Source organism: Hydrogenophaga flava NBRC 102514 (genome assembly GCF_001571145.1).
GTDB classification, from domain to species: Bacteria; Pseudomonadota; Gammaproteobacteria; order Burkholderiales; family Burkholderiaceae_C; genus Hydrogenophaga; species Hydrogenophaga flava.
The window spans coordinates 1-95,377 of the sequence record NZ_BCTF01000023.1 but is presented as its reverse complement, the minus strand read 5'-3'; the positions used below and the strand labels follow the sequence as shown (position 1 = coordinate 95,377).

The following is a 95,377-nucleotide window of genomic DNA, read 5'->3' as shown; positions in this document are numbered from 1 at the left end:
CAGGTTTGGTCGATGGCGGCTTGCGTGTGGATACAGGAGGCAAGTGTGACCCCGCGACCCCAGCGGTCCTTAAAGCGCTCATACTGGTCGATGAGTCAGACGACCGCTTCGTCCCAGTAAGCACAAATAGGACGGCCTTAGATCAGGGACAGCTGTCGCTCCCAACCGGCCTCCCTACCCCACCTCAACAACCTCTGGTCGCCCTCACCTGCCAGGGCCTGGGAAGATCACAACGCAGCATGCATAAAAGGCACGCGCTGATTGAATTGACCTGAAGCTTTGCCAAAAGCCTCACTGCCAAAAAGCTGCGTTAGAGAATGGCCCGCGGCAAAGGCCAGAAAAGCAGCAGCGAGAGCACCCCAGAGAAACAGCCACCGCCCGCAAACCCGCGAAAACACTGGGCCCAGAAAGACAAAGGGCCCCCACTTGCGTGGGAGCCTTGTCTTACTGGCGGAGTGAGAGGGATTCGAACCCTCGATGAGGCTCTACACCCCATACTCCCTTAGCAGGGGAGCACCTTCGGCCACTCGGTCATCACTCCAGAGCCGCGTATTATGCCTCAAGTCTTTTCCGTTTCCGGAGGACTTGGGCCTTCGCGGCATCACTTCGAAATCGTGTCGGCCGTCTGATCCAGATCGAACTCGCGGTGCAGCGCGCGCACAGCCAGTTCCATGTACTTCTCGTCGATCACCACCGAGGTCTTGATCTCGGAAGTCGAGATCATCTGGATGTTGATGCCTTCGTCGCTCAGGCACTTGAACATGCGGCTGGCCACGCCCACGTGGCTGCGCATGCCGATGCCGACGATGGACACCTTGCAGATGCGGTTGTCGCCCACCACGTCGGCCGCGCCCAAGGCCGGCAGCACCTGGCCCTTCAGCAGATCCAGGGTCTTCTGGAAATCGTTGCGGTGCACCGTAAAGCTGAAATCAGTTTTGCCGTCCTTGCTCAGGTTCTGGATGATCACATCGACTTCGACGTTGGCGGCTGCCACGGCACCCAGGATCTGGTAAGCAATGCCCGGCTTGTCGGGCACGCCCAGCACGGAAACCTTCGCTTCGTCGCGGTTGAAGGCAATGCCAGAAACAACGGCTCGTTCCATATCTTCGTCTTCCTCAAAAGTGATCAGGGTGCCAGAACTGGCTTCTTCGTTCAGGTCGATGTCCCAGGGCGTGAAGCTGGACAGCACGCGCAGCGGCACCTTGTACTTGCCAGCGAACTCCACCGAGCGGATCTGCAGCACCTTGGAGCCCATGCTGGCCATTTCAAGCATTTCTTCAAAGCTCACGCGCTCCAGGCGCTTGGCTTCGGGCACCACGCGCGGATCGGTCGTGTACACGCCGTCCACGTCGGTGTAGATCAGGCATTCGGCGGCCTTCATCGCAGCGGCCACAGCCACCGCCGAGGTGTCGCTGCCACCGCGGCCTAGCGTGGTGATGTTGCCGTCGGGGTCCACCCCCTGGAAGCCGGTGACGATCACCACCTTGCCAGCAGCCAGGTCGGCGCGCACGCGGACGTCGTCGATGGATTCGATGCGGGCCTTGGTGTAGGCATCGTTGGTCTTGATGGGCACCTGCCAGCCAGCGTAGCTGACAGCGTCAATGCCTTCCGCCTGCAACGCGATGGCCAGCAGCGCGGACGAGGCCTGCTCACCGGTGGCGGCCAGCATGTCCAGCTCGCGCCCATAGGCCTTGCCCAACTGGGCGGGTTGCAGCTCCTTGGCCAGTGCCAGCAGGCGGTTTGTTTCGCCGCTCATGGCGCTGGGCACTACCACCATCTGGTGACCGGCCTTGTGCCACTTGGCGACACGCCGGGCCACGTTGCGGATGCGCTCGGTTGACCCCATGGAGGTGCCGCCGTACTTGTGAACAATCAAAGCCATCGGGTTGGATCGGGAAGAGGATCGTTGGAATGACCACGCGGCCGTTGGTCGCGCTGGGCTGGTCGCCGGAACCAGCCAGGCCCTGCCGGATGCGCCCGGCAAAGCCTTGGAATTATATCGACGCAGCCCCGGCCGGCCGGCCAAACGCCAGATGCCCACCGTCCCGGCGCAAAGTCCCGTCGGCCACCTTGAGTTCGATGCGATGCCCCCGCGTGCGACACGCAGCCACCTGATCCAGCACCTGCTCCATCTGGGCGGCGGCGGGAACCACGCCCCATTGCCCGTGCAACCAGTGGCGCAAGGCATTGGCTTGACGCTCGCGGCTGAGCGCTTGCAAACCGGTGATGGAAGGGGGCTCACCCACCGCAGCCAGGTCAATGCGCGCGAGATCGCCCAGCAACTGCTGGGCCTGCGCAGCATGGCGCGCACTGCGGGCAAGCATGGGCCGGAACCCCGGAAAGCAGGCCTCCCAGGCAGGCAACAAGGTCTTGCGGATGCGATTGCGTGTGAAGCGCAAGTCGGCGTTGCTCGGGTCGTCGACAAAGGGTTGGCCACTGCTTTCGACCCAGGCACGCAGAGCGCTGGCAGGAAGCTCCAGCAAGGGGCGGGCGAAGCGCATGCCGTGGCGCTCAAAGTGATTGGGCATGGCGGCCAGCCCTGGCAGCCCTGCACCACGGCTGAGCGCAAGCATCACGGTTTCGGCCTGGTCATCGGCGTGATGGGCCAACAGCACCAGGTCCGCACCCGCGGACCTGGCCAGATCCGCCAGAGCGCGGTACCGATGGAGGCGCGCAGCGTCCTCCGGGCTCTGCCCTCGCGCTGGGGTGGCACGGACATGCGCCAGATGCAATGGCACACCCAGACGGTCGCAGGTAACCCTTGCAGTGGTTTCGAAGGTATCCGCCGCGGCCTGCAGGCCATGGTGCACGTGAAGGGCCACCACGTGCCCCGGCCAGAGCGCGTGCGCCGCCAGCAGCAGTGCCGTGGAATCGGCACCGGCGCTGTACGCGACGGCCAGCCTGGCGGAGGCGTCTGGTGCCCTGTGTGAGCACCAGCGCAGCAGCGCCGGCCCGCACGGATTGGGCGACGCCGTCACGCTGCGCCTCAGCGCTTGGCGCTGTCGGCCTTGGTGTCGGTGAAGCGGCCGTAGCTGTCCAGGCGCGCGTGGCGGCGCTCCAGCAGCTCCTTGACCTTGAGATCGGCCACCTGGCGCCAGGCGTCGTTGAGGGCGCGCTTCAGAAACGCGGCCATCTGGCCCGGGTCGCGGTGCGCACCGCCAACCGGCTCGTTGACGATCTTGTCGACCAGCCCCAGCGCCTTGAGGCGATGCGCCGTAATGCCCAGCGCCTCGGCCGCGTCGCTGGCACGGTCGCTGGTCTTCCAGAGAATCGACGCACAACCCTCAGGGCTGATCACCGAGTACACCGAATACTGCAGCATCAGCACCTGATCGGCCACCGAAATGGCCAGCGCGCCCCCAGAACCACCCTCACCGATGATGGTGGAGATGATCGGCACTTCAAGCTGCGCCATCTCGAAGATGTTGCGGCCAATGGCCTCGGACTGGCCGCGTTCCTCGGCGTCAATGCCGGGGTAGGCACCGGGCGTGTCGACAAAAGTAAACACCGGCAGCTTGAACTTCTCGGCCAGCTTCATCAGGCGCAGCGCCTTGCGGTAGCCCTCCGGCTTGGTCATGCCAAAGTTGCGCAGGCCACGCTCCTTGGTGTCCCGCCCCTTCTGGTGGCCGATCACCATGCAGGGCTGACCGTTGAAACGGGCCAGGCCACCGACGATGGACAGGTCGTCCGAGAAATGCCGGTCGCCGTGCAGCTCCTGGAAGTGCGTGAAGATCTCGTTCACATAGTCCAGCGTGTACGGACGGTCCTGATGGCGCGCGATCTTCGTGATCTGCCAGGGCGTCAGGGTGCTGTAGATGTCTTTGGTGAGCTGCAGGCTCTTGCCCGACAGCTGTTCGATCTCGGCAGAAATGTCGACCGCGGATTCGGTCTGCACGTAGCGGAGTTCTTCGATCTTGCTTTCGAGTTCGGCAATCGGCTGCTCGAAGTCGAGGAAATTTCTTTTGGCCAAGGTATGACTCCTTTGGTCTTTGTGCGAACGACGTCCGGAAACAGGAAAGCCCCGAAGGGCTCAATAGCTGACCGGCAGAGGGTCCAACGAGCGCCAAATATACCAAGTGGCGACGCTGCAGTAAGGCGCCCACGAGGCAGCCACTTCGCGGATCTCGCTGCGGCTGACCGGTTCACCGGAAAAGTAGGCGCGGCTGATGCCGTTCTGCAGGCCAATGTCGTCCAGCGGCAGTACGTTCGGACGCATCAGGTGAAAAATCAGGAACATCTCAGCGGTCCAGCGGCCAATGCCGCGGATGGCCACCAGCTCGGCGATGATGGCCTCGTCATCCATCTCGGCCCACTTGTCGACGTGCACCTGATCGTTGGCAAAGTGAAGCGCCAGGTCCACCAGGTACTCGACCTTGCGTGCCGACAGGCCGGCTGCCCGCATGTCGTCCACCTTGAGCTTGAGCACATAGGCAGGCGTCATCTTGCGCGGCAGCTTTTCGAAGCGGTCCCACACGGATTGCGCCGCCTTGACCGAGATCTGCTGCCCCACGATGCTGCGGGCCAGTGTGACGAACGCATCGCCCCGCGACTGCAGGCTGGCGCCCGCGTGCTGGGGGATGAGCTTTTTCATCACCCGGTCGCGCTTCATCAGATGCCGACAGGCCTCCTGCCAATACACCGGCGCATCGGGCCCGACATCGGGCAACTGCGAGGTCACCATCAGGCGCGCTCCCAGGTGGTGCCGGCAGGGCTGTCCTTGAGCACGATGCCCTGGGCCAGCAGCGCCTGGCGGATGCGGTCCGCCTCGGAGAAGTTCTTGGCGGCTTTGGCGGCGGCCCGGGCCGCAATCTGATCGGCGATGGCGGCCTCGTCCAGGCCATCACCAGCGCCACCTGCTTGCAGATAGCTTTGCGGATCCTGCTGCAGCAGACCCAGCACCCCCCCAAGCGCCTGCAACACGCCGGCCAACGCAGCATCACGGGTGCGGTTCACTTCGCTGGCCAGATCAAACAACACGGCAACAGCCTCGGGCGTGCCGAAATCCTCATCCATGGCAGCCTTGAAACGGGCGACAAACGGTTGGTTCCAGTCCACATTTGCAGGCACCTCGGCCTTGACCGCAGCCAGCGCGGTGTAGAGGCGTTTAAGGGCCGCGCGCGCGTCGTCCAGATGGGCATCGCTGTAGTTCAGGGCGCTTCGGTAGTGGGCGCGCAGCACGAAGAAGCGCACCGTTTCGGCGTCGTACTTCTCAAGCACCTCGCGGATGGTGAAAAAATTGCCCAGGCTCTTGGACATCTTTTCGTTGTCCACCCGCACGAAGCCGTTGTGCATCCAGAAGCGCGCCAGCATCTGGCCGGTCGCACCCTCGCTCTGGGCGATCTCGTTTTCATGGTGCGGAAACTGCAGATCGGCGCCACCGCCGTGGATGTCGAAGCTCTCGCCCAGCATCTCACAACTCATGGCAGAGCATTCGATGTGCCAGCCAGGGCGGCCCACGCCATAGGCACTGTCCCACTTGGCTTCAGCAGGCTCCTCAGCCTTGGCCGATTTCCAGAGCACGAAGTCCAGCGGGTCCTGCTTGCCGTCGTCCACCGCCACACGCTCGCCGGCGCGCAGATCGTCCAGCGACTTGCCGGAGAGCTTGCCGTAACCGGGGAACTTGCGCACCGCATAGTTCACATCGCCATTGGAGGCCCGGTAGGCCAACCCTTTGTCTTCCAGTTGGCGCACGATGTCCAGCATCTGCGGCACGTAATCGGTGGCGCGTGGTTCATGGGTCGGCCGCTCGATGCCCAGCGCATCGGCGTCCTGGTGCAGCGCGTCGATCATGCGGTCGGTCAGCTGCTTGATGGTTTCACCGTTCCTGACCGCGCGGGCGATGATCTTGTCCTCGATGTCCGTGACGTTGCGGACATATGTCACACGGTAGCCACTGGCCTTGAGCCAGCGTTGCACCACATCGAACGCCAGCATCGACCGGGCATGACCGAGGTGACAGAGGTCGTAGACGGTCATGCCGCAGACATACATGCGCACATGCCCGGGATCGAGCGGCAGGAACGGCTCGACGCCGCGGGAGAGGGTGTTGAAGATTCGCAAGGACATGGAAGGCCCTGCCGAACAACCCGACCGAAGCACACCTGCAGGCAGGGAGCATCTCGACCCGGGCGTCGACAGGATTCAGGGACAAAGAAGCGCGAGAACAGCGGGCATATCACCGGTGTCGCGCGACCACCGGACTGCAGGGCCTGGCGGGGGACCCTCAGATACAATGCGCCAGTATATCCAGCCCACTGCGCCAACGGCATTTTCGATGCCCGCACACAGGAGCGCTATAGTATTCGCCGACCGGCGCAGGCCGGCTTTCGGTTCGCTGTTGTCGCCATCTGAGGTCACATGATCAACCCCATGCAATTTCCCTCTGCCCAGCCCGCCAAGTCCCGCAGTCTCGGCACCCGGCGACCCTTCGCTCCGCTGCGCCTGATGGCGCTGTGCGTCGCAGTTTCAGCGGCACTTGCCGCGCCGCTGGCTCAAGCCCAGGCCGACGACTACGCAGAGGTCAACCGCCTCTTGCGTGCGGGACAGTTCTCCGAAGCCATGGGCAAGGCCGACCAGTACCTCGCTGGCAAGCCCCGGGACCCTCAGATGCGCTTCCTCAAAGGCGTCATCCAGACCGAGAGTGGCAAGCAGACCGACGCCATCGCCACGTTCCAGAAGCTCACCGAAGAGTTCCCCGAACTGCCCGAGCCCTATAACAACCTCGCTGTCCTGTATGCAGGCCAGAGTCAGTTCGACAAGGCACGAGCGGCACTCGAAATGGCGATTCGGACCAACCCCAGCTACGCCACAGCGCACGAAAACCTAGGCGACGTCTACGCCAAACTCGCCAGCCAGGCCTACAGCAAGGCCTTGCAGCTGGATGCCGGCAATGCCGGAGTCGCGCCCAAGCTGAGCCTGATCCGCAACCTGTTTGCAGCCGATGCCAAGGGCGCCAAGCCTGCAGCAGCTCCCGCAGTATCGACGCCCCCTGTTGCCGCAGCCAAGCCCGCAGCGTCGGCGCCTGCCGCAGCAGCCCAGGCGCCAGCTGCCACCGGCAACGCAGAAAGCGACGTGGAATCAGCCGTGGCAGCGTGGGCCAAGGCCTGGTCCAGCAAGAACATGTCGGGCTACCTGGGTGCGTACGCCGGCAGCTTCACACCTCCTGGCGGCCAGAGCCGCAGCGAGTGGGAAGCCGACCGCAAGGCCCGCATCATGCCGCGCAACCGCATCGACGTGGACATCAGCGAACTCTCCGTGTCGGTCAACGGTGGCCGGGCCTCGGCCAAGTTCCGTCAGGCGTATTCGTCCGATTCGCTGAGTGTGACAAGCCGCAAGACACTGGACCTGGTCAGGAGCGGAAATCGCTGGCTGATCGTGCGCGAATCCACGGGATCCTGATGGCAGGTCGGCGGTTTTTCCAACGGGGTCACGCCAGCGTACCAGCCGCCTCCCTGCGCACTGCCTCCGGCCTGCCCCGATGGTTGATTGGAGCCGTGGCCTTTGCCGCACTGTCAGGTTCCCTCCTGGCGTTTTTGCACCAGGGCCTGTGGGCCCCCTGCTCTCCTACCTACCCGCCAGATCGACCTCAACAGACACGGCAGGATCTGGCCAGTCGATCATTGATGCGGCCGTGGCCCGGATGCACGATGCATCCGATGCCATCAAGTCGGTGACCAAGCCCACCGGTCTGCAAGCGCAGCCGCTGTCGGACGAGGCCATGACCCGAGTCACCCCGTTGTTGGGCCGGGCTGAGGCCAGACTGATCGACATCTATCGTCTCATCAGCCAGGGCCAACACCGCGAGGCACTGTCACAAGCCGAGCGCCTGGTCCGCGATCACCCCAATTTCCACCTCGCGCACCTCGTGCACGGAGACTTGCTGAGCCTGCAGGTCCGGCCTGTCCGCCAGCTGGGTGACGTACCCGACACCACCGCCATTGCAGCGGCGCAGCAGCTCGCAATTCTTCGGGACGAGTCGCGCCGGCGCCTGCGTGCGTTGACCGAAAGACCACCCGAAGGAGCCATTCCTTCCCAGTTCCTGAGCCTCGCCCCACAGAGCAGGCATGCGATCGCGGTCGACGCGTCCCGGTCACGCTTGTACCTGTTCGAGAACCAGACGCCGTCCGGCAGTGCTAGCGGCCTGCTGGCTGCCCCTCCCAGACTCAAGCTGCTGGGTGACTTCTACATCTCGGTTGGATTGTCGGGCATCGAGAAGGAGGTCGAAGGCGACAAGCGCACACCTCTGGGTGTCTACTACATCACAAGCAACTTACATCCCGACAGCCTGCCCGACCTCTATGGCGTCGGAGCGCTGCCCATCAACTACCCGAACCCGCTGGACATGCAACGAGGCAAGACCGGCAGCGGCATCTGGCTGCATGGAACACCGCGTGAGCAGTTTGTCCGGGCGCCACAGGCGTCGGACGGTTGCGTGGTGCTGTCCAACCCGGATCTCGAGCGCCTGCTGTCCACCGTGCAGATCCGCACCACGCCGGTGGTGATCGCCCCCGAACTCCAATGGGTGCAACCGGAGGAGCTCGACGCCGAACGGCGAGCCTTCGAGACCGCCTTGGCCTCCTGGAAAGAGGCCAAGAGCACGGGCCAGAGCGAACGGCTGAACGCGTTCTACTCCGGCAAGCTGCTCGCCGGGAGCGGGTCTGGCGGCGGCCGACCGGAGCCTGGTCCAGACTCCGCCAAAGGCGTGAGAGCAGTCGACATCAAGGATGTTTCCGTGCTCCGCTGGCAGGACCAGCAGGACACGATGGTGGTCACCTTCGGAGAGGTGCCACAAGGTCAGAGCCGGGGGGTGACCCGGCGCCAGTACTGGGCTCTTGAGCGTGACCAGTGGAAGATTTTTCATGAAGGGACTCCCTGATGCCGTCTGAGCTCGATCACATATCCCTGTACCGCCGGACCACGGTGCGCACCATGGCGTTCGCCGCCCTGGCGGCATGCGTCTTCGGCGCCCTGTCCATGTCGGACGCCAGGGCCGCTGGCGCGCCGAACCCCAAGGTTCGCTTGAGCACCTCGGCCGGTGACATCGTGCTGGAGCTCTACCCTGACAAGGCACCCAAGACGGTCGAGAACTTCCTTCAGTACGTCCGCGACAAGCACTACGACGGCACGGTGTTCCACCGCGTGATCGACAACTTCATGGTCCAGGGTGGTGGGTACGACGCCCGTTACCGGGAAAAGCCCACCCGCGCACCGGTGACGCACGAGGGCCAGGCGGCGCTGGAGCGAGGTGGCCCGCGCAACGTGGTGGGCACGGTCGCCATGGCGCGCACCAACGACCCGCACTCCGCAACCGCCCAGTTTTTCATCAATGTCAAGGACAACGCATTCCTGGACCCGACCCCCATCCCGCCAGGGGATCCCGTGCCCCGCTTCGAATACGGAGGCCGCGTCTACGAAAATGTCCCCCGCGCCAATTTGCTGGCGGCTGGTCAACTGTTCGGCTACACCGTGTTCGGCAAGGTGATCGCCGGCATGGATGTGGTCAACAAGATCAAGACCACGCCCACCGGTGCCGGCGGCCCCTTCCCGACGGACGTCCCCAAGACTCCCGTCACCATCCTCAAAGCCACTCTGGAGAACTGAACATGGCCAACCCCCAGGTCGAACTGCACATCGCGGGCCTCGGCGTCATCACACTCGAACTCGACGCCGAAAAAGCCCCCCTGACGACCGCCAACTTCCTGGCCTACGTCAACAAGGGCCATTACAACAACACCGTGTTCCACCGCGTGATCCCCGGCTTCATGGTGCAAGGCGGCGGCTTCGAGCCCGGCATGAACCAAAAAGCCACCGACGCACCGATCCAGAACGAAGCCAACAATGGCCTGCGCAACGAGATCTACACCGTGGCCATGGCGCGCACCAGCGACCCGCACTCGGCCAGCGCGCAGTTCTTCATCAACGTCGCCAACAACGCCTTCCTGAACCACACCGCACCGAGTGCCCAGGGCTGGGGCTATGCGGTGTTCGGCAAGGTGGTGTCGGGGTCCGATGTAGTCAAGAAGATCGAAGCCACCCCCACCGGCCGCCGCGGCTTCCACGACGATGTGCCCAAGCAGGACGTGGTGATCGAAAAGGCCGTCGCGCTCTGAGGTTCAGGGTGCATCCCTGACCGATGACGAACCTGCCCGTCGACCGCTTTGCCGAGCTGCGCGCCCCCGCGCACTGGCAAGCGGTCGATTTCATTTCAGACCTTCATCTGCACCCCGGGGAGCCACAGACCCTGGGTGCCTGGCGGCGCTACCTGGAACGCCCGCCGTCGGAACGGGCCGATGCGCTGTTTATCCTCGGCGACCTGTTTGAAGTGTGGGTCGGGGACGATGCGCTGGAGAACCCGGACTCCTTCGCTGCCCTTTGCGCCCAGCAGTTGCACCAGCACAGCATCGACACGCCGGTGTTCTTCATGTGCGGCAACCGGGACTTTCTCGTTGGACCCTCTGCCCTGACCGCCTGCGGCATGCAAGGGCTGGACGACCCCACCGTTCTGGAGTTTGCAGGCAGGCGCTGGCTGCTCAGCCATGGCGACGCGCTGTGCCTGGACGACACCGACTACCTTGCCTTTCGCACCCTGGTCCGCTCTGCCGAATGGCAGCACAGTTTCCTGGCCCAGACGCTCGCACAGCGAGAGGCCGTGGCGCGCGACCTGCGCGAACGCAGCGAAGCGCGCAAGAAAAGCCTGGCGCACGACCCGGCGCTGTGGGCAGACGTTGACTCGGAAGAAGCACGCCGCTGGCTCCGAGCCGCTGGCGCCGGAACGCTGATCCACGGACACACCCACCGCCCCGCGACGCACGACCTGGGAAATGGTCTGCAACGCGTGGTGCTCAGCGACTGGGATGCCGCCGCCGATCCCGCCCGGCTGGACATCCTGCGGCTGGACCACAGCGGTTTTTCGCACCTGCGCCCGTGATACAGACACTACAGCGCTGGCTTCCGCGCCGCTGGCGCACGGAGCCCCAACTGCCCGACGGGCCGTGGTCGGCCATTCTTGAATCCCACCCCTTTCTGGCCGAACTCTCTGGACCGGATCGCTCCCGCTTGCGCCAACTCAGCGGCCACTTCCTGATGGAAAAGGAGTTTCATGGCGCCCACGGGCTGGTCGTGACCGACCCCATGGCGCTGGCCATTGCCGCCCAGGCCTGTCTGCCCCTGCTGCACATCCGCCCTCCCTCAGGCCGCACTGCATCGAATCCGCTGGATGCGCTGACCTGGTACGACGACTTTGTCGGCATCGTGGTGCAGCCGGGGGCGGCACTGGCACGCCGACGCGTCGCTGACGCCAGCGGGGTCGTTCACCACTACGACGAGGTGCTCGCTGGCGAGGCCATGGACCGGGGGCCGGTCATGCTGAGCTGGCAGGAGGTAAGCCAGGCGCCCGATGCTGCCGGCGCTGGCAGCAACGTGGTGATTCACGAGTTCGTGCACAAGATCGACATGCGGGGCATGCACGCCGGAGGCAACCCGGACGGCGCGCCCGCCCTGGTCGCGGGACTCTGGGGCACTCGCAGCGATGCGCAGGCCCGGGAGCACTGGCGGCGCACGATGACGCAGGCCTACGACCACTTCCGGGAGAGTGTGTCCATGGCAGAGCGCTTCGGCGCCGAACGCCCCTGGCTGGATGACTACGCAGCCACCAATCCTGCCGAATTTTTTGCCGTGACCTGCGAGGCCTATTTCGTCAGCCGACCCCGGTTCGGCCAGGAGTTTCCGGCACTCCTTGGTCTCTACGACGGCTTCTTCCGCCCGGACGCCTGAGCACCTGGGACGTCCGGACGGATCAGCGCCGCAGCAGCACCTTCAGCGCCTGCTGCAGACGCCGTGCGGAACCCGCATCGAACGGTGCGGCCAGAACGCGCCCCACATCCTGTGGCCAGGTATCCGCAGGAGCTGCCTCGTGGCGCCGGGTCAGCAGCTGCAGCTGCAGGAGTCGGCGGGCCTCCACCTGTTCAGCGGGCGTGGGCACTTCGGCCGCCATCTCCAGGCGCAGCAAGGCCTCGGCGGGGACGGTCGCAGACGGCGCCGCCCCCAGCGACTGCACCCAGGCGCCGCGCGCTGCGGTCACCCCGCGACCACCCAGGGCCTGGGCCGCCGGCACTGCCGAGGGATCGCGCTTCTCCCAGGCGGTCAGCAACTGCGTGAGCACCTCACCATGCGCCTGCGCCGCCAGCTTGCGCAGTGCCGCTTCAGCGTGTTCAAGCGCCTGGCGCTGCGCACGGAAAGCCGCATCGCCCAGCCTGGGAGCCGGTGCGCCCCGCGGTTCGCGGGCCGGACGAGCATCCGCCCAGCTATCGCGCAAGCCTCTTCCCGCGTCACGAGCCCCACGGCTATCCCGTCCAGCGGCTCCACGGCGCTCGTCGCGCCCGGCGGGCTCTGCCTTTTTCATGCCCGGCCGGTCGTCACCACGCATGGCCACCAGTTTGCGGGCCGGCGCGGGTGCCGGCTTCGGCGGCGCATCGGGCGAATCGGCGGCCTCAGCTTGTGGCTTCGCCTCATCCAAGGCGGCGGCGTTGGCCGCCTCATCCCGAGCAGGGGTTTCGCCCCGCATCGCCTGTTCAAGCGCCGCCTGCGCCGCACGGATCTGCTGGGCATCACCGCTGGCGCTGGCGGCATCGAGCGCACGAGCCGCATCCAGCACGCATTGGTCGTGTGCGTTCAGCGTGGCCACGGCGCGTTCCCGCTCAGAGCTCTTGCGCTGGAACGCGGTGTCAATCGGCTGACGGAACGCCTCCCAGAGCTTCTGTTCCTGCTTTCGTTCCAATGGCACCGCGTGTGCTTCGGCCTGCCAGCGCTGCTGCAAGGCCTTCACGGCATCGATGCGCAGCTGAGGCGCCTCACCCAATGCCACTGCCTCGTCGATCATGGCGCGGCGGCGCGCCACGCTCTGTTCCTGGGCAGCCTCCAGTTCGACGTGAGCGGCCTGCATGGCGGCCTTCCAGAGGGGCTGGAGCTCGGCGAATGCCTTTTCACTGAGGTGCCCTGCCTCGCGCCAGCGTTCGGAGAACGCATGCAGGTCACGGATCTGGTTTTTCCAGTCGCTCTGGCCAGCGTGGGCCGCGGTCCAGGCCTTGACCTCTTCGATGATGGCCAGCCGCTGGGACCTGTGGGCCTCCGCCTGCTGGCGCACCTGGGTCAGCCAGACCTCGACCTCCTTGTGTGCCAGGGTGCACGCCTCATCGAAGCGCTTCCAGAGGGCATGGTTGGCCTGCCCGCCCTGGTCCGTCGTCTTCCACTGGTCCCGCAGGCTTCGCAGGGTTTCCTGCATCTTGCGCCCCCCCAGCCGCTGTCCTTCTGGCGCTGCCATCAGCGCCTCGGCTTTGCGGACCAACTCCTCACGCAGCTGATCGGCACGCCAGCGCTGCCAATCCTCCAGTTCACCCGCCTGGGCCAGGATCGCATTCGCCTTGCCTTCGAGGTCCGCACCAACAAGCCGGCTCGACGACCGGAGCAGCGCACGCACATCGGCCGCCGCCTTGGGTGTGGCCTTGCCATGTCCCTGCGCCAGCTCACGCTGCAGCGTATCCAAAGCCTTCTGCAGCTCCGCCTGCGCCCGGGCGCGGCGCTCGGCCGCCTGCGTGTCGGTCTTGTCGGCTTCGGTGGGTGACTCGACGCCACGCGCCTGCCGCAACTCGTCGGCCCACACCGGCACGGCCGGCAACGGCGCCTGCGGGTCCGCATCTGCGGCCACAGCCTGGGCCAGTGCGGCTTCAAAGGCGTCCCAGACCAGTTGCAGCTGCTGTCGCGACGCCTCCAGCATGGGCGGAAAACGCACTTCCACGCTGGGCCACTGGGGGTCGTCGGCCAGTCCGCTGGCCTGCGCCTGCCACTGCTGGACATCGGCCCGCAGCCCATCGATGCCCGCCTGTGCCTCTTTCCATGACTTGGTCGAAAGGATTTCGATGCGCTGGGCCATCAACACAGCGGACTCGCGCTCGACCTGCACCCGGTGCTGCAGGTCCTCGATGGCCTTGACCCGCTCGGCCAGCGCCGCCTTGAGCCCTGCAAGCGGTTCGCGCGACAGCGGGGCCCCTGCCCTTGCGGCATCGCGCTGCCAGGCCATCGCGTCCGCCAGGTTCAGCCGCGACTGCGCAAGCAGCGTTTGGGCTTTCTGGGCCCATTCCACACCAATATGTTCCTGGGCCTTCTGGCGCTTGAGTTCGTCGAGCTTTTCCTTCAGAGGCTTGGCGGCCCCGCGGTCCCGCTGGGACAGCTCCTTGAACACCTCGTTCATGGCCTCCCAGCCGGGCTCTGTCTGCAACCAAGCACGCACGCGTGCCGCGCGCTCTCCACTCGTGGGAGCAGAGAACGCCCCTCCCGTCAATGCATCCAGAGGATGGGCCGACGGGGTCGAGGCAGCCCCGCCACCGCTGGCCGGTGTCGCGGCGGGATCGGGTGTGGGAGACTGGGGCGCGCTCTTGCGCAGGGAGAACAGCGACATAGTAGTAAGTACAGCAATGAGAGACGCCCACGCCGACGGGCAATGGACCACATCCGGTATTGTCGCCCGGGATGACCCGCCACCGACCTGATGCACCGGCCCAAAAAAAGAAACCCCGGCAGGAAAACCTGCCGGGGTTGACGGCGGGCAAATTGCACTTGCCGTCGGGGTTGGCAGACAGGGAGTTGAATGTCCCTGACGCCTGGAAGCAAGAGATTGCTTCCGTTGGGAGCCGACTGGCAGCTGGACTGCCTGATCGGCTGAATGCCGGTCATCACAACCGACGCCTGAAGATTACGCCGTAAGCGCCTCAATTTCAAGCGCCGAGACGCGCTGTTACCCCCGGCACTTCAGGCCATCCGACTGGCGGCAACCTACCTGCTTCAAGCAGGTGGAACAGATGGCACTTCCGACCAACGGTATCGGAAAGGCAGACGGACGGCAGCCTGCATGTTCACTGGACTGGCCGCTAGGAATCTGCAAACAAGGGCGCTGCAACCGCGCCCTTAATAACTAAATATTGTTTTAAACGTCGTTTAAAACATTGACCGCACATTAACAGGCACATACCATTCGCCCCGTTTCCCGTTCCGGGTAAACCCTCACGACGTCGGCACCACCTCTCCCACCACCGGTGCCCACGAAGTCGCCATCGATGGCGCCCCCCTCACCGCTGCATCAGACCTCGTGGTCGGCGCAGCCTTGCAAGGAGCGACAACATGACAACGCTTTCCATTCCAGAGGCGCAGCCCAAGGGCAACGCCTCAACCATCCAATCTTCTGTGTTCATCGCACTTGCCGATGCGTACAGAGGCTTCGTCGCCTTCACCCGCAATGGCATGGCCGTGCTGGGAGCCAGCCTCGCCGCGCTGGTCATCACGCTCGCCGTGCAGAGCGATCTGCGCATGGACGTGGAGCAGCAGTTGCTGAGCTGGTTGCAGGAGCGCCAAGATTCAGCCGTGGCGGCAGATGACGCCGCCATGCCCGAAGAGGGCAACGACGACCGTCTTGCGGTTGCTCAGCCCCCCCTTCTGCCCAAACAGCAGGCCGCCGTTACCCAGTGGCTCAGCCGCAAATACCGCGTGGCGCCGGAACCGCTGGGCGCTTTGGTGGCCGAAGCCTTTGCGGTCGGGGCCAAGGTGCGCCTTGATCCGACCCTGATCCTGGCTGTGATGGCAATCGAGTCGCGCTTCAACCCCTATGCTCAGAGCCCAGTGGGCGCCCAGGGCCTGATGCAGGTGCTCACCCGCGTGCACACCGACAAGTACGACGACTACGGTGGCGCCATGGCCGCTTTCGACCCCTTGTCCAATCTTCGGGTTGGCGTTAAGGTGCTCCAGGACTGCATCAAGCAGGCCGGTTCCGTCGAAGGCGGACTGCGGCTGTACGTGGGGGCCGTGACCACCGACGGCAGTGGCTACATCAACAAGGTCATGGCCGAGCACCTTCGCATCCAGAGCGTCGCGCTGGGCAAACCGATGCCGACGTCCTTCCCGATCTTCACCGCCGCGCCTGCGCCCTCTGCGCCCGAACCAATTGAGCCGACCCAGACCGGACTGCTCGATTCCCCACCCGAAGCAGCACCTGCCAGCCAGCCGGTTGAGCCGCCAGCCGACGCTGCGCTCACGAATTCCTGACCGCAGCCGGCAAAACCCTGCGACTGCTTCTGCCCGGCGCTCGGATAAACTACCAGCGTGCGCAACTGGCGATAGGCGCGCGGCAGCAACCTGCCGTCCGCGCTGACGTGGCCCCCCGCTCCCAGCGAGCGGGACAACCACTGGGAAGCGCACCGCCCGCTCCAAAGGGCGTTCAGCCGTTCGCCTGGGCAGTCCCTGCCGTTCCACCGGAATGCGTGGGGTCCCTTTCTCCAGAGTCCACCCGAGACCGTCCCGAGACTGCCGACCATGTACGACCGCAACATCCTCATTGAGCAAACCGACCCAGAGCTCTTCGCCGCCATCCAGGCCGAGAACGCGCGCCAGGAACACCACATCGAGCTGATTGCCAGCGAGAACTACGCCTCCCCGGCCGTCATGGCCGCTCAGGGCACGCAACTGACCAACAAGTACGCTGAGGGCTACCCTGGCAAGCGCTACTACGGTGGCTGTGAGTATGTGGACGTGGCCGAACAGCTGGCCATCGACCGCGTGAAGCAGATCTTCGGAGCCGACGCCGCCAACGTGCAGCCGCACTGTGGCGCCTCTGCCAACGAGGCGGTGTTCCTTGCATTTCTCAAGCCCGGCGACACCATCATGGGCATGAGCCTGGCCGAAGGCGGCCACCTCACCCACGGCATGCCGCTGAACATGTCGGGCAAGTGGTTCAACGTCGTCAGCTACGGCCTGGACAAGAACGAAGCCATCGACTACGACGCCATGGAAGCCAAGGCGCGTGAGCACAAGCCCAAACTGATCGTGGCGGGCGCCTCCGCCTACAGCCTGCGCATCGATTTCGAGCGCTTCGCGAAGATCGCCAAGGAAATCGGCGCCATCTTCATGGTCGACATGGCCCACTACGCGGGCCTGATCGCTGCCGGCGTCTACCCCAACCCGGTGCCGTTCGCCGACGTGGTGACCTCCACCACACACAAGAGCCTGCGCGGCCCGCGCGGCGGCATCATCCTGATGAAGGCCGAGCACGAGAAGGCCATCAACAGCGCCATCTTCCCCGGCCTGCAAGGCGGCCCGCTGATGCACGTCATCGCAGCCAAGGCAGTGGCCTTCAAGGAAGCGCTGCAGCCCGAGTTCAAGGCCTACCAGCAACAAGTGGTGAAGAACGCCCAGATCGTGGCCGAGACCCTGACCCAGCGCGGCCTGCGCATTGTGAGCGGCCGCACCGAAAGCCACGTGATGCTGGTCGACCTGCGCGCCAAGGGCATCACCGGCAAGGAAGCCGAGGCCGTGCTGGGCAGCGCCCACATGACCATCAACAAGAACGCGATCCCCAACGACCCGGAAAAGCCGATGGTCACCAGCGGCGTGCGCATCGGCACCCCGGCCATGACCACACGCGGCTTCAAGGACGAGGAAGCTCGCATTACCGCAAATCTGATCGCCGACGTGCTGGACAACCCGCGCGACCCGGCGAACATTGAAGCGGTGCGCGCCAAGGTCAATGCCCTGACCGCGCGTTTCCCTGTCTACAAGTGAAGTGCCCTTTCTGCGGCCATCTGGAAACCCAGGTCGTCGAGACCCGGGTTTCCGAAGACGCGGATTTCATCCGCCGCCGCAGGCAGTGCGGCCACTGTGAAAAGCGCTTCACCACCTACGAGCGGCCGGAGGTCAGCTTCCCGGCGGTGGTGAAAAAAGATGGCCGGCGCGTGGACTACGTACCGGCCAAACTTCGTGCCTCGTTCACCCTGGCTCTGCGCAAGCGGCCGGTGAGCACCGAACAAGTGGACGCGGCGATTGAGCGCATTGAGGAAAAGCTGCTCAATCTGGGCAGTCGTGAAGTCGCGTCGACCAAGCTGGGCGAAATGGTCATGCGCGAACTCAAGAAGCTCGACAAGGTGGCCTACATCCGCTTTGCCAGCGTATACAGAAGCTTCGAAGACATCGACGAGTTCCGCGCACTTGTGGACGAAGTCCGCCGATAACACGCAGCCAACTGCCAAAAACCGACTCTCCTTCATTGGAGGGACATGGCGCCCCCATTTACCTCATCGGAGGCATGATTCGGTGCCATCGCGCAGGAATAATGAGTTCGAACGCATTACACATTCGAACTCACCATGCGATTGCCATCCCGCCAGCATCATTTGCAACTCCGTGGATACACCTTGATGGAACTGGTGGTGGCAACGGCGCTGCTGGCCATTCTCATTCAGCTCGGTATTCCTCCCCTCAGCCAGCTGCTCTCCGACTGGCAAAGAGACCATGCCACCCGAGCCATTACAGACCACCTCGCACTCGCCAGATCCGAGGCGATCCGCTGGTCCCGGCGCGTTGTGATGTGCAGCAGCGCCGATGGCGTCAATTGCTCTCCGAGTTCCAACAGAGAATGGAAATCGGGATGGCTCGTTTTTCAGGATATTGACGGCAACGGTCAATTCAGCTCCTCTGACAAATTGATCGCTGTTTCGCAGGGCACCAGTGGCATTCGGAGCATCCGGGGAAATGCATTGCTTCAGCGCTTCGTATTCATGCCAACGGGAATGATGGCATCCGGAATGGGCACGCTGGAGATTGTTCCCGCGATGGGCCCCAGCCAGAGAATCATCGTCAATCGAATTGGGAGAGTCCGGCTCAGCACGGGTCAGCCAGACGAATGAAGCCAAATGCGCTGAACGGAACCGGGCGGCACAGGGCCGCAGGCGATCTGGTGGCGGGCTGCGGCAACCCGAAGCAACAGTTGCGTGAGAAATGAATGCTTTTTGCCGCTGAGCACGCCAAACACGACCGCGCGTCAGGGCGCACAGAAGTCTCTCGAAAGCGGGCGATACATTGCAGTACGGAGCTGCAAATTGAACCACCTGCCCTCACCCCTGACGCCTTCTGCCAGACAGCACGGATTCACGCTGGTGGAGTTGATTGTGACCATCGCCCTGCTGGCCATCCTCACCACCCTGGCAATTCCCAGCTTCAGCGAAATGTTGCGCCAGTGGCGGCGGGACAGCGCGACACGAGAACTGACCACCACTCTCCAGCTGGCGCGATCCGAATCCATCAAGTCCTCCCGTCAGATCGTGGTCTGCCCGAGTACCGACCAAGAGTCCTGCGCTGACGGCACCGAGTGGAACACTGGCTGGATCGTGTTCGTCGATGACGGGGCGGGCACGCTGGCCAACGCGGGCAACCAGGTGATCAACACCGACGAACGCGTTCTCAAGGTCGTGTCAGCCCAGTCTGGTGTGGCGTCAATCACCAGCTCGGGAGGGGTGGAATGGATGCAGTTCCTTCCGAATGGGTTGATGGGCTCAGCCACCACCACCCTCACGGTCACACCCTCCGGCGCGAACTCCGATACCAAGGTGGACAAGGTCACCGTTTCCCGGGTGGGACGCGTGTCTGTTGTGACCGAGCTCCCATGACAAGCAAGGTTTCCATGAACATCCCCACGACCGACTACATTGCACCCCTCCGACAACGGGGTGCCAGCATGATCGAGGTGCTGGTGGCCATCCTGCTTGTATCGGTCGGGCTGCTGGGCATTGCAGGTCTCTCTGGTGCCACGTTCACCTACAACAAGGCATCGCAAATGCGGCTGACCGGCATGGCACTGGTCAATGACCTGGCCGACCGGGCTCGCGTCAACGTGTACGGGTATGACCGACAGGGCTACGACATTGAACTGGGTGACAACTTTGAAAGCACGCCGGTCGCCGTGGGCGATGCCAACCTCGACCTGGACCCCGCAGTGTCCGCCAATGCAGACAGCGTTGCCGATGCCCTCGCTGCAGCAGACGTTGACCAGTTCTTGCGCTCGGTGCGCAGCCGCCTGCCACAAGGCGACGCGGTCGTGACCAGCCGGCCTGGCGCAAACGCCCGCGATCTTGATGTGTGGCTGCTGTGGAAAGAAGCCGCCACGGCGGAAGGAGACGAGGACGACGATCGGGGCGACTTCTCCATCTTCGACGCTTCCAAGGAAAACTGCCCGGACAGCCTCAGTACAGAGGAACGCGCGGAATACAGCTGCATGTACTTCAAGGTGGGGCTGTGAACATGAACTCAAGTAAACGTCTTCCGCGGTCTTTCCGGCGCAGCCAGCAGGGTTTGAGTCTGGTCGAGCTGATGGTCGCGCTGACCATCGGGTTGTTCCTGATGGGCGCTGTCGGCATCATCTATGTCAACACGGCCACCACCTCCCGTGGCAGCACGCTTGAATCCCAGATGAATGAGGACGCAGCGCTGGCGCTTGAACTGCTCCAACAGCAGATCCGCCTGGCAGGGTTCTCCAACGTGGACGCTTCAGGCAACCGGCTTTTCCCGGGGCAGGCGATTCGGGGCTGTGATGGCGATGCGGACGCAACAGATGTTGGCTCGGCATTCGACGACAACGACGCCGCCTTTTCTGCACTTGCATGCAACGATGGCGGCACTCGACCGGATGCCTTTGCCGTCCGGTACGAGGCATCGCTGCTCAACAGCCAAGCTGTCAACGACGCTGGCGTCCAGCGCCCAGGCAACTGCGCCCATGAGGGCATCACTGCATGGAATGCGCTGGCCGAGGGCGCGTCCTCCGCAACGCCGATGCTGCTCGCAGACAACCGGTACTACATCAAAAACGACGAAAACAATGAAAACGCCCCCACGTTGTACTGCCAGGGCCGCACCGGAGCGGGATTCGGAAACGAAACTGCCCTGATTCCGAACATCGAAGACATGCAGGTGCAGTACGCCGTCACGGCATTCCCCACCGTGGGAGACCCTCTGCCTCACCAGGTGGCGGGATATGCCAATTCGACGGAAGCAACGGATGAAACAGACGCAAGTCCGGCATTCCCGGCCCTTGAAGACCTGGCAATTCCTGTTGGCACCCCTGCCGGCATCAACAACTGGTCGCGTGTAGCAGCGCTGCGCGTCTGCCTGCTCGCGCGCAGTGCAAGACCGGTTCCGACCGGTGACAACCCCATCGGGTCCGCCAACGCCGATGGCACCACGGCAACCGCGGGTCTTGGAACCTACATCGACTGCAACGGCGTGTCTCGAACTGCTACCGACCGCTTCGTCCGCCGCGCTTATGTGACCACCATTCAGCTTCGCAACATGCGACCTGGCCTGCCTCGCGACTACGAGGTGGGAGGCAACCCATGGCAGTACATGTACGACAACTGAAGCCCGAGAACCTCACCATGCACTGTCATACCTCATTCGCCAGAAGTGCATCCGAACGCGGAGTTGTCCTCCCGATCGCGCTGATCATGCTGGTGATCATCTCGTTCGCTGGCCTGCTCGCAGCCCGCAACTCTGCGACCTTCGAGCAGTTCTCCAACAACATGCGCACCAACCAGGTGGCGCGCACGTCCGCGGAAGATGCCTTGCGCCAATGCGAACGCATCGCCCGCGCCAGTGTGGAAGACAACGCGGCGTTCGCAGCGGACGTGGGTCGAATCGAAGACGGTACGGTGATCTCTGCAGATACCGAGGAAGCCATCAGTGACGGCATCTGGAACACCCGCGCCAACTGGGCCGAGGGTGCCGCCAACCTCATCACCGTCACCCCCGAGTTTGGCGACGACGTCCAGTCCAGGGCCCAGCTCAGAAACCCGCCCACCTGCATCATCCAGGCCATGGTCAATGACCGCTTTCTGATCACGGCACGCGGGTTGTCCAACGATGCACAGGTGGACGATGACAGTGGACTTTTGACGGCGGGCTCGGAAGTCTGGCTTCAATCCATCCTGACGCCGCTCGTCCCGACGCTGAGCGCCAATGGAGGCACCCAGTGATGCCGAACAACACCCTATACAAACAGTACTCCAGTGAGGTGTCCATGAACTTTCCTGTCACCACTAGGCGCACACGCCGCTTGCTCTGGTCGGTCGCCCTTGGGGCGGTGTTGCTGCCCGCCCTGCAGGCCTGGGCCCAGCCAGCGAACCGGCCACTGCTGACCAACCAATCGGGTGCAAAGCCCAACCTGATGGTGGCGCTGGACAACTCAGGGTCCATGGCGTTCACCTACCATGAGACTTACAACGTCACCGACAGCAACGAGTACCAGAGGCGTTACTGCCCGACTCCTTACTCCAGGAGTTCGTCCGCAAACCTCGCCACCTTCAACGCAGGTATTGGTCAGGAAGCGAACACCACCCTGGGGCCACCGGTGGTCTACACCTGCTACCAGCGGGTCAGGGTTTCCGGCAACTGGGTCACCCAGCCCCGCACCAATGTGGCACTGGCTTACGCGCCCGATCAGAGCGTCCTGAACTGGTCCGCCCAGCGTTCGGCCGAGGTCAACCCGATTTACTACAACCCGCGTGTCAGGTACCTGCCACGGGTCGATGGCAGCGGCACTGTCGTGAGCCCGCGCGACCCGCTGCTGCCGAACACCGTTCCGGCCGGCGAACGGGGTCTGACCTACAACGTGGTCTGGGTCTCCAACCAGAACTCCGTGGACTTCCGGTACACCCTCTATCAGCGCAACGTTGCTCCCAATGATTTCCGCATCTACCACTCGATGTATGCGGACAACGCCGCTGCACCGCCAACAGGCAGTACCGCCACCCGCAATTCCCAAGGGCATGTCAACACATTGGCCCCTTCGGGATTCACATCCCGCTACAACCTCCAGTACACACTGAAGATTCCGCAGCACATCGCGTACACCTCAGCACCGACTGCAGGCCCTGCCACCACCTTCAGTTATTCGTACTGCACCAACGTGGTCACCAATGGACTGGGGCAAGAAACCGGGTGCACGGCCAGCACGCGGGTCGATGTCAGGCTCGGCGACACCGCCACCTACACCATCCCGACCCCCAACACCCGCACGGACTGCACTGCCAACGTCTGCAACAACGCACAAGAAGTCGCCAACATCCTGAACTGGTACCGCTGGTACAGCACACGGCAACTGGCCACCAGCACGGCCATAGGTCTCGCACTGGCGGACACCGATGCCACCGGCGCCCTCAACATTCCTTCCAACTTCGACAACCAGCTGAGAATCGGCTATCTGCCGATCAACCAGCGGTATGACGGCCCTCTGACGCTTCCGCCCGGTGCCGGCGCTCCGGTGACGCTGTCGAGAGGGGTGCGGCTGCTCAGTCGGGGGTCGACCGCCAACACCGAGGTTTTCAATTGGCTCAACACCATGGTGTCTCAAGGGGGCACCCCACTTCACTACGCCGTTGAGCGGGCCGCCAGCTACTTCAGCATGGGGGCTGGCGTGACAGAAAACCCATGGCGCACCGACCCCACCGACGCGAGCAGCCCCGAGATGAGCTGCCGCCGTTCTTTCAACCTGCTGTTCTCCGACGGCGGCTGGACGTCTGGTTCCCCGTGGGGCCCGGATGCTGCCGGACCTGACTACGACAACACGCAAGGCCCCGAGTTCTCCCGGACCCTGCCGGACGGTTCGACAGAGACGTTCCGCTACTCCCCCACCGGCATCAACACGCCGGCTGGCCGCGCGAAGTACGTCCCCTTTCCGAGCACGGGAACGGGCAGCTTGGCAGACCTGACTGCACGCTACTACTGGCACACGGACATGCGCACCGGCCTGGACAACAACATCCAGGCTGGCAACGGCCAGCCAACGTTCTGGCAGAACATGGCCACTTACACTGTGGGCTACCTGATCGAACCTTCCGGTGGAGAGGCACCGCCTGCGCCGGCCCCCCTGCCTGCCGGGCTCACTTTCCGCCAGATCAACGAATACATCACCCAGTACAAGCTGAACGGCCTGGGTGGAACCACTCTGCCGCCGAGCTTTCCTACCGGAGATCTTTTGAGCAGCGGCGCTCAGACCCGGGTGGATGACTTCATCCATGCCGGCTATACCGGAGGTGCCCGGTCGTTCAGCGCCAAAACCGCCGACGACGTCAAGTCGATCTTTAACACCATCTTGGCCGAGATCCTTGGTGCATCGGGGAGAGACGCAGGCGTATCCGTCAACACAGGCGGTGGCGACAACAGCACACTGGCCGGGCGTCTCAAGTACACGGTGTCTTACCGAACCATGTACAACACCGGCGACATCCTGGCGCGGGAGCTCGCAGCCAACGGCAGTGAAACAGGTGTGACGGTGTGGTCGGCCAATCAGCTGATGCCAAGCCACACGGCCCGCAGAGTCTTCACCATGCACGGATTGAATCAGCCCGTCGATTTCAACGGCTCGTTCAGTGGTCTGCAGAGCGACATACAGAGCGCCCTTGCCACCGGCCCCGACGCTGGACGCATTCGCAGCGATGCCAGCTTCATCAACTACCTGCGAGGCGACAACACGGCACTGGACAGCTACGGCATGCTCTTCAGGCAGCGCGAGTCAAAAATTGCTGCAATGGTCAACCCTCCTGCGGTATTCATGGGCGGGAGCCGGGACTACGCCTACGACCAGGACGGCAGCGGTGGTGTTGATGGACGCGGAAGCTATGTGGACTACACCAATCGCAAGCGCGGCTACCCTGCATCTCTTTTCGTGGCAACCAACGCTGGAACGATGCACGCCTTTTCAGCAGAGGCCGGCAACGAACTGGCAGCGGTCATGCCGCGCCGCAGCCTCAAGCGCATGCTCCACTTCGCGGACGAGCCCTATACCTTCGAGTACGTGCTGGATGGCCCGATCACCGAGAACGACATCTTCGACCGCCGCAAAGCCAATTCGGATGGACTTTCCGAAGCCAACGAGTGGCGGGCGTGGCGCCACTTGGCTGTCGGCACCGGAGGTCGCGGTGAGAAGCTGGTCTACGCAGTCAACTCACCCATCAAACCCGGTGTGACACCGAACCGCATTCCCGACCGGGAGGACTTCCTGTGGGAAACCGGACCAGACGTCATCAACAGCGCGGACGGCAGTGATGTGACCGTCGGCTACATGTCCAATGCGGCCCGCAGCGGCCAGACCGAGGATCTGTCGGACGCGACCAACGCCCGGCGCGGCCGCTGGATCGTGGCGATCAACAACGGCCACTACAACGGCGAGCCCGATGGCGAAAAGAATGGGCTGGTGGTTCTGGATGCTGTGACCGGCGAAGTCATCCGGACCATTCCCCTGCCCGATGCGCACCCCGCTGGAGATGGTCTCAGTGGTGTCACTTTGTTGCGCAGCTATGGCACCAACACACGGGTGGTCGCTGCCTATGCGGGTGACGCCATGGGCCAGCTTTGGAAATTCAATCTGTCCGGAGATCCATCCACCTGGCATGTGGAACATGATCGCCCCCTCTTCACAGTGCCAGGCAACCGGCCGATCTACGGCCACCCCGCCTGGCAAGCACATGAAGCGGGTGGCTTCATTGTGGTGTTCGGCACAGGCATCATGCTGGAGGAAGACCATCTGGACGATCTGGGCCAGCAGACGATCTATGGCATTTGGGACCGCCAGAACCTTGATGGAACCATGCTCAACAACGAGACTTTCACACCGGTCAGCGAGACCCAACTGGAGGAACGCTCGGTTGTCCCAGCATCTGCAACGTCTCGAAACGGTTTCTTCTATTACGCCATTACCGGCGACACCATCGACTGGGAAAGTCAACGCGGCTGGTTCATGCGCATGAACAACGTCCATCAGCAGGACGACGCACTGCGGGCAGGTGAGCGCTCCATCGCCGATGTGCAGAATTTCGGTCGAAGCGTCATCATCACGTCTACGGTGTTGCGCCCACCGCCAGAAGGTGAAATGTGCACGGCGGCGTCTCTGCCCGGTAACTATGTGTACATCGTGAACGCCCAGAGCGCTTCTCCTGAGCTGAGCCGTTCATTCGATGTCGACGGTGATGGGCGCTTGGATGCTTGGGACTCGAACGCCGACAGCCGAGTGGACGCCGGATACGCCGTGGCTTTCGCACCCATGGGAGGTTTCACGCGCGGCATCTCCGTGAGCCGTTTCCGCTCGCGGCCCGATGGCACGGCACTGCCCGACGACCCGCAGACGGACACGGGCAGCTCCAGTGACCCCCAGGTTACCGAAACCGTTTCCGACCGGCTTGAAAAGGCCGCCGACGAGGCCGCTGGCGAATCGGCGCTGAGCCAGTCGGGCGCGCCCAAGTGCCGGACCATGCGAGGCATCATTCTGGGTACCGAAGAAACCCCGCTGGGAGCTGGCGTCTACTGCCCGACCACTGGCTGGAGCCGCACCCAGTTCCAGCTGAGCGCCCCGCCTCGCAACTGAGTTCCAGAGCATGTACAACAGAAATACCCACGCCGCGAGCCGCAGCCCCCAAAGCGGTTTCACCCTGATCGAGGTGATGATCGTCGTGGCCATCATTGGCATCCTGGCGGCCATCGCCTATCCGTCCTATCAGGAGCAGGTCGCCAAGTCCCGTAGAGCGGATGCCCAGCGGGCGCTGATGGCGGCGGAACAGTTCATGCGTCGTTATTTCAGTGCGCAGGACTCGTTCCTCGACGCAGATGGCGACGCAGTTGAGCTTCCCGGCGCACTTCAGGTGTCGCCGCGACTCGGCTCAGGAACGACCGCGTACAACATTCAGCTCTCGAACGTGACGGCCTCAACGTTTACATTGACAGCGGCCCGCACGGGCAGCATGGCGAATGACCGTTGTGGTGATCTCTCCGTCACCCACACAGGCGTGAAGACGCTGAGCGACAACGCATCTGGCACCACTGTCGCTGAGTGCTTCAAGGCCTCCTGATCGCATGCCGCTGGATCGAGGCCCTCTGTCCGACGCCCTCCAAAAGGCCCGGCAGTCCCTGACGTTGTCCAACCCCAACCCTCGAGTTGGCTGCGTGATCCTTGCAGCCGATGGCCGGGAAATCGGGCAGGGCCACACCCAGCAGGCAGGTGGCCCGCACGCCGAGGTGATGGCGCTGCGCGATGCGGCGCAGAGAGGTGAGTCCACCCGAGGTGCGACGGCCTACGTCACCCTGGAGCCCTGCTCCCACCATGGTCGCACCCCGCCCTGCTGCGATGCGCTGGTGGCCGCCGGCGTCGTCAAGGTGGTGGTGGCCACGGGTGATCCCAACCCCAAGGTGGCTGGACGCGGCCTGGAGCGCCTGCGGGCTGCGGGCATCCAGGTCGAACTCATGCCACCCGACAGCGAAGCTGCTTTCGCCACCCGCGAGTTGAACATCGGCTTCTTCAGCCGCATGATCCGCGGCACGCCCTGGGTGCGCATGAAGGCCGCGATGTCGCTGGATGGCGTGACCGCTCTGGGCAACGGCACCAGCCAGTGGATCACCGGAGAAGCGGCCCGTGCAGACGGTCACGCCTGGCGCGCACGGGCCTGTGCGGTACTGACGGGCATCGGCACCGTGCTGGAGGACGACCCCATGCTGGACGTGCGGCAGGCGCCGACGCCCCGGCAGCCCCATCTGGTGATCGTCGACAGCAAGCTAGAAACCCCTCTTGCTGCCCGCCTGTTCCAGGCCCCGGCACAGGGGCTCACGCGCCAGATCTTCATCTACTGCGCCGCCACCGATGCCTGCCGCCAGACAGCGCTGGAACAGCGGGGTGCCACCGTCATCGCCCTGCCCGGTCCCGGTGGCAAAGTCGATCTGGCGGCGATGCTGCGTGACCTGGCTACCCGGGAGGTGAACGAGCTGCACCTGGAAGCCGGCCACAAGCTCAATGGCTCCTTCATCCGCGAAGGCCTGATCGACGAGTTCCTGCTGTATGTGGCCCCTCAGATGCTCGGCACCGGCGGGTCGGGGCTGGCCAACTGGGGGCCGCTGCAATCGCTGGACCAGCGCCTTCCCTTGCGATTCGCCTCGGTGGAGCCGGTAGGTGACGACCTGCGCGTCCTGGCGCGGGTGCAGGGCAAGGACCGTTTCCTGCACGCCTGAGGCCTGCAAACCACCGGCCTTTTGGCGCCGCGCGCGGCGCCGGGCCAAACCCTGCGAAAATACGCGGATGTTTACCGGCATCATCACCGGTGTGGGCCGCATCGCCGACCTTCACCCCCTGGGCAGCTCTTTGGACCACGGCAGGCGCCTGACGATCGAGGCGCCGCCGGGCTACCTCGACGACGTCGCCCTGGGCGACAGCATCGCCCACAACGGCGCCTGCATGACCGTCACGACCATCGACACTGCCGCCTCCCGCTTCACCATCGACGTGTCGGCCGAATCCCTGTCCAAGACCACCGGGCTGGCCGAAGCCGGCCACCGGGTCAATCTCGAAAAGGCCTTGCGTGCGAACGACCGCCTGGGCGGCCACATCGTGTCGGGCCATGTGGACGGCGTCGGGCAGGTCACCGTTTTCGAGCGCGTGGGCGAGAGCTGGGAGCTGCGCGTGCTCGCACCGCCGGGCCTGGCCAAATACCTCGCCTACAAAGGTTCGGTCGCCATCAATGGCGTCAGCCTGACCGTGAACCGCATCGAAGACCGCCCGGATGGCTGCGAGTTCAGCATCAACCTGATTCCGCACACCGTCCAGAACACCACCCTGGGCGACCTGCGCGCCGGCAGCGCGGTGAACCTGGAAATCGACACCGTGGCCCGCTATGTCGAGCGCATGCTCGGCGCAGCGCCTTCCCAGAACTGACCCCCACCCAAGAAAGACACCCATGTTTGGCGCAGACAAAGGCAGCTCCAGCCTGCTCGACGGCAAGAAGCTCTCCATCGGCATCGTCCAGGCCCGTTTCAACGAAGGCATCACCAACGCGCTGTTCGAGGCGTGCCACGCCGAGTTGCTCGCGCTGGGCGTGCAGGAAAAGCACATCACCCGCGTGACGGTGCCCGGCGCCCTGGAGGTGCCGATCGCCCTGCAGGCCATGGCCGAGCTGGACGAATACGACGCGCTGATCGCGCTGGGCTGCATCATCCGCGGCGAAACCTACCATTTCGAGCTGGTCGCCAACGAATCCGGCGCCGGCGTCAGCCGCGTCTCGCTGGACACCCACACGCCGATCGCCAACGCCATCCTCACCACGGAGAACCTGGAACAGGCCGTGGCCCGCCAGACCGAAAAAGGCCGCGATGCGGCGCGCGTGGCCGTCGAGATGGCCCATGTGCTGGAGCAGATCGGTTGAACCCCATGAACGACCAGAGCCCGACCAAGCCGCGCAAGGCGGCCGACAAATCGGCCCGCACCCGGGCACGGGAGTTTGCGCTGCAGGCGCTCTACCAGCACCTCGTCGGCCGCAACACCGCCAGCGACATCGACAGCTTCACCCGCGACCTCTCGGGTTTCCACAAGTCCGACAGTGCCCACTACGACGCGCTGCTGCATGGCTGTGTCGAACAGGCCGAGGCGCTGGACGCCCTGGTGACGCCTCTGCTGGACCGGCCCATGGCCGAGATATCGCCGATCGAACACGGGGTGCTGTGGATCGGCGCGTACGAGCTCCAGCACTGCCTGGATGTGCCGCTGCGCGTCGTGATCAACGAATGTGTCGAACTGGCCAAGTCCTTCGGTGGCACCGATGGCCACAAGTACGTCAACGGGGTGCTCCACCAGCTCGGCGCCCGGCTGCGCCCGCACGAAGCCGCTGCGGCACCCGCCGGCGCGCGCAAGTCGTCCAAGGCGGAATGACGTTGCGCCCGGACCCATTGCGCCTGTCCAGCCGCGCCCGGCGCGTCGAACCTTTTTACGTGATGGAGCTGGCCAAGGCCGCGGCCGACATGGCGCGGCAGGCCCGACCGGGCGACCGGCCGATGATCTACCTCAACATCGGTGAGCCGGACTTCACCGCGCCGCCGCCGGTGCAGGCAGCAGCCGAACGCGCGATCCGCGATGGCCGCAGCCAGTACACACAGGCCACCGGCCTGCCCGCGCTGCGCGAGGCCATCAGCGGCTGGTATGCCAGCCGATTTGGTCTGGACATCGACCCGGCCCGCATCGTGGTGACGGCCGGTGCGTCCGCCGCACTGCAGCTGGCCTACCTGGCGCTGATCGAGGCCGGCGACGAAGTGCTGATGCCCGACCCCTGCTACCCCTGCAACCGCCAGTTCGTGCAGGCGGCCGAGGGCACGCCGGTGCTGATCCCGTCCGGCCCCGAAGACCGCTTCCAGCTCAGCGCCGACCATGTGGCCTCGGCCTGGGGTGAGGCCACGCGCGGCGTGCTGCTGGCCTCGCCGTCCAACCCCACCGGCACCTCGATCGCCCGCGCCGAGCTGGAGCGCATCGCCCGCTTCGTGCGTGAAAAGGGCGGCGTCACCCTGATCGACGAGATCTACCTGGGCCTGTCCTACGACGAGGCCTACGGCCACAGCGCGCTGGGTCTGCCCGACGGTCTGGGTGACGAGGTGATCAGCGTCAACAGCTTCAGCAAGTACTTCAACATGACCGGCTGGCGCCTGGGCTGGCTGGTGCTGCCGCCCGCGCTGGTGCCGGCGGTGGAGCGGCTGGCCCAGAACCTGTTCATCTGCGCCAGCACGGTGGCACAACACGCGGCGCTGGCCTGCTTCGAGCCCGAGAGCCTGACCGAGTACGAACGCCGCCGCGCCGAGTTCAAGGCCCGGCGCGACTTTTTCATTCCGGCCCTGGACCGCCTGGGCCTGCCGGTCCCGGTGATGCCGGACGGCGCGTTCTACGCCTGGGCCGACGTCTCCGCACTGTGCAACCGCTGGGGCTTGAAAGCACCGGACGGACGCCCCGAAGAAGGCGGCAGCTGGGCACTGGCGTTCGAGCTGATGCGCCGCTGCCAGCTGGCCACCACACCCGGGCGCGACTTCGGTCTGGCCGACCCCGGCCGCTACCTTCGCTTCTCCACCGCCAACGCCCTGCCCCAGCTGCAGGAAGCGGTGCACCGGCTGGAGGCCGCGCTATGAGCCCTGTGGACACGACCTTCAGATGGCCGGTGCGCATCTACTGGGAAGACACCGATGCCGGCGGCATCGTGTTCTACGCCAACTACCTCAAGTTCTTCGAGCGTGCGCGCACCGAGTGGCTGCGCCACCTGGGTGTGGAGCAGCAGAAGCTGCGCGAGCAGGTGGGCGGCATGTTCGTGGTGACGGGCACGCAGCTGCGCTACCACCGACCGGCGCGGCTCGACGATTTGCTGACTGTTACCGCCCGTGTGACCGAACCGGGCCGGGCCTCACTGACAATCGAGCAGACCGCCTCGCTGCAGCCCGCCGACGGCTCGGCACCGATCCTGCTTTGCGAAGGCAGCATCCGCATCGGCTGGGTCGACGCGGTGCAGCTTCGACCCCAGCGCATCCCGGCGGCCGTGCTGCAGGCACTCGCCCCCGGGAACCAATGACCCTCTGAACCGACTCCAACCCCGTCATCGACATGTCCCAAGATCTCTCCATCGTCCAGTTGATGCTCAACGCGAGCTGGGTCGTGCAGGCCGTGGTGGTGCTGCTCGTCCTCGTGTCCGTGATCAGCTGGGCAGCCATCTTCCGCAAGGTGTTCACCCTCAAGCGCGTGAACCGTCACAACGAGGACTTCGAGAAGGAGTTCTGGTCGGGCACCAACCTGAATGACCTGTACTCGGCCGCGGCCCAGAGCGCGCGCCACGGCGGCCCGATGGAGCGCATCTTCGCCAGCGGCATGCGCGAGTACCACAAGCTGCGCGAGCGCCGCATCACCGACAACGGGGCGCTGCTCGACGGCGCGCGCCGCGCCATGCGGGCCAGCTTCCAGCGCGAAATCGACGTGCTGGAAACCAACCTCTCCTTTCTGGGTACGGTTGGCTCGGTCGCACCGTACGTGGGCCTGTTCGGCACGGTCTGGGGCATCATGCACGCCTTCACCGGCCTGGCCGCGCTGGCCCAGGTGACCCTGGCCACGGTGGCCCCCGGCATCGCCGAGGCCCTGGTGGCCACCGCCATCGGCCTGTTCGCCGCGATCCCGGCGGTGGTCGCCTACAACCGCTTCGCCACCGACATCGACCGCGTGGCCAACCGCATGGAGACCTTCATGGAAGAGTTCTCCAACATCCTGCACCGCAACCTGGGCCAGCAGCCCAGCCAGGCCACGCCGTCGGGACACTGAACATGGCCGCCGTCTCATCGCGGGGCCGCACCCGCCGCACCAAGAACGAGATCAACATGGTCCCGTTCATCGACGTGATGCTGGTTCTGCTGATCATCTTCATGGTGACCGCACCCCTCATCTCTCCCAGCCAGATCAGCCTGCCCAGCGTGGGCCAGGCCGACGCGCAGCCCAAGAGCTTCGTGCAGGTGGTGATCAGCAAGGACGAAACCATCCAGGTGCGCCTGGGCACGGCGAGCAAGGGTGGTCAGGGCGTCAAGCTGCCGCAGCTGGCCGGCGAGGTGCGCAAGCTGCAGGGCACCGCTGCCGAGGCCGGCACCCCGGCCGACGCCGTGCCGGTGGTCATCAGCGCCGACAAGGACATCAAGTACGACACCGTGGTCAAGACCATGGACACGCTCAAGCGCGCGGGCGTCGACCGCGTGGGCCTGGCGGTCCAGGCCAGCCGCTGAACGCCCGGACATGCAGATCATCACCGACGCCATCGACTTCAAGCCGCCGCGCTCCGGCCGCTGGGGAACGCCGCTGGCGCTGGCCCTGGGCGCGCACGTGCTGCTGATGGCGGCCCTGACCTGGGGGGTGCACTGGAAGCAGGACGAGCCTCAGGTGGCGTTCGAGGCCGAGATCTGGTCGGCCCTGCCGCGCGAGGCGGCACCCCGTGCGGTGGAGCCTCCCCCGCCGCCGCCACCCGAACCGGAGCCCCGGCCGGAGCCCAAACCCGAACCGAAGCCGGAACCCAAGCCCGAGCCACCACCACCCCAGCCGACGGTGAAGCAGCCGGACATCGCGACCGAGAAGGCCAAGCAGAAGAAGCTGGAAGAAGAGAAGCGGCGCGAGCTTGAAGAGGCGAAGAAGGAAAAAGCGGCCAAGGACAAGGCCGAGCGCGAGAAGAGAGAGAAGGAACTGGCCGAAAAGAAAAAGGCCGACGACCTGAAGAAGAAGGAACTGGCCAAAAAGGAACAGGAGCGAAAAGCTGCTGAAGAGCGCCGGCAGGACCAACTCGCCAAGGCCGCGCGCGAAGAGCAAATGCGCCGGATCATGGGCCAGGTGGGTGCCAGCGGCGGCCCCGAAGCCCGCGGCTCGGCCCAGCAGTCCAGCGGCCCGTCGTCGGGCTACGCAGGCAGGGTCCGGGCCAAGGTCAGTCCCAACATCCGCTACACGGAAGATTTCCCCCGCTCGCTGCGCACGGAGATCGAAGTGCGCGCGCTGTCCGACGGCACCATCACGTCACGGCGCGTGGTCGACAGCAGCGGCAACCCGGCCTGGGACGAGGCGGCGCTGAAGGCCATTGACCGCACCGGCTCGCTGCCGCGCAATGTCGATGGCCGGGTCCCCTCGCCCATCATCATCGTGGTCCGCCCGACGGACTGACCCGGGTCTCAGAACTGGGTCGCCGGTGCCTCTTCGGGCAACGGCAGACTTTGCAGCACCCGGTCCAGCTCGGTGGGATCCACCGGCTTGTGCAACACCGCCGCAAACAGCGTCTTGAGCAGGCCCGCCTCGACCTCGTCGACGTGACCACTCATCAGCACCACGGGCGGCGGAGTGCGGGTGGCCCGGATCCTCTGGGCCAGCCCCACGCCGTCCAGGCGCGGCATGGACTGGTCGGTCAGCACCACGTCGAAGTGCTTGCCCGTCTGCGAGAACTGGCTCCAGGCCTCTTCGCCGTCGCGTGAGCGCGTCACCTGCCAGCCCTTGCGCTCCAGCAGCGCGGCCCAGGCGTGGCGCACCGACTGGTCGTCGTCCACGAACAGCAGCTGGCGCCCCTTGCCCGGCCCGCCCGGGGTGGTGACGGAGGCCACAGCCTCGTCGCGCTGGCTGGCGGGCAGGCACAACACGAAGCACGCACCATCCGGGCCGTTGACCAGGCCCAGCGATCCATGGTGCCGGGCCATGATGCCCTGCGCCACCGAGAGGCCCAGTCCGGTGCCCCGTCCCTTGGCCTTGGTGGTGAAGAAAGGGTCGAACACCCGGTCCACGTGCTCTTGCGGTATGCCCGGCCCGTGGTCGCGCACCCGCAGCACCAGGTAGCGCCCGTCGGGGAGGTCGGTGGCCCCGGCGGGCAGCTCGTGGCCGCGCCCGGGGGGAAGCTCCGCCGAGCCCAGCGTGAGATCGATGCGCCCCTGCCCTTTCATGGCGTCGGCCGCGTTGATCAGCAGGTTCACCAGCACCTGCTGCAGCTGCGTGGGGTCGGCATCGACCTCGTCGTCGTCGACCTCGTAGTGCACCACCAGCTCGCAGTCGCGGGTCAGGCCGGCGGAGACCATCACGCGCGTCTCCTCGATCAGCGCCGCCCAGTGCAGACGGCGCAGCCGGGGCGCGGACTGCCGGCCGAAGGCCAGCAGCTGGCGCATCAGCCCGTCCGCGTAGCGCGTCGACTTGAGCGCCTGCTGCAGGGCCTCGTGGCTCGGGTGGGTGCTGTCCAGGTCTTCGCTGGCCAGGCGGATCCAGCCGGTGATCGCGGCCAGCGAGTTGTTGAAGTCGTGCGCGATGCCGCCGGTCAGGCGACCCAGCGCCTCGGTCTTCTGCGACTGCATGAGCTGCACCTGCAAGGCTTCCTGCTGCACATGCGCCTCGCGCTGCGCCTGGGCATCGGAGCGGACCCGGCTCAGCAGTCCGTTGACGCCCTCGGCCAGCTGGGTGAGTTCGTCATCACCGGCCACCCGGACCTCGTGACCCGCGGTGGGTCCGTCCACCGTGATGCGATTCACATCGTGGTGCAGCTTCTGCAGGCGGCGCAGCACCAGGCGGTCCAGCAGAAACGCCAGCACGACGCTGGCGAACAGCCCGGCGAGCGCCGCCAGACCGATGCCCTGCCAGGTCAGCACCCGAGCCTGCTCCGCGAGCGAACGGTCAAGCCCCAGCACCAGTTCCGCGACCGGCTGGCCCTTGTGGTCCTTCAGCACCGCGTGCAGGTCGGCACGCTGGTCATCGACCGGTTCGAGGTGCAGGTCCTGTCCGCGGTGGCTGGGCGCGTCGAACGACAGCGACAGCGGCGTCATCAGCACTTCCGAGAAACGCGCCAGTTCGGCCTGGTCGAAGCGGCGAACCATGACGATGGCGCCGACCGCCGGCGCCCCGCTGACGCCGGGCCGTTGCACCGAGGCCACGGCCACCATGTCCAGCTGACCGTCGGCGACGCGAAGGGTCTGGAAAGAGGAAAGAGGCTCGGATGACGCCAGCACCTCCCGGGCCAGGGGCCTGAGAGGTTCGATGCGCGCGGCCGGCACCGCCGCCTTGCGCCCCTGGTCGTCCACGGTCACGCTGGTGACCAGCGCGCCCTTGGCATCAAACACCGCCACTTCGGAAATGCGCAGGTACCCCAGGTTGCCGACGTCGAAGTTGTCGTCCATGAACTCGGGTTTGCGCCCCTGCAGGAAGTCGACCGCGTCCACCCACTGGGCGTAGTCGCGGTTGGTGGCGCTGAGGGACTGCACCTGCTGGTCGAGCACCCGCCGCGCCCGCTCGCCTTCGCGCTGGGCACGGTCGGTTTCGAGCTGGGCGAACGATTCTCCGACGATGTATCGGGCGCCCAGCATGGCCGAGCCGGCGGCGAGCCCGACGATGGCAAAGACCAGCGCCCAGGCCTTATATTGCAGTTTCATGGTTGTCGAAATCATCGGCGCAGCATGCGCCGACTTGACCGCCCAGGCACACCCGGGCGTGACAGGATTGACAACCCAGGGGGGTTTTTTCTGTAAGAGCGCGGTGAGCCGTCAGTCGAACACGATTTCGGCGCGCCGCTCGTGGGCCTGCGCCATCCAGCTGGCCAGGGCCGCATCGGTCGGGAAGAACAGCGCCCGGTCGTCCAGCTGCAGCTCGCAGCGCGCACCGGAGCGCTCCACCATCAGCCGCACCCCCAGCCCCCGGACCAGTTCGCCCTGCTCGGTTTCTTCGCGCCGGGGCGGGAAGTCCCGCACCAGCTGGGCAATGGCCGGCGCGTGGCCGTTGACCGCCACCCGCAGGTACTTGCCGAAGCGGCAGCGGGCGGCCGCCAGGTCCCAGATCTGCTGGATCTTCAGCCGCAGCCCGCCCGAGAAACGGTCGGGCTGCACCAGCGCCTGCACCACCAGCAGCTCGTCGTCCTTGAGCAGGTTGCGGTACTGGTTGATCAGGTTCTCGTCGGCGCTGACTTCGAGCACGCCAGTCTTGTCGTCGAGCTTGAAGAAGGCCAGCTTGCCGCGCTGGCCATTGATGACCCGGAAGTCCGACACGATGCCGGCCAGGATGACGGGATCGCGGCTTTCCTTCACGTCGGTCAGCGGCGTGCGCGCAAAGCGCCGCACCTCGCGCTCGACCTCGTCGAACAGGTGGCCCGAGAAGTAGAAGCCGATGGCGGTCTTCTCGTGCGTCAGGCGCTCCTTGACGCCCCAGGGCGTGGTGGTCTCGTAGGCCGGCTCCTGCGTGCTGGAGCCGTGGTCGTCGCCACCCAGCATGTCGAACAGCCCGCCCTGGTGGGCGTTGGCCTGCGTGGCCGCCGCGTACTCGAAGGCCACGTCCAGCGAGGCCAGCAGCTCGGCCCGGTTGAGGTTGAGCGCGTCGAAGGCCCCCGCCTTGATCAGCGCTTCCACCGTGCGCTTGTTGATGCGCTGGCGGTCCACCCGCAGGCAGAAGTTGAACAGGCTGGTGAAGGGGCCTTTTTCGTCGCCGTTCGGACCCTCGCCGCGCCCTTCGCGCGCCGCGACGATGGCTTCGATGGCCTGCTGGCCCGTGCCCTTGACGGCCCCCAGGCCGTAGCGGATGAGCTTGTCGGTCACCGGCTCGAAACGGTAGCCGCCGCGGTTCACATCGGGCGGCTCGAAGGCCATGCCCATCTTGCGCGCGTCCTCCCACAACACCTTGAGCTTGTCGGTGTCGTCCATTTCCACCGTCATGTTGGCGCAGAAGAACTCGGCGGTGTAGTGCACCTTCAGCCAGGCCGTGTGGTAGGCCAGCAGCGAGTAGGCGGCGGCGTGCGACTTGTTGAAGCCGTAGCCGGCGAACTTCTCCATCAGGTCGAAGACCTCGTCGGCCTTGTCCTGCGGAATGCCGTGGGTGGCCAGGGCGCCGGCGCGGAACTTCTCGCGGTGCTCGGCCATTTCCTCGGCCTTTTTCTTGCCCATGGCCCGGCGCAGCAGGTCGGCGCCGCCGAGCGAGTAGCCGCCCAGGATCTGGGCGGTCTGCATCACCTGCTCCTGGTAGACCATGATCCCGTAGGTCTCGCTGAGCATCTCGGCCACCGCCGGGTGCGGGTAGTCCACCGCTTCGCGCCCGTGCTTGCGCGCCACGAAGCTGGGGATCAGGTCCATCGGGCCCGGGCGGTACAGCGCGTTCAGGGCGATCAGGTCTTCCAGCCGCGAAGGCTTGGCGTCGCGCAGCATGCCCTGCATGCCGCGGCTTTCAAACTGGAACACCGCCTCGGTCTGGCCCTTGGAGAACAGCGCATAGACCGCCCTGTCGTCCAGCGGCACATCCTCGAAGCGGAAGTTCTCCTGGCCCTTGTGGCGCTTCATGATGAACTCGCGCGCGATCTCCAGGATGGTCAGCGTGGCCAGCCCCAGAAAGTCGAACTTCACCAGGCCGATGGCCTCCACATCGTCCTTGTCGTACTGGCTCACCGCCGACTCGCTGCCCGGCTGCTGGTAGAGCGGGCAGAAATCGGTGAGCTTGCCCGGCGCGATCAGCACGCCCCCGGCGTGCATGCCGATGTTGCGCGTCATGCCTTCGAGCTTCTGCGCCAGCTCGATCAGGGTCTTGACGTCCTCTTCCTTCTCGATGCGCTCCGCCAGGATGGGCTCCATCTCGATGGCGTAGTTGTTCTTGTCGCCCTCTTTCTTGGGCACCGGCGGGTACTGCAGCGTCACGCTCATGCCCGGCTTGTTGGGGATGAGCTTGGAGATGCCGTCGCAGAAACCGTAGGAGAAGTCGAGCACCCGGCCCACGTCGCGGATGGCCGCGCGCGCGGCCATGGTGCCGAAGGTCGCGATCTGGCTCACCGCGTCCTTGCCGTAGCGGTCCTTCACATAGTCGATCACCCGGTCGCGGTTGGACTGGCAGAAGTCGATGTCGAAGTCGGGCATGGACACCCGCTCCGGGTTCAGGAAGCGCTCGAACAGCAGGTTGTACTGCAGCGGGTCGAGGTCTGTGATGAGCAGCGCGTATGCCACCAGCGAACCGGCGCCCGAGCCCCGGCCCGGGCCCACCGGGCAGCCGTTTTCCTTGGCCCACTTGATGAAGTCCGACACGATCAGGAAGTAGCCCGGGAACCCCATCTTCAGGATGGTGTTGAGCTCGAACTCCAGCCGCTCGACGTAGCGCGGGCGCTGCTCCTCGCGCTTGGCCTCGTTGGGGAAGAGGTGCTTCAGGCGCCCTTCCAGTCCCTCGTAGGACACGTGGCGGAAGTACTCCTCCACCGACATGATCCGGCCGTCCACGGGCGGGATCGGGAAGTTCGGCAGCTGCGGCTTGCCCAGCACCAGGGTCAGGTTGCAGCGCTTGGCGATTTCCAGCGTGTTGGCGACGGCTGACGGGATGTCGGCGAACAGCTCGGCCATCTGCGCCGACGACTTGAAGTACTGCTCGCGGGTGAAGCGGCGCACGCGGCGGTTGTTGGCCAGGATCTCGCCCTCGGCAATGCAGACCCGCGCCTCGTGCGCCTCGTAGTCGTCTTCGGCCAGGAACTGCACCGGGTGCGTGGCCACCACCGGCAGGTGCAGGCGCGCGGCCAGCTGCACCGCAGCCACCACGTGGCGCTCGTCGTCGGCGCGGCCGGCGCGCTGCAACTCGACGTAGAAGCGGTGCGGGAACAGGCTGGCCAGCTGCAGTGCCAGGTCGGCGGCGCGCGAGGCATCGCCCTGCACCAGCGCCTGCCCCACGGGGCCGGCCTGGGCGCCGGAGAGCATCAGCAGGCCGGCGTTGAGTTCCTCCAGCCATTCGCGCTGCACCACCGCACCGGCCCGGCCGTCGCTGCGCGTCCAGGCGCGGGCGAGCAGCTCGCTGAGGTTGAGGTAGCCCTGCTTGTCCTGCACCAGCAGGATCACGCGCGGCGCCGGCGGCTGGTGGGCGCCGGGCATGGCACCCGGCGTCTCGTCGGTGAAACCGGCCAGCGACACCTCGGCCCCCAGCAGCGGCTTGACGCCAGCCCCACGGGCGGCCTTGTAGAACTTGACCGCGCCGAACAGATTGTTGAGGTCGGTGATCGCCAGCGCGGGCTGGCCGTCGGCCTGCGCCGCGGCCACGGTGTCGTCGATGCGGTTGGTGCCGTCGACGACGGAAAACTCGGTGTGCAGGCGCAGGTGGATGAACATCGGTGCAAACGGCCCGCGGGTGGCGGGCGGAAAAAAATCAGGGCGTCTTGTCGGCGTTGTGCGCCTTCCAGGCGCGGATGGCGTCGGCGATGGTGGCGTTGTCCTCGCCGGCCAGCGCGTGGCGGCGCCAGAGGAACTCGCCCAGGAACATCAGGCCGATCAGAGGGCCACCCAGCAGGTAGGCAAAGGTCGACCAGACAGGCGTGGGCGCCCACAGGAACAGCGCCACCGACACCAGGGCCATGACCAGGAAGAACAGGCTCCAGGCGACCGTGACCCCGCGGGTGTAGACCAGTTGCCGGGCCGACAGCACGCCGCCGTGGACCAGCCGCGCCATCTGGGTCACCAGCGACTCGCCCGGCCCCCGCAGGGTGCGGCCGAACACCACCGCCATCAATATATAGACGCCGGTCTGGTCCAGGAAGAACAGCAGCGGCACGCGCGCGGTGAGCCAGGGCCAGGCGCCGACCAGCAGCGCCGCCATCAGGGCCAGTCCCGTCAGGCCCAGCCAGCGCGCAGACAGGCTCCACAGGCCGAGCGCCAGGGCCGTGCACACAGGCGCCAGCGCCAGCGCCGCCCCCCAGCCAGACGGCTCGCTCTGCCCGGCCGCCACATGCGAGGCGACGGCCCAGGCCACCGCCACCAGGGCCGCTGCCACGCCTTTGACCCAGGGCCACACGGAAGAGGCCGCCGGCGGAGGCAGTTCGGTCGTCGAAGGGGGCATGGGGTGGGGGGTGCGCGCCAGCAGGCGCCATAGAAACGGACCTGTGATTTTACCGGGGGGTGGTGTGTCCGCGGCCCCGGGTCGGCTCCCTACAATGCCGGCCACCACCCCATCCACCGACCGATCACCGTGCCCATTCCTCCGCTTCGCGTCCGAGCCTTCACCGCCGTGTCGGCCCTGGGCGACGGCCGGGCGGCGATGCGGGACGCCATCGCGCAGGGCCGCAGCGGCCTGCGCCCGCTCGGACCCCACGACTTTGGCGCCGAACCGATGGCCGAGCCCCTGAGCACCTGGGTCGGCCGCGTCGACGGGCTGGGCCAGCCCTTGCCGGCGCGCTGGGCGCACTGGGACTGCCGCAACAACCGGCTGGCCTGGCGGGGTTTGCTGGCGGACAGCTTTGCGGATGAAGTCGGCGCCGCGGTGCAGCGCCACGGCGCCGGCCGGGTGGCCCTGGTGCTCGGCTCTTCCACCGCCAGCATCGGTGCCACCGAGGACGCCTACCAGGCGCTCGACGCCACCGGCGTGTTCCCGCCCCAACCAGACAACCCCGCGTTGCACACCTTGCATTCGCTCACCGGTTTCACGCAGGAGGCGCTGGGCCTGCAGGGACCGGCGCTCACGGTGTCCACCGCCTGCTCGTCCAGCGCCAAGGCCTTTGCCGCCGCCGAGCGCCTGATCCGCCTGGGTCTGGCCGACGCAGCGGTGGTCGGCGGGGTCGACAGCCTGTGCGGCAGCGTGCTGTTCGGCTTTCACGCGCTGCAGCTGGTCTCGCCCGAACCCTGCCGGCCCTTCGACGAGGCACGCCGGGGCATCAGCATCGGCGAGGCCGCGGCTTTCGCATTGCTCGAACGGGGCGAACTCGGCAGCGGCGGCCTGCAGCTGCTGGGCCACGGCGAGTCCAGCGACGCCCACCATCTGTCCGCCCCCGACCCCGACGGTGCGGGCGCGGAGGCCGCGCTGGACCAGGCGCTGGCCCGCGCCGGGCTGGACACCGGCGACATCGGCTACCTGCACCTGCACGGCACTGCCACGCCCAAGAACGACGAGGTTGAGGCGCGGCTGATCGGGCGGCGCTTCTCCCCCGACACGCCGGTCAGCTCCACCAAGGGCATGACCGGCCACACCCTGGGCGCGGCCGGCGCCCTGGGCGCGGTCTTCAGCCTGCTGGCGCTGGAACACGGTCTGCTGCCCGGCACCGTGAACACCCGCGCACCCGAGGCTGGCCTCCAGGGCCGGCTGCTGCTGGCGCCGCGGGAACAGCGGGTGCGCGCGGTGGCCAGCCACGCCTTTGCCTTTGGCGGCAGCAACTGCGTGCTGGTGTTCGGTCGCTACGATGGAGCGGATTCATGAGCCGGTTCAGCGCCCACATCGACGGCCTCGCGCTCTGGTCGCCCACCCTGCCCGGCTGGGCGGCGGCGCGTTCCGCGCTGCGGGGCGAAGCATCCCCGGTGGAGCCGCCGCTGCCGATTCCACCGCCCAGCCAGCTGCCACCGGCCGAGCGGCGCCGCGCCCCCCAGACGGTGGCGCTGTCCCTGGCCGCAGCGCACGAAGCGGTGGCGGCCTGCGGCCACGATCCCGATCAGCTGCTCTCGGTGTTCGCCTCGGCCCACGGCGACCTGCCGGTGATCGACGAGCTGTGCCGCACCCTGGTGCACACGCCCACGCTGGTGTCGCCCACCCGGTTCCTGCACTCGATCCACAACGCACCCGCCGGGTTCTGGAGCATGCTCACCCGCAACAGCCAAGGCAACACCTCGGTCAGCGGCGCCGCGCACAGCTTCGCCCATGGCCTGCTGGAAGCGCTGGTGCAGTGCGAGGCGGAGCAGCGGCCGGTGCTGTACGTGGCCTACGACACCGCAGCGGTCGGCGCCCTGACCCACACCACCTGCAGCCAGGGCGCCCTGGCCGTGGCGCTGGTGCTGGCGCCGCAAGCCGGGCCGGCCCGCACTGCGCGGCTGGACTGGCAACTGCTCCCCGGCGCCGCCCAGCTGCCAGCCGCCCGCAGCCCCGCCGCGCAGGCGCTGGGCCAGAACGCCATGGCGCCCGCCCTGCCCCTGTTCGAGTGCCTCGCTGCGGAGCAGCCGGCGCAGCTGGTCTGGCCGCTGTCGGCCCACCAGTCGCTGGACCTGCGCATCGCCCCCTGAGCCCTGCGGTTTCCCGTTTCCTGAGGCCGCACGGCGCAACAATGCGGCGATACTGCCGCCATGAATCCGCAACACCCTCCCCGCGACGTCGTCATCCTCGGTGGTGGACTGGCCGGCCTGACGCTGGCACTGCAACTGCGACAGAGAGAGCCCGACCTGGACATCCTGGTGCTGGAGCGCCGCGCAGGCCCCGCGCCCGAAGCCGCCCACAAGGTGGGGGAATCGACGGTCGAGGTCGGTGCGCACTACTTCGACAAGGTGCTGGGGCTGGGCGAGCACCTGCGCGAACGCCACCTGCGCAAGTTCGGTTTCCGCTTCTTCTTCTCCGAAGGCCGGCGCGACCTGGACCAGGTGACCGAGATCGGCGCCAGCCGCCACCTCTCGGTGCCCAGCTACCAGATCGACCGTGGCATCTTCGAGAACTTCCTGGTCGAAGAGGCCCGCCGCCGCGGCATCGAGGTGATCGAGGGCTCCATGGTGCGGCAGATCCACCTGGCCGAGTCATCCGCCGACCCGGCCGCCCTGCACCGGGTGGGCTACTCGCTGGGCACATCGCAACACGAGGTGGACAGCCGCTGGGTGGTCGACGCCTGCGGCCGCGCCGGCCTGATCAAGCGCAAGCTCGGCCTGGCAGAACCGAACAACCACGCCGCCCACGCGATCTGGTTCCGCATCAAGGACCGCATCGAGATCGACCGCTGGACCGACAACGCCGAGTGGCGCGGGCGCTGCGACCCGCCGGCGCGCTGGCTCTCGACCAACCACCTGGTCGGTGCGGGCTACTGGGTCTGGCTGATTCCGCTGTCCTCGGGCTCGCACTCGGTCGGCATCGTGGCCGACCCCGCCATCCACCCGCTGGACACCATGGACACCTTCGACAAGGCCATGGACTGGTTCCAGACCTACCAGCCGCTGCTGTTCGACGAGCTGGACAACAAGCGCCACCTGCTGCAGGACTTCGCCTTCTTCAAGCGCTTCTCCTACGGCTGCAAGCAGGTCTATTCGGCCGATCGCTGGGCGCTGACCGGCGAGGCCGGGCTGTTCCTCGACCCCTTCTATTCGCCGGGCAGCGACTTCATCGCCATCAGCAACACCTACATCACCGAGCTGGTCAGCATGGACCGGCGCGGCGAGCGCCTGGGCGCGCGGGTGCAGGTGTTCGACCAGCTGCTGCACTCGTTCTACGAGAGCACGCTGGCGCTCTACCAGGACCAGTACCCGATCTTCGGCGACCCCGAGGTGCTGCCGGTCAAGGTGATCTGGGACTACACCTACTACTGGGGCGTGCTGGCGCAGTTCGTGTTCCAAGACCGGCTGGCCGACCTGTCGTCGCTGGCCGCGCTGCGCACCGAGCTGGCCCGGTGCCAGGCGCTCAACCGTGCGGTGCAGGACTTCCTGCGCGCCTGGTCGGTGGTCAGCGAGAAGCGCAACCCCGCGGTGATGCTGGACCAGGCCGCCCTGCCCTGGTTCGCCGAACTCAACCGCAGCCTCAACGACACGCTGGACGCCGCCGGCTTCGTGGCCCGCATCCGCACGTCCAACGCCCAGCTGCATACGCTGGCCGGGCAGATCCTCGGTCGGGCACTGGCCGACCACCCTGGGCTCGACACCGGCGCGCTGGGCCGGCTCGTGACGCCCGACCCGACCGCCAGCGACCCGGCCCGCGCCCTGCTGCCAGGCCGCCTGCCCGAGCCGGTCTGCTGAGGGGGACGGACTATGATGCGGGGCTTCCGCCGGCACCCGCCCGGCGGCCTCCGCATTGCATTCCGAATCCCACGCCATGAACACACCGGCCCCGGGCAGCGTCAGCGCCCCTTCCTGCGATGTGCTGGTCATCGGCGGCGGCCCGGCCGGCTCCACGGTGGCCAGCCTGCTCGCCGAAAAAGGCCACCAGGTGGTGCTGCTCGAAAAGGCCCACCACCCGCGCTTTCACATCGGTGAATCGCTGCTGCCCGCCAACATGCCGCTGTTCGAGCAGATGGGCATCGCCGACGAGATCAAGGCCATCGGCATGCACAAGCCGGGTGCGGAGTTCGTCTCCATGGAGCATGGCCGCGCCCAGACCTTCTATTTCGCCGACGCCTGGGACAAGTCCATGCCCGCCGCCTACCAGGTGCGGCGCGCCGACTTCGACCACATCCTGTTCCGCCACGCGCGCAACAAGGGCGCCCTGGCGCTGGAGGGTGTCAAGGTCACCGGGGTCGAATTCCTGGACGGCGGCGGCGCCTATGTCAATGCCATGGACGCGGATGACCAGGCGGTGCGCTGGCACGCGCGCTTCGTGGTCGACGCCTCGGGGCGCGACACCTTCCTGGCCAACCGCTTCCGCATCAAGCACCGCAACCCGCGCCACAACAGCTCGGCCCTCTACGCCCACCTCCACGGCGCCAGCCGCGGTGAAGGCGAGGAAGAAGGCAACATCCGCATCTTCTGGTTCGCGCACGGCTGGTTCTGGTTCATCCCGCTGACCAACGGCACCACCAGCATCGGCATGGTCACCTGGCCGTACCACATGAAGTCCAAGGGCTCGCGCAGCCTGCAGGAGTTCCTGATGGACAACATCGCCACCTGCCCGCCGCTGGCCGAGCGCCTGGCCACGGCCACGCAGGTGAGCCCGGTGGAAGCCACCGGCAACTTCTCTTACGTTTCCGAACGCAACCACGGCCAGAGCTACCTCATGCTCGGCGACGCCTATGCCTTCATCGACCCGGTGTTCTCCTCGGGTGTCTGGCTCGCCATGCACAGCGCGGTGGTGGGCGCCGACACCATCGACACCTGCCTGCGCCAGCCGCAGCAAGCCAGCGCCGCGCTCAAGCGTTTCGACCGGGTGATGCGCCATGGGCCCAAGGAGTTCTCCTGGTTCATCTACCGCGTCACCAATCCGATCATGCGCGACTTCCTGATGGGTCCGAAAAACGTGTTCCGCGTCAAGGAAGCCATCCTGTCGGTGCTGGCAGGCGACGTGTTCGGCAAGACCCCGATCTGGCGCTCGATCCTCGTGTTCAAGGCGATGTACTACATCGCCAACATCACCCAGCCCCGGCGCGCCTTCATGGCCTGGCAGCGGCGCCGCTTCAACATCCGCAAGGTGGACGACCCCGCCATGTACAACGCATGAAGACCCTGCACCGTCTCGCTTCCGCCCCCGGCATGGCCAGCCTGCTGCTGGGCCTCGGCGCCACCGCCCCGGCCCTGGGCGCGGAAGACAAGCCGCTGTGGGAAGCCGGCGCCGGTGTGGCGGCGGTGAGCTTTCCCGCCTACCGCGGCTCGGACCAGCGCCAGGCCTTCGTGCTGCCCACGCCCTACTTCGTCTACCGCGGCGAGTTCCTCAAGGCCGACCGCGACGGCGTGCGTGCCGAGCTGTTCGACTCCGACCGCGCCGAGCTGACGGTCTCGGCCGCGCTCTCGCCGCCGGCATCGAGCGAGGACATCCGGGCGCGCGCCGGCATGCCCGACCTGCGCGCGAACTTCGAGGTTGGTCCCCAGCTGAACCTGACCCTGTGGCAGACCGAGGGCAAGGCGCGCCAGCTCAAGCTGCTGCTGCCGCTGCGCGCGGCCTACACGCTGGAACGCAACCCGAAGAGCCTGGGCTGGGTGCTGCACCCCAAGCTCAACCTGGACCTCAGCGACCTGTCCGGTCTGCCGGGCTGGAACGTCGGCCTGCAGGCCGGTCCGCTGTTCGGCGACCGCAAGCAGCACCAGTATTTCTACGGCGTCGATGCCGCCTACGCCACCGCCGACCGCGCGGCCTACCGGGCCGGCGCCGGGTTCGCCGGCATGCAGTACCTGGTGGGCGTCTCCAGGCGCTTCGGCAACCAGTGGGTGGGCGCCTTCCTGCGCTACGACAGCCTGCGCGGCGCGGCCTTCGAGGCCAGCCCGCTGGTGCGCACGCGGCACTACGTGGCCGGCGGCGTGGCGGTGTCCTGGGTGCTGGGCGAATCGAGCGAGCGCGTACCGGTCGATGAATGACACGCTGCGGCCACGTGGTCCGCTGTGGACTTTGTACGAGCACCTGGCCATGCACGCCGGCCTGGGTGCCCTGGCGCTGCTCTGCCTGACCTGGCTTCCCTTTGCCATGCTGCTGCACCCGCTGCTGCCGCGGCCCGTGGGCCAGCGGCTGGGCCGGCGCGTGATCGCGGCGGGTTTCCGCTTCTACCTGGGCCTGCTGGAACGCCTGTGCGCCTGCCGCTTCGACCTGACCGAGATCGAAGGCCTGCGCCATGAGCGCGGGCTGGTCATCGCCGCCAACCACCCCTCGCTGCTCGATGCGGTGATCCTGGTCTCGCAGCTGCCCGACGCGATCTGCGTGATGAAGGCCAGCCTGATGGACAACCCGCTGTTCGGCTCGGCGGCCCGATTGGCCCGCTACGTGCGCAACGACGGCATCCTGCGGATCATCACGGGCAGCTGCGAGGCGCTGCAGCAGGGCACCCACCTGGTGCTGTTCCCCGAAGGCAGCCGCACCGTGCACTTTCCGGTCGACCCGCTGGGACCCACCGTGGGCATGATCGCCCGCCGCGCCGGTGCCCCGGTGCAGACCGTGCTGCTGGACTTTTCCACCGCCTACCTGGGCAAGGCCTGGCCGCTGCTGCGCCCGCCGGTGCTGCCGCTGACCGTGAAGGCCCGACTGGGCCGCCGCTTCGACGCCCCCACCGATCACACCGCCTTCACCACCGAGCTGGAGGCCTATTTCCGCCGCGAGGTCCGCGTGCCCACCGCCCCAACCGCATGACCGCTTCTGCTTCGAGCACCCACCTGGTGCTGATCCCCAGCTACAACCCCGGCCCGGGTGTCATCGACACCGTGCGCCAGGCACGCGCGCAATGGACACCCGTGTGGGTCGTCGTCGACGGCAGCACCGACGGCACCGACCGGCTGCTGCAGGCCGAAGCGGCCCGCGACCCTGGTCTGCGTGTCATCGTGCTGCCGCAGAACCAGGGCAAGGGTTCGGCCGTGCTCGCCGGCATCGAACAGGCCGCGCGCGAGGGCTTCACCCACGCACTGACCATGGACTCCGACGGCCAGCACCCGGCCGACCTCATTCCGACCTTCATGGCCGCCTCGCAGCGCGACGCGCGCACGATGGTGCTGGGCAAACCGGTGTTCGGCCCTGAGGCGCCGGCCCTGCGCGTCAACGGCCGCAAGGTCTCCAACGGCTGGGCCAACCTGGAAACGCTGTGGATGGGCGTGGGCGATTCGCTCTACGGCTTCCGCGTCTACCCCATCGCGCCACTGGCGAAGATCATGCGCGGCAACCGCTTCATGCGCCGCTTCGACTTCGACCCCGAGGCCGTGGTACGGCTGTGCTGGGCCGGCGTGCGGCCGGTCAACATCGACGCCCCGGTGCGCTACCTCAGCGCCGAAGAAGGCGGCGTCTCCCACTTCAAATACCTGCGCGACAACACCCTGCTGACCTGGATGCACACCCGCCTCTTCATCGGCTTCGTGCTGCGCCTGCCCCTGCTGGTCTGGCGGCGTCTTTTTGGATCGGATCACTGAAATGAACAACCCCGGCCAGGGCAAAGGCGCGCTCAAGGACGACCCGCGCCTGCGCCCCTATTTCAAGAGCGAGGGCGAGCGCCGCGCGCTCACCCAGACCATGTTCAACCAGGCGGCCGGCGGCTACGACAGCGCCGAAAGCCTGACCGCGCTGGGCAGCGGCGCCTGGTACCGGCGCGACGTGCTCAAGCGCAACGGCCTGTCCGCCGGCATGACGCTGGTGGACGTGGCGGCCGGCACCGGCCTGGTCACTGTGGCCGGGGTCGAGCTGGTCGGCCCGACGGGCCGGGTGATCGCTGTCGACCCCTCGCCCGGCATGCTGGCCGAGCTGCGCAAGAAGGTGTCGGTGGAGACCATCGAGGCCTTCGGCGAGGCCATCCCGCTGCCCGATGCGCAGGCCGACTTCGTGTCCATGGGCTACGCCCTGCGCCACGTGGACGACCTGAACAAGGTGCTGTCCGAGTACCTGCGCGTGCTCAGGCCGGGCGGCAAGGTCTGCATCATGGAAATCAGCCGCCCGCGCGGCCGCCTGCTGCGCGGCCTGCTGCGCTTCCACATCTCGGTGCTGGTGCCGCTGATGGCGCGACTCACCGGCCGGCACGCCGACGTGCAGAAGCTCTGGGCCTACTACGGCGACACCATCGAGGCGGCGCTGGACCCCGAAACCATCATGGACGCCCTGCGGCGCGCTGGCTTTGCCGACGTGGGCTGCTCGGTGTCGCTGGGCATCTTCCGCGAGTACACCGGGGTGCGGCCGGCGTGAACACCACCGAGATCTTCCTGATCGCGATGCTGATCATCTTCAGCCTGCCCTGGCTGGTCTGGAGAGTCTTCAACACCGACTACTTCGCGCCGCTGGTGGTGGTGCAGATCATCATGGGCATCCTGCTGGGGCCCGGGGTGCTGGGCAAGTGGTCGCCCGAGTACTACCAGTTCGTGTTCACGCCCGCGGTGGTGCAGTCGCTCAACGGCATCGCCTGGTGGGCCGTGATGCTGTTCGTGATGATCGCGGGCGTCGAGCTGGACCTGGCCCAGGCCTGGAAGCACCGGCGCGAGAGCGGCATCACCGCCGGCCTGGCGCTGGGATCGCCGCTGCTGCTGGGCTGCGGCGCCGCGCTGGTGTTGCTGCAGTTCCCGGGCTGGATGGGGCCGCTGGCGCAGCACTGGCAGTTCGTGCTGGGCATCGGCATGGCCTGCGCGGTGACCGCGCTGCCGATCCTGATCCTGCTGATGGAGAAGCTGGAGATCCTGCGCCACCCGCTGGGCCAGCGCATCCTGCGCTACGCCAGCCTGGACGACATCGCGATCTGGGGCGTGCTGGCGCTGATCCTGATGGACTGGAGCCGCATCGGCAAGCAGGTCGTCTTCCTGATCGCCTTTGTGGTGCTGGGCTGGGGCTTCCGGCGCCTGATGGCCTGGCTGCAGGAACGCGACCGCTGGTACGTGTCGCTGATCTGGCTCGCGGCCTGCGGCTTCGGTGCCGACTGGGCCGGCCTGCACTACATGGTGGGCGCCTTCCTGGCCGGCGCGATCATGGACGCGCACTGGTTCGACCAGGACAAGCTCGACCAGCTGCGCCACCACGTGCTGCTGGTGATGATGCCGGTGTTCTTTCTCTCCACCGGCCTGCGCACCAACTGGGCCGTCGGCGGTGCCGAGGTGTTCGCCGCGGCGGCGCTGCTGCTGTTCGTGTCGGTGGCGGGCAAGCTGATCGGCGTGCGCATCGCCGGCCGCGTGCTGGGCTGGGCCCCGGGCGAGGCCAGCGTCATCGGCTGGCTGCTGCAGACCAAGGCGCTGATCATGATCATCTTCGCCAACATCCTGCTGGACAAGCAGGTCATCACCAGCGAGACCTTCACCGCCCTGCTGCTGATGGCGGTGGCCAGCACCATGCTGACGGTGCCGGTGGTCGCGCCGCGGATGTCGGCGCACCGCTGAGGCCTACTTGCCCGCGCCCTTGACCGAGGTCGGGTCCGGGGCGCGCTGCTCGCAGCCACGGGGCACGGTGTCGACCCGGGTGAACACCTCTGTCGCGCCGTTGATCTCGCTGCCCACATAGGCGCGTGCGTGCAAATTGCCGTCCTTCAGTCGCAGCTTGATGCTGTGAAACTTGCGGGTGCGTGTGTCGAAGGCCCAGCCTTCTGTCCACACGCCGGCGTTGAACTTGGTGGCCTGAAACACCTTTCTGTTGCAGTCCAGGGCGACGCTTCGGTTGGGGTTTTCGACCTCCCGGTCCCAAACGATCTCGCCGCAAAGCGCTGTCGGGGGCGCATCCTTGAACAGCGAACAGCGCTTGAGCTCCACAATCCCGTCGCCCTGCGCCGTGATCCAGTAGCCCACAAAATCATCGCCCTTGTCCTGGGCCAGTGTGCTGGCCATCGTCGAAGCGATGGCGATGCCGACAGCCCATGCGTGGATCTTCATGCTTTGGCTCCTCGTGAGGTTCAGCGCAACATCTTCAACAGCGACCCGCTGAGCCAGGATGTGCGCCGGGTGTAGGGTGGAAAGAACAGGCTCAGCGGCATCAGGGGACCGGAAGCGAGACAGGCGCGTTCGTGCGAGAACGCCTTGAAACCGTAGTGGCCGTGCGCGCTGCCGATGCCCGACTGGTTCACACCGCCGAAGGGCAGACCGCCATGCACGTACTGCTGCACGCAGTGGTTGAGGCAGAGGCCGCCCGAGCTGGTCTGGGCCGTGACCCGGGCCTGCGTCGACCGGCTGTGGCTGAACAGGTACAGCGCCAGCGGCTTGGGCTGCGCGTTGATGCGCTGGATCACCTGGTCGATCACGTCGAAGGCTTCGATGGGCAGCACCGGGCCGAAGATTTCCTCGGACCCGATGCGCGCCTCGGCCGGCACGTCGGTCAGCAGCGTGGGGGCCACATAGCGCGCGGCGCTGTCGTGGCGACCGCCGGCCAGAAGGGTCGCGCCCCGCGCCAGCGCATCGTCGATCAGCTCGCCCAGCCGCCGGGCGTGCTGCGGCGTGATGATGCGCGCGAGGTCCGGGCTGGCCTCCACCTCGTCTGCCGTCGGGCCATAGCGCTTGGCGATCAGCTCCTGGCACAGCCGGACGAAGCGGTCCTTGACGCTGCGCTGCACGAACACGTGGTCGGGCGCGACGCAGGTCTGGCCGGCGTTGGTGAACTTGCCCCACAGGATCAGCTCGGCGGCTTGCCGCAGGTCGGCCGACTGGTCCACGATCACCGGCGACTTGCCGCCCAGTTCCAGCGTCACGGACGTGAGGTGCCGGGCCGCGGCCTCCATCACCCGCGTGCCCACCGAGGGCGAACCAGTGAAAAACACATGGTCGAACGGAAGCGCCAGCAACTGCTGCGCCGTGGCCACGCCGCCCTGCACCACCGCCACCTCGGCGGGGTCGAACAGCGCCGCCACCAGCTCGGCCACCACCGCGTTGACGTGCGGCGTGAACTCCGAGGGTTTGAGGATCACCGCGTTGCCCGCCGCGATGGCCGACACCAGGGGCCCGAGCAAGGTGTTCACCGGGTAGTTCCAGGGGCCAATGATCAGGCAGCGCCCGCGCGGCTGACAGAGCACCTGGGCGCGCGTGCCCAGCGTGGCGAGCGTGGGCCACACCCGCCGGGGCCGCATCCACTTGGCCAGATGCGCCACCGCATGGCGCACCTCGTCCACCACCGGCAGCAGCTCGGTCAGGTCCACCTCGGCGGCGGGCTTGCGCAGGTCGGCGGCGAAGGCTTTGTAGAGCGCCTGGCGGCGGTCCATCAGCCCGTCGCTCAGACGCCGCAGCTTGGCCAGGCGCTGGCGGGCGGTTGATCCGCGCAGCGCCAGCGCGGTGGGCGCCTGCTGCGCGAACAGGGTCTGAATTCGCGCCGGATCGGCGTCGACATCAATGTGCATGACCGGGTTCTTCATGGTGTGGGCGGGGTGTGCACGGGGGCCGGCGCGCCCCGGCGCTGGCGCAGCCACTCGATCGCATGCTCGGTCAGGGTGTCCCGGATCGGGCGGTAGGTGATGCCCAGCTCGTCGATGCTCCGCCGGTTGTCGACCGGGAACCGGATGCCCAGGTGCTTGCGGATGTAGTCCGGCGTGAGGCCGAACGCGGGGCCGATGAGGCGCACCACCCAGTCGGGGATGGTGTGGCGCGGCAGCAGCCAGGGCCGGGGGTGCACGCTGCGCAGGATCTTCGAGATCTCGACGAAGGAGATCATTTCCTTCTCGGCCAGGATGTAGCGCCCGTGCGCTTCCTGCCGCTCGGCCGCGCGCAGGTGGGCCAGCGCCACCTCGCGCACGTCCACCGTGGTCAGGCTCAGGTCGGGCATGCCGTAGAACAGCACGCCGCGCAGCATCTCGTCGAGCAGGTAGAGGCTGCCGGACGCCGACTCCGGCGTGAGCGAGGGGCCGAGGATCAGGCCGGGGTTGATCGTCACCAGGCTCCAGCGCTGCTGCAGCCCGTGCAGGCGCCAGGCCTCCTTCTCGGCCTCCACCTTGGACAGGTGGTAGGGGTTGTTCTCCAGCGTGCTGCTGGTGTTGAAGTAGACCTCACTGAGCACGCCGTCCTTCATCTGCCGCACGTCGATGTAGTCGCCGAAGATCGCGCCGACGGTCGAGGTCATAACCACACGCTGCACGCTGGGGGTGCGCTCGACGCTGCCCAGCACGTGGCGCGTGCCCTGCAGCGCCGGCTCCAGCATCTGCCGGCGCCCGTCGGTGATCTTCTCGGGCAGCAGGAAGGGCGAGGCCACATGGTGCACCACCGCACAGCCGGCCATGGCGGCGTCGAAGGAACCGGGCTTGAGCAGGTCCGCCTCGAACAGCGTCAGCCGGCCCGGGAACTGCTGCTGCAGAGCTTGCAGCGGGCGCAGCTTGGCCGTCTGGCCCAGGCTGCGCACCGTCGCGTTCACGCGGTGCCCAGCCTCCAGCAGCAGGCGCGTGAGGTGCGCCGCGACGTAGCCGCTGGCGCCCGTGACCAGATGGGCGGTGTTCACGACAGCACCCTGTGCGGTTGCGCGCCCTGGGGCACCCGGCCCAGCAACACCAGCACCGCCGCCGCCACAGCGAAGGCCACGCTCAGCAGCGGCACGGCGCTGGCGTCGTTCCCCTCGACCATGAACGAGCCCGTGAGCGGCCCCAGCGCGCTGCCCAGCAGCTGCGCCGCCGGCACCAGGCCGGCCAGTCGTCCGCTGGGGTCGGCGCGGAACGCCAGGCCGATGTGGAACGGCAGCATGAACAGCCACACAAAGCCGAACGCCGCACAGGCGATGGAGAAGCTGCGCACGCCACCTGCGGGCAGCTGGTACACGGTGGCGGTGACCGCGGCCAGCACCATCGAACAGAACACCAGCGTGGGCACCAGCGGCAGCCGGCGCACCGCCAGCGCCGCCACGCTACCGCCCACCACCTGCATCACCAGCACCGCGGCCACCAGGGTCTGCGCGGCCTGTGCGTTCAGCCCCACCGCCTGGCCCAGAGGCTCGATGTAGGCCCAGAACGAGCCCAGCGCCGCCAGCTGCAGGAACACCACGGCCAGAGGCTGCAGCGTGCGGGCCGACCACCGGAAACCCGAGACCGCGGGCGGGGCCAGGGGCGACAGGCGCGCGGGCTGCACGAACGCCAGCAGGCAGGGCAGCAGCGCCAGCAGGCCCAGCGCCACGAAGCCACCCGGCCAGCCCCAGCGCGGAATGATGGCGTTGGCCAGCGCCAGCCCCAGCAGGGCCTGGGCAATGGTCTGCAGCACGAAGAAGACACCGCCGATGCGCGCCGGCTGGGCGGTGCGCACGATCACGCCGGTGGTGCCCCAGATCAGCACCCCCTCGGCCAGACCGGCGCCGGCCCGCACGGCCGCCATGCCGCCATCGCCCACCGCCTGCAGGGTGAGCAGGTCCAGCGCCGCCGTGCACAGCGCCGCGAGGATGGTGATCTGCCGCAGCCGCAAGCCGGGCAGCAGGGTGTCGCCGAGCACCACGCCCAGCCCCAGCATGATGATCTCGGCCATGGCCACGATGCCCACGCCCTCCAGGCTGACGTGGCCAGCCTCGACCAGGGCACCGAGCAGGATGGGCTGCACGCCCACCATGAGCACGGCAATGGTGCCGATGGCCAGCGCGCCGGCCAGCTGCACGGGGGAAACGCTCGGATCGGTTTGGGTTGACATGGCAGGCCCCTCCAGGGTGGGTCAGTAACCGTTGCTCTCTTCGGGCAGATGCCCTTGCACGAACCGCACCGCCGCGCGCTGGCGGTCTTTCGCCAGGCGCCGGTTGGCCACCAGGCGGACGATCCAGGGCAGCGGGCGCACGCGCCCGTTGCCGGCCACGGCCAGCACATAGGCCTTGGCGCATTTTTCGAACAGCTCGGCGTTCAGCGCCAGGCGCAGCGCGGTGGTGCCCAGGCAGACCGGCCGGCCCCGCAGCAGCAGCGCGTTGCCGCCGGTCCGCAGCGCCACCGGCACATCCCCCGCGCCCGCGCTGGGCGGTCCCATCGGGCCCAGGTGGCGGGCCTGCTCGTCGAACACCTGGGGCATCGCGCCACCGAAGTCGGCCAGGCAGCGCCCGAAGCGGCCGCCACCTTCGGCGATGGCGCCCACGTCGCCCCGCGCGGCGTAGGTGGCGGCGTGCGCCTCGGCCTCGCGCGGTGCCGCGCGCCAGACCACGCGCTGCGGGGCGCTGTCGCGGGCGAGGCCGAACCACATGGCCTCGGTGCCGGGAATGCGCAGCGACAGGCTGGCGCCCTCGCCCTCCAGCAGGCCCTTGGCCTGCAGCCGGTCGCGCAGCCCGGGCCATTGCGCGCGCAGGTCTTGTTCGGTGCTCATGGCGTCAGACCAGTTTGAAGACGTCTTCGAAGCGGTTCAGCGCATCGTCGACCACGTCGTCGGTGTCGGCCAGGCTGGTGTAGATGCGGCTGCCGGCCAGGGTGATGAGGCCGTGGGCCGTGTAGGCCGCGCCCATCTCTTCCATCATGTGCTTGCGGCGCTTGGCCTCGTCCTTCACCTTGAACAGCTTCCACAGGCTGCTGGTGTCCAGCAGCAGCACGCCCGAGGTCTGCAGGTGCACGATGGAACCCATGTTGTAGGTCACGTAGGGCAGGCCCAGGCGGTTGATGATGCCCTCCAGCCCCTGGCGCAGCCGGTCACCCGCGCGCCCGGCCACACCGGCGGCGTCGGTGCGCTGCGCCTCCAGCAGCGCGTGGTAGCCCGCCACGCAGGACAGCGGGTTGGCCGACAGCGTGCCGCCCACGAAGGCGCGTTTGGCGGTGGTGCCGATGCCGCCCACCAGCATCATCATGATGTCCTTGCGGCCGCCGATGGCACCCGCCATGGGGTAGCCGCCGGTGAGGCACTTGCCCAGCACGGTGAGGTCGGGCGTGACGCCGAAGTAGGCCTGAGCGCCGCCCATGCCGATGCGGAAACCCGTGACCACCTCGTCGAAGATCAGCAGCGCGCCGAACTCGTCGCACAGTGCCCGCACCTGGCGGTTGTAGTCGGGGTGCACCGGGCGGGTGCCGCTCTCGGGGCCCAGGGGCTCCAGCAGCACGGCCGCCGTGCCGCCGCGCAGGCGGTTCCAGCGCAGCTGGCTGCGCAGCGCGTCCAGGTCGTTGGGGTTGCACTCCTGCGTGTTGCCAGTGGCGCCAGTCGGAATGCCCACCGCCTCCATGCGGCCGGTCTTGGGCAGGCGCATGCCGTAGACCAGCTGGTCGCTCCAGCCGTGGTAGGCGCCGCCCACCTTGATGATGCGTTTCTTGCCGGTGTAGGCGCGCGCCAGGCGCACCGCGCCCATCACGGCCTCGGTGCCCGAGCCCAGCAGGCGCACCATGTCCACGCCGGGCATGCTCTGGCACACCAGTTCGGCCAGCTTGACCTCGTACTCGTGCAGCAGCCCGGTGACGGGGCCGCACGAATCGAGCACCTCGTTCACCTTTGCGCGCACCGCCGGGTGGTTGGAGCCCAGCAGCGTGGGGCCACCTGCCTGCAGGAAGTCGATGTAGCGGTTGCCGTCCACGTCGGTCATGTGGGCGCCGTCGGCCTGGGTGATGGCGAGCGGGAACGGGTGGTTGAAGGCCAGGTTGTGCTGCACGCCGCCCGGGATCACGGTCTTGGCGCGTTCGGACAGGCGTTTCGACCCCTGGCAGCGCTCGTCGAAGTAGCGCATCACCTGCGGCATCTTGTCGGCGCGGATGGGCCGCATGGGCTGCTTCACCAGCTCGGCAAAGCGGCGGTAGAGGCTGTCCACATCGGGCCAGGCCGAAATGGCGGAAGTGGCAGGACGGGGCGCGGTGGTGGCCGCGGCGGCGGTGTGAACGGAGGACAGGTTGCTCATGGTGGGTGGGCCGGGTACAGGGAGGGATCAGGCGGCGAGCGCGTCGGCGACGCGCCGCAGGGCCGCCTGCATGAAGGGTTCACGTTCGCTGCGCGCCGCGATGCGTTGCAGCAGCAGGGAGGTGCACAGGGTTTCAAGGTCGTCCACCGCCTGCAGGGCGGCGCTGGTCGTGGCGCCGCAGCACAGCACGCCGTGGTTGAGCATCAGGTAGGCGTTGGTGTCGGGGCGCAGCTGGCGGGCCAGCTTGGACGACAGCCAGCCACTGCCCGAGGGGGCGTAACCCGCCACGGGAATGTGCTCGCCCAGCAGCCGCCGCAGGGGGCCGGGTGGCACCTGCAGCGGCTGTCCCAGCAGGGCGCAGGCGCTGGCCACGGGTTGGTGCGTGTGCACGCTGGCGTTCACGTCGGGCCGGGCGCGCAGCACCTGTGCGTGCAGGCCGCTCTCCACCGTCGGTGACTTGTTTCCTTCGACCTGCCGCAGGTCGGCCAGGCGCAGCACACACACGTCGTCGGCAGTCATCGTCAGATAGTCGGTCGCCGAGGGCGTGACGGCGATGTGCTCGGCGTCGATGCGCAGCGCGATGTTCCCGCCCGTGCCGGAGAAGTGGCCCTGGTGGGAGAGCTGGACGCACATCTCGACGATGGTGCGGCGGAAGGGCAGCGAGTTCATGCGGTGGCTCCCTGGTGCTGGTTGAGTCGGTGGTACAGCGGCGCCAGCCGGGTGCGCACCTCCTTGAAGGTCTCGAACTGGTCGTCGTGCAGGCGGCGCAGTGCGCTGGCGGGTTCGTAGACGGCGCGCGTGCGCCGCAGGTGCGCCAGGTCGGCAAAGGACAGCGCGCCCATGCCCACCCCGGCGATGAAGGTGGCGCCGATGGCGTTGGTCTGGATCGGGTTCTCGATCTGCCGGATGGGCTGGCCGGTCACGTCGGCCATGATCTGGCACCACACATCCGACTGCGCGCCGCCGCCCACCGCGGTGATGGTGCCGGGGTTGCGCCCGAGCAGGCGGGCAAAGGGCTCCAGCATCCAGCGGGTGTTCAGCGCCACGCCTTCCAGGAAGGCTCGGAAGATGTCCTCGCGGGTGTGTTCCAGCGACATGTTCAGCAAGCCGGCGCGCAGGCACGGGTCGTCCACCGGTGTGCGCTCGCCCAGCAGCCAGGGCGTGTAGATCAGCCCGCGCGCGCCGGGTGGCACGCGCGCGGCGATGCGGTTGAGCGCCTCGTAGACCGCGGGGTGTTCTTCGTCGCTGGCCAGTTCGTCCGGGTGGTAGAGGATGCGGTCGCGCAGGAACGAGAGGTTGGCCCCTGCCGTGGACTGCAGCGCCATCGCGAGGTAGCGCCCGTCCACCGCGCTGGGCACGGCGGCGATCTTGTGGCGCACGTCGGTCTTCATGAAGGGCACATGCGCGCCCAGCCAGGACGAGGTGCCCAGGTACAGGTGGGTTTCGAAGTCGCCCACGGCGGCACCCACCGCGACGGCGGAGTTGTCCACCGCGCCGGCCACCACCAAGGTTTTCTCGCTCAGGCCCAGGGCCTGCGCCACGTCGGGCAGCAGGGGGCCGAGCACGTCGGTCGAACGCACGATCTCGGGCAGCTTGGCCGCGTCGATGCCCAGCAGGCGGATCAGGCCGGCGTCGTAACGGATGTGGTGCGCGTCCCGGTTGTCGGTGACCCAGGAGGTGACCGTCGAATCCTGCGTGGCACAGAAGCGGCCGGACAGGCGCAGGTTCAGGTAGTCCGGCACGTTGAGAAACTTGTGGGTGCGCTCGTAGCGCTCGGGCTCCTCGTCGTGGACGTAGGCCATGTGACCGGCCGAGTCGCGTCCCGACAGCGAAGGCGCACCGCCGGTCAGCCGCAGCCAGCGCCAGAGCTTGAGCGGACCGTAGCCTTCGATGCTGGGGCCGCGCCCGCGCACCCGGCGCGCCATGGCGGCCGCGCCCCGGGCGTCGAGCCAGGTGAGCGCGCGCCCGATGGCCTGGCCGCTGCGGTCCACACACACCGTGCCCTCGGTCTGCGCGGAGCAGCACACCGCCACCACACGGCGGCGCAGTCCGGCGTCGCCGGCGAGGATCTCGCCCGCGCTGCCGAGCAAGGCCGTCCACCAGTCCTGCGGCTCCTGCTCGGCCCGGGCGCCCTGCACATGCAGCGGCACCGCCCGGAACGCCCAGGCGTGCACCGTGCCGTCCAGCGACACCAGGGCGCACTTGCAGCCCGAGGTGCCCAGGTCCACCGCGAGCACGAGGCGCTCGTCGGTGGGGGCGGACCGGTGATTCGGCGCCTGTGTCATGTCAGAAGCTGCGGGAGACCGAAAGAACGAGGCGATCGTTGTCGGTGGCGCGCACCTTGTCGCCATCGAACGCCAGGTACAGCTCGCGCACGCGGGTGCGGGTGGTCACCCACTCGGCGCTCCAGCTGTAGCCCCAGCGCTTGTGGGTCACACCCACCGCGTAGTCGGCAAAGTTCGCTTCCTTGAAGTTGGCGATTTTCTGGTAGCCACCGTGCAGGTTGAGCGTGGTGGTGGGGTTCAGTTCGAACTTGTAGCCCAGGTCGAACAGCCAGCTGCCGCGCGAGTTCTGGTCGCCACGCGCATAGCAGGCCAGCCCCGGCATCGGGTCGGCCATGGTCGAGAGCATGGTGCCGCACACGCCGCCGGTGTTGGCGCCGCGGTAGTTCTTGGAGATCACATTCATGAGGCGCGCCTCCAGCGCGCCGTAGCCGACCTCGGCCAGCGCGAACGCGCTGTCGTACTTGGTGCGGCGCCAGTCCGTGGGCGAACCCGTGGCCATGTCGAAGCCGTGCGGCGCTTCGAACTGCGCGCCAGGGAACAGCTCGGTGGCAAGGCCCACGCCGAAGTGCCAGCCCTCTGGATCGCCAAAGCGGTAGCCGCCAGCCAGCGTGACGCCCAGACCTTCGCCGCCGAGAAACTGCTTCTTGCTCACCGTGGCGAACTCGGCCAGGCCCACCAGGCCGCTCTCGTGCGCAATCTGCACACCGAGCTTGGCACCGGGCCGGTTGAAGGAATCAGAGACACCGCGGCTGCGCACATCGGAGGTGAGCTTGACCTCGGTGGTGGTGGCGTAGCTGGCCATTTCCTGGCCGAACGATGGCAGGGCGGCGCCGGCCAGCGTGGCGGCCACGGCCAGGGACAGAGGACGGAACGGGATCATGGAGAACTCCTTGCTTCGGTGGTGGGAGGGGCGGGGAAAACGGCGGGGGGGGAACGGCGGGGTATGGCGATCAGCGCCTGATCAGCGTTTGCACTGGGGCGCGTCGGGCAGCCGGTCCACGCGCTTGAGCTGTTCGGTCTGGCCCAGGACTTCCACGCCCACGAAGGCGCGGATGCGCAGCTCGCTGCCCCTGGCGCGCACGGCGCCCTTGTATTTCCGGTCGTCGCGCGGGTCGTAGACCCAGCCGTCGCGCCAGGCGTCCTTCTCGTAGCGCGCGAGCTGCGCGATGCGCACCCCGCAGGTGTCGGCGGCCGTGCCGGCGTCCTTGTCCCAGACGATGATTCCGCACAGGGCGCCGGCCGGCTCGGCGCAGGGCGCGAACTGGATCACCGCATCGCCCTCCGGTGTCATCCACAAGCCCTTGGCCTCGTCCGGCCCATCGGCCAGGGCGGGCAGGCTCAGCACACAGCAGACAAGGGCCAGCAGGCGGAAGTGCAGCGTCATCAGAAGCCCCTTTCTTGAGCGGTATCAAAGACCAATCAGATAGTTATGACTAGTATATAGTGATGACTATCGTTTTTGCCAAAAAAGATTACTGGGAGAATCCCTGATGCCCATCGCCACCCGAGCCATGACAACGAGCCGCAAGAAGCCACAGCCCTCGCTGGTCGCCAAGAAGCAGCCGGCGCAGCAGCGCGCCACCGAGACCTACGAACGCATCCTGGAAGTGACCGCGCAGACGCTGGCCGATGTGGGCATCGAGCGCTTGTCGACCAACCTGGTGTGTGAGCGCGCCGGGCTCACGCCCCCGGCCCTCTACCGCTATTTCCCCAACAAGTACGCGCTGCTGTCGGAGCTGGGCCAGCGCCTGATGCAGGCGCAGAACGCACGTGTCGACCGCCACATGACGCTGGAGGTGTTCGCCGGGGGACTGGAAGCGCTGGAGCACGCGATGGAGGGGCTGATCCTCGACACCTACGAAGCCACGGTGCAGACCGTGGGCGGCGTGTGGATCATGCGGGCCCTGCGCGCGGTGCCCGCGCTGCAGCAGGTGCGGCTGGCCTCGCACGCCGCCGTCACGAAGGAACAGACCGAGTTGCTCGTGCAGGCGTTTCCCGATGCGAATCCGGCCGAGCTGCAGATGGTCAGCCGCATCGTGGTGGAACTGGTCTACGCCACCGTCGAAATGATCTTCGACGAGCCGCTGGACGTGAAGGCCGTGGCCCGCACCGTGGCCGGCATGATCGCCAGCCACCTCACCCGCATCCGGCCGGACGCCGCGCCACCGCGCAAGGCCACCGGCCAGGCGGCGGCCCGCCGCTGAGACCACTGCCCTGCCCTCAGGGCCGCGGCGGCGGCACGAGCTGCCAGACGCCGTCCTGCTGGCGGATCATGCCGCGCTGTTCCAGCGAGGCCAGGTAGCGGCGGTGCCCCGCATCGCCCTGGCGCCGGAACAGCGGAATCAGGCGCCCGAGCAGGTTGGGCACCAGCATGGCCAGCCGCACCGTCCACGACTCGCTGGGCCGCACATAGCGCTCCAGGCAAGGCTGGTCCAGCATGCGCAGCACCTGCAGCGCCACCTCGTCGGGCTGCTGCGGCGGGTCGATGAACTGCAGCTTGTTGCCACCGTCGATGGCCTCGCGCACCAGCATGGGCGTCTCGGTCGCCGAGGGGTTGATGATTCCGAATTTCACGCCCAGACGCGGTCCGTCCAGGCCCAGGCAGAGCATGGCGCCGCGCAGGCCGAACTTGGTGGCCGAATAGACGCTGGTCTCGGGCAGCGGGAAGATGCCACCGAGCGAGACGATGGAGATCACCCGGCCGTCCGCCGCCTGGCGCAGCTGCGGCAGCAGGCTGTGCGTCAGCAGCACCGGCGCCAGCAGGTTGATGCCGAACTCGCCCTGGATGGACGCCAGGCTGCGCTGCTCGAACGGCTGCGTGTCCGCCACTGCGGCGTTGTTGACCAGAAGGTCGAGCCGCCCGATGCCGTCGCGCACATGGTCCACCAGCCGCTGCACCGCCTCGGCGTCGGTCAGGTCGGCCACATGCGCCGTGGCCAGGGGCCCGAGCGCGCGCACGGCCTGGTCCAGGCCAGCCGCGTTCACGTCCACCAGCAGGCAGCGCACGCCGCGTTCGATCAGCCGCGCGGCGATGGCCCGGCCCAGACCGCCCGCGCCGCCCGTGATCAGCGCCACCCAGCCGGAACAGTTCAAGGGTTCAGCCATGGGACACCACCTCCCGCACCGGTGCCTGCGGGCCCGGTGCCGGGGCCGCGGGCGCGACCCTGACGCGGTCGTAGAAGGCCTCGCTCAGCTCGTTCCAGCCCATGCGGGCGCGCAGCTTGCGCAGGTAGGTCTTGAAGGAATGCGCGTCGATGTACACCGCGTGGCGCGGCGAGTCGACGAAGCGGATACCGCCCGAGAGGTCGGGCTGGTCGTGCTGTATCAGCTGCTCGAAGCGGGCCGCGCTGGCGTCGCGGTCGCGCTGGGCTCGCAGGTAGGACGCAATCATGAAGGCCTGGGTGTCGAACAGCTTGTAGGCGCTGGAGTTGTTCTCCAGGTAGCCGATGCCGAACAGGTTGCGGTGGTCGCGGCTGAACATCGACAGGTAGAGCTGGGGGCGTCCGCCCCGCCACTCGAAGTACTCGGCCGCGTAGCGGCAGCTCCAGCGGTAACCGGTGGCGCACAGCACGAGGTCGACTTCTTCGCGCGAGCCGTCCTTGAACACCACGACGCGGCCGTCCAGGTGCGAGATGTCGGGCTTGACCGCGATGTTGCCGTGCTGCAGGTGGTGCAACAGCTGCGAGTTCATCAGCGGGTGGCTTTCGAACAGCCGGTGGTCCGGCCGGGGCAGACCGAAGCGCGTGAGGTCGCCGGTGATCAGGCGCAGCAGCCCGGTGAAGACCGGCCGCGCCAGCCACAGCGGCAGGTGCGGCCCCGACTCGCCGAACTCGTCGGCCGGCATGCCGAAGATGTGCTTGGGGATGAAGTGGTAGCCGCGCCGCACGCTGATGAAGGCCTGGTCCGCGTGGGTGGCGGCGTCGCAGGCGATGTCGGCCCCCGAGTTGCCCGCCCCCACCACCAGCACCCGCTTGCCGCGGAACTCGTCGCCCGAGCGGTAGGTGACCGAGTGGCGCAGTTCGCCGCTGAACTGGCCTTCAAAGGTCGGCAGGTTCGGATCCCAGTTGCAGCCGGTGGCGCACACCACGGCCTTGTAGCGCCGGCGCGTGCCATCGCTCAGTTCGACCACCCAGTGGCCGGCGGCGTCCTTGCGCACCTGGCTCACACCGGTGCCCAGGCGGATCGCGCCGCGCAGGCCGTAGGCGTCGGCAAAGCTGCGCACATAGGCCAGGATCTGGCGGTGCGAGGGATAGTCCGGGAAGTGTTTGGGCATGGGAAAACCCATGAACCCCGACAGGTCGCGCGAGGAGATGAAGTGCGCCGACTCGTAGATCGGCGAGCCCGGGTTGTCCATGTCCCAGAGGCCGCCCACGTCGCTGTGGCGCTCGAACTGTTCATAGGGCAGCCCCTGGGCCTTGAGCGCCCGGGCCGCGCTCAGGCCGCCGGGGCCGGCGCCGATGATGCAGGTGGCCTCGCCGCAGTCGACGACGCCGGGTTCGGTGGTGGGGGTCATGGTGTCTCCTTCGTGGCTGGATGGGGTGTCGGGTGCCGGGGCTGGTGCGAAACAGCTGGCGTGAATCTAGAGGCGGCCCCGCCTTCGACTGGGGACCCATCCGGCCAGACAGGGAACCATTGCGGCCACACATCGGTCACACTCTGGTCACGCTACGGCCTCCTCCGGAACCCATGACCCCACCACGCCCTGCACCCGGCGGTGACACCCGCCACCTCACCGACGCCACGCTGGTGCCCAACACCGCGCGCTCCCTGCTGGGCCTGCTGCGAGAGCGCGGGCTGCCGCCCGGACGGGTCTGCCGGGGGCTGGGCTTTGGCTACCGCGACCTGTTCGACCTCGGCATGCGGCTGTCGTACCGGCAGCTGCGGCTGCTCATCGTGCGCAGCTACCAGGCCCTGCAGGACCCGGCGCTCGGCCTGTCCGCCGGGGCGCGGCAGACCCCGGTGTCCTGGGGGCTGCCGGGACTGGCCATGCTGACCTGCGAAACCCTGGGCGAGGCCATCGAATACGGCCTGGCACACCAGGGCGACGTGGGCGCCCTGGTGGAGCACAGCACGTCCATCCAGCGGGACGAGATGGTGCTGGAGGTCCGGCCCAAGCAGTTCGATGTCGCCATCGAACCCTTTCTGGTGGAAGAGGCCTTCTCCAGCGCCGTGGCCGTGGTGCGCGGCCTGGTCGGCCCGGGCTACAGCCCGCGGCGCGTCGAACTGGCCTACCCGCGGCCGGCCCACGCCCGCGCCTACACGCAGTTCTTCCGCTGCCCCGTGCACTTCGGCGCCGGGGCAAACCGGCTGGTCAGCGACACGCAGTGGCTGGCCGCCCCCCTGCCCGGCTACGACGAGATCACCTGCCGGCCCCTGCGCGCCCAGCTCGACGGCTTTCTCAAGCGACCGGAGCGCCGCAGCGACCTGGTCCAGTCCATCGCCAGCCGTCTGCGCGCCCACCTGGACCAGCCCCAGCCCCTGCACGCCGTGGCGCAGGAGCTGAACATGAGCGAACGCACGCTGCGCCGCCGCCTGACCGAACAGGGGCTGTCCTACCAGACCCTGCTGGACGACATCCGGCACGAGCGCGCGCGCGACCTGCTGCAGCACGCGGGCCTGCCGGTGGCCGAGGTGGCCCTGGCCTGCGGCTTTGCCGACGCGCGCAGCTTCCGGCGCGCGTTCAAGCGCTGGTCGGGCGCGCTGCCCGGCGAGCGCCGCGGCGCGCCGTGAGCCGCGGCGCCCATCGAACGGTTCACACCTGGCCGGCGAACGCCCGGCGCACCGACACACCCGCCACCCACTGGGCGCCGCGCGCCTGCAGCAGGGCGTCCTGCGCGCGCAGCTGGCTGCGCCGCACGTCCAGCACGGTGTCCAGGCCCACCAGGCCGGCCTCGTACAGCCGCTGGCTGCGCGCCGCCGCATCGGCCGCCGCGCGCTGGGTCTGCTCCAGCTCGGCCACGGTGGTCTCGGCCGCGGCCAGCTGGACCAGCGCGGTCTCGGCATCGGCCAGCGCGCCGATCATGGCTTTCTCGTAGCTGGCCATGGCCTCCTGGGTGCGCGCCTCGTGCACGGCGATGTTGGCGCGGATGCGGCCACCGTCGAAGACCGGCAGCGCCAGCGACACCCCGTAGCCGACCACCAGCGTGGGCGATGCGCTCGCCCCGCCCACGCTCAGGCGCTCCTTTCGGCCCGCCCAGTCCAGCTGGATGCGCGGGTAGAGGTCGCGCCGGGCCACGCCCAACCGAGCCGCAGCGGCCTCCAGCGCCCGGGCCTGCAGCTGCACGTCGGGGCGGCGCTCCAGCAGCTCCGCCGGCAGCAGCCCCGCAGGTGCGGCGATGCCGGAGGCGCCGGCGTCGGCGAAGGCCAGCGCGGGGTCGGGCTGCGCGGCGCCGGTGAGCACCGCCAGCTGGCGCAGGCGCGCGCGCTGGGCACCCTGCAGCTGCACGAGCGCGGCGCGCTCCTGCCCCCGCTCGGCCAGCAGGCGGTCCACGTCCAGCGCGCTCGACTGGCCCACGCCGAAACGCCGCCGGGCCACCTCGATCTGGTGCTCCAGTGTGGCCAGCGCGTCGCGCGCCACGGCCTCGCGGCGGCGCAGCGCCTGGATCTCGAACCAGGCCGTGCTCACGTCGGCCGCGATGGCGACCCGCATCGCCCGCTGCGCCAGCTCGGCGCCCTGCGCATCCAGCGTCGCCGCCCGGCTGGCCAGACCCTGCGCGCCGAACAGGTCGGGTTCCCAGCCCGCGCGCAGGCCAGCCGACGACACGCTGGCCTTGGGGCTGGCGCTGGCATCGCGCCCCCGCTGCGCGCTGGCCGCCAGGCCCAGTTGCGGCATCTGCTGTGCATCGGCCGCATCGACACCGGCGCGCGCCTGCAGCACGCGGGCTGCGGCGATGTGCAGGTCGCGGTTGGAGCGCAGCGCCGCCTCCACCAGTGCGTTGAGTTCGGCGCTGCCGGCGGATGCCCACCAGGCCCCGGTGGCTGGCACGGCCGCCTGGGCGGTGGGGGCGGCCAGGGGGGCGTCCGCGCTCCAGGCGGCGGGCGCCTGCCAGGCCGCGGCGGGTGTGGTCACGGGTGCGGCGCAGCCCGCCAGCGCCACCAATGCGGCAGTGGCCAGGGCCAGACGGGCCGGGGAAAAACAGCTCATGAACGATCTCCTTGTTGACAGACGGCGCTCGTAACTTTACTATACGTGCAGTATAGTTTCAACCACTTCAGTACTTCAGGAGCCTTCCATGCCCAACCCACCCGGACGCAGCAGCTCACGCGAGAAGCTGCTGGACGCCGCCGCCGAACTGATCGCCACCCACAGTGTTCAGGAGCTGACGCTGGAAGGTGTGGCCGCCGCCGCCGGGGTCACCAAGGCCGGCCTGATCTACCACTTCAAGACCAAGGACGACCTGCTCGGTGCCCTCGTCGAGCGCATGAGCCAGGAGCTCGACCAGCGCAGCCGGACCAAGGCCGCGCAGCGCGGCGCCACCATCAGCGCGCGGCTGATGGCCCTGGTGGACGACACCTTCGACATGCCTGCCAGCGAAAAACGCTTGCAGGCCAACCTGCTGGCCGCGGCCACCAGCTACCCGCACCTGCTGGGCCCGGTGCAGCAACTCTTCGACCGCACCTACGGCGAGCTGAGCGACACCGGGCCCGAGGCGGGCCTGGCGCTGGTGGTGGCCGCCGCCCTGGACGGTCTCTTGCTGCTGGAGTTGCTGAACCTGCACCAGTTCAGCCCCCAGCAACACGCCGCCATGCGCCAGGCGATGCAACAGCTCGCCCAGCGCTTCGACTGACTTCCCTGTTTTCCCATTCCCCCTGAACCGGACACCCTCCCATGCCATCGCCCCGTCGCAAGACCATCGCCACCGCCGCCCTGCTGGCCGCGCTGCTCGCCGGCTGCACCGAAGCACCCCCGCCCGCCGCCACCGCGCCCCGCCCTGTCAAGCTGGAACGGCTGACCACCGCCGCAGCCGACGCCACACAGACCTTCGTCGGCACCCTGCGCGCGCGCCAGCGCGCCGAACTGGGCTTTGAACAGCCGGGGCGCATCGCCGCCATCCTGGTGGACGTGGGCGACCGCGTGCGGGCCGGCCAGGTGCTGGCCCGGCTGGACGCAGCGCCCGCGCAGTGGCGGCTGGACAAGGCACAGGCCGACCGCACGGCCGCGGCCGCCGCGCTGGCCGAGCGCACGACCCAGCTGCAGCAGCACGAGGCCCTGGCCAGGGACCAGATCATCTCGGCCACCGCGCTGGAAGCGGTGCAGACGCAGCACCGCGTGGCACTCAGCCAGCTGCAGGCCGCCGACGCCGCGCTGGCCATGGCGCGCCGCGACCTGGCGCTGGCGGACATCAAGGCACCCTTCGACGGCGAGATCGTCGCCCGCACCACCCAGCCCCACAGCGACGTGGGCGCCGGCCAGACGGTGCTGCAGATCGAGGCCGGACAGGCGCTGGAGGTGGTCAGCATGCTGCCCGAGGCGACCGCCGCGCACCTGCAACCCGGGCAGACCGCGACCGCCCGGCTCGGCAACACCGCTGGGGATGCCGGCACCCGGCCGCTGAGGCTGGAACGGCTGTCCACGCACAGCGACAACGGCTCCCTGGTGCAGGCGGTGTTCCGCCTGGACGGCGCCGCGCCCGGCCTGCGCAGCGGCTCGGTGGTGTCGGTGGAGCTGCCGCAGCCGCAGACCGCCGGCGTGACCGTGCCCGCCCCGGCCCTGCTGCCGGCCACCGCGCCCGGCGCGGCCAGCGTCTTCGTGTTCGACGCGGCCCAGGGCACGCTGGTGCGGCGCGCGGTGCAGATTGGCAGCCAGGTGCTGCCCGGCGGCCGCATCCCCGTCACCTCGGGCCTGCAGGCGGGTGAGCAGGTGGTCGTCGCGGGCACCGCCTTCCTCACCGACGGCCAGGCCGCCGTGCCCCACACGCCGACCACCCTGCTGCACGGAGCCCAGCCATGAAGCTCACCGAGTCCGCACTCGGCGCCAGCCGACTGACCTTCTTCGTCGCCGCCCTGGTGCTGCTGGCCGGTATGTTCGCGTTCCTGAAGTTCCCGTCGCAGGAAGAACCCTCCACCACCATCCGCGACGCGATGGTCTTCGTCGCCAACCCCGGCCTGCCGGTGGAGCGCATGGAGCAGCTGATCGCGCGCCCGCTGGAGGAGCGGCTGCGCGAGCTGCCCGAGGTCAAGCACGTGGTCAGCACGGTGCGCACCGGCCTGCTCATCACCCAGGTCACCGTGCACGAGCACCACGCCGATCTGCAGCCGATCTGGCAGAAGGTGCGCGCCAAGCTGGCCGAGGTCTCGCCCCTGTTCCCCGACGGCACGCTGCCGGCACAGGTGAACGACGATTTCGGACGGGTAGCCGTGGCCTCCATCGCCGTCACCGCACCGGGTTTCTCCATGAGCGAGATGCGCGAGCCGCTCAAGCGCCTGCGCGACCAGCTCTACACCCTGCCGGGCGTGCAGAGCGTGAGCTTCCACGGCCTGCAGGACGAACGCGTCTACATCGAGTTCGACCGCGCGCGCCTGGCGGGTCTGGGCCTGGGCGCCCCCGCCGTGCTGCAGCAGCTGCAGCAGCAGAACGTGGTGCTCTCGGGCGGCCAGGTGGTGCTGGGCGGGCTCAACAGCGCCCTGGTGGCCTCCGGTGAAATCGTTTCGCTGGACGCGCTGCGCCAGTTCGTGCTCAGCGTGCCGCAGCGCAGCGGCAGCGCCGATGCCACCGTGCGCCTGGGCGACATCGCGCGCATCCAGGTGCTGCCCGCCGATCCGCCGGATTCGGCCGCCGTCTACCGGGGCGAACCCGCCGTGGTGCTGGGCGTGTCCATGCGCGCGGGGCAGAACATCCAGGCCTTTGGCGAATCCCTGAAGGCCCGTGTGGCCGAACTGCAGCAGCAGCTGCCGGCCGGCTTCGCGCTCGACTACGTCACCTTCCAGGCCGACGTCGTGGACCAGGAGATGGGCAAGATGAACCGCGTAATGGGCGAGACCATCGTCATCGTGATGGCGGTCGTCGTGCTGTTCCTGGGCTGGCGCGCCGGCCTGGTGGTGGGCAGCATCGTGCCGCTGACCATCCTGGGCACGCTGATCGCCATGCAGCTGCTCTCCATCGAGCTGCACAACGTGTCGATGGCTGCCATCATCATCGCGCTGGGCCTGCTGGTGGACAACGGCATCGTGATTGCCGAAGACATCGAGCGCCGGCTGGCCGCCGGCGAGGAGCGGCGCGAGGCCTGCATCCGCGCCGGCCAGACACTGGCCATCCCGCTGCTCACCTCCTCGCTGGTGATCATCTTTGCGTTCTCGCCCTTCTTCTTCGGCAACACGTCGATCAACGAGTACCTGCGCCCGCTGGTGATCGTGCTCGCGCTGTCGCTGCTGGGCTCCTGGCTGTTCTGCCTGACGGTGACGCCACTGCTGTGTTACCACTTCCTCAAGCCCTCGCACCACGCCGCGCAGGCCGACGCGCCCCCCGAAACCAAGTTCTACCGCGCCTACCGCCGGGTGATTGCCACGGTGCTCGACCACAAGGCGGTCTTCCTGGGGGCCATGGCACTGCTGTTCACCGGCGCGATGGCGATGCTGGCCAGCGTGCCCGCGGGCTTCCTGCCGCCGTCGGACCGGCCGCAGTACCAGATCACCCTGGAACTGCAGCCCGGCAGCGACTCGCGCGCCACGCTGTCCACCGTGCAGGCCGTCAGCCGCTGGCTGAGCGACAAGGAAGCCAACCCCGAGGTGACGACCAGCATCGGCTACGTGGCCGACGGCGGGCCACGCATCATCCTCGGGCTCAACCCGCCCCTGCCGGCCTCGCACATCGGCTACTTCACCGTGGGCGTCCAGGACAAGGACGCGCTGGACCCGATGATCGAGCGCACCCGCGACTGGCTGGCCCAGCACCACCCCGGGCTGCGCGCGGACGTCAAACGCTTCTCGCTGGGCTCCAGCGACTCGGGCACCGTGGCCTACCGCATCTCGGGCCCCGACGAGGGCGAGCTGCGCCGCCTGGGCGCTCAGCTTCAGACCGCGCTGCGGGGTGTACCCGGCGTCGTGGGCGTGCGCGACGACTGGGACCAGCGTGTGCCCCGGCTGGACGTGCAGATCGACCAGCGCAAGGCGCGCCGCCTGGGCATCACCAGCGAAGATGTTGCCACCTCGCTGGGCGCGCGCTTCAGCGGCGTGGCGGTGTCGGCCCTGCGCGACGGCGACACGCTGGTGCCGCTGGTGGTGCGCGGCACCGCCGCCGAGCGCCATCAACCCGAGGACGTGGCCAACAGCCTGATCTACCCGGCCACCGGCGCCGCGCCGGTGCCCCTGTCGGCCATCGCCACGGTGTCGATGGGCTCGGAACCCTCCGTCGTCCGCCGCCGCGACCTCGCGCGCACGCTCACCGTGCAGGGCCGCAGCGAAACCCAGACCGCGCAGCAGGTGGTGGACCAGCTCGCGCCGACCGTGGCCGCGCTGGCGCTGCCGCCGGGCTACCGCATCGAACTCGGGGCCGAGATCGAAGAAGCCGCCGAAGCCAATGAGGCGCTCAGCGAGTACCTGCCGCACGCGGCGGTGGCGATGCTGATCCTCTTCGTCTGGCAGTTCGGCTCGTTCCGCAAGCTGGCGCTGATCCTCAGCATCATTCCGTTCGCCCTGATCGGCGTGGCGCCCGCGCTGAAGATCGCAGGCGAGCCGCTGGGCTTCATGGCCAACTTCGGCCTGCTGTCGCTGGCCGGCATCATCGTCAACAACGCGGTGCTGCTGCTCGAACGCATCGAGGCCGAGCTGGCGGCGGGAAAGTCGCGCCGGGAAGCGGTGATCGGCGCCGCCGTGCAGCGCCTGCGCCCCATCGTGATGACCAAGCTCACCTGCGTGGCCGGCCTGGTGCCGCTGCTGCTGTTCGGCGGCCCGCTGTGGTCGGGCATGGCCGTCACCATCATGGGCGGCCTGCTGCTGGGCACGCTGGTGACCCTGGGTCTGGTGCCGGTGATGTACGAGCTGCTGTTCGGCCTGCGCAAGCCCGGCTGGCTCGGCCAGCCAGGACTGGCGGGTGCGCAGGCGGCAGGCTGAGCGGGCACGGGCGCCCGCCGCTCAGCCCCTTAGCCCCTCAGCGCGCGCAGCCCACGCGCTCGACGCTGATCGCCCCCATCACCGACACGCCACGCCCGGCGTTGTCGCCGAACACCGAGGTGCCCGAGGTGGCCGACGAGATGTGGGCGTCGCAGTGCAGCTTGATGCGCAGCCCGCCGCCCACGTTGACCGCCGCGCGCAGGCAGTACCAGCCGTTGGGGTTGAGCAGCTCCATCTCGCTCTCGCCCAGCACGTTCACACCCGGCTCCACCACCACCAGCACCGGGAAATCGGTGACCTCGCGGTCTGCCACCGAGGAGCCGCGCCCCAGCACCCGCACCGCACCGGACACGGTGCGCAGCGGCGGTGTGTCGGTGAACGGGTGCTGGCTGCCCCAGGCCCGCATGCAGGCACGGGCGGCGCTCTGCACCGGATCGGCTTCCTGGGCGTGCGCGGGAGCGGTGCCCAGCAGGGCGTTCACGGAAAACACCCCGGCCATCATGCAGGCGCTCAAGAGACGGTTTTTCATGGCTGGGGCTCCTTGGAAGCGGTCAGATCATTGCGCCGTTGATGGAGATGACTTGTCCCGAGATGTATCCGGCCTGGTCCGAGGCCAGGAAGGCCACCAGGTGCGCCACCTCGGCCGGCTGGCCAACGCGCTGCATCGGCACCATGCGCTTGACGGCGTCGGCGTCGAACGCGCCTTCGATCATGCCGGTGGCGATCAGGCCGGGTGCGACCACGTTGACCGTCACGCCGCGGCTGGCCAGCTCCAGCGCCAGCGACTTGCTGGCCGCGTGCAGCGCGCCCTTGGCGGCCGAGTAGTTGACCTGCCCGCGGTTGCCCGCCACGGCCGCCACCGAGGACACGCTGACGATGCGGCCCCAGCGGGTGCGCATCATCGGCATGGTCAGCGGCTGGGTGACGTTGAAGAAGCCGTTGAGGGACACGTCCAGCACCCGGTCCCACTGCTCGCCGGTCATGCCGGGGAAGACGGCGTCGTCGTGGATGCCGGCGTTGTTGACCAGGATCTGGATCGGCGCGACCTCGACCAGCGCCTCCAGCGCCGCGGCGGTGGCGGCGCGGTCGGTGATGTCGAAGGCCACGGCCTCGGCGCTGCCACCGGCCGCGTTGATCTTTTCCACCAGGGCCTGGGCTTTTTCAAGGCCGCGGTTGGCGTGCACGATGACGTGGTGGCCGTCTGCTGCGAGGCGTTCGCAGATCGCGGCGCCGATGCCGCCGCTGCCACCGGTGACGAGGGCGCGGCGGCGTTTGCTGTCTGTGTTCATAGGGACTGGGCGTCGAGCACCACGGACGCACGGCCTTCGAGCAGGCAGCGTTCGCCGCAGTGGAGGGTGAACTGGTAGAGGATCAGGCGCGCATCGCCCGACAGGCGCTCGGCCGTGATGGTGAGCGGGCCGCCCACGTCGTCGAGGCGGTCGGTGTGCAGGCTCAGGCCGCGCACGCTGGTGAGGTAGCCCTGGGTGGGGGCCGCGTCGCTCGGTGCCAGCAGCGCGCCGTGCACCGCCATGGCCTGCGCCGCGTATTCGACGCCGATGGCCGCGCCCAGGCGGCCCGCGTCGCGCAGCGGATTCGCCGGGTCGGTGTGGCTGACCGCCTCGCAGACGATGCGCTGCTCGCTCCACTCGAGCATGCGGTCCAGCAGGCACATGCTGCCCTGGTGCGGGATGTGGGCCGCGATCCAACCGTGGTCCAGCGGCGCGCTCAGCACGGCCGCCACCCCACCCGCAGCTGCATGGGCGCGAGGTAGTCCAGGACCACCTCGCCGCCCTGCCCGGCCGCCACGCGGCGCAGCAGGGGCAGCGCGCGCATCGCGGGGATCGACGTGCGCAGCGCCTCCAGCGAGGCCCCGGGCATCGGCTCGGCGGCCTCGGTGGTCGACGCCACGGTGAGCGCGCCCAGTGCGCCATCAGCCTGCGGCGAGAGCAGCAGCGCCACCGCGCCGCAGTCGGGCGTGTCTCGCTTGGCGCGCAGCGGCTCGGGGTACTCGCTGTCGTAGGCGATCAGCAGCACCGGCTGGCCATCCACCGCCACCTGCGCCAGTGCGTCCAGCAGGCCGGCGCCGAAGCTGGCGTCGTAGGCGCCGATCACCTGGCACGGCGCCATCGCGCGAGTCGCGATGCCCCAGTAGCCAGCGGCCGCGTTGTGCACCGAGTTGTGGAAGCGCGTCGGCGAAATCTGGCGGTCTTCTCCGGCCAGCTGCTCGCACAGCGCGTGGCAGTTGTGACCGTCGGCACCCGAGGCGGAGAACACCGTCGCCAGCGTCGACGCGTCGGCGCCCGCCTGCTTCACCGCTTCCAGGCCCGCGCCCAGCGAGAGCTTGATGACGCGGCTGGCGCGGCGCCGCTCGGCCGGCGGCAGCAGCTCGGGCACGGGCAGCACGGTCGGGGCCGGCGTGTGGGCTTGTTCGCCGCGCAGCACGGCGGCGGCGCTGGCCCAGTCGGGCAGCCCGGGGGCGATCAGGCCGATGCCGGTGACGAAGGCTTGCAGCGGTTTCACGGCCGTGCTCATGGCGCGACTCCCAGAATGAGCGAGCAGTTGCTGCCACCGAAACCGAACGAGTTGCTCAGCGCGTGGCGCAGCGGCCGGTCCTCGCCCTGCAACTGGTAGCGGATCGGGATCGACGGGTCGAGCGCGCCGGTGCCCGGGCTGCCGGGCAGGCGGCCATCGGTCAGTGCCATGGCGCAGACCAGGGCCTCGATGGCGCCAGCAGCACCCAGGGCGTGGCCCATGTAGCCCTTGGTGGAATTGCCCGGCACGGTGTCGCCGAACAGCGCGGCCACGGCCTTGCCCTCGGCGGCGTCGTTGGCCGGCGTGGCGGTGCCGTGCAGGTTGATGTAGTCGATGTCGGTGGTCACAAGGCCGGACGAGCGCAGCGCGGCCTCCATCGCCAGCCGCGCGCCCAGGCCCTCGGGGTGCGGCGAAGACATGTGGTACGCATCGCTCGATTCGCCCACACCCAGCAGCATCACCGTGCCCGAAGCGGGCGATGCGCTGCGCTCCAGCAGCGCGAAGGCAGCGCCCTCGCCGATGGAGATGCCGTCGCGCGACGCGTCGTAGGGCCGGCAGGGGTTCTTCGACGTGAGCTGCAGCGAGGCGAAGCCGTAGAGCGTGGTCAGGCACAGCGTGTCGACCCCGCCGACGATGGCCGCGTCGATGGTGCCCAGCGCCAGCTGGCGCGCGGCGGCGGCGAACACCTTGGCGCTGGACGAGCAGGCGGTGGAGATCGCCATCGCCATGCCGGTGAGGCCGAAGTGGTCGCGCGTGAACTCGGCCAGCGAAAACGCGTTGTGCGTGGTGCGGTAGTGGAAGTCGTCGGGCAGCGCGCCGGTGGCAGGGTCGCGGCGGCGGTAGGCCAGCTCGGTCTGCAGGATGCCGGCGGTGCTGGTGCCCAGGAACACGCCCACGCGGTCGGCGCCGTAGCGCGCAGTGGCCTCGCGCACGCGGTCGCCGAAGCCGTCAGTCTCCAGGCCCATCAGGGTCAGGCGGTTGTTGCGGCAGTCGTAGCGCGACAGTGCGTCGGGCAGGCGCTGGTCGTCGACGCCGGCGACCTCGCCGATCCAGGTGTCGAGTTGCACCGTCTCGAAGGTGCATGGCGCCAGCGCCGAACGTTCGGCGCGCAGGGCCTCGCGGGTGGCGTCGATCCCGCGGCCGAGGCAGGTGGTGAGGGTGTAGGCGGAAAGCGCGAGCGGGGTCATGGGGCGCAGTGTAGGAAAACCGCCGTCAGCCGTGCTTGCGGCAAACCAGCATGACATTGGCAAAGGGCTTGCCTTCGCTCATCGGGGCCGACTGCACGGCGAACCCGACATCCGTCAGCAGCGTGGTCCAGTCGGCCAGCGAGCGGCAGTACAGCTGCGGCAGCCGGTGGCCGCGGGCGAAGGTGACCACGTGGTCGACCCAGTTGGAGATGTGGAACGGCAGGCCGGCGCTGGCGTCGCCGATGCGGGTCAGGAACAGGCCGCCGTCTGGCAGCGCGGCGTGGATGCGCTGGAGCACCTGGGTCTGCTGGGCGTGGTCGAAGTAGTGCAGCGCATCGAGGATGGTCACCACGTCGGCCTCGCCGAAATCGACCGCGTTCATGTCGCCCTGCTCCACCCGCACCACCGGGTGGTCGCGGCCGAAGGTGTGGGCTGCGCGGTCGACGTCGTTCTGCATCAGTTCGACGCCCCGCATGCTGCGGAACCGGGGCGGCGCCGGCCAGTCGGCCTGCCACTGCCCCGCTTCGTAGAGCTTGCGGGCGGCCAGCAGCCACGCAAAGAGGCTGCCCTGGCCGCAGCCCAGGTCCAGCAGGCGGCCACCCGCCGGCAGCAGCCCGCGCCGCAGCATCTCGCGAAAGATCGGGTCGGTGCCCAGTTTGCCGCGGGCGTAGTGGCGGGCGAACGGCCCCCCGGAACGGAAGCCCTTGGTGGCCTCATCCAGCAGCAGAGGAAAGAAGGTCTGGCTCATTGCAGGGATTGTTGCAGGGTCACCGGCCGCAGCCGCTGTGCCCTCAGGGTCTGCAGGAGTACCGGCAGGGTCGAGAGGATGACAGGCAGGCCGTCGGGCGTGAGCGCGGCGTGCCCGTCGTGCATCAGGAGGATGTCGCCCGCACCCAGGCCGCGGGTCAGCCGCTCCAGCACCCGCTCCGGCCGGCCGTCCCGCGTGTCGTAGGGGCGCCGCGTCCAGGCCGCCAGCCGCAGGTCCAGCGCCGCAAGGACCGGGTCCAGAAACGGGTTGCGCAGCCCCGCGGTGGGGCGAAAGAACAGCGGCGCCTGGCCGGTGATGTCGGCCAGCGTGGCCTGGGCGGCGGCGATGTCGGCGCGCATGCGGCCCGGGCCGAACAGCGAGAACGCGTTGGAGTGCGAATCGCCGTGGTTCTCCACCCGGTGGCCGCGCGCCACGATCTCGCGGCACAGCGCCGGGTGCAAACGGGCGCGCCAGCCGATGCAGAAAAAGGTGGCCTTGGCCCCCGCGGCATCCAGCAGGTCCAGCACCTGCGGCGTGACTTTTGGGTCGGGCCCGTCGTCGATGGTCAGCGCGACCTCGCCGCGCGCCTGGGCGGGGCCGGGCAGCTGGGTGAGGTTCGGCCCGAGCAAGGTAGTCCGCGGCAGCAGGCCGGCGGTGGTGATCACCGCGTGGTTGGCCGCCACCGCGCCCAGCACCCAGGGCCAGGACGAAGGGTCGACCACCGCGCCCACCGCCGCGCCAGCGTGCAGCGCGGCAGACGCCTTGAGAAAAGGGGAAGGCGACCAGCGTCTGCTCATGCCTGGGCGTCGAAGTGGCCGGCGTCCAGAAAGCGCTGCCACAGTGGCAGCCAGGCCGACCAGTCGTGGCCGCCCGGCAGCAGCTCGCAGCGCGGCAGTGGCAGGTGCTGCGCGAGCAGCGACATGCCGTCGGCGAACCGGTCCCGGTCGCCATAGCCCATGAACATCGGCACGGCCGGCGGGGGTGATTGCAGCCAGTGCCACAGGCGCACGTCCGGGTCGCTCATCTGCTCGTCGGTCGCCACCCAGTTCGCCAGGCCACCGGCACGCACGATGGCGTTGGTGGTGAGGCGCCCGCCCGCATAGGGCGCGAGCAGGCACAGGCCGTTCACCGCACCCACCTGCCCTGCCCAGCAGGACAGCGCCAGCTGCCCGCCACGCGAGATGCCGCCCAGCCATACGCGCCGGTAGGTTTTGCGCGCGGGGGCCAGCCACTCGTCCTCGAGCCGCCGCAGCGCGATCCGGTTGTCGGCGCCTTCGGCGTGCAGGTCGGGCGCCACCAGGTCCAGCGCCAGCCGGCGCTTGGCCAGCTCGTCGAACAGGCCGGCCTGCACCATGTGCTGCGGCGTCATCAGCGCCCCGGGCAGCATCAGCAGAAGGGTGTCGGACCCCTGGAGCAGGCGCTCGGTCGGGTTCACGGCGCGTGCCCTTGCGACGGGGCCACAGGGGTCTGGTACACCAGCACAGCGGAAAGCACCAGCGCCAGCAGCGCGCCGGGACCGACGGTGATGCCCACCGCCTGCAGCACCGGCACGCTCGAACTGGCGAGCGTGCCGAAGCCGATCACCGTGGTCAGGACCGCCACCCCCATCGACAGCAGGGTGGCCGGGTCCAGCGGTTCGCCGTCCACGGGGTGGTCGAGGAACAGCGCATAGTTGGAACCGACCGCAAAGATAAGCAGCAGGCCCACCAGGTGCAGCAGGTGCAGCCTGACGCCGGCGAGGTTCAGCATCACCATCACCAGGCCCACGGCGAGCGCCAGCGTGAACAGCACCCGGGCCAGCCGCAGCACCGAGCGCAGCGAGACCGCGAGCAGCAGCGAGATGGCCAGCACACCCATCAGGGACAACTCGACCGCCTCGTCGACATAGGTGGAATACAGGCCCTCGAACTCGGTCTTGAGGTCGACGAACAGAGCGCCGCTGCCCGCGAGCGCCTGCTCCACCGGCTGGGCCGGGATGGCGGCATCGGGGACGCCGGGCGCCGGGCGCAGCGGCAGCATCACGGTCCAGTGCCCGTCCTTGCCGTGGATCAGCAGGGAATCCACCGCCAGGGCCAGAGCGCTGCCGTCGAGATCGGCACGGGTCATCGGCCCGGCGGCGCGCGCCGCCTCGGTGTCGCTGATGAAGGGTTCGAGCCGCGCCGCGGACAGCGGGGCGTCCACCAGCGCCCGCTGCAGGCGCTCGCGCAGCACCTCGGCGGGCGGCAGGCTGGCCAGGCGCTGTTGCTGCAGCTGCGCGCTGGGCAGGAACCGGGCGGGCGAGTCGTAGCCGCCGATGACGCCCTGCTCCACCAGCGCGTCCAGCCGCTGCCCGGCCTTCTCGGCCGCCTGCAGGGCCGCTTCCTGGCTGTCGGCGCTGACCGTCACCAGGTAGCGCGCGTCGGGCGCCGCGAGGTCGGCGCGCATGCGCGCGTCGGCGTTCGCCTCGTCCGCGGTGACCGAGGACAGCGCCGACAGGTTGGCGCTCCAGAGGGCGTCGCGCTGGAGCCAGAGGTAGGCCGCCACGGCCACCGCCAGCCCCACCATCGCCCAGCGCAGGCGGTGTGCCTGGCCCAGCAGCGACATCCAGCGCCGCACCCAGACCTCGTGCGCCGGCACGCGCAGGCCGGGCCCGGTCAGCGAGGGCAGCACGAAGCGCGTGACCAGCGCCGCCGTGACGACGCCCGAGAGCGCGTACAGACCCAGCTGGGCCAGCCCCGGGAAGCCGGAAAACAGCAGCGCGCCGAAGCCGATGGCGGTCGTCATCACGCCCAGCCGGATGGTCGGCCAGAACACCCGGCGCCACTGGTCCACACCCTGGTGGCCAGCCTGAACGAAGTAGTAGATGGCGTAGTCCACCGCCTCGCCGATCAGCGCCGAGCCGAAGCCCACCGTGACCCCGAACACCGTGCCGTGCACCAGGCTGACCATGGCGATGCCGGCCAGCGTGCCGCTGAGCACCGGGATCAGGCCCAGGGCCAACAGCTTGAACGAGCGGTAGACCCAGAACAGCACCAGCCAGATCGCGATCGAACTCATCAGCGAGAGGCGCTTGGCCTCGCTCTTGATGGTCTCGCGCGCCTGCACCGCGAACTGGCCTGGGCCGGACAGCGCCATGGTCAGTGCGGTGTGACCGGTCGACGCGCGCGCCTGCTCGAAGGCGGCATGCACCTTGTCGATGGCCAGCGCCTGGCCATCGGTGTCCGAACCGAGCACCCGCGTCTGCAGCAGCAGCATGGCGCGCGCGCCGTCGCGCGAGGCCCAGACGCCCGCGCGCATCTGGGGCTGGGCGCCGGGGTTGAGCTGGCCCAGGATGGACAGCACCTCGCCGGTCGGGTCGCGCGCCAGGTAGGGCTTGAGCAGCATGCCTGCGGGCGAGGAAAGCAGGTCGATGGTGTCGCCCACCGCGGCCCGCAGGCCGTCTTCGGAGAAGCGCTCGGGCGCCACCGAGGGACTCAGCGCGTAACGGTGCGCCAGCAGGCGGTCCCGTTCGCCCTCCAGCCCACCGGCCTCGCCGTTCTGGACCGAGAGGAAGTCCGGGTCGGCCGCCAGCGCCTGGCGCAGCGCCCGCGACACCGCCGCCCGCTGCTTGTCGTCGCCGCCCTCGACCGACACCATCAGCAGGCGCGAAACCGACCCGTCCTGCAACTGCTCCACCAGGGCGCGCTGCTCGGCGCTGGGGTTGGAGGGCAGGAAGAACGACATGTCGGCCGTGAACCGGCTGTTCCACACCACGGCCAGGCCTGCCAGCATGAACGCCAGCCAGACCAGAAAAACCCGGATCGCCGCGGACTTCACGGCGCCTCGATCGGGTCGATGCTGATTTCCGAGCGGTCGCCGTCGGCCTGCAGGTACTCGATGTGCCGCACCTGGTTCCTGCTGCCGCTGACCGTGATGCGCTTGAGCAGCGCCAGGATGGTCTCGTCCCTGGGCACCAGGGTCAGCACCCAGCGCTGGCTCTCACCCTCCAGCGCGAGCGCGTAGTCCTGCTCCAGCGCCTTGCGGTTGCCCGACAGCGTGCTGCGAATGCTCTCGACGAAGGCCTGGGCCTCCGGGCGGTTGGCCAGGTGGATGGTGAACTTGCGCTTGTCGCGCTCCAGGCTGAGCGTGTCCTTGTCCAGCACCATGGTCTCGGGTTTGGGCAGCAGGGTGCGTTTTTCCAGCCGGTCCGGCGGGCTGAACACCATCTCGCCGCTGGCACGCACCGGCTTGTCCAGCAGCGCCACGTGGCGCGTCTCGACGAAACGCGCGCGCCCGCCCTTCTGCGTGGCCAGATCGGTCATCAGCTGGTCGATGTCGAAAGCGGCCTGGGCACTGGTCCATAGACCCAGGCCCAGCAGGGCCAGCACAAAACGTCGCATCATTTTTTCTGCCAGAAATCGAAGAAGTTGAACCAGTTGTAGGGGGCCTTGTGGCACAGATCGGCCAGGCTGTCGGCGTAGCGCTGCACGGCCTCGCGGATCGCGGCGTCGCGGCCGCTGCGTTCGACCTTGGAAAAGTCGGCCAGTTCGACGAAGTGCAGCTCGTAGCGGTTGCCGCCCAGATAGAGGCCGGCCATCAGGAACACCGGCCGGCGGAGCATCGCCGCCATGCGCCAGGGCCCCAGCGGGAAGGCAGCGGGGGAACCCAGGAACTCGACCTCGTGCGTGGCGTCATCGCCCAGCGAACGGTCGGCCAGCATGCCCACCAGATACCCCTGATCGAGCTTGTCGCGCGCCTCCAGCATCGACTCCATCTGCCCCAGGGAAATGATATCTTGCATCGCCTTGGGGTTGATCGCGGCCAGCGTGGCGTTGATTTTTCGGGCGTTCTGCTCGTACATCATCATCGCGACCTTGAGCCCCTCCTTGCCCCGCCCCATGGCGCGCAGCACCTCGAAACTGCCCAGGTGGGCGCCGACCAGCAGCGCCCCGGGCTGGCTGCGCACCGACTCGATCAGCGCCTCGCCACCGTGGACCTGGATGTCGAACACATCGAAGCGGTCGTTGAGCAGGTAGATGCGGTCGTGGATGGTGCTGGCGAAGCTGAACACGTGCCGGAAGCCGTCGCGCCAGAGCGCCCAGCGGCCCAGCACCCGGCGCAGGTAGGCCCGGCTGGCACGGCGGGCGGCGGGCGCGAAAAGCACGAAGTACGCCGCCACGCCATGCAGCACGACGCGGCCGATGCCCCGACCGAAGGTCAGCGAGATCCAGACCATCAGGCGCAAGATCGCCAGGTTGCTGCGCTCCTGGCGCCGCATCCACTCGGGCTGGGCGCTGTCCGTGGGGTCGGGGAGGCTCATGGTGCAGGTGGCAACAAACCGCCGGACGCCACCTCGCGGTCGCCACAGTGCACCGAAAAGGCAAGACCGCCCCGCGCACCCTCGCGCAGCGCAAAAACCAGCTCATCGTCCGGGCCGCAGGGGCTGAGGAACTTCACCTGCGTGACCTGCCAGCCCGACAGCGGACCGCCCCGCAGCTGCTGGGCCATCTGCGCCACACGGTCGAGCAGCACAACCCCCGGCACGATGGGATGGCCGGGGAAATGCCCCGCGAACGCCGGGTGGTCGGCAGGCACCCGCCAGGTCTGCTCAATCGGGGTCATGGTGCCCCCCCGACCCCACATGCCGGCGGTACAGCTCCTGCAGCGTCGAGCGCATGAGCTTGCCGGTGCTGTTGCGCGGCAGGGCGTCGACGAACACCAGGGGTCGCGGCAGGAACACGCGGTCAATGCGCTGGCGCAGCGCCGACTGCAAGGTCCGCGACGACACACCAGGCGCGACGACAAAGGCGGTGAGCCGGGTGATGCCATCGGCGGACTGGTCCGCCTCGTCGGGCAGGAAGAAGGCCCCCTCCTGCACCCCCTCGATGGCGCACAGCTGGTGGTTGAGGTAGGCCAGCGAGCTGCGCTTGCCCGCGATGTTGACCAGATCGGCGTGGCGTCCATGCAGCAGGAAGCGCCCTCCGTCCTGCAACTCGATGATGTCCGACAGCGGCACGACGCCTTCCACATGGCCCTCGCAGGCGCTGGTGGTGTCGGCGTCCTGCACCAGGCGCACGCCGGGCAGCAACTGCCAGACGGCGCCGTCGGTGGTGCGGCGGGTGGCCAGCTGGCCCGATTCGGTCGATCCGTAGATCTCGTGCACGGGCGCGCCGCTGTGCGCTTCGACCCGGGCCGCCAGTTCGGTGCCCAGGGGCGCGGTCGCCGACAGGCAGATGTCCAGGGCCGGCCAGTCCAGATCGGAGGTCAGCAAGGTACCCAGGTGGTATGGCGTGGTCACCAGCATGCGCGGCTGCGGTACGGCGGCCAGCGCGTCGACCACGTCCTGCGGAAAGAACGGCTTGCCGCTCCAGAAGCTGCACCCACCGTGCAGCGCCAGCAGGAAGGTCGACTCAAAGCCATAGCTGTGCTGCACCGGCACCGTGCCGACCAGCACGTGCGGCGTGCGGTCCAGCCCGAGCGCCACCGCTTCGGCGCGGCCGTTCTGCACCAGACGGCCCCAGGTCTTGGCGTGCGGCTGCGGCAGGCCGGTGGACCCGGAGGTGAACAGGATCGCGACCACACGGCCCTCGTCGATCTCGGGGACACGGTCCACCGACACCCGGGTCAAGGCAGCGAGATCCGGAAAAGGCAGGCTCGGAAGCCCCGCCACGTCGAACGGCCCGTCGACCACGGCGAAACAGCCGGGATGGTCCTGCGCCAGGCGCTGCAGCGTCTCGGCCGAATGGGATGACGGCTGCAGGCTGACCTTGCCAGTCAGCAGGCAGGCCGCGAACAGCACCGCGAAGTGGTAGCGGTCTTCGCAAAGGTTCAGCACACCGGTGCCGGCGGGCAGCAGCGCCGCCACGGCCTGGGCATCCGCCAGGAACTCGCGCACCCGGACCGGCCCGGAAGGACGCCAGGCCAGGACATCGTCCAGCCCGTGACCGGTGATCGGCTTCACTTGGTGCGCTGGCTCGCGATGTGTTCCGAGAGGGAGCGCAGCGAGGCGAAGATCTTGACGTTGTTCTCGTTGTCCGACTTGAGCTGGAAGCCGTACTGCTTGGAAATAACCAGCGAGATCTCCAGCATGTCGATGGAGTCCAGCCCCAGGCCTTCGCCGTAGAGCGGATCGTCGGGCTGGATGTCTTCGGGCTTCACGTCGAGGTTGAGCGCCTCGACGATCAAGGCGGCGACCTCGGCCATGAGGTCGTTCAGGGGAATCTGTGGGGCTTGGGACATGATCGGTCTCGGTGAATCAGGGGGCGGGTGCGGCGCGGAGCGCCAGCACGGCGTTGCTGCCGCCGAAGGCAAAGGAGTTGGACAGCGCAGCCCTGAGCGGCACGCCTTCGCGCCCTTCGAACACGTGGTCCACCCCTCCACAGGCGGGATCCAGCCGCCCCTGGAGGTGGGCCGTCGGGGGAATCGCTCCTTCGCGCAGCGCCAGCACGGTGGCCAGGGCCTCGATGGCGCCAGCAGCGCCCATCAGGTGGCCGTGCATGGACTTGGTGGCACTGACCGCCAGGCGCGGGGCCCGGTCGCCGAACACCTGGCGCAGGGCCGTGATTTCAACCGGATCGCCCTCGACCGTCGCGGTGCCATGGGCGTTGACATAACCGACCTCTTCCACGCCGAGCCCGCCGTCGGCCAGCGCAGCGCGCAGGGCCCGCGCCTGGCCATCGGCCTCTGGGCGCACCAGGTGGCTGCGGTCGCAGCTGGAGCCGTAACCGACGATCTCGGCGTGGATGCGGGCGCCCCGGGCCACCGCATGGTCCCAGTCCTCCAGCACCATGGCGGTGCCACCCTCGCCCAGCACAAGGCCGGCGCGATCGGCCGAGAAGGGCCTGCAGGCCCTGTAGGCGGTGTCCTCTGTGGCCGGCGCCACCAGGCGCATGGCCTCCCAGGCCTTGGCGACGCCATAGGCCTGCGTGGCGTCGGAACCTCCGGTGATCGCCACGGACGCCTCGCCGTCGCGCACGCGGCGGAAGGCCTCGCCGATCGCCACGGTGGAGGACGCACAGGCGGCCGTGTGACTTGTGCTGACACCGCCCAGACCGAGCTGGATCGACAGATGGGCGTTGACGGCGTTGTTCATGCCCATGACCACCGACAGGGGCGACAGTCGCTCACGCCCGTTCTGCCACAGATCGCGGTAGCCCTTCTCGAAGGCCAGGATCCCGCCGAGGGCGGTGCCCCAGATGCAGGCCCAGTTCTCGCGCTCGGCCGGATCGGCGGCCTGGCGCTCCAGACCGGCATCCCGCCAGGCGTCGAAGGCGGAGGCCACGCCGAGGTGGGCAAACCGTTCCATCATGCCGGCCAGGGGCTTGCCCAGGGCGGCGCCCGCGTCGAAGTCGCTGCAGGTGACAAAGGGCATGTTCAGAGGACGGGGCTTGTCCTCGGTCCGCAGCAGGCGCACGGCCGAACGGCCTGCGAGCAGGTGGGCGAAGAAGGCATCGACGCCGTCTCCGTACGGGCTGACCATGCCAAGGCCCGTGATGGCGACTCGGCGGCGGGTCATGGTCGGCCGGTCTTGGCAGCCTGCAGCGAATCGATCAGGGTCACCATGTCGCCCACCGTCTTGGGGGGCGGCACATTGGAATCGATCGAGATGCCCAGGCGGTCCTCCGCCTCGAACATCAATTCGGCCAGCATCAGCGAGTCCACACCGATGTCCGCCAGGCGCGCCTCATGGACGACCAGTTGCGGATCGGCACCCAGTCGCTCGTGAAGGAATTGACGGATCAGTTCGGTCGATTGCATGACATACATTTCATGGCTGGCCAGTGGCCTGACACCGGCGCCGGACGCGGTACCCAGAAGGGCCGCAGGGCCAGCACGAAACCCGGCGCAGACCGCCGAACGTCTCATTTTTGGAAGCCTTCGATTGTACAGCCCGCACTTCCGGGGACCCGGTCCCCTCGCCCTGACATGATCCCCTCGATGGAGACCCTGCCACCGGCCGCCGAGGGCTGGTGGTCGCGGGTGTGGCAACGCATCTGCTTTCAGACCTGGCTCAAGGCGATCGGCACCAGCGCCTTCATGTTCCTCTTCTTCCGCGCCTACTTCGCGCTGCTGGAGAACCCGCAAGCCAACCCCACGGTCATGCCCGAGATCTGGCTGGACCACTGGGTGCAGTTCACCCCCTCGGCGTTTCCGGTGTACCTCTCGCTCTGGGTCTACGTGTCGCTTGCACCGGCCCTGATCGGCAACCTCCGGGCCCTGATCTGGTTCGGTGTCTGGGTCGCCGCGCTGTGCCTGAGCGGCCTGGCCATCTTCTGGGCCTGGCCCACGCAGACGCCAGTGTTCGACGTCGACTGGACGCTGTACCCGGGTCTGGCCCTGATCAAGGGCGTGGACGCCGCGGGCAACGCCTGCCCGTCGCTGCATGTGGCCTCAGCGGTCTTCAGCGCCTGCTGGCTGCACCGCATCCTGCGCCAGCTCCGGACACCGGTGTGGGTGCTGTGGCTGTCCGCGCTGCATTGCGTGGCCATCGCCTGGTCGACCATGGCCACCCTGCAGCACGTGGCGCTCGACGTGCTGGGTGGTGCCGTGCTGGGGTTGCTGTTCTCGGCAGCGTCCCTGGCCCACATCCGGGACACGACCCCGCGCCCCCTCAGTCCCTGAGGACTTTGAGCACTTCGGAGTGGAACTCGCGGCTGTAGAGGATGGCCACCACGGCCCCGGTGCCCAGCACCATGGCCAGCGGTGAGATGAACCAGGCCAGCGCCGCGAACGAGAAGTAGTAGGCGCGCAGGCCGTCGTTGAAGGTTTCGGCAGCAGCACCGACCATAGCCGCTGCACGGTCGGCGTACTCCAGGGCATCGAACTTGCCAGACTTGAAGTCAGACGGCGGCGGCATGGCTCCGATCACCAGCGCCACGAAGGTGTACTGCCGCATGCACCAGGAAAAACGGAAGAAGGCGTAGACGAAGATGCTCACCAGCACGAGGATCTTGAACTCGAAGACGATCAGCGGCGTCGCCTGCGCGAACGGGATCTCGCTCATCAGCTCGGTCGCCTTGTCGGTGGTGCCCAGCAGTGCGAACAGACCACCGATGACCAGAATGGACGTGGACGAGAAGAACGCAGGCGTGTTGGAGAGGGTCTGCGTGATCAGGCCGTCGAGCATGCGCGGGTCGCGCATCGCCGCCTGCTTCATCCAGTAGCCCCGGTAGCGGTTGGTGGTGATCAGCAGCGAGGACCGGCGCTGCCCGAGCACCTTGGCGAACCAGGCGTACCCCACCCACAAGGAAAAAAAGCAGACCAGCGCCAGCCAGTCTGCCCAGGGGAGGATCGAGAAGATTTTCATGGCGGGGATGGTAAGGCCCATCCCGGCCACGGACACAGGTGCAGACCCGTGGTCAGCCTTTGAATTTCGCGGCCACAGACGCCACCCGCTCACCAAACAGGCGGGCCGTCTCCAGATCGCCCGGCAGCATGTCGGCGGCGCCGGCATCGGACGGCGACTGGGCGATGGCGCCGCTGTAGCTCACCAGGTAGTTCACGTCGTTGCGCTGTGCGCCCTTGGTGTTGCTGGGCATCAGGCCCTGGCTGACCCAGATCATCCCGTGCTGCATGGCCAGGGTGAACAGGGTGTTGAGCGTCTGCAGCTTGTCGCCGTTCATGCCGGCGCTGTTGGTGAAGCCTGCGGCCACCTTGTCCTTCCACTTCTGGGCGAACCAGGCCTTGCTGGAAGCGTCGGCGAACTTCTTGAACTGCCAGCTCACCGAGCCCATGTAGGTCGGCGAGCCGAAGATGATCGCGTCGGCAGCGTCCAGTGTTTCCCAGCCGCCCTCGGGCAGGTTGCCTTCGGCGTCGATCGCCAGCAGCTCCGCGTCAGCGCCCTGGGCCACCGACTGCGCCATGCGCTGGGTGTGACCGTAACCCGAGTGATAGACCACGACAACTTTTGCCATTTGTGACTCCTGAGTGAATGCGCCGGGGCGCGGGATGGTGAAAACAGACGGAGGGCCAGCCCCTGCTCACTGTGACAGATCGAACACCAGCACCTCGGCGTCGTCGCCATGTTCGAGCACGATGCGCTCCTCCTGGGCCAGCAGCGCGGCGTCACCACCCTGCAGGCGCTGGCCATTGACATCGAGCGCGCCACGGACGAGGTGCACATAGGCCTTGCGCGACGGGTCGATGGCCAGCTCGGCGCGCTGCTCGCCGTCGAACAGCCCGGCGTGCAGCGAGGCGTCGGCGTGGATGGTGACCGAACCCTGCGCGCCATCGGGCGACGCCACCAGGCGCAGCCGGCCGCTCTTCTCCGCTTCATCGAAGGCCTTCTGTTCGTAGCCCGGCTCGATGCCGCGCAGGGAGGGCTCGATCCAGATCTGCAGGAAGTGCGTCTCGCTGTTCGGCGCATGGTTGAACTCGCTGTGCATCACGCCGGTGCCGGCGCTCATGCGCTGCACCTCGCCCGGCGGGATGCCCTTGACGTTGCCCATGCTGTCCTTGTGGGCCAGGTTGCCCTGCAGCACGTAGCTGATGATTTCCATGTCGCGGTGACCGTGGGTGCCGAAACCCATGCCCGGTGCGATGCGGTCTTCGTTGATCACGCGCAGGTTGCCCCAGCCCATCCAGGCCGGGTCGTGGTAGCCCGCGAAAGAAAAGGAGTGGTGGCTCTTGAGCCAGCCGTGGTCGGCATAACCACGGTCCTGGGAGCGGCGGATCTTCATCATGTGGGTCTCCTGCTGGCGCCGGCAAAGGGCCGGCGTGGAAGTCATTGTGGGCGCCGTACCCGCCCTGCGGGCCGCAGGAAATTGATGGCACCATTCAATCCAGTTGAATGAAAATGCCGGCATAGCCCCTTTCCTGATGGTGACTTCATGGCCTCCACCACCCCCCGTTCTGCCCTGTCTCCGGAAAACCTGGGCCTGCTTGAGGCGGTCGCGCGGCTGGGCAGCATGGCCGCGGCGGCCCGAGAGCTGGGCATGGTGCCCAGCGCCCTGACCTATCGGGTGCGGCAGATCGAGGACGCGCTGGACGTGCTGCTGTTCGACCGCAGTGCGCGCCGCGCCCAGCTGACCCCCGCCGGGGCCGAGCTGCTGCGGTCGGGCCAGTACCTGCTGGACGAGCTCGATGCGGTGGCCCAGCGCGTCAAGCGGGTCGCCACCGGGTGGGAACCGCAACTCACCATCGCCGCCGACGCCATCATTTCCCACGCCACGCAGTTCGAACTGTGCGAGGCCTTCTACGCCACCGGTGCGCCCACGCGGCTGAAGCTGCGCGCGGAAACGCTCTCGGGCACCATGGAGGCACTGCAAAGCGGCCAAGCCGATCTGGCGCTGGGGGTGTTCGCCGACATCTCGCTGCCCGAGATCCAGACCGCGCCGCTGGGGCCACTGCGGTTCGTCTACGCCGTGGCGCCGCACCACCCACTGGCCGCCGTGGAGCACCCGCTGTGCGACGACGACCTGCGCCACCACCGCGCGGTGGCCGTGGCCGACAGCACCGTGCGCGGCGCTGGCCAGACCCACAACCTGCTGCCCGGCCAGGAGGTGCTCACGGTGCCGACCATGCGGCACAAGCTGGAGGCGCAACTGCGCGGCATGGGCGGCGGCTTCCTGCCCCAGCCGCTGGCACAGCCCTACATCACCGCCGGGCTGCTGGTGGTCAAGACCATGGCGCAACGGCCCAACCACACGATCCGCCTGGCCTACGCCTGGCGCCGCCCGCGCTCCGCAGCCGACACCGGCCAGGCCCTGCGCTGGTGGCTTGACCAGTTGCAGCACCCGACGACCCGCACCGCCCTGCTGGAAAACCACCACGTGGGTTGAGGCGCCGCAAGCCTGCAACCGCATCCGCACTGCTACAGTGCTCTCATCCCAACCCAATGCGCCACACCATGAACAACAAGAAGGCTCCCAGCAAACGCAAGACCTCCACCCAGGCCTCCAAGGTGACCGAGCCGCTGCACTTTGCAGTGATCGGCGCGGGCATGGCCGGCGTGGCATGTGCGCGAACGCTGCTGCAGGCTGGCCACCGCGTCTCGGTGTTCGAAAAGAGCCGCGGCTTCGGCGGCCGCATGTCGACCCGTCGCACCGAGTTCGGCGGCTTCGACCACGGCGCCCAGTACTTCACGGTGCGGGACAGCCGCTTTGCCCGCGCGCTGCTGACCGCGCAGGCCCAGGTGCGCCCCTGGAGCGTGAGCACGGTGCGCGTGCTCGACGCCTTTGGCCATGTGCTGGCCAGCGCGCCGCCGCCCACCGAACCCCACTTTGTCGCCGTGCCGGGCATGAGCGGCCTGGTGCACCACTGGGCCCAGCCCCTGGCCCAGCCCGAGCTGCACGGTCACCTGCCAGCCCGCACCTTCACCGGCACCCGCGTGCACCACATCGAGCGCGATGCGCTGCGCCCTGAACAATGGCAGCTGCGGGCCGAAGACGCCGATGGTGGCCAGATGGTGATCGGTGGTTTCGACCGCGTGCTGCTGGCCGTGCCGCACATGCAGGCGCACGACCTGCTGCAGTCCTCCGGCCTGGCCCCTGACCTGCGCCGTGCGCTCACCGAGGTGCAGGTGGCGCCCTGCTGGACGCTGATGGTGGCCTATCCCAACGCGATGCAGCCTGGCCTGGCCCACCTGGGTCCGCAGTGGAACGCCGCGCGCAGCACCCACCACCGTATCAGCTGGCTCGCCCGAGAGAACAGCAAACCCGGGCGCGAGCGCATCGAGCGCTGGACCGTCCAGGCCAGCCCGGCCTGGTCCTACAAGCACCTGGAAGACGATGCCGAACGCGTCAAGGCCAAGCTGCTCAAGGGCTTTGCCGAGATCACGGGCATCCGCGCCACACCGCCCCACGCCGTCGTTCACCGCTGGCGCTACGCGCAGACCCAGACCCCGCTGGGCCGGTCGCACCTGTTCGATCCGGCGCTGGGCATCGGCCTGTGCGGCGACTGGTGTCTGGGCCACCGGGTCGAAGACGCCTTCGTGTCCGGGCTGGAACTTGCGCTCGCGGTGATCTGACATCTCCCGTGGCAGCCGGCTACCGCGGACGTTTCGCCCCGTCTCCCACCGGCCCGCTGCACGCGGGTTCCCTGGTCGCGGCGCTGGCCAGCTGGCTGGATGCGCGGGCGCACGGCGGGGTGTGGCTGGTGCGCATCGAAGACGTGGACACGCCGCGCTGCGTGCCCGGAGCCGACCAGATCATCCTTGAGCAGCTGGCCACCTGCGGCCTGGTGTCCGACGAACCTGTGTGCTGGCAATCCACGCGCGGCGCCCACTACCAGGCGGCGCTGGACCGGTTGATCGCGCAGGCCGATGCCTACCCCTGCGCCTGCTCGCGCAAGGACATCGAAACCGCCCTGCAAGCCGCCGGGCGGCACCGCGAACGCCACCATACAGCGGTCTACCCCGGCACCTGCCGGCCCGAGCGCGGCGGTCTGCAGGGCAAGGCGGCTCGCGCCTGGCGGCTGCAGGTCGACCTCGGTGAGATGCACTGGCAGGACCGGCGCCTGGGCCCCCAGCAGCAGGATGTGGCCGCCGAGGTGGGCGACTTCGTGCTGCGCCGCGCCGATGGCCTCTGGGCCTACCAGCTGGCGGTCGTGGTCGACGATGCCGCACAGGGCATCACCCAAGTGGTGCGCGGCGAAGACCTGACCGACAACACGCCGCGCCAGATCCTCCTGCAGAGAGCCCTTGGCCTGCCCACACCGTCGTACCTGCACACCCCACTGGTGCGGGACGCGCACGGAGAGAAGCTGAGCAAACAGAACGGGGCGCAGGCGCTGGATCTGGGCGATCCGCTCGCGGCGCTTCAGGCGGCGGCCGCGGTGCTGGGCCTGCCAGCTGCGGCCGGCGCGCTGCACGAGGCGCTGGCCCGCTGGACCCGCGCCTGGCCCTGGCGCAGCCCAGCTGGCGGCTGACGCGGGATCAGGTCCGGACCTTGCCGTCCCCGGTCAGCATCGAGAGCTCGACAAACGACGATGCCACGTGGTCTTTCGGACTGAGGGAAACCGCATAGCCCTCGAACGAGGTGTCGCCAATCGCCTCCAGTCCGCTGATCAGGCCGTCGCGACCCGGACGGCCGCCCGCGCGCCGCAGGCCCTCGGTCACCAGACGCGCCGCCAGGAAGCCCTCCAGGCTGGAGAAGTTGGCCTGCACCTTGTTGCCGCCCTCGGCGATGGCGTCACGGAACTCGCGGGTGATGGGCTTGGCGGTACTGAACGGATTGGGCACCACCTGCGACACCACAACCCCGGCCCCATCCTTGCCCAGCTCGTCGGCCAGCGCCTGCGTGCCCACGAAAGACACGTTGTAGAAGCTGCCACCGAAGCCAGCCTTGCGCGCGGCGCGGATGTACGCGGCGCAGGACTTGTAGGCACTGATCTGCACCACGGCCTGCGGATTGGCGGCGTTGATGGTGGCCACCGCCGCCGCCACGTCCACGCTGTTGCGCTCGACCGTTCCGGTAGCCACTGGCTTGAGCCCGCGGCTGGCCAGCGCCAGCAAGGTGCCGTCCAGACCCGCCTTGCCGTAGGCATCGTTCTGGTGGAACACCGCGACCCGGGTCAGCCCGAGGTTGACCAGGTTCTTGACGATCAGCTCGGTCTCGTCGTTGTACGAGGCGCGCAGGTGAAAGGCCATGCGGTTGAGCGGCTGACGCAGCGACATCGCGCCGGTGAACGGGGCGATGAACGGCATCTCGGCCTTGGTCGCCAGCGGCAGCGCCGCCACACTGGTGGGCGTGCCGATGTAGCCGAACAGCGCGAACACCTCCTTGTCCAGCAGCTTCCGGGTGTTCTCGGCGCAGCGGTCCGGCTCGTAACCGTCGTCCATCTGCTCGATCTCGATCCGGGCCCGGCCTGAGCCCTGGGCGTTGTACTGGTCAAAAAACAGCTTGGCGCCCGCGTGGAACTGGATGCCCAGCTGGGCGGCTGCGCCGGTGAAGGCGGCCGACTGGCCCAGCACGATGCGGTTGGACGACTGGGCCCGCAGCGCGGGCACCGCGAGGGTGGCGGCGCCGGCGATGCCGCCGGCAAAAGCGCGGCGGGTCAGGCCGCGGCGGATGGAAGGAATGTGGTGTGTCATGAAATCCCAACGAAGATGCCGCAAATGCTACCCATGGCCCACATCTTGTGAAGCAACTTTCGCACGCTTGATGGGACCGCCTATCGAATGCGGTGGTAGGGCACATGCTTTTTCAGTACAGCCCCGCACCTACAATCACTGGCCCCGGGCGATCCAAGGCCTGCGGCAGCCTCACATGTCCGACGATTCCACTCCCCACTCCCCTGATGACGCCCAGCCGGGCATCCCGTCCAAGCCCTTCATGCGCGTGGTCAAGAGCTACGTGCTGCGCACGGGCCGCGTGGGCCCGGGCCAGCAGCGCGCCTATGAGCAGTTCGGTCCGCGTTTCCTGCTGAACTACGACGCATCCACCCCGCTGGACCCGGTGGCAGCCTTTGGCCGGCCTGCGCCGCTGATCATGGAAATCGGTTTCGGCATGGGCGGCGCCACGGCGCAGATCGCCCAGGTGCGGCCGCAGGACAACTTCCTGTGCTGCGAGGTGCACGAGCCCGGCGTTGGCGCCCTGCTCAAGCTCTGCGGAGAACAGGGCATCGAGAACATCCGCATCTTCCGCCATGACGCGGTCGAGGTGCTGGACCACATGCTGCCCGAGCAGAGCCTGGACGGCGTGCACATCTTCTTCCCCGACCCCTGGCACAAGAGCCGCCACCACAAGCGCCGCCTGATCCAGGGGCCGTTCGTAAACCGCCTGGCGCGCCACCTCAGACCCGGCGGCTACCTGCACTTGGCCACCGACTGGCAGCCCTACGCCGAGCAGATGCTGGCCGTGCTGAGCGCCGAACCGCTGCTGCAGAACACCGCGGTGGCGGGCAGTGACGGCTACGTGCCCAAGCCCGACTACCGCCCGCTGACCAAGTTCGAGAACCGCGGCCTCAAACTCGGCCACGGCGTCTGGGACCTGGTGTTCCGGCGGGCCTGACCTTCCCAGCCTCAGCCCCACCGATCCCGGCCAAAGCCTCGGCCGCCAGGTCCAGAAACGCCTGCGCCACCCCACCGGGTGCGCGCCCGTCCCCCACCAGCAACTGCACCCGCCGCTGCTCGAACGCTGGCGCCGCCACCGGCAAGGCCACGAGCGAGCCGCGTTCGAGCGCGTGCATGACGCTCATGCGGCTGCCCAGCATCACCAGAGAGCCCTGCTCCACCAGCGATATCAGCGACGGCAGGTTGCCGGTGCAGGCCACCTCGTAGCGCGTGCCTGCAAGAGCGCAGGCGCCGTCGAGCACCTGGCGCACGGTGCTGCTGCCTTCGGGCAGCGCCAGCGGCTGCGCCACCAGGTCGGCCACCGACAGCGTCGAACGACGGGCCAGCGGGTGGCCTGCGGCGCACACTGCCACGATGGGCGACGGTGCGCTCGCCACCACGCGCAGCCCTTCGACCGGCCGGGTCGCGAAACGCAACCCCACCGCCACTTCGCCGCGCTGCAGCCACTGGTCCACCTGCTGCGCATCGCCCACGCGCAGGAACTGCCGCGCCCCCGGCCACTGGTTGCGAAAGCGCCCCATGAGCTGCGGCATGAAGGCGGTGGTGAAACCCTCGGTGCAGGCCAGGTGCAGGCGCTGCGCCGCCGCCGGCCCCAGGCCCTGCACCTGGCGCTGCACCTCTTCCGATTCGCGCTGCACCGCCGTCAGCCAGGCCAGCAGGCGCTCGCCCGCCTCGGTCAGCGCCATGCCGCGCGCCTGCCGCTGGAACAGCGCACAGCCCATGGCCGCCTCCATCAGCGCCACCTGCCGGCTCACGGCCGAGGGCGCCACGTGCAGTGCCAGGCTGGCGTCGGTGATGGACCGCGCCTCGGCCACTGCCAGGAAGTGGCGGGCCATGGTGGAGAGAAAAGGACTGTTCATGAAGGTGCCGACGCGCTGCGTTGCCTTTGGGTGAAAGCTGCGATCTGAATTCTGTCATTGTGAAAGCAAAGGCTCGTCAATACACTTTTTTGCATGACAACCACCACCCTTGATTCGCTTCACCGCTCGCTGGACCAGCACCTGGATTCGGGCCGCTTCCTGGCCGAACTCAGCCGCCGCGTGGCCCTGGCCACCGAGAGCGACGCCGGCGGCACCCCGCCGCTGGCGCTGGGCGAGTACCTGGAGGCCGAGATCGCGGCCAGCCTGCGGCCGGCCGGTTTCGAGTGCACCACCTTCACCAACCCCGACCCGCGCGGCGGCCCGCTGCTGGTGGCGCGGCGCGTCGAAGACCCGGCCCTGCCCACGGTGCTCACCTACGGCCACGGCGACGTGGTCAGCGGGCAGGAAGGTCGCTGGTCCGCCGGTCGTTCGCCCTGGCGGCTGAGCGATGAGAACGGCCGCTGGTACGGCCGTGGCACCGCCGACAACAAGGGCCAGCACACGGTCAACCTCTCCGCCCTGCTGCACACGCTGCGCGCGCGCGGCGGGCGGCTGGGCTACAACGTGACGGTGCTGATGGAGACCGGCGAAGAAGCCGGCTCGCCCGGCCTGGCCGCGTTCTGCGAGCAGCAACGGGAACTGCTTCAGGCCGACCTGTTCCTGGCCTGCGACGGCCCGCGCGTCGCGGCCGACCGGCCCACCCTGTTCCTCGGCTCGCGCGGCGCGGTCAACTTCACGCTCAGCCTGCAGGCGCGCGAGCGCGGCGCCCACTCGGGCAACTGGGGCGGCGTGCTGTCCAACCCGGCCACGGTGCTGGCCCACGCCTGGGCCAGCCTGGTCGACGCGCAGGGCCGCATCCGCGTGCCCGAGCTGCGCCCACACGGCGTGTCGGCCGACATCCGCGAAGCGCTGGACGGTGTGCCGGTCGGCGGCGCGCCCGACGACCCGGTGCCCACGCCCGGCTGGGGCGAGCCGGGCCTGAGCGCCATCGAGCGCCTGGTGGCCTGGAACACGCTGGAGATCCTGGCCTTCGGCGCTGGTGCGCCGCAGCGCCCGGTCAACGCCATCCCGGCCGCGGCCACGCTGGCCGGCCAGCTGCGCTTCGTGGTCGGCACCCCTTGGGAAGACCTGGCCGCCATCCTGCGCCGTCACCTGGACGCCGCCGGCTTTGCCGAGGTCGAGGTCCGCATCGACGCGTCTGCCCCCGCCACGCGGCTGCCGCTGGACAACCCCTGGGTGGGCTGGGCGCGCCAGACGCTCTCGCGCAGCGCCGGCCAGCCGGTGGCCGTGCTGCCCAACCTGGCCGGCACCCTGCCCAACCACCTGTTCGCCCACACCCTGGGCCTGCCCACGCTCTGGGTGCCGCACTCGCACCCCGCCTGCGCCCAGCACGCGCCCGACGAGCACATGCTCGCCAGCGTCGCGCGCGAAGGCCTGCACCTGATGGGCGACTTGTACTGGGCCCTGGGCGAACCCGACGTGCCCTGGTTCGCGCGCCCCTGATCCGCTTTCTTCTTCAAAACCACCCCACGGAGCCCGCCATGTCGCACCCCACCCGCCGCACTGCCCTGCTGGCCGCCGCCACTGCCGCCAGCGGCCTCGCTTTCCCTTTGGCGTTCGCGCAGGTCTGGCCTTCGCGGCCCATCAAGCTCATCGTGCCCTTCCCGGCTGGCGGCGGCACCGACATCGTCGCCCGCCTGCTGGCCGAGCGGCTGGGCCAGGCCCTGGGCCAGAGCGTGGTGGTGGACAACCGGCCTGGCGCGGGCACCGCCATCGGCGCCGCGGCCGTGGCTGGCGCGGCGGCCGACGGCCACACCCTGCTGTTCTCGGGCTCGACCACGTTCACCGTCAACCCGGCCGTGCGCCGCAACCTCGGCTACGACCCGTTCAAGCAGCTGCAGCTGCTGGGCCTGGTAGCGCGCGCGCCACTGGTGGTGGTGACGGCCGCGAACGGCCCCTACGCCGACCTGCCCCAGCTGCTGGCGGCCGCGAAGGACAAGCCTGGTGAGTTGAACTACGCCACCTTCGGCGCCGGCACCGGCCCGCACCTGGTCGGCGAGATGCTCGCTTACACGCGCAGCGCTCGGATGACAGCCGTGCCCTACAAGGGCAGCGCCGACGCGCTGGTCGGCATCCTGCGCGGCGACGTGCAGATGGGGGTGGACACCCTGGCCTCGGCCAAGGGCCAGATCGACCAGGGCAAGCTGCGCGCGCTGGCGGTGATCAGCGAGCAGCGCACGCCGCTGATGCCGCAGGTGCCCTCGCTGGGCGAACTGGGCCTGGGCTATGCGCTGTTCGACGCCTGGTATGCGATGGCCGCCCCGGCCGGCCTGGATCCGGCGGTGGCCAGCCGGCTGGAAAAGGTGCTGGCCGCGATCGCGGTCGATGCGGACTTCCGCCAGAAGCTGGCGCAGCAGTCCATGGACGGGGCCTGGCTGGCGCCCGCCGCGCTCAGGGGCCTGATGGACCGGGAGGTGACCCGCTACCGCGCGGCGGTCGCGCGCTCGGGCATTCCCCAGAGCTGAGCGGCGCTCAGTCCTCGGCGGCTTCCTCTTCGTCGTCCAGCACGGCGTCGGCCCCGGCGCCGATGATCTTTCCGCCGATGCGGGCCGTGCCCACAGCGGCATCGACCGCGAGGCCGGCCACGCCGACCACCGCCGAAGCCGCGACATCGGCCACCGCGATCACCGCACAGCCACCCATCAGGGGCACCGACAGCAGCAGCGCGCCCAGCAGGCGCCAGCGGCGGGCGGAGAGTTCAGAACGCAAGGGCGGCACAGCAATCATCGCGGCGGAGTCTGGATGGGAAGGCGCAGAGAATACCCGCTTATCCCGCCCACCGCCCCCATGGCCC

88 protein-coding genes, 1 tRNA gene and 1 pseudogene are annotated in these 95,377 nt (G+C 68.3%); 46 read left to right on the top strand and 44 right to left on the bottom strand.

Features of this window, described 5'->3' with window-relative positions; translation table 11 throughout:
- Nucleotides 1–448: 448 nt before the first annotated feature.
- The 6 genes from HFL01S_RS19010 to cysS all read right to left on the bottom strand — a co-directional run bounded on the left by HFL01S_RS19010 (nucleotide 449) and on the right by cysS (nucleotide 6,066).
- Nucleotides 449–541 (bottom strand) — tRNA-Ser (locus tag HFL01S_RS19010).
- A gap of 60 nt (nucleotides 542–601) precedes the next feature.
- A complete protein-coding gene (locus HFL01S_RS19005) occupies nucleotides 602–1,882 on the bottom strand; it encodes an aspartate kinase (RefSeq protein ID WP_066261382.1) in 1,281 nt (426 codons plus the stop codon).
- A 112-nt stretch (nucleotides 1,883–1,994) separates the two neighbouring features.
- Nucleotides 1,995–2,978 carry a tRNA lysidine(34) synthetase TilS gene (gene tilS, locus HFL01S_RS19000; RefSeq protein WP_369407746.1) on the bottom strand — a complete coding sequence of 328 codons (984 nt, stop codon included), beginning with the start codon at nucleotides 2,976–2,978 and terminating at the stop codon, nucleotides 1,995–1,997.
- 8 nt (nucleotides 2,979–2,986) lie between these two features.
- The gene (locus tag HFL01S_RS18995; protein WP_066158442.1) at nucleotides 2,987–3,970 is read right to left on the bottom strand and encodes an acetyl-CoA carboxylase carboxyltransferase subunit alpha; all 984 of its coding nucleotides are present in this window, start codon (nucleotides 3,968–3,970) and stop codon (nucleotides 2,987–2,989) included.
- A gap of 60 nt (nucleotides 3,971–4,030) precedes the next feature.
- Nucleotides 4,031–4,681, bottom strand: a complete 651-nt coding sequence (locus tag HFL01S_RS18990; protein WP_066261381.1) for a DNA-3-methyladenine glycosylase family protein — start codon at nucleotides 4,679–4,681, stop codon at nucleotides 4,031–4,033.
- On the bottom strand, nucleotides 4,681–6,066 hold the full coding sequence (gene cysS, locus HFL01S_RS18985) for a cysteine--tRNA ligase (RefSeq protein WP_066261380.1): 1,386 nt from the start codon (nucleotides 6,064–6,066) through the stop codon (nucleotides 4,681–4,683). Before cysS ends, HFL01S_RS18990 begins: the two co-directional genes overlap by 1 nt.
- Nucleotides 6,067–6,444: 378 nt before the next feature.
- On the opposite strand from cysS, the gene HFL01S_RS18980 reads away from it, so the two are divergent.
- The 6 genes from HFL01S_RS18980 to HFL01S_RS18955 all read left to right on the top strand — a co-directional run bounded on the left by HFL01S_RS18980 (nucleotide 6,445) and on the right by HFL01S_RS18955 (nucleotide 11,772).
- A complete protein-coding gene (locus HFL01S_RS18980; RefSeq protein WP_066261402.1) occupies nucleotides 6,445–7,398 on the top strand; it encodes a nuclear transport factor 2 family protein in 954 nt (317 codons plus the stop codon).
- 241 nt (nucleotides 7,399–7,639) lie between these two features.
- Nucleotides 7,640–8,875, top strand: a complete 1,236-nt coding sequence (locus HFL01S_RS18975; RefSeq protein ID WP_066261379.1) for a L,D-transpeptidase family protein — start codon at nucleotides 7,640–7,642, stop codon at nucleotides 8,873–8,875.
- A 53-nt stretch (nucleotides 8,876–8,928) separates the two neighbouring features.
- Nucleotides 8,929–9,600, top strand: coding sequence for a peptidylprolyl isomerase (locus tag HFL01S_RS18970; RefSeq protein WP_066261401.1), 672 nt, complete (start codon nucleotides 8,929–8,931; stop codon nucleotides 9,598–9,600).
- Nucleotides 9,601–9,602: 2 nt separating this feature from the next.
- Entirely contained in the window at nucleotides 9,603–10,109 is a 507-nt protein-coding gene (locus tag HFL01S_RS18965) for a peptidylprolyl isomerase (RefSeq protein WP_066261378.1), read from the top strand.
- A 23-nt stretch (nucleotides 10,110–10,132) separates the two neighbouring features.
- Nucleotides 10,133–10,927, top strand: a complete 795-nt coding sequence (locus tag HFL01S_RS18960) for a UDP-2,3-diacylglucosamine diphosphatase (RefSeq protein WP_066261375.1) — start codon at nucleotides 10,133–10,135, stop codon at nucleotides 10,925–10,927.
- Nucleotides 10,924–11,772: a M90 family metallopeptidase gene (locus HFL01S_RS18955; RefSeq protein WP_066261373.1), complete on the top strand. Its 849-nt coding sequence runs from the start codon at nucleotides 10,924–10,926 to the stop codon at nucleotides 11,770–11,772. Before HFL01S_RS18960 ends, HFL01S_RS18955 begins: the two co-directional genes overlap by 4 nt.
- A 22-nt stretch (nucleotides 11,773–11,794) precedes the next feature.
- On the opposite strand, the gene HFL01S_RS18950 is transcribed toward HFL01S_RS18955, so the two are convergent.
- Complete coding sequence (locus HFL01S_RS18950; RefSeq protein WP_066261372.1) at nucleotides 11,795–14,452, bottom strand: DUF349 domain-containing protein; 2,658 nt, start codon at nucleotides 14,450–14,452, stop codon at nucleotides 11,795–11,797.
- A 719-nt stretch (nucleotides 14,453–15,171) separates the two neighbouring features.
- Here HFL01S_RS18950 and HFL01S_RS18945 point away from each other — a divergent pair.
- The 19 genes from HFL01S_RS18945 to tolA all read left to right on the top strand — a co-directional run bounded on the left by HFL01S_RS18945 (nucleotide 15,172) and on the right by tolA (nucleotide 33,325).
- Nucleotides 15,172–16,089: a transglycosylase SLT domain-containing protein gene (locus HFL01S_RS18945; RefSeq protein ID WP_084383493.1), complete on the top strand. Its 918-nt coding sequence runs from the start codon at nucleotides 15,172–15,174 to the stop codon at nucleotides 16,087–16,089.
- A gap of 267 nt (nucleotides 16,090–16,356) precedes the next feature.
- On the top strand, nucleotides 16,357–17,601 hold the full coding sequence (glyA, locus tag HFL01S_RS18940; protein ID WP_066261370.1) for a serine hydroxymethyltransferase: 1,245 nt from the start codon (nucleotides 16,357–16,359) through the stop codon (nucleotides 17,599–17,601).
- The gene (gene nrdR, locus HFL01S_RS18935; protein WP_066158421.1) at nucleotides 17,598–18,047 is read left to right on the top strand and encodes a transcriptional regulator NrdR; all 450 of its coding nucleotides are present in this window, start codon (nucleotides 17,598–17,600) and stop codon (nucleotides 18,045–18,047) included. Before glyA ends, nrdR begins: the two co-directional genes overlap by 4 nt.
- A gap of 135 nt (nucleotides 18,048–18,182) precedes the next feature.
- Nucleotides 18,183–18,722 carry a GspH/FimT family pseudopilin gene (locus HFL01S_RS18930; protein ID WP_084383492.1) on the top strand — a complete coding sequence of 180 codons (540 nt, stop codon included), beginning with the start codon at nucleotides 18,183–18,185 and terminating at the stop codon, nucleotides 18,720–18,722.
- Between the two features lie 192 nt (nucleotides 18,723–18,914).
- Nucleotides 18,915–19,481, top strand: coding sequence for a GspH/FimT family pseudopilin (locus HFL01S_RS18925; RefSeq protein WP_066261368.1), 567 nt, complete (start codon nucleotides 18,915–18,917; stop codon nucleotides 19,479–19,481).
- A 14-nt stretch (nucleotides 19,482–19,495) separates the two neighbouring features.
- Nucleotides 19,496–20,110 carry a type IV pilus modification protein PilV gene (gene pilV, locus HFL01S_RS18920; RefSeq protein WP_066261367.1) on the top strand — a complete coding sequence of 205 codons (615 nt, stop codon included), beginning with the start codon at nucleotides 19,496–19,498 and terminating at the stop codon, nucleotides 20,108–20,110.
- A gap of 2 nt (nucleotides 20,111–20,112) precedes the next feature.
- The gene (locus HFL01S_RS18915; RefSeq protein WP_084383489.1) at nucleotides 20,113–21,225 is read left to right on the top strand and encodes a PilW family protein; all 1,113 of its coding nucleotides are present in this window, start codon (nucleotides 20,113–20,115) and stop codon (nucleotides 21,223–21,225) included.
- A gap of 86 nt (nucleotides 21,226–21,311) precedes the next feature.
- The gene (locus HFL01S_RS18910; protein WP_066261364.1) at nucleotides 21,312–21,839 is read left to right on the top strand and encodes a pilus assembly PilX family protein; all 528 of its coding nucleotides are present in this window, start codon (nucleotides 21,312–21,314) and stop codon (nucleotides 21,837–21,839) included.
- The gene (locus HFL01S_RS18905) at nucleotides 21,839–26,224 is read left to right on the top strand and encodes a pilus assembly protein (RefSeq protein ID WP_084383488.1); all 4,386 of its coding nucleotides are present in this window, start codon (nucleotides 21,839–21,841) and stop codon (nucleotides 26,222–26,224) included. Before HFL01S_RS18910 ends, HFL01S_RS18905 begins: the two co-directional genes overlap by 1 nt.
- Before the next feature lie 10 nt (nucleotides 26,225–26,234).
- Nucleotides 26,235–26,705, top strand: coding sequence for a type IV pilin protein (locus tag HFL01S_RS25935; RefSeq protein WP_084383487.1), 471 nt, complete (start codon nucleotides 26,235–26,237; stop codon nucleotides 26,703–26,705).
- Nucleotides 26,706–26,709: 4 nt separating this feature from the next.
- On the top strand, nucleotides 26,710–27,855 hold the full coding sequence (gene ribD / locus HFL01S_RS18895) for a bifunctional diaminohydroxyphosphoribosylaminopyrimidine deaminase/5-amino-6-(5-phosphoribosylamino)uracil reductase RibD (protein WP_066261361.1): 1,146 nt from the start codon (nucleotides 26,710–26,712) through the stop codon (nucleotides 27,853–27,855).
- A gap of 67 nt (nucleotides 27,856–27,922) precedes the next feature.
- Nucleotides 27,923–28,555, top strand: coding sequence for a riboflavin synthase (locus HFL01S_RS18890; protein WP_066261360.1), 633 nt, complete (start codon nucleotides 27,923–27,925; stop codon nucleotides 28,553–28,555).
- A 22-nt stretch (nucleotides 28,556–28,577) separates the two neighbouring features.
- Nucleotides 28,578–29,042 carry a 6,7-dimethyl-8-ribityllumazine synthase gene (ribH, locus tag HFL01S_RS18885; protein ID WP_066261359.1) on the top strand — a complete coding sequence of 155 codons (465 nt, stop codon included), beginning with the start codon at nucleotides 28,578–28,580 and terminating at the stop codon, nucleotides 29,040–29,042.
- 5 nt (nucleotides 29,043–29,047) lie between these two features.
- Nucleotides 29,048–29,545 (top strand): transcription antitermination factor NusB, encoded by a 498-nt coding sequence (gene nusB / locus HFL01S_RS18880; RefSeq protein ID WP_066261357.1) that lies wholly within the window; start codon nucleotides 29,048–29,050, stop codon nucleotides 29,543–29,545.
- Between the two features lie 17 nt (nucleotides 29,546–29,562).
- Complete coding sequence (locus HFL01S_RS18875) at nucleotides 29,563–30,783, top strand: pyridoxal phosphate-dependent aminotransferase (RefSeq protein WP_066261356.1); 1,221 nt, start codon at nucleotides 29,563–29,565, stop codon at nucleotides 30,781–30,783.
- The gene (ybgC, locus tag HFL01S_RS18870) at nucleotides 30,780–31,217 is read left to right on the top strand and encodes a tol-pal system-associated acyl-CoA thioesterase (protein ID WP_066261355.1); all 438 of its coding nucleotides are present in this window, start codon (nucleotides 30,780–30,782) and stop codon (nucleotides 31,215–31,217) included. Before HFL01S_RS18875 ends, ybgC begins: the two co-directional genes overlap by 4 nt.
- Nucleotides 31,218–31,249: 32 nt before the next feature.
- A complete protein-coding gene (tolQ, locus tag HFL01S_RS18865) occupies nucleotides 31,250–31,954 on the top strand; it encodes a protein TolQ (RefSeq protein WP_066261354.1) in 705 nt (234 codons plus the stop codon).
- 2 nt (nucleotides 31,955–31,956) lie between these two features.
- The gene (locus HFL01S_RS18860; RefSeq protein WP_066261352.1) at nucleotides 31,957–32,406 is read left to right on the top strand and encodes a biopolymer transporter ExbD; all 450 of its coding nucleotides are present in this window, start codon (nucleotides 31,957–31,959) and stop codon (nucleotides 32,404–32,406) included.
- A gap of 10 nt (nucleotides 32,407–32,416) precedes the next feature.
- On the top strand, nucleotides 32,417–33,325 hold the full coding sequence (gene tolA, locus HFL01S_RS18855; protein ID WP_066261351.1) for a cell envelope integrity protein TolA: 909 nt from the start codon (nucleotides 32,417–32,419) through the stop codon (nucleotides 33,323–33,325).
- An 8-nt stretch (nucleotides 33,326–33,333) separates the two neighbouring features.
- Here the strand turns inward: tolA and HFL01S_RS18850 are convergent, their stop codons facing one another.
- The 3 genes from HFL01S_RS18850 to HFL01S_RS18840 form a co-directional block, all read right to left on the bottom strand.
- Nucleotides 33,334–35,559: an ATP-binding protein gene (locus HFL01S_RS18850; RefSeq protein ID WP_066261349.1), complete on the bottom strand. Its 2,226-nt coding sequence runs from the start codon at nucleotides 35,557–35,559 to the stop codon at nucleotides 33,334–33,336.
- Between the two features lie 111 nt (nucleotides 35,560–35,670).
- Nucleotides 35,671–39,240: a DNA polymerase III subunit alpha gene (gene dnaE, locus HFL01S_RS18845; protein WP_066261345.1), complete on the bottom strand. Its 3,570-nt coding sequence runs from the start codon at nucleotides 39,238–39,240 to the stop codon at nucleotides 35,671–35,673.
- A gap of 37 nt (nucleotides 39,241–39,277) precedes the next feature.
- Nucleotides 39,278–39,964: a COG4648 family protein gene (locus tag HFL01S_RS18840; RefSeq protein WP_066261344.1), complete on the bottom strand. Its 687-nt coding sequence runs from the start codon at nucleotides 39,962–39,964 to the stop codon at nucleotides 39,278–39,280.
- Between the two features lie 135 nt (nucleotides 39,965–40,099).
- On the opposite strand from HFL01S_RS18840, the gene HFL01S_RS18835 reads away from it, so the two are divergent.
- The 9 genes from HFL01S_RS18835 (at nucleotide 40,100) to HFL01S_RS18795 (ending at nucleotide 49,545) form a co-directional block, all read left to right on the top strand.
- Nucleotides 40,100–41,314 carry a beta-ketoacyl-ACP synthase gene (locus HFL01S_RS18835; protein WP_066261398.1) on the top strand — a complete coding sequence of 405 codons (1,215 nt, stop codon included), beginning with the start codon at nucleotides 40,100–40,102 and terminating at the stop codon, nucleotides 41,312–41,314.
- Entirely contained in the window at nucleotides 41,311–42,108 is a 798-nt protein-coding gene (locus tag HFL01S_RS18830; protein ID WP_066261343.1) for a beta-ketoacyl synthase chain length factor, read from the top strand. The genes HFL01S_RS18835 and HFL01S_RS18830 overlap by 4 nt, the downstream gene beginning before the upstream one ends.
- Before the next feature lie 60 nt (nucleotides 42,109–42,168).
- Complete coding sequence (locus tag HFL01S_RS18825; protein ID WP_084383485.1) at nucleotides 42,169–43,812, top strand: NAD(P)/FAD-dependent oxidoreductase; 1,644 nt, start codon at nucleotides 42,169–42,171, stop codon at nucleotides 43,810–43,812.
- A gap of 76 nt (nucleotides 43,813–43,888) precedes the next feature.
- Nucleotides 43,889–45,226 (top strand): NAD(P)/FAD-dependent oxidoreductase, encoded by a 1,338-nt coding sequence (locus HFL01S_RS18820; protein WP_066261342.1) that lies wholly within the window; start codon nucleotides 43,889–43,891, stop codon nucleotides 45,224–45,226.
- Complete coding sequence (locus HFL01S_RS18815; RefSeq protein ID WP_066261341.1) at nucleotides 45,223–46,077, top strand: MipA/OmpV family protein; 855 nt, start codon at nucleotides 45,223–45,225, stop codon at nucleotides 46,075–46,077. Before HFL01S_RS18820 ends, HFL01S_RS18815 begins: the two co-directional genes overlap by 4 nt.
- Nucleotides 46,070–46,840 (top strand): lysophospholipid acyltransferase family protein, encoded by a 771-nt coding sequence (locus HFL01S_RS18810; protein ID WP_066261339.1) that lies wholly within the window; start codon nucleotides 46,070–46,072, stop codon nucleotides 46,838–46,840. Before HFL01S_RS18815 ends, HFL01S_RS18810 begins: the two co-directional genes overlap by 8 nt.
- A complete protein-coding gene (locus HFL01S_RS18805) occupies nucleotides 46,837–47,607 on the top strand; it encodes a glycosyltransferase family 2 protein (RefSeq protein ID WP_066261337.1) in 771 nt (256 codons plus the stop codon). The genes HFL01S_RS18810 and HFL01S_RS18805 overlap by 4 nt, the downstream gene beginning before the upstream one ends.
- Before the next feature lies 1 nt (nucleotide 47,608).
- Nucleotides 47,609–48,370 (top strand): class I SAM-dependent methyltransferase, encoded by a 762-nt coding sequence (locus HFL01S_RS18800; RefSeq protein WP_066261336.1) that lies wholly within the window; start codon nucleotides 47,609–47,611, stop codon nucleotides 48,368–48,370.
- Nucleotides 48,367–49,545, top strand: coding sequence for a cation:proton antiporter (locus tag HFL01S_RS18795; protein WP_245644862.1), 1,179 nt, complete (start codon nucleotides 48,367–48,369; stop codon nucleotides 49,543–49,545). Before HFL01S_RS18800 ends, HFL01S_RS18795 begins: the two co-directional genes overlap by 4 nt.
- A 3-nt stretch (nucleotides 49,546–49,548) precedes the next feature.
- On the opposite strand, the gene HFL01S_RS18790 is transcribed toward HFL01S_RS18795, so the two are convergent.
- From HFL01S_RS18790 to HFL01S_RS18745, 10 genes are all read right to left on the bottom strand, one after another.
- Nucleotides 49,549–50,031, bottom strand: coding sequence for a DUF2147 domain-containing protein (locus HFL01S_RS18790; RefSeq protein ID WP_066261335.1), 483 nt, complete (start codon nucleotides 50,029–50,031; stop codon nucleotides 49,549–49,551).
- Nucleotides 50,032–50,051: 20 nt separating this feature from the next.
- Complete coding sequence (locus tag HFL01S_RS18785) at nucleotides 50,052–51,482, bottom strand: aldehyde dehydrogenase family protein (protein ID WP_066261394.1); 1,431 nt, start codon at nucleotides 51,480–51,482, stop codon at nucleotides 50,052–50,054.
- A gap of 11 nt (nucleotides 51,483–51,493) precedes the next feature.
- Entirely contained in the window at nucleotides 51,494–52,570 is a 1,077-nt protein-coding gene (locus tag HFL01S_RS18780) for an NAD-dependent epimerase/dehydratase family protein (protein ID WP_066261334.1), read from the bottom strand.
- The gene (locus HFL01S_RS18775) at nucleotides 52,567–53,736 is read right to left on the bottom strand and encodes an MFS transporter (RefSeq protein ID WP_066261332.1); all 1,170 of its coding nucleotides are present in this window, start codon (nucleotides 53,734–53,736) and stop codon (nucleotides 52,567–52,569) included. The genes HFL01S_RS18780 and HFL01S_RS18775 overlap by 4 nt, the downstream gene beginning before the upstream one ends.
- Before the next feature lie 21 nt (nucleotides 53,737–53,757).
- The gene (locus tag HFL01S_RS18770) at nucleotides 53,758–54,390 is read right to left on the bottom strand and encodes a hypothetical protein (protein ID WP_066261331.1); all 633 of its coding nucleotides are present in this window, start codon (nucleotides 54,388–54,390) and stop codon (nucleotides 53,758–53,760) included.
- A gap of 4 nt (nucleotides 54,391–54,394) precedes the next feature.
- The gene (locus tag HFL01S_RS18765) at nucleotides 54,395–55,894 is read right to left on the bottom strand and encodes an aspartate aminotransferase family protein (protein ID WP_066261330.1); all 1,500 of its coding nucleotides are present in this window, start codon (nucleotides 55,892–55,894) and stop codon (nucleotides 54,395–54,397) included.
- Between the two features lie 27 nt (nucleotides 55,895–55,921).
- Nucleotides 55,922–56,563: a class II aldolase/adducin family protein gene (locus HFL01S_RS18760; protein WP_066261329.1), complete on the bottom strand. Its 642-nt coding sequence runs from the start codon at nucleotides 56,561–56,563 to the stop codon at nucleotides 55,922–55,924.
- The gene (locus HFL01S_RS18755; protein WP_066261327.1) at nucleotides 56,560–58,179 is read right to left on the bottom strand and encodes a xylulokinase; all 1,620 of its coding nucleotides are present in this window, start codon (nucleotides 58,177–58,179) and stop codon (nucleotides 56,560–56,562) included. The genes HFL01S_RS18760 and HFL01S_RS18755 overlap by 4 nt, the downstream gene beginning before the upstream one ends.
- 1 nt (nucleotide 58,180) lies before the next feature.
- Nucleotides 58,181–59,059 carry a TorF family putative porin gene (locus tag HFL01S_RS18750; RefSeq protein ID WP_066261325.1) on the bottom strand — a complete coding sequence of 293 codons (879 nt, stop codon included), beginning with the start codon at nucleotides 59,057–59,059 and terminating at the stop codon, nucleotides 58,181–58,183.
- An 81-nt stretch (nucleotides 59,060–59,140) separates the two neighbouring features.
- Nucleotides 59,141–59,563, bottom strand: a complete 423-nt coding sequence (locus tag HFL01S_RS18745; RefSeq protein ID WP_066261324.1) for a DUF2147 domain-containing protein — start codon at nucleotides 59,561–59,563, stop codon at nucleotides 59,141–59,143.
- A 106-nt stretch (nucleotides 59,564–59,669) separates the two neighbouring features.
- On the opposite strand from HFL01S_RS18745, the gene HFL01S_RS18740 reads away from it, so the two are divergent.
- Entirely contained in the window at nucleotides 59,670–60,383 is a 714-nt protein-coding gene (locus HFL01S_RS18740) for a TetR/AcrR family transcriptional regulator (protein ID WP_084383484.1), read from the top strand.
- Between the two features lie 16 nt (nucleotides 60,384–60,399).
- Here HFL01S_RS18740 and HFL01S_RS18735 read toward each other — a convergent pair whose 3' ends face one another.
- Both HFL01S_RS18735 and HFL01S_RS18730 read right to left on the bottom strand, forming a co-directional pair.
- A complete protein-coding gene (locus tag HFL01S_RS18735; RefSeq protein ID WP_066261322.1) occupies nucleotides 60,400–61,284 on the bottom strand; it encodes an SDR family NAD(P)-dependent oxidoreductase in 885 nt (294 codons plus the stop codon).
- The gene (locus HFL01S_RS18730) at nucleotides 61,277–62,692 is read right to left on the bottom strand and encodes a flavin-containing monooxygenase (RefSeq protein WP_066261321.1); all 1,416 of its coding nucleotides are present in this window, start codon (nucleotides 62,690–62,692) and stop codon (nucleotides 61,277–61,279) included. The genes HFL01S_RS18735 and HFL01S_RS18730 overlap by 8 nt, the downstream gene beginning before the upstream one ends.
- Before the next feature lie 173 nt (nucleotides 62,693–62,865).
- Between HFL01S_RS18730 and HFL01S_RS18725 the strand changes: the two genes are divergently transcribed.
- The gene (locus tag HFL01S_RS18725) at nucleotides 62,866–63,909 is read left to right on the top strand and encodes an AraC family transcriptional regulator (RefSeq protein ID WP_066261318.1); all 1,044 of its coding nucleotides are present in this window, start codon (nucleotides 62,866–62,868) and stop codon (nucleotides 63,907–63,909) included.
- A 22-nt stretch (nucleotides 63,910–63,931) separates the two neighbouring features.
- Here the strand turns inward: HFL01S_RS18725 and HFL01S_RS18720 are convergent, their stop codons facing one another.
- Nucleotides 63,932–65,323 carry a TolC family protein gene (locus HFL01S_RS18720; protein ID WP_157538947.1) on the bottom strand — a complete coding sequence of 464 codons (1,392 nt, stop codon included), beginning with the start codon at nucleotides 65,321–65,323 and terminating at the stop codon, nucleotides 63,932–63,934.
- An 88-nt stretch (nucleotides 65,324–65,411) separates the two neighbouring features.
- On the opposite strand from HFL01S_RS18720, the gene HFL01S_RS18715 reads away from it, so the two are divergent.
- Genes HFL01S_RS18715 through HFL01S_RS18705 form a run of 3 tightly spaced genes read left to right on the top strand, consistent with a single transcriptional unit; the run spans nucleotide 65,412 to nucleotide 70,227 of the window.
- Complete coding sequence (locus HFL01S_RS18715) at nucleotides 65,412–65,966, top strand: TetR/AcrR family transcriptional regulator (RefSeq protein WP_066261317.1); 555 nt, start codon at nucleotides 65,412–65,414, stop codon at nucleotides 65,964–65,966.
- 41 nt (nucleotides 65,967–66,007) lie between these two features.
- On the top strand, nucleotides 66,008–67,129 hold the full coding sequence (locus tag HFL01S_RS18710) for an efflux RND transporter periplasmic adaptor subunit (RefSeq protein WP_066261316.1): 1,122 nt from the start codon (nucleotides 66,008–66,010) through the stop codon (nucleotides 67,127–67,129).
- Nucleotides 67,126–70,227: an efflux RND transporter permease subunit gene (locus tag HFL01S_RS18705; protein ID WP_066261315.1), complete on the top strand. Its 3,102-nt coding sequence runs from the start codon at nucleotides 67,126–67,128 to the stop codon at nucleotides 70,225–70,227. Before HFL01S_RS18710 ends, HFL01S_RS18705 begins: the two co-directional genes overlap by 4 nt.
- Before the next feature lie 37 nt (nucleotides 70,228–70,264).
- Here HFL01S_RS18705 and HFL01S_RS18700 read toward each other — a convergent pair whose 3' ends face one another.
- The 15 genes and pseudogenes from HFL01S_RS18700 to HFL01S_RS18625 all read right to left on the bottom strand — a co-directional run bounded on the left by HFL01S_RS18700 (nucleotide 70,265) and on the right by HFL01S_RS18625 (nucleotide 83,409).
- The gene (locus tag HFL01S_RS18700; protein ID WP_157538946.1) at nucleotides 70,265–70,756 is read right to left on the bottom strand and encodes a hypothetical protein; all 492 of its coding nucleotides are present in this window, start codon (nucleotides 70,754–70,756) and stop codon (nucleotides 70,265–70,267) included.
- Nucleotides 70,757–70,778: 22 nt separating this feature from the next.
- A complete protein-coding gene (fabG, locus tag HFL01S_RS18695) occupies nucleotides 70,779–71,516 on the bottom strand; it encodes a 3-oxoacyl-ACP reductase FabG (RefSeq protein ID WP_066261312.1) in 738 nt (245 codons plus the stop codon).
- Nucleotides 71,513–71,968, bottom strand: a complete 456-nt coding sequence (locus tag HFL01S_RS18690; protein WP_066261310.1) for a hotdog family protein — start codon at nucleotides 71,966–71,968, stop codon at nucleotides 71,513–71,515. The genes fabG and HFL01S_RS18690 overlap by 4 nt, the downstream gene beginning before the upstream one ends.
- Nucleotides 71,953–72,759 carry a beta-ketoacyl synthase chain length factor gene (locus tag HFL01S_RS18685; protein WP_066261309.1) on the bottom strand — a complete coding sequence of 269 codons (807 nt, stop codon included), beginning with the start codon at nucleotides 72,757–72,759 and terminating at the stop codon, nucleotides 71,953–71,955. Before HFL01S_RS18685 ends, HFL01S_RS18690 begins: the two co-directional genes overlap by 16 nt.
- Nucleotides 72,756–73,946, bottom strand: coding sequence for a beta-ketoacyl-[acyl-carrier-protein] synthase family protein (locus HFL01S_RS18680; RefSeq protein ID WP_066261308.1), 1,191 nt, complete (start codon nucleotides 73,944–73,946; stop codon nucleotides 72,756–72,758). Before HFL01S_RS18680 ends, HFL01S_RS18685 begins: the two co-directional genes overlap by 4 nt.
- Nucleotides 73,947–73,971: 25 nt before the next feature.
- A complete protein-coding gene (locus HFL01S_RS18675) occupies nucleotides 73,972–74,694 on the bottom strand; it encodes an SAM-dependent methyltransferase (protein WP_066261306.1) in 723 nt (240 codons plus the stop codon).
- Nucleotides 74,691–75,491, bottom strand: coding sequence for a polysaccharide deacetylase family protein (locus tag HFL01S_RS18670; RefSeq protein WP_066261303.1), 801 nt, complete (start codon nucleotides 75,489–75,491; stop codon nucleotides 74,691–74,693). The genes HFL01S_RS18675 and HFL01S_RS18670 overlap by 4 nt, the downstream gene beginning before the upstream one ends.
- Complete coding sequence (locus tag HFL01S_RS18665) at nucleotides 75,488–76,129, bottom strand: hypothetical protein (protein WP_218008646.1); 642 nt, start codon at nucleotides 76,127–76,129, stop codon at nucleotides 75,488–75,490. The genes HFL01S_RS18670 and HFL01S_RS18665 overlap by 4 nt, the downstream gene beginning before the upstream one ends.
- Nucleotides 76,126–78,489 (bottom strand): MMPL family transporter, encoded by a 2,364-nt coding sequence (locus tag HFL01S_RS18660; RefSeq protein ID WP_066261302.1) that lies wholly within the window; start codon nucleotides 78,487–78,489, stop codon nucleotides 76,126–76,128. Before HFL01S_RS18660 ends, HFL01S_RS18665 begins: the two co-directional genes overlap by 4 nt.
- Nucleotides 78,486–79,055 (bottom strand): outer membrane lipoprotein carrier protein LolA, encoded by a 570-nt coding sequence (locus HFL01S_RS18655; protein ID WP_066261301.1) that lies wholly within the window; start codon nucleotides 79,053–79,055, stop codon nucleotides 78,486–78,488. The genes HFL01S_RS18660 and HFL01S_RS18655 overlap by 4 nt, the downstream gene beginning before the upstream one ends.
- Complete coding sequence (locus HFL01S_RS18650; RefSeq protein ID WP_066261300.1) at nucleotides 79,052–79,972, bottom strand: lysophospholipid acyltransferase family protein; 921 nt, start codon at nucleotides 79,970–79,972, stop codon at nucleotides 79,052–79,054. Before HFL01S_RS18650 ends, HFL01S_RS18655 begins: the two co-directional genes overlap by 4 nt.
- Nucleotides 79,969–81,613: pseudogene (locus HFL01S_RS18640) on the bottom strand (AMP-binding protein). Before HFL01S_RS18640 ends, HFL01S_RS18650 begins: the two are co-directional and overlap by 4 nt.
- Entirely contained in the window at nucleotides 81,610–81,891 is a 282-nt protein-coding gene (locus HFL01S_RS18635) for a phosphopantetheine-binding protein (protein ID WP_066261297.1), read from the bottom strand. Before HFL01S_RS18635 ends, HFL01S_RS18640 begins: the two are co-directional and overlap by 4 nt.
- Before the next feature lie 16 nt (nucleotides 81,892–81,907).
- Nucleotides 81,908–83,167, bottom strand: coding sequence for a beta-ketoacyl-[acyl-carrier-protein] synthase family protein (locus HFL01S_RS18630; RefSeq protein ID WP_066261295.1), 1,260 nt, complete (start codon nucleotides 83,165–83,167; stop codon nucleotides 81,908–81,910).
- Nucleotides 83,164–83,409 (bottom strand): phosphopantetheine-binding protein, encoded by a 246-nt coding sequence (locus tag HFL01S_RS18625; RefSeq protein ID WP_066158342.1) that lies wholly within the window; start codon nucleotides 83,407–83,409, stop codon nucleotides 83,164–83,166. The genes HFL01S_RS18630 and HFL01S_RS18625 overlap by 4 nt, the downstream gene beginning before the upstream one ends.
- Before the next feature lie 180 nt (nucleotides 83,410–83,589).
- On the opposite strand from HFL01S_RS18625, the gene HFL01S_RS18620 reads away from it, so the two are divergent.
- Entirely contained in the window at nucleotides 83,590–84,273 is a 684-nt protein-coding gene (locus tag HFL01S_RS18620) for a phosphatase PAP2 family protein (protein WP_218008645.1), read from the top strand.
- Here HFL01S_RS18620 and HFL01S_RS18615 read toward each other — a convergent pair.
- The 3 genes from HFL01S_RS18615 to HFL01S_RS18605 form a co-directional block, all read right to left on the bottom strand.
- Nucleotides 84,263–84,958: a DUF599 domain-containing protein gene (locus HFL01S_RS18615; RefSeq protein WP_066261386.1), complete on the bottom strand. Its 696-nt coding sequence runs from the start codon at nucleotides 84,956–84,958 to the stop codon at nucleotides 84,263–84,265. The two genes, HFL01S_RS18620 and HFL01S_RS18615, sit on opposite strands and share 11 nt — an antisense overlap.
- A 52-nt stretch (nucleotides 84,959–85,010) precedes the next feature.
- A complete protein-coding gene (locus HFL01S_RS18610; protein ID WP_066261294.1) occupies nucleotides 85,011–85,565 on the bottom strand; it encodes a flavodoxin family protein in 555 nt (184 codons plus the stop codon).
- Nucleotides 85,566–85,631: 66 nt separating this feature from the next.
- Complete coding sequence (locus HFL01S_RS18605) at nucleotides 85,632–86,333, bottom strand: pirin family protein (protein WP_066261293.1); 702 nt, start codon at nucleotides 86,331–86,333, stop codon at nucleotides 85,632–85,634.
- 147 nt (nucleotides 86,334–86,480) lie between these two features.
- On the opposite strand from HFL01S_RS18605, the gene HFL01S_RS18600 reads away from it, so the two are divergent.
- From HFL01S_RS18600 to gluQRS, 3 genes are all read left to right on the top strand, one after another.
- On the top strand, nucleotides 86,481–87,431 hold the full coding sequence (locus HFL01S_RS18600) for a LysR family transcriptional regulator (RefSeq protein ID WP_066261291.1): 951 nt from the start codon (nucleotides 86,481–86,483) through the stop codon (nucleotides 87,429–87,431).
- Nucleotides 87,432–87,499: 68 nt separating this feature from the next.
- Nucleotides 87,500–88,618, top strand: coding sequence for an NAD(P)/FAD-dependent oxidoreductase (locus HFL01S_RS18595; protein WP_157538945.1), 1,119 nt, complete (start codon nucleotides 87,500–87,502; stop codon nucleotides 88,616–88,618).
- An 8-nt stretch (nucleotides 88,619–88,626) separates the two neighbouring features.
- Nucleotides 88,627–89,517 (top strand): tRNA glutamyl-Q(34) synthetase GluQRS, encoded by an 891-nt coding sequence (gene gluQRS, locus HFL01S_RS18590; protein WP_066261290.1) that lies wholly within the window; start codon nucleotides 88,627–88,629, stop codon nucleotides 89,515–89,517.
- A gap of 7 nt (nucleotides 89,518–89,524) precedes the next feature.
- Here gluQRS and HFL01S_RS18585 read toward each other — a convergent pair whose 3' ends face one another.
- The gene (locus HFL01S_RS18585; RefSeq protein WP_084383483.1) at nucleotides 89,525–90,682 is read right to left on the bottom strand and encodes an ABC transporter substrate-binding protein; all 1,158 of its coding nucleotides are present in this window, start codon (nucleotides 90,680–90,682) and stop codon (nucleotides 89,525–89,527) included.
- A 175-nt stretch (nucleotides 90,683–90,857) separates the two neighbouring features.
- On the opposite strand from HFL01S_RS18585, the gene trmB reads away from it, so the two are divergent.
- The gene (gene trmB / locus HFL01S_RS18580) at nucleotides 90,858–91,601 is read left to right on the top strand and encodes a tRNA (guanosine(46)-N7)-methyltransferase TrmB (RefSeq protein ID WP_066261289.1); all 744 of its coding nucleotides are present in this window, start codon (nucleotides 90,858–90,860) and stop codon (nucleotides 91,599–91,601) included.
- Here trmB and HFL01S_RS18575 read toward each other — a convergent pair.
- Complete coding sequence (locus HFL01S_RS18575) at nucleotides 91,555–92,523, bottom strand: LysR family transcriptional regulator (protein WP_084383482.1); 969 nt, start codon at nucleotides 92,521–92,523, stop codon at nucleotides 91,555–91,557. The genes trmB and HFL01S_RS18575 overlap by 47 nt on opposite strands.
- Nucleotides 92,524–92,616: 93 nt before the next feature.
- Between HFL01S_RS18575 and HFL01S_RS18570 the strand changes: the two genes are divergently transcribed.
- Complete coding sequence (locus HFL01S_RS18570) at nucleotides 92,617–94,026, top strand: M20 family metallopeptidase (protein WP_066261286.1); 1,410 nt, start codon at nucleotides 92,617–92,619, stop codon at nucleotides 94,024–94,026.
- Between the two features lie 38 nt (nucleotides 94,027–94,064).
- The gene (locus HFL01S_RS18565) at nucleotides 94,065–95,048 is read left to right on the top strand and encodes a Bug family tripartite tricarboxylate transporter substrate binding protein (protein WP_066261284.1); all 984 of its coding nucleotides are present in this window, start codon (nucleotides 94,065–94,067) and stop codon (nucleotides 95,046–95,048) included.
- A gap of 7 nt (nucleotides 95,049–95,055) precedes the next feature.
- On the opposite strand, the gene HFL01S_RS18560 is transcribed toward HFL01S_RS18565, so the two are convergent.
- Nucleotides 95,056–95,292, bottom strand: a complete 237-nt coding sequence (locus tag HFL01S_RS18560; RefSeq protein ID WP_245644861.1) for a hypothetical protein — start codon at nucleotides 95,290–95,292, stop codon at nucleotides 95,056–95,058.
- Between the last annotated feature and the right edge of the window lie 85 nt (nucleotides 95,293–95,377).

Excerpts from the sequence above, each read along its gene's own strand:
- HFL01S_RS19005 (WP_066261382.1), bottom strand. The coding sequence starts at position 1,882 with ATGGCTTTGATTGTTCACAAGTACGGCGGCACCTCCATGGGGTCAACC.
- HFL01S_RS18990 (WP_066261381.1), bottom strand. The coding sequence starts at position 4,681 with ATGGTGACCTCGCAGTTGCCCGATGTCGGGCCCGATGCGCCGGTGTAT.
- cysS (WP_066261380.1), bottom strand. The coding sequence starts at position 6,066 with ATGTCCTTGCGAATCTTCAACACCCTCTCCCGCGGCGTCGAGCCGTTC.
- HFL01S_RS18980 (WP_066261402.1), top strand. The coding sequence starts at position 6,445 with ATGGCGCTGTGCGTCGCAGTTTCAGCGGCACTTGCCGCGCCGCTGGCT.
- HFL01S_RS18975 (WP_066261379.1), top strand. The coding sequence starts at position 7,640 with ATGCACGATGCATCCGATGCCATCAAGTCGGTGACCAAGCCCACCGGT.
- HFL01S_RS18970 (WP_066261401.1), top strand. The coding sequence starts at position 8,929 with ATGGCGTTCGCCGCCCTGGCGGCATGCGTCTTCGGCGCCCTGTCCATG.
- HFL01S_RS18965 (WP_066261378.1), top strand. The coding sequence starts at position 9,603 with ATGGCCAACCCCCAGGTCGAACTGCACATCGCGGGCCTCGGCGTCATC.
- HFL01S_RS18960 (WP_066261375.1), top strand. The coding sequence starts at position 10,133 with ATGACGAACCTGCCCGTCGACCGCTTTGCCGAGCTGCGCGCCCCCGCG.
- HFL01S_RS18950 (WP_066261372.1), bottom strand. The coding sequence starts at position 14,452 with ATGTCGCTGTTCTCCCTGCGCAAGAGCGCGCCCCAGTCTCCCACACCC.
- HFL01S_RS18945 (WP_084383493.1), top strand. The coding sequence starts at position 15,172 with ATGACAACGCTTTCCATTCCAGAGGCGCAGCCCAAGGGCAACGCCTCA.
- glyA (WP_066261370.1), top strand. The coding sequence starts at position 16,357 with ATGTACGACCGCAACATCCTCATTGAGCAAACCGACCCAGAGCTCTTC.
- HFL01S_RS18930 (WP_084383492.1), top strand. The coding sequence starts at position 18,183 with ATGCGATTGCCATCCCGCCAGCATCATTTGCAACTCCGTGGATACACC.
- pilV (WP_066261367.1), top strand. The coding sequence starts at position 19,496 with ATGAACATCCCCACGACCGACTACATTGCACCCCTCCGACAACGGGGT.
- HFL01S_RS18915 (WP_084383489.1), top strand. The coding sequence starts at position 20,113 with ATGAACTCAAGTAAACGTCTTCCGCGGTCTTTCCGGCGCAGCCAGCAG.
- HFL01S_RS18910 (WP_066261364.1), top strand. The coding sequence starts at position 21,312 with ATGCTGGTGATCATCTCGTTCGCTGGCCTGCTCGCAGCCCGCAACTCT.
- HFL01S_RS18905 (WP_084383488.1), top strand. The coding sequence starts at position 21,839 with ATGCCGAACAACACCCTATACAAACAGTACTCCAGTGAGGTGTCCATG.
- HFL01S_RS25935 (WP_084383487.1), top strand. The coding sequence starts at position 26,235 with ATGTACAACAGAAATACCCACGCCGCGAGCCGCAGCCCCCAAAGCGGT.
- ribD (WP_066261361.1), top strand. The coding sequence starts at position 26,710 with ATGCCGCTGGATCGAGGCCCTCTGTCCGACGCCCTCCAAAAGGCCCGG.
- HFL01S_RS18890 (WP_066261360.1), top strand. The coding sequence starts at position 27,923 with ATGTTTACCGGCATCATCACCGGTGTGGGCCGCATCGCCGACCTTCAC.
- ribH (WP_066261359.1), top strand. The coding sequence starts at position 28,578 with ATGTTTGGCGCAGACAAAGGCAGCTCCAGCCTGCTCGACGGCAAGAAG.
- nusB (WP_066261357.1), top strand. The coding sequence starts at position 29,048 with ATGAACGACCAGAGCCCGACCAAGCCGCGCAAGGCGGCCGACAAATCG.
- ybgC (WP_066261355.1), top strand. The coding sequence starts at position 30,780 with ATGAGCCCTGTGGACACGACCTTCAGATGGCCGGTGCGCATCTACTGG.
- tolQ (WP_066261354.1), top strand. The coding sequence starts at position 31,250 with ATGTCCCAAGATCTCTCCATCGTCCAGTTGATGCTCAACGCGAGCTGG.
- HFL01S_RS18860 (WP_066261352.1), top strand. The coding sequence starts at position 31,957 with ATGGCCGCCGTCTCATCGCGGGGCCGCACCCGCCGCACCAAGAACGAG.
- tolA (WP_066261351.1), top strand. The coding sequence starts at position 32,417 with ATGCAGATCATCACCGACGCCATCGACTTCAAGCCGCCGCGCTCCGGC.
- HFL01S_RS18850 (WP_066261349.1), bottom strand. The coding sequence starts at position 35,559 with ATGAAACTGCAATATAAGGCCTGGGCGCTGGTCTTTGCCATCGTCGGG.
- dnaE (WP_066261345.1), bottom strand. The coding sequence starts at position 39,240 with ATGTTCATCCACCTGCGCCTGCACACCGAGTTTTCCGTCGTCGACGGC.
- HFL01S_RS18840 (WP_066261344.1), bottom strand. The coding sequence starts at position 39,964 with ATGCCCCCTTCGACGACCGAACTGCCTCCGCCGGCGGCCTCTTCCGTG.
- HFL01S_RS18830 (WP_066261343.1), top strand. The coding sequence starts at position 41,311 with ATGAGCCGGTTCAGCGCCCACATCGACGGCCTCGCGCTCTGGTCGCCC.
- HFL01S_RS18825 (WP_084383485.1), top strand. The coding sequence starts at position 42,169 with ATGAATCCGCAACACCCTCCCCGCGACGTCGTCATCCTCGGTGGTGGA.
- HFL01S_RS18820 (WP_066261342.1), top strand. The coding sequence starts at position 43,889 with ATGAACACACCGGCCCCGGGCAGCGTCAGCGCCCCTTCCTGCGATGTG.
- HFL01S_RS18815 (WP_066261341.1), top strand. The coding sequence starts at position 45,223 with ATGAAGACCCTGCACCGTCTCGCTTCCGCCCCCGGCATGGCCAGCCTG.
- HFL01S_RS18810 (WP_066261339.1), top strand. The coding sequence starts at position 46,070 with ATGAATGACACGCTGCGGCCACGTGGTCCGCTGTGGACTTTGTACGAG.
- HFL01S_RS18805 (WP_066261337.1), top strand. The coding sequence starts at position 46,837 with ATGACCGCTTCTGCTTCGAGCACCCACCTGGTGCTGATCCCCAGCTAC.
- HFL01S_RS18800 (WP_066261336.1), top strand. The coding sequence starts at position 47,609 with ATGAACAACCCCGGCCAGGGCAAAGGCGCGCTCAAGGACGACCCGCGC.
- HFL01S_RS18790 (WP_066261335.1), bottom strand. The coding sequence starts at position 50,031 with ATGAAGATCCACGCATGGGCTGTCGGCATCGCCATCGCTTCGACGATG.
- HFL01S_RS18785 (WP_066261394.1), bottom strand. The coding sequence starts at position 51,482 with ATGCACATTGATGTCGACGCCGATCCGGCGCGAATTCAGACCCTGTTC.
- HFL01S_RS18775 (WP_066261332.1), bottom strand. The coding sequence starts at position 53,736 with ATGTCAACCCAAACCGATCCGAGCGTTTCCCCCGTGCAGCTGGCCGGC.
- HFL01S_RS18770 (WP_066261331.1), bottom strand. The coding sequence starts at position 54,390 with ATGAGCACCGAACAAGACCTGCGCGCGCAATGGCCCGGGCTGCGCGAC.
- HFL01S_RS18765 (WP_066261330.1), bottom strand. The coding sequence starts at position 55,894 with ATGAGCAACCTGTCCTCCGTTCACACCGCCGCCGCGGCCACCACCGCG.
- HFL01S_RS18760 (WP_066261329.1), bottom strand. The coding sequence starts at position 56,563 with ATGAACTCGCTGCCCTTCCGCCGCACCATCGTCGAGATGTGCGTCCAG.
- HFL01S_RS18755 (WP_066261327.1), bottom strand. The coding sequence starts at position 58,179 with ATGACACAGGCGCCGAATCACCGGTCCGCCCCCACCGACGAGCGCCTC.
- HFL01S_RS18750 (WP_066261325.1), bottom strand. The coding sequence starts at position 59,059 with ATGATCCCGTTCCGTCCTCTGTCCCTGGCCGTGGCCGCCACGCTGGCC.
- HFL01S_RS18745 (WP_066261324.1), bottom strand. The coding sequence starts at position 59,563 with ATGACGCTGCACTTCCGCCTGCTGGCCCTTGTCTGCTGTGTGCTGAGC.
- HFL01S_RS18740 (WP_084383484.1), top strand. The coding sequence starts at position 59,670 with ATGCCCATCGCCACCCGAGCCATGACAACGAGCCGCAAGAAGCCACAG.
- HFL01S_RS18735 (WP_066261322.1), bottom strand. The coding sequence starts at position 61,284 with ATGGCTGAACCCTTGAACTGTTCCGGCTGGGTGGCGCTGATCACGGGC.
- HFL01S_RS18730 (WP_066261321.1), bottom strand. The coding sequence starts at position 62,692 with ATGACCCCCACCACCGAACCCGGCGTCGTCGACTGCGGCGAGGCCACC.
- HFL01S_RS18725 (WP_066261318.1), top strand. The coding sequence starts at position 62,866 with ATGACCCCACCACGCCCTGCACCCGGCGGTGACACCCGCCACCTCACC.
- HFL01S_RS18720 (WP_157538947.1), bottom strand. The coding sequence starts at position 65,323 with ATGAGCTGTTTTTCCCCGGCCCGTCTGGCCCTGGCCACTGCCGCATTG.
- HFL01S_RS18715 (WP_066261317.1), top strand. The coding sequence starts at position 65,412 with ATGCCCAACCCACCCGGACGCAGCAGCTCACGCGAGAAGCTGCTGGAC.
- HFL01S_RS18710 (WP_066261316.1), top strand. The coding sequence starts at position 66,008 with ATGCCATCGCCCCGTCGCAAGACCATCGCCACCGCCGCCCTGCTGGCC.
- HFL01S_RS18705 (WP_066261315.1), top strand. The coding sequence starts at position 67,126 with ATGAAGCTCACCGAGTCCGCACTCGGCGCCAGCCGACTGACCTTCTTC.
- HFL01S_RS18700 (WP_157538946.1), bottom strand. The coding sequence starts at position 70,756 with ATGAAAAACCGTCTCTTGAGCGCCTGCATGATGGCCGGGGTGTTTTCC.
- fabG (WP_066261312.1), bottom strand. The coding sequence starts at position 71,516 with ATGAACACAGACAGCAAACGCCGCCGCGCCCTCGTCACCGGTGGCAGC.
- HFL01S_RS18685 (WP_066261309.1), bottom strand. The coding sequence starts at position 72,759 with ATGAGCACGGCCGTGAAACCGCTGCAAGCCTTCGTCACCGGCATCGGC.
- HFL01S_RS18680 (WP_066261308.1), bottom strand. The coding sequence starts at position 73,946 with ATGACCCCGCTCGCGCTTTCCGCCTACACCCTCACCACCTGCCTCGGC.
- HFL01S_RS18675 (WP_066261306.1), bottom strand. The coding sequence starts at position 74,694 with ATGAGCCAGACCTTCTTTCCTCTGCTGCTGGATGAGGCCACCAAGGGC.
- HFL01S_RS18670 (WP_066261303.1), bottom strand. The coding sequence starts at position 75,491 with ATGAGCAGACGCTGGTCGCCTTCCCCTTTTCTCAAGGCGTCTGCCGCG.
- HFL01S_RS18655 (WP_066261301.1), bottom strand. The coding sequence starts at position 79,055 with ATGATGCGACGTTTTGTGCTGGCCCTGCTGGGCCTGGGTCTATGGACC.
- HFL01S_RS18650 (WP_066261300.1), bottom strand. The coding sequence starts at position 79,972 with ATGAGCCTCCCCGACCCCACGGACAGCGCCCAGCCCGAGTGGATGCGG.
- HFL01S_RS18635 (WP_066261297.1), bottom strand. The coding sequence starts at position 81,891 with ATGTCCCAAGCCCCACAGATTCCCCTGAACGACCTCATGGCCGAGGTC.
- HFL01S_RS18630 (WP_066261295.1), bottom strand. The coding sequence starts at position 83,167 with ATGACCCGCCGCCGAGTCGCCATCACGGGCCTTGGCATGGTCAGCCCG.
- HFL01S_RS18625 (WP_066158342.1), bottom strand. The coding sequence starts at position 83,409 with ATGCAATCGACCGAACTGATCCGTCAATTCCTTCACGAGCGACTGGGT.
- HFL01S_RS18620 (WP_218008645.1), top strand. The coding sequence starts at position 83,590 with ATGGAGACCCTGCCACCGGCCGCCGAGGGCTGGTGGTCGCGGGTGTGG.
- HFL01S_RS18615 (WP_066261386.1), bottom strand. The coding sequence starts at position 84,958 with ATGAAAATCTTCTCGATCCTCCCCTGGGCAGACTGGCTGGCGCTGGTC.
- HFL01S_RS18610 (WP_066261294.1), bottom strand. The coding sequence starts at position 85,565 with ATGGCAAAAGTTGTCGTGGTCTATCACTCGGGTTACGGTCACACCCAG.
- HFL01S_RS18605 (WP_066261293.1), bottom strand. The coding sequence starts at position 86,333 with ATGATGAAGATCCGCCGCTCCCAGGACCGTGGTTATGCCGACCACGGC.
- HFL01S_RS18600 (WP_066261291.1), top strand. The coding sequence starts at position 86,481 with ATGGCCTCCACCACCCCCCGTTCTGCCCTGTCTCCGGAAAACCTGGGC.
- HFL01S_RS18595 (WP_157538945.1), top strand. The coding sequence starts at position 87,500 with ATGAACAACAAGAAGGCTCCCAGCAAACGCAAGACCTCCACCCAGGCC.
- HFL01S_RS18585 (WP_084383483.1), bottom strand. The coding sequence starts at position 90,682 with ATGACACACCACATTCCTTCCATCCGCCGCGGCCTGACCCGCCGCGCT.
- trmB (WP_066261289.1), top strand. The coding sequence starts at position 90,858 with ATGTCCGACGATTCCACTCCCCACTCCCCTGATGACGCCCAGCCGGGC.
- HFL01S_RS18575 (WP_084383482.1), bottom strand. The coding sequence starts at position 92,523 with ATGAACAGTCCTTTTCTCTCCACCATGGCCCGCCACTTCCTGGCAGTG.
- HFL01S_RS18570 (WP_066261286.1), top strand. The coding sequence starts at position 92,617 with ATGACAACCACCACCCTTGATTCGCTTCACCGCTCGCTGGACCAGCAC.
- HFL01S_RS18565 (WP_066261284.1), top strand. The coding sequence starts at position 94,065 with ATGTCGCACCCCACCCGCCGCACTGCCCTGCTGGCCGCCGCCACTGCC.